Genomic DNA, 113,343 nt, shown 5'->3' on the forward strand with positions numbered 1-113,343 from the left:
TGCGGCCAATGGCCATGGCTTCGCCGACGGACTTCATGGTGGTGGTCAGCGTGGGATCGGCTGCCGGGAACTTCTCGAACGCGAAGCGCGGCACCTTCACGACGACGTAGTCCAGCGTCGGTTCGAAGGAGGCAGGAGTCTTCTTGGTGATGTCGTTCGGGATCTCGTCCAGCGTGTAGCCGAGCGAGAGCTTCGTGGCGATTTTCGCGATCGCGAACCCGGTGGCCTTCGAGGCGAGGGCGGAGGAGCGCGAAACTCGAGGGTTCATTTCAATGACGACGACGCGGCCGGTGTCCGGTTCAATGGCGAACTGGATGTTGCAGCCGCCGGTGTCGACGCCCACCTCGCGGATGACGGCGATCGCGATGTTGCGCAGGTTCTGGTACTCGCGGTCCGTCAGGGTCATGGCCGGGGCCACGGTGATGGAGTCGCCGGTGTGCACGCCGACGGGATCGAAGTTCTCGATGGAACAGACAACCACCACGTTGTCGTTCTTGTCCCGCATCATTTCCAGCTCGTATTCCTTCCAGCCGAGGATGCTCTCTTCGAGCAGCACCTCGGAGGTCGGGCTGTACTGGATGCCCGCGCCGGCGATGCGGCGCAGGTCTTCGGCGTTGTACGCCAGGCCGGAGCCGAGCCCGCCCATGGTGAAGGAGGGACGGACCACCATCGGGTAGCCCAGCTCGTCCGCCGCGGCGAAGGCTTCGTCCATGCTGTGCACGATGATCGACTTCGCCGATTCGGCACCGCAGCGCTCGACGACGCCCTTGAACTTCTCACGGTCTTCACCGAGCTCGATGGCTTCGATGTTGGCGCCGATGAGTTCAACGTTGTACTTCTCCAGCACGCCGTTCTTGTCGAGGGCGATTGCGGTGTTCAGCGCCGTCTGTCCGCCGAGGGTGGGCAGGACGGCGTCGGGGCGTTCCTTGGCGATGATCTTCTCGACCACTTCCGGGGTAATCGGCTCGACGTAGGTCGCGTCGGCGAACTCCGGGTCGGTCATGATCGTGGCGGGGTTGGAGTTGACCAGGATGACCCGCAGGCCTTCCTCCTTCAGCACGCGCAGTGCCTGCGTGCCGGAGTAGTCGAATTCGGCGGCCTGGCCAATGACGATCGGGCCGGAGCCGATCACCAGGACGGACTTGAGATCGGTTCTGCGGGGCATTAGCGGGATTCCTTGTTCTTGCTGGAGGCCATTAGGTCGACGAAGCGGTCGAAGAGGTAGGCGGAGTCGTGCGGGCCGGCGGCGGCTTCGGGGTGGTACTGGACGGAGAATGCCGGAATGTCCAGGCAGGCGAGGCCTTCCACCACGTTGTCGTTGAGGCTGATGTGACTGACTTCAACATTGCCGAAGCGGGCTTCCGGAGCGGTGACCGGCCCGTCAAGCGGTGCGTCGACGGCGAAGCCGTGGTTCTGGGAGGTGATTTCCACCTTGCCGGTGCGGCGGTCCAGGACCGGCTGGTTGATGCCGCGGTGGCCGTAGGGCAGCTTGTAGGTGCCAAAGCCGAGGGCCCGTCCGAGGATCTGGTTCCCGAAGCAGATGCCGAAGAACGGGGTGCCGGTGTCCAGCACGTCGCGCAGCAGCTTCACCTGGTCATCAGCCGTAGCGGGATCGCCGGGACCGTTGGACATAAAGACGCCGTCCGGGTTCAGTGCCTGGACATCCTCGAGGGTGGCGGAGGCGGGCAGCACGTGGACGCGCACACCGCGCTCGGCGAAGCGGACCGGGGTCATCGACTTGATGCCAAGGTCCAGTGCGGCGACGGTGAACAGCGGCTCGCCTTCCCAGCCGTGGGCTGCGGGCTCGACGACGTAGGCCGCCTCGATGCTCACTTCCTCCGCGAGCCGGGCACCGGCCATGGACTCCTGGGCGCGGACTTCGGCCAGCAGTTCGGCGTCGGTGCGCTGTGCTGCTTCGCCCGAGAAGATGCCTGCCTTCATGGCGCCGCGTTCACGCAGGTGGCGGGTGATGGCCCGGGTATCGACTCCGGAGATCCCGACGACGCCCTGGGCGGCGAGGTCTTCGTCGAGCGTGCGCTCAGAGCGCCAGTTCGAGGGCTTGCGGGCGGCGTCGCGGACGATGTAGCCGGCCACCCAGATGCGGCGGGATTCGGCGTCGTCGCTGTTTACACCGGTGTTGCCGATGTGCGGAGCGGTCTGTACCACCAGCTGGCGGGCGTAGGAAGGATCCGTGATGGTTTCCTGGTACCCGGTCATGCCGGTGGCGAAGACGGCCTCGCCCAAGGCAGTTCCCTTGGCGCCGTAGCTGCGGCCGCGGAAGGTCCGGCCGTCCTCCAGCATGAGGACAGCTGTACTCGGGGCGGGCGTTTGGTTCACTGTCACAGTTGTTCCTCGCTAGATGTTGCAGATTCCGGCAGCAGCGCCTTGATCGCCGAAACCAGGGGTGTCTTGTGGTCGGCTGCCCGGGTGCGGAACCCGGTGTCGACCGGTTTTGGTCCGAGCTGCCAGGTCACCAGGACCAGGCCTTCCTTCTCCACGAACTTTCCGGCCATGCCGCGTTCCAGGCGTACATCGCGCAGGTCGGCCCGGGGAATCCAGACGTCCGGTGCTCCCTTGCGGGCGAAAAGCAGTCCCTCGTCGAACACGGCAGCGGTGGCGACCGACTTCACGCCCAGACCGTAGACCGCTACCCGGTCCAGCCAGTCTCCGGCGGTGGTGGTGGCCACATACTGGCCGTCTGCCTCGAACCGCGGAAGGTCAAGGCCGTCAGGCAGCGGGCGGGGCCGCGGAATATCCGCCTGCCGCTGCCGGCGGCCGCGCCAGCCCAGCGCAAAAAGCGCCAGGATAACGGCCGCGCCGATGACGACGCAGATAAGAAATATCAGCCAATCCACGGCGTCTCCTCAGCGGGTGCGGGGCGCGGTGCGTTCAAGGCCCCGTCCAGGACGGTGGGGTGTCCGGCAAAGAAAGCCGCGCGAACCGCTCCGGGCAGTTCCAGGCCTGCGTAAGGACTGTTTTTGCCCATGGTTGCCATCTTATGCGGGTCCACCACACGCCGCGCAGCCGGGTCAACCAATATGACGTTGGCCGGTTCCCCCGTTTCCAGCGGCCTGCCTTGCGTCGCAACCCGGCCAATCTCTGCCGGAGTGGCCGATGTCACGCGGGCAAAGTCCGCCCACGTCATCATTCCCGTGTCGATCATGGTCGCCTGGACCACCGAGAGCGCGGTTTCCAGTCCGGTCATGCCCATGGCTGCCTGGGCCCATTCGCATTCCTTGTGCTCGCTGGGGTGCGGGGCGTGGTCAGTGCCGACAATGTCGATCGTTCCGTCGGCCAGGCCGCGGCGAAGCGCCTGGACGTCCGATTCGGTGCGCAGCGGAGGATTCACCTTGTACACCGGGTCGTAGCTGCGCACGGACTCGTCGGTCAGCAGCAGGTGGTGCGGCGTGACTTCGGCGGTGACGCTGATGCCGCGTTCCTTGGCCCAGCGGATGATCTCCACGGAGCCGGCGGTGGAGACATGGCAGACATGCAGGCGTGAGCCGGTGTGCTGGGCCAGCAGGACATCACGGGCGATGATCGATTCTTCGGCGACGGCGGGCCAGCCGGGCAGCCCGAGGATGGCGCTGACCTCGCCCTCGTGCATCTGGGCGCCGTCGGTCATCCGCGGTTCCTGGGCATGCTGGGCGACGACGCCGTCGAACGCCTTCACGTATTCCAGCGCGCGGCGCATCAGCACCGGATCATGGACGCACATGCCGTCGTCGGAGAAGACGCGGACGCGGGCACGTGAGTCGGCCATGGCACCGAGCTCGGCCAGGCGTTCGCCCTTCAGGCCCACGGTCACGGCACCGACGGGGCGGACGTCGACCCAGCCGGACTTCAGGCCCAGGCTGTAGACCTGCTCCACCACGCCGGCGGTATCAGCCACCGGGTTGGAATTGGCCATGGCATGGACCGCGGTGAAGCCGCCCAGGGCGGCGGCGCGGGTACCGGTTTCAACTGTTTCCGCGTCTTCGCGGCCGGGTTCGCGCAGGTGCGTGTGGAGGTCCACCATGCCGGGCAGGGCGACGAGGCCGTCGGCGTCGATCACCAGGGAGCCTTCGGGCGCCTCGAGGTCCTGGCCCACGGCGGCGATCACGCCGCCGCGGATGAGGAGGTCGGCACGTTCGGCGCCCAGCAGCGAGGCGCCGCGGAGAAGGTAACCGGATGCCGAGTGGACGGGGTTTACGGAGGGTGCGGGTGTTGCAGTAGTCACTGTGCGGAAGCTTCCTGTGGTGTGCGCTGTGAGGTGCCCTCGCCGGAGAGCAGGAGATAGAGGGCGGCCATGCGGACGGAGACGCCGTTGCTGACCTGTTCCAGCACGGTGGAACGGCGCGAATCGGCGGCGCGGGAAGAGATTTCCAATCCGCGGTTCATGGGGCCGGGATGCAGCAGGATCGTGTCCTCCAGCCCCAGGGCATCCAGCCGGTCCAGGCGGACGTCGTCGAAACCCCAGCGGCGGGAGTACTCACGGACCGTCGGGAAGAAGGCCGAATGCATCCGTTCCGCCTGGACGCGGAGCATCATGACGGCGTCGGGGCGGGTCTCCAGCGTCTCATCCAGGGAGTAGCTGACCGTGCAGGGCCACGTTTCGACGCCGAAGGGCAGCAGCGTGGGAGGAGCCACCAGGGTGACATCCGCGCCCAGGGTCTTCAGCAGCCACAGATCGGACCGGGCCACCCGGGAATGCAGGATGTCCCCTACGATCGCCACGTGCATGCCGGAGAGGTCCGTTCCCTGTGAGCCGGTGCCGTGCAGCCGCGCCCAGTGCCGGCGCATGGTAAAAGCGTCCAGCAGTGCCTGGGTGGGGTGCTCATGCGTTCCGTCGCCGGCGTTAAGCACGGCGGCATCGATCCAGCCGGAGCCGGCCAGCCGCGCCGGAGCGCCGGAGGCGCCGTGGCGGATGACGACGGCGTCCGCACCGATAGCGGCCAGCGTCTGCGCCGTGTCCTTCAGCGACTCTCCCTTGGACACTGAGGAGCCCTTGGCGGAGAAGTTGATGACGTCGGCCGACAGCCGTTTCGCTGCGGCCTCAAAGGAAATGCGGGTACGCGTGGAGTCTTCGAAGAAAAGGTTCACCACTGTCCGTCCGCGCAGGGCCGGAAGCTTCTTGACCTCACGCTCCCCTACTGCGGACATGGCCTCCGCTGTATCCAGGATGGAGATGGCGTCCTGGTAGGAGAGGTCCAGAGTGGAGAGCAGGTGCTTCATACGGTGCCTTCAATGACTACTTCGTCCACGGCCGGAGTGTCCGTCTCGGCCAGCCGGACGCGCACCGTTTCCACGGCGGCGGTGGGCAGGTTCTTTCCTACGTGGTCTGCCCGGATCGGCAGTTCCCGGTGCCCGCGGTCCACCAGGACCGCCAGCCGGACGGCGCGCGGCCGTCCCAGGTCGATCAGCGCATCCAGGGCCGCGCGGATGGTCCGCCCGGAGAAGAGCACGTCGTCAACCAATACGACGACTTTGCCGTCGATGCCGCTGGGGGGCAGTTCAGTGGGGTGCGGAGGACGCGTGGGCTGGCGTGCCAGGTCGTCACGGAACATCGTGACGTCGAGCTGCCCGGTGATGGCAGCGGCATCCACGGAGGGATCAGCGGCTGCGATTTTTGCGGCGAGGCGGCGGGCCAGCGGATAGCCGCGGCGGGGAATACCCATCAGCACCAGGTCGGTGCCGCCCTTGTTGGCCTCGAGGATCTCGTGGGCGATGCGGGTTAATGCTCGGTCAATATCAGCTGAAGCCAGAACGGTGCGGGCAGGCATAACGGCCTGCGGCGGATCACTGGGACCCATATTCTGCTTCCTCCTTCCCCGCCTCACAGGACGGATTTAAAGGTTGAATGCCCTCCAAAACTATCACAGCAGGTGAGCCGTATATTCTGGGGCGATGACAGGCACAGGAGTATGACGTCCCTGCCCGCGGGGCAGCCACAGCAGCCAGCGCAGCCCGGCCAGCCGGGACTGCCGGGGCAACCGGGCCATCCTGGTCAGCCAGTGCACCCGGGACATCCGGCTGCTGAGCTGCCCGGCTTCGGCATGCCGCGGTCCGCCCGGCGCGGCAGCGCAGGAGTGCTCAACGTGCTGCTGCTCATTGCAGCGGCCGCCGTGGTGGCCGGCGTCGGAATGTTCCTGTTCGCAGCCCTGGGAAGCGAAGCCTTCCTGCTGTGCGGCATCCTGGCCCTCATCCCGCTGGGGATCTGCCTGCTGGGCCTGCACTGGATCGACCGCTGGGAGCCCGAACCACGCGGAGCACTGGTGTTCGCTTTCCTCTGGGGCGCAGGCGTTTCGGTGGCGATTACCCTGCTGCTGGGCAGCATGGTCAATGAGGTCCTCATGACGCTGCTCCCCCTGACGCCGGCGGACGTCGTCGCCACAGTGGTCCAGGCGCCCCTGGTGGAAGAAGTGGCCAAGGGGCTCGGGGTGCTGCTGCTTGTCTTTGTGCGCCGAAGCCACTTTGACGGCCCCCTGGACGGGATTGTCTACGCGGGAGTTATCGGAGCCGGCTTTGCCTTCATCGAAAACATCCTCTATTTCAGCGCCGCCCTGCTGGAGGCCGGCAGTATCGGGCTGCAGCTGGGATTCGTGTTTGTGCTGCGCGGTTTGTTCTCGCCTTTCGCCCACGTGCTTTTTACCGCTGCGATCGGCCTGGCCCTGGGAATCGCGGTCCGGAAGCCGGGTGGCGGACGGATAGCTGCGGGATTCACCGCCGGGCTTGCTGCCGCCGTGGCCGGCCACATGTTCTGGAACGGCGGCATGGCACTGGTCTATGACGATTTCTTCCTGTTCTACTTCCTGATGCAGGTCCCGCTCTTCGGCCTGGCCGTGGCAGGGGTTGCGTACCTCAGGAAGGCTGAGCAGCGCCTCACCAGGGAGCGGCTGAGTGAGTACTGTGCCGCCGGCTGGTTCACGCCGACGGAGGTCCAGATGCTCTCCACCGCGGACGGTCGCCGCCGGGCAGTGGGCTGGTCCGCCCAGTTCGGCGCCAGGGGACCCATGAGGGCGTTCATCCGGGAGGCGACCAATCTGGCACTGACCCGGCAACAGCTGGTCAACGGCCGGGACCCGAGGCGCAATGCGGCCCGCGAAGAACGGCTGCTGGAAGAACTGACCCGCACCCGCGAGTCACTTCTGCAGGCCGCCGTGTCCCGCCGGGAATAGCTGCCGCCGCCGAGCGGTTCAGGACAGCACAAAGCCCGGCAGGAGTAACCTGCCGGGCTTTGGAAAGCATCGCTGCGGCTTAGGCCAGCAGGGAGTCCTTCAGCTGGTGGAGCCTGCTCAGGAGTCCGTTGACGAATGCGGGCGACTCATCCGTGGAGAGCGCCTTGGCCAGTTCAACAGCCTCGCTGATAGCGACCTTGTCCGGGATCTCCTCGTTGTAGAGCAGTTCCCAGCTGCCGATGCGCAGGATGATGCGGTCTACTGCCGGCATCCGGTCCAGCGCCCAGCCCTGGGAATACGTACCCAGGAACTCGTCGATCTGTTCCTGCTTGGCGATCACACCCTCCACCAGGTCCATGGTGTAGGGATTGATGACCTGGTCCGTCTTTTCCCGGCGGGAACGGAGGGACTCAAGCGGAGACATGGATCGCTGTTCCGCTTCGAAGAGCACTTCCAGTGCCCTGGTTCTTGCTTTGGTGCGTGCACTCACTCGTTAACGCGTCCCAGGTAGTCGCCGGTGCGGGTGTCGACCTTGACCTTGGTTCCGGATTCCAGGAACAGCGGGACCTGGATCTCGTACCCGGTCTCAACGGTGGCGGGCTTGGTGCCGCCGGTCGAGCGGTCGCCCTGCAGGCCCGGCTCGGTGTACGTGATTTCGAGGACGACGGATGCCGGAAGCTCGATGTAGAGCGGAGCACCGTCGTGGAGGGCGATGGTCACCATCATGGACTCGAGCATGAAGTTGGCGTAGTCGCCCACGATCGAGCCGGGGACGGTGAGCTGGTCGAAGTCGGACGTGTCCATGAACACGTAGTCTTCGCCGTCCTTGTACAGGTACTGGTAGTCGCGGCGGTCAACCGTGGCAGTCTCGATCTTGATGCCGGCGTTGAACGTCTTGTCGACGACCTTGCCAGAACGCACGTTGCGCATCTTGGTACGGACAAACGCACCACCCTTGCCCGGCTTTACGTGCTGGAACTCGATGATGCTCCACAGGTTGCCTTCAAGCTTCAGCACTGTGCCGTTCTTGATGTCGTTGGTCGTAGCCACAGTTTCTCTTTCGTCGTTTCGCGTATCTGCGTGTCTGGTCCGTCGACCATTCTACCTGTTCAGGAAATGCCTACAGGCTGAGCCGGATGCCGCTCTCCGGCTCGGAGGCGATCTCCTGGTACGCGGCGAACAGCAGCGAGGTGTCCGGCACTTCCAGGATCGACGGTTTGCCCGGCCCGTCGAGGACCACGAAACGCAGCAGGTCGCCGCGGGACTTCTTGTCCCGGCGCATGCCGTCAAGCAGCGCGCTCCAGCGGTCCTTCCGGTACGTCACGGGCAGGCCCAGGGACGTGAGGATCTCCTTGTGCCGGTCGGCCGTGGCATCATCGAGCCGTCCGACCATCCGGCCAAGTTCCGCCGCGAAGACCATACCGACGGAAACAGCCGCACCGTGGCGCCACTGGTAGCGCTCAGCCAGTTCGATCGAGTGGCCCAGGGTGTGGCCGTAGTTCAGGAACTCCCGGCGTCCGGCTTCGCGCAGGTCACCGGAGACGATGTCGGCCTTGACCCGCACCGCGCGCTCCACCAGTTCACGGACGACGTCGGAGCTTCCGTCCGCGACCGCGTCCAGGTTGGATTCGATCAGGTCCAGGATGGCCGGATCGGCAATGAAGCCGCACTTGACCACTTCGGCCATGCCGGAGAGCAGTTCGTTCTTCGGGAGGGTCCCCAGTGCATCGAGGTCCACCAGCACGCCGGCCGGAGGATGGAACGCGCCAACGAGGTTCTTGCCTTCGGCAGTGTTGATTCCGGTCTTCCCGCCAACGGCGGCATCAACCATGCCGAGCAGGCTGGTGGGGATATGCACTACCTTGATCCCGCGCAGCCAGGTGGCTGCCACGAAGCCGGCGACATCGGTGACGGCGCCCCCGCCCACGGCCACAATCGCGTCGGAGCGGGTGAAATCGTTCTGCCCGAGCACCTGCCAGCAGAAGGAGGCAACCTGGATGTGCTTTCCCTCTTCGGCATCGGGAATTTCGGCGGTCAGGGCCGTAAGCCCTGCCTCTGCCAGTTCGTCCCGGACGGTGTCCCCCGTGGTGCGCAGGGCGCGCGGGTGAATGACCAGGACGCGGCGGACGCGCTCCCCCAGCATCCCCTGCAGCCGGCCCAGCAGGCCGTTGCCGATGACGACGTCGTAATTCTCGGCGGGCTTGTCGCCCGTCACCTGGATGACAGTGGGTTCTGCGGGCATTAGTGCTCTCCTTCGGCCAGGGCTGCGGTGATGCGTTCCACGACTTCCGCGACGGAAAGCCCCCTGCTGTCTATAACTATGTCTGCCAGCGATTCGTAGATGGGCCGGCGCACCTCTGCCAGCGCGGTCCAGCGTGCGGCCGGGTCCCCGGCCAGCAGCGGACGGTGCGCGGTACGGGAGATCCGGGGCAGGACTGTCGCCAGGTCAGTGTCCAGGAAGACAACGGTAGCCTGCGCCAGCAGTTTGGCAGTGCCGGAATCCAGCACTGCTCCCCCGCCCAGGGAAATCACGGACCGGACCGGGGAAGCCAGCGCACCGGCAACAGCGCGTGCCTCAGCCCGGCGGAAAAAGCTCTCGTCGTGCCGGGCGAAGATCTCGGGGATCGGTCCGTGTTCGGCGACGACCAGCTGGTCCGTGTCGACGTACGGCAGGCGGAGGCGGGCGGCGAGCTGGCGGCCGACCACGGATTTACCGGCCGCCATCAACCCGATCAGGACCAGATGCTGCTGCTCAGGCACCGCTGCCGGTACCGGTCGAGGCGAGCGAGGCCGGGATGTTCTCGAGGTAAGTGCGCAGGTTCCGGGCGGTTTCGGCCACGGAATCGCCGCCGAACTTTTCCGTCACGGCCTCAGCCAGGACCAGGGCAACCATGGCCTCGGCGACGACGCCGGCTGCGGGTACGGCGCAGACATCCGAACGCTGGTGGTGGGCGCGGGCCGGTTCGCCGGTGCTGACGTCCACGGTCTTCAGCGCCCGGGGCACGGTGGCAATCGGTTTCATTGCCGCACGCACGCGCAGCACCTCGCCGATGCTCATTCCGCCTTCGATGCCGCCTGCACGGTTACCCGAACGAATGACCCGGCCCTCTTCATCCTGGAGGATTTCGTCATGGGCGGCAGATCCCCGGCGCGAAGCAGTCAGGAAACCGTCGCCGACTTCCACTCCCTTAATGGCCTGGATGCCCATCAGGGCACCTGCCAGGCGGGCGTCCAGCCGGCGGTCCCAGTGCACGTAGCTTCCCAGTCCCGGCGGAAGGCCGTAGGCGAGGACTTCGACGACTCCGCCCAGGGTCTCGCCTTCCTTATGCGCGGCGTCGACCTCCGCGACCATCGCTTCGGAGACGGCCGCGTCAAAGCAGCGCATCGGATCAGCGTCCAGCGCCGCGACGTCGGCAGGAAGCGGCAGGGTAGAACCCTCCGGCGAGTTCACTGCGGCAATGCCCACCGTGTGGCTCACCAGCTCAATGCCGAGTTCCTTCAGGAAAGCCGAGGCGACGGCACCCAGCGCTACCCGCGCGGCGGTTTCGCGGGCGCTGGCGCGTTCCAGCACGGGCCGGGCTTCGTCAAAACCATACTTCTGCATGCCGGTGAAATCTGCGTGCCCCGGACGCGGCCGGGTCAGCGGGGCGTTGCGCGCCTGGTCAGCGAGGACCTCGGGATCCACCGGATCGGAAGCCATGATCTGCTCCCACTTGGGCCACTCGGTGTTGCCCACCTCAATGGCGATCGGGCCGCCCTGGGTCAGTCCGTGGCGCACACCGCCCAGGATGCGCACCTGGTCCTGCTCGAACTTCATCCGGGCGCCGCGGCCATAGCCAAGACGGCGCCGTGCCAGCGCTTCCTGGATCGACGGGGTGCTTACTTCGACGCCCGCGGGGACGCCCTCAATAATTCCGACCAGTGCAGGCCCATGGGACTCACCGGCGGTCAACCAACGCAACATGGATTCAATACTGCCACGTTCGGCAGGGGGCTTCAGCGCGGAGGCAGCCCCACTGCGTCACACATCACGTTTATGACGGCGGCCTCGTCGCGAAAGGCCGGACCGGTGAACAGGCGCACCTGTTCCACCGCCTGGTAAAGCAGCATTTCCAAGCCGGGCACGATCTTCCCGCCTGCGGACTCCCAGGCGGAGGCGATCCGGCTGGGCCAGGGGTCGTACGCAGCGTCCAGCAGGACAGCTCCGCCGCACTGCGCTCCGAGCGCCTGGAATTCGTCCGCCACTGCGTCCGCACCGCGGGGCGGCAGTGTGCAGATGACGACGTCGGCACCGGCACACGCCTGTGCCGCTTCGTCCCAGCCGTGCAGGTTGACGGTCACGCCAAGCCGGGATCCCACGTCCCGGACTGATGCGACGCCCGGGGCACTGCCCCGGTAGTTCCGGGCATAGACGTCCACAGCAGGGCTGTCCAGCTTGGCCAGCGCGGCGACTGCTGCACAGGCGGTTCCCCCGGCGCCCAGCACAACTGCGCGGGGCGCCTCCCGGGCACCGGCGTGCCGCAGCGCGTTAACCAGCCCGGCGACGTCGGTGTTCCACCCGGTGAGGACCGATCCCTCTGGAGTGGCCTCGAACGTTACGGTGTTGAGGACGCCGAGCGTCTCGGCCAACGGATCAAGCCTGTCTACCGCAGCAGCCATAACAGCCTTGAGCGGCATGGTGACGGACAGGCCGTTCCAGCCCGGTTCCCGCCGGACAGCGTCAGCGAACTCTGCCGCCGCCGATTCTTCGACGTCGATAGCCTCGTACGAGCAGTCGAATCCGAGGTACTGGTATGCGGCCCGGTGAAGCTGGGGCGAGCGGGAGTGCCCGATCGGATGCCCCAGGACCGCTGCCCTTAGGCGGGTGGACAATTTACTCGCACCTTCCGGCTTTCTGGGTGCCGCACCATTCCTGGTACTCGGCAACGTACTTGGCGTGTTCGGCGAGGGTGGAGGAGAACTTCGTCTCGCCGGAGTCCAGGTTGACCGTCACCCAGTAGAAGTAGGGCACGTCCGCCGGATTGGCCGCCGCGTCAATGGCCTCGACGCTCGGTGAGCCGATGGGTCCGACCGGCAGCCCGGGGTTCGCGTAGGTGTTGTACGGATTGGAAGTGTCTGCCTTCTCATCCGGCGTGAGGTTGTAGCTCTTCCGGTTCAGGCCGTAAGTCACTGTGGCATCGGACTGGATCAGGCCGTTGGTTTCCGTGTTGTCGCCGCGCAGCCGGTTCTCGATGGCTCCGGCCACCGTGGCGTAATCCGCTTCGCCGGCTTCGGCCTGGATGATGCTGGCCTTGGTGAGCACGTCGTACTGCTCGGCAGGATCCGTGACGCCCGATTCTTCCAGCGCAGTGAATGCGTTGGCCACCATCTCCTCGATGATCTCCGCGGCGGTCATGTCGACCGGGAAGCGGTACTCCCCCGGGAAAAGGTAGCCTTCCAGGCTCACGGCCTCGGCGGGAAGTCCGAAGTCCTGCGGGGACGCGGCAAGTGCCTCGAACTCCGCCAGCGGGATGCCGGTGGATTCGGTCAGTCTGTCGAAGGTTTCGTTCAACCGCAGATCCCGGTCGATCGCCGCGTAATGGACAGCGGTGCCGCCGTCTCCAAGCAGGGCCGTGACTGCTCCGGAGGAGGACATCTGGTAGCGCATCTCGTACGTACCGGGCTGGATCTCGCGCCCGTCCGATTCCTGCTGGAAGGTCTCGACGAACTTTTCACTCGAGGCCACGATGTCCTCGCTGACCAGGTTGTTGCCAATAATCAGGGGGCCGTCGCCCGGATGGACCACGAAGGAAACCGTTCCTTCGCCGGGGCCCGGGTAGTCCTTGGTTTCGTTCATCCCCAGCAGGTCGCGCAGGAACACGGTCAAGCCGAACACCACACCGGCGAAGACAGCGAGCACAACCGCCATGACCAGTGTGCGGCGCCGCCGCCGACGCTGTTTGTCTCGCGAAGGACGGCGGCTTCGGCGGCTGGCAGGCTCTTCGGCAAAGAAGTGCTGGACCGGCGCGGGCTCGTAGCCGGGATCGTGCTGGTCCTCCGGGTGATTCCCGTAGTCTTGTCCGCCGTCTTCCCAGCGTGCATCACTCTGGTGGGTGTCCTGGTGGTATCCGTCCGCAGTGCCGTAGTCCTGGCCGTCGGCAACATAGCCGTCGCCCTGTGTGCCGGCGCTCGGATCAGGTTCCGATTCGTGCCCGGAGGCACGGTGCCCGGGGTAGCTGTGACTCACGACGCAGAGTCGCTTTCGGGGCGGATGTCCTCGGAAATTGTTTGCTCCTCGTTCGGGGCCGGAGCATCAAGCTGCTCACTCCGGCCAGTGATGACGGGCACCCCCACATCGCGTCCTAGGGAACGCTGCATGTCAATGGCCTGCTGCAATATCCCAACAGCGGCCACTTGGTCTACCACTCTACGGTGATTCCTTGTCTCCAAGCCAGCTTCTCTCAGGGACCGGTGTGCGCTGACTGTGCTCAGCCGCTCGTCGATCAGCCGGACCGGGACGTCCAGGCCGGCACGCCCGAGTGCTTCAGCCAGGACCTTCGCATACTCCCGGGCCATCTGCGTCGATGCGGTTTCGGTCCCCCGCATGCTCTGCGGAAGTCCGACGAAAACCTGCACGGCCTCCTGCTCGGCTGCCTCACGGACAAGCACCCTGACGTCGCTGTTCTTCTTGGCATCACGTTTCAACGTGCGTACCGGAGTGGCCAGGACGCCGTCGGGATCGCACGAAGCGACCCCGACGCGCGCCAGGCCAACATCAACGCCGAGCTTTCTTCCGCGCGGATACGCTGACACGGTTTTCCGCTAGCTCCGGTTCGCCACCGCTGCGCGGATGGCAGTCAGTGCTTCGGACACCTTCGAAGCGTCGGTTCCGCCGCCCTGGGCGACGTCGTCCTTGCCGCCGCCGCCGCCGCCGAGAACGCCGGCAGCAGTCTTGACCAGGACGCCGGCCTTGACGCCTGCAGCGCGTGCTGCCTCGTTGGTGGCGACAATGACGACCGGGCGGCCGTTGGCTGCACCTGCGGCCGCGACCACTGCCGCCTCGCTGCCAAGCCTGCTGCGCAGGTCCAGTGCGAGGGTGCGGAGGTCGTCCGCTCCGGAGACCGTTCCGGCGTCGTGCACCAGCAGGCGGACTCCGTCAATATCGACGGCGGTGTTCACCAGCGCTGCGGCGGACGCAGCGAGCTGCTCGCGGCGCAGGCGCTCGAGTTCCTTCTCGACCTGCTTCAGCTTCGCCAGCGTGGCGGACACGCGTTCGGGCAGCTGGACCGAGGGGACCTTGAGCAGGTCGGAGAGCTCATTCACCAGTGCCCGCTCGGCGGCGAGGTGGCGGAAGGCGTCCATTCCCACGAAAGCTTCCACGCGGCGGTTGCCGGATCCCACGGACTGCTCACCCAGCAGGGTCAGGCTTCCAATCCGGGAGGTGGAGTCCACGTGGGTGCCGCCGCAAAGCTCACGCGACCAGTCGCCGTCGATCTCCACGACCCGGACCTCGTCGCCGTAGGCTTCACCGAAGAGCGCCATGGCGCCCAGTGCCTTGGCCTCGGCAAGGGACATGATCTTGGTCTCGACCTTGTGGTTGTTGCGGATGGCCAGGTTGGAAACCTCTTCAATTTCCGACTTGGCGGCCTCGGACAGGCCTTCGCCCCAGGAGAAGTCGAAACGCAGGTAGCCGGCCTTGTTGAAGGAGCCGCGCTGCAGCGCTTCCGGGCCGAGGATCTGGTGCAGTGCGGCGTGCACGATGTGCGTACCGGAGTGCGCCTGCTCAGCGGCGTGGCGCTGCTCGGCGTCGACAGCTGCCAGTGCCAGGGCGCCGGCGGAGACCTCACCCTCCCGGACGACTGCCTTGTGGACCGTCAGGCCCTTGACCGGACGCTGGACGTCAGACACTTCCAGGACGAAACCGTCACCCGTGATGAGTCCGACGTCGGCGGCCTGGCCGCCGGCCTCGGCGTAGAACGGTGTTTCATTCAGGACCAGCTGGATCTCAGTTCCCGGACCGGCGTGGGAAACGGACTCGCCGTTGGAGACGATTCCGCGCACGGCGGATTCGGTGGTGAGCTCGTTGTAACCGGTGAAGACCGTCTGGCCGGACTTCAGCAGCTCGTTGAAGACAGAGACGTCCGAGTGCCCGTGCTTCTTGCCGCGGGCATCAGCCTGGGCACGCTGGCGCTGTTCCTGCATGAGGGACCGGAATCCGGCCTCGTCCACCTTCAGGCCGGCTTCCTCGGCCATTTCCAGGGTGAGGTCGATCGGGAAGCCGTAGGTGTCGTGCAGGGCGAAGGCATCGGCGCCGGACAGCGGACGGCCGGCGGCCTTGGACTCCTGGACAGCGGCATCAAGGCGCTCGGTGCCCGAAGCGATGGTGCGCAGGAACGCCTTTTCCTCGGCGTAGGCAATGCGGGAGATCCGCGCGAAGTCGGTCTCGACCTCCGGGTAGGTGCCCTTCATGGCGTCGCGGGAGACAGGCAGCAGCTCCGGCAGCACGGCGGTTTCGACGCCCAGCAGGCGCATGGCCCGGACGGCACGGCGGATCAGGCGGCGGAGAACGTAGCCCCGGCCTTCGTTCGAGGGCGTGACGCCGTCGGAGATCAGCATCAGCGCCGAACGGACGTGGTCGGCGACAACGCGCATCTTCACGTCGTCGGAGTGGTGCGGATCTGCGGGGTCTTCGGCTGACGTGTAGGTCTTGCCCGAGAGCTCGGCGGCCTTGTCCAGCACGGGACGGACCTGATCGGTCTCGTACATGTTCTCGACACCCTGCAGGATCATGGCCAGGCGTTCCAGGCCGAGGCCCGTGTCGATGTTCTTCTGCGGCAGTTCCCCGGCCACATCGAAGTCGGTCTTGGACCGGACGGCGGAGAGCTGGTACTGCATGAAGACCAGGTTCCAGATCTCGATGTAGCGCGTTTCGTCGACCGCGGGGCCGCCTTCGAGGCCGTACGCCGGGCCGCGGTCATAGTAGATCTCGGAGCAGGGTCCGCCGGGGCCTGCCTGGCCGGTGTTCCAGTAGTTGTCAGCCTTGCCGGTGCCGATGATGCGCTCGTTGGGCACACCGACCTTGTCGCGCCAGATCGCACGCGCTTCATCGTCGCGCTCGTCGCCGTCTTCGTACACGGTGACCCAGAGGCGTTCGGGGTCCAGGCCGTAGCCGCCCTCTGCCACCGGGCTGGTCAGCAGCTCCCAGGCGAAGGTGATGGCGTCTTCCTTGAAGTAGTCGCCGAAGGAGAAGTTGCCGGCCATCTGGAAGAAGGTACCGTGGCGGGCAGTCTTGCCGACCTCTTCAATGTCAGCGGTCCGGATGCACTTCTGCACGCTGGTTGCGCGGTTGTACGGCGGGGTTTCCCGTGCCGTCAGGTACGGAATGAAGGGCACCATGCCCGCAACGGTGAACAGCAGCGACGGGTCGTTGGTGACGAGCGACGCGGAGGGAACGACCGTGTGGCCCTTCCTGCTGAAGAAATCCAGCCAGCGGCGTGCGATCTCGTGGGACTTCATGGTGTTTCTTACCCTTCTGGTAAATCATTCCGCGCAGGGCAGCTGCGCGGTGAGAGAAAGTCAGCGGCGGGCCGAGGACATCGTGTCGGCGACCGTGTCCGCGGTGTCCAGGCCCAGGGCGGAGCGGAGCTCGCCCTCGCGCTGGGTCATGGCGTCGCGGAAGGCATCGGTGAAATCGTGCAGGGCGTCGGCAGCAGTGCCGACGGCGCGGTTGAGTCCGGCAGGCCCAAGGGTGGCCTTCGCTTCGGAGACTCGGCGGACGGCAATAACGCCAATGGTGATGCCGATCGACATCCAAAAGACGCGCTTAATCATGGTCTGCTCCTGTTATGGACTGCATGTCTGTGGGACTAGCGGCTGCGGCGGCCGCGGCCTGCGGGCCGGCGGGAAGTCAGTGCTGTCCGCACGCCGTAGGTGAAGGCGGAGACCTTGATCAGCGGCGAGCCAACCGTGGCGGCGACAAGCGAGGTCAGTGCCGAAATGTTGGCTGAGGCGTCGGAAACGTTGGAGGAGATCCCGTCGACCTTTGCCAGCTGGAGGTTCGTGGTGGAGACCGTGGTCGTCACTTCGTCGATCAGCGGGGTGGTCTCGTCGCTCAAGGTCTTGATCGATCCGCGAAGCTCGTCGAACACCTTCCCAAGCTTGAGGATGGGGACGGCCAGCAGCGCAACCAGCACGGCAAAAACCCCGGCTGCGATCAGACCGGCTATATCTCCACCTGACATGGTTCTCCTTGGGTTGTTTTCGAAGAGTTTCCGCTATGTACCTTACCCATTGACGGGGCCGGACACTTACTTGGCGGCGGCGCGTTCCCCACCCGGCCGGTGCGCGGACACGGCCGGGAAACGAAACAGCCCGCGGCGCAAAGGCCGCGGGCTGTTCCAGTTTCGCCTTGGCTCCCGCAGGCGGGAGCGCAGTCGAATTAGCGTGCGTAGTATTCCACCACGAGCTGCTCTTCGCAGGTCACGGGGATTTCCGAGCGCTTCGGGCGGCGAACCAGGCGAGCCTGCAGCTTGTCCAGGGAGACATCCAGGTAACCCGGAACAGCGGGCAGGACGTCGCGGTGGGCGCCGGCAGCGGCAACCTGGAACGGCGTCATGGTCTCGCTGCGCTGGTGCACATGGATGAGCTGGCCTTCGGACACGCGGAACGACGGGCGGTCCACGCGGGCGCCGTCAACCATGATGTGGCGGTGCACAACAAGCTGGCGGGCCTGGGCGATCGTCCGGGCGAAGCCGGCACGCAGCACGAGGGCGTCAAGACGCATCTCGAGAAGCTCGATCAGGTTTTCACCGGTCAGACCGGCGGTGCGGCGGGCTTCCTCGAAGACACGGGTCATCTGTGCTTCGCGGATGCCGTACTGTGCGCGCAGGCGCTGCTTTTCGCGCAGGCGGACTGCGTAGTCGCTGTCCTGCTTGCGGCGGGCGCGGCCGTGCTCACCCGGGGGGTAAGGCCGGCGCTCGAAGTACTTTGCTGCCTTGGGGGTCAAAGCAATGCCGAGGGCGCGCGAAGCGCGGGCCTGACGGCGTGCACGTGTGTTGTTAGCCACGTTCACCTTTCACTGTTTGGCGGTTTTGCCGTGTGCCGCCGGGTTGCCCCGCCGTACACGGCTAATACGTAGTCACTGGCCTCCATTAGGGAGAGCTCCGGCCAACCGCTGCCTTCTGCTGCAACGCAGCTGCCGGGACACAGATCCACCATGCTCCGGAGGGTATCCGGCGTCGTGGTGGGGAGTTCCGGCGTTGCGCTTGCCAGTCAACCATCAATCCTAGCACGCAGGCGCCTGTACCCGGAGCCTGCTGCTGCGGCGGTACGCCACGGAAACGTCCGGCCTACTTGCCGCGGATGATCCCGCGCAGCCGCTCCAGCCGGGCAGAGATGTCCCGCTCCGCACCGTTGGCTGTGGGCTGGTAGTAGTCCTTGCCCACCAGATCGTCGGGAGCGTACTGCTGGGTGGCCACGCCGTGCGGCTGGTCATGCGAATAGATGTAGCCCTTGCCGTGCCCGAGCTGCTTGGCCCCGGGATAGTGGGCGTCGCGAAGGTGCGGCGGAACGCCCGTGCCGTAGCCGGCCCGCACGTCCGCCGTCGCGGCGCCGATGGCTTTGTAGGACGCATTGGACTTCGGCGCCGTGGCAATGTGCACCACCGCCTCGGCAAGGATCAGCCGGCCCTCAGGCATGCCGATCATCTGCACCGCCTGGGCGGCGGCTACGGCGGTCTGCAGCGCGGTCGGGTCCGCCATGCCCACGTCTTCGGCAGCCGAGATCATGAGCCGCCGGGAGATGAACCGCGGGTCCTCCCCCGCTTCGAGCATCTTGGCCAGGTAGTGCAGGGCGGCGTCGACGTCGGAGCCCCGCAGCGACTTAATGAAGGCACTGGTGACGTCGTAGTGCTGGTCCCCCGCGCGGTCATAGCGCAGGGCCGCGACGTCCAGGGCCTGTTCGGCATGCTCAAGGAGGACGGCAGGAACCTCCACGTCCGGATCACGTTCGGAATAGGCGACGCCGGCTGCGGCTTCCAGCGCGGTCAGCCCGCGCCGGGCGTCCCCGGCCGCGAGGCGGACCAGGTGCTCGAGTGCTTCGTCGCTGAGCTCCACCCGGCCGGCGAGGCCGCGTTCATCCTTGACGGCGCGGACCAGCAGGCCCGCGATGTCTTCTTCGGTGAGCGGCTTGAGCGTCAGGAGCAGTGACCGGGAGAGCAGCGGGGAAACAACGGAGAAGGACGGGTTCTCCGTGGTCGCCGCGATCAGGACCACCCAGCGGTTCTCCACCCCGGGCAGCAGCGCATCCTGCTGTGCCTTGTTGAAGCGGTGGATCTCGTCGAGGAAGAGCACGGTTGTGACGCCGTGCAGGTCCCTGGATGTCAGGGCCTCATCCATGACCCGGCGGACGTCCTTCACGCCGGAGGTGATTGCCGAGAGCTCCACGAATTTGCGGCCCGGGCCGCGGGCGACCACGTGGGCAAGTGTGGTCTTGCCGGTTCCCGGAGGGCCCCAGAGCATGACCGAGGACGGGCCCGCCGGTCCGCCCTGCGGCGCTTCGGCAAGGGTCCGCAGCGGTGATCCAGGGGTGAGCAGGTGCTGCTGGCCCACCACCTCATCCAGGCTGCGGGGGCGCATGCGTACCGCCAGGGGGCTGCGCGGGCGCTGCCGGGCCCCGTCGTCGTCCCGTTCCCCGGCCGCGTCGCCGCCGTCCCCGGGGTCCTGGTCCTCATCGCTGCTGAACAAGTCATTCACGCTTCAAGGCTACCGCCCCGCCGAGAGGCCACTTACGGCTCTTTTCAGCGCTGAAACGAGCCGTAACTGGCCTCTCGCGGGTCAGAGCGTGACGGAACCGTCGATGCAGGTGACCGACTCGCCGCCGATCCAGATCCGGCCCTCCCGGGTGAACACCCGCACCAGGCCGGAACGGTGGACGGCTGTGCCCTGGGTGACGGTGTAGCGTTCTTCGGCGATGCCCTGGCCGATCAGCCATTGGGCCAGGCCTGCGTTGAGGCTGCCCGTGACCGGGTCCTCCGAGACACCCAGGCCGGGCGCGAAGGCACGTACCTCGAAGTCCGTCTCCGCCGATTCGGGCTGCGGGCCTATAACCCCCACCCGGAGGCCGCCAATCGCTGCATGGTCCGGCGTCAGCGACAGCACCGTTTCGGCGTCAGGGAGCAGCAGTCCCAGCCAGCCCGGACCGTTGTCCACCCACTGGTGGCCCTTGACCTGGTCCGGCCGCAGGCCCAGGGCGGCTGTGACCCTGGCCAGAATGTCCTCTTCCACGGGTCCGGTGCGGATCAGGCGGGGCGCCGCGAACGCAGCGAGGCCGGCATTGACGCGCAGGGGAACCAGGCCGATTCCACATTCCTGGACCACGAGGCCCGGTTTCATCGGGGTGTTTCCCGCTTCCGTCCAGGCGTGGCAGGTGCCCAGCGTAGGGTGCCCGGCAAACGGTATCTCCCCTCCGGGCGTGAAGATCCGGACCCGGTAGTCAGCCTCGTCCTGGATGGCCGGGAGCACGAAGGTCGTCTCCGACAGATTCGTCCAGCGGGCAAACTGCTGCATCTGCTCGTCGTCGAGGCCCTCCCCGTCCAGCACTACGGCAAGCGGGTTGCCCTGGTACGGCTTGTTGCCGAAGACGTCTACCTGTTTGAACCAGCGTTGTCTCATGCGGACACTGTAATGGCTGGCCGGGGCGGCACCGTTCCCATTCCCGTGTCCGTTGCTGGCTAGGATCGGCGCGGAAGCGATCGGGATCCTGGTCGCGGCCGAACTCCTTGTGTCGGTTGCCGCCCGTCCGGCAGCGGGCTGGCTGGCGGATAAGCGCCCGAGGACCGTCACCGCGGCGTCCGGCGCCCTGCTCTATGCCGTGAGCTGTCTCGGCTACACGCTGGCCGGTTCCTTGTCCGTTGCCTTCGGCGCAGCGATCCTCGGCGGTGTGGGCGGGGCCCTCTTCTGGGTGTCCATCCGCGCCCTTGCCGCAGAGTTCCCGGACCGTGACTCAGGTTCCATGGCTGGCCTGCTCTCTTCCGAAGCGTTTGGTCGTGCTGCTTTGCGCTCCGCGCAGGCGTCCGACGTCGCCGGAAGATGATCCCGGGCCGGTCCAGGACGCGCCGCCGCGCTCTGGGTACTCACCAGCGTTTCCTGGGCACTGCTGCTGCCGATGTACGGGGAAGTCGCCGCGGAACTGAACCCGCGCCGCCTCGGCCGGGCGATGAGCATCCTAGGAAACGCGGGCCTGCTCGGCGCGGCCATTGGTTCGCTGCTGGCGGGCTTCGTCTACGCCGGGGGCTCCTGGCTGGCAGCCTGCCTGGTCTTCGCTGCAGTTCTGCTGGCTGGAGGTGTGCTGGGACCGTTGGCGCTGGCGAAGATGGGCGTCCGGGACCGTCCCGGTTCGGCCGCGGCGGACACATCCCTGGAGCTGCTGCCGGAATAGCGCGCGCCCTAAGACAGCCCGTTACGAACTGTTGCGGCGTGTGTACGCCTCACAGCGCGGGTTTGCGCGCGGGATACCGCGCCCCTAGATTGGTAGCCAGAATCAAGAGTTCCAGCCAGAGGCCCTGGCCGGCTGGACGGCAACCCTCTCGCCGTAGCGGGGTGCTCCAGGTGACGATTCGGCCGTTCCGGTGGATCTCCCGGTCCGGCAAGTACAGCGCCGCATCCGGCTCCTTGCCGCAGGCTGCGCGTCAGGCAGAGGAATCTTCATGGCACTCGAAACCGATCTCCAGCCAAATGCACTGCGCCAGGCCTTTGGGCGCTTCCCGTCCGGAATCGCAGCACTCTGCGCCGAAGTTGACGGCGCCCCGCAGGGAATCGTGGCCTCCTCCTTTACTGTCGGGGTCTCCATGGATCCGCCCCTGGTGATGTTCGCCGTGCAGAACACCTCCCGTACCTGGCCGGTACTGCGTTCGGCGGGCCGGATCGGAGTCTCCGTCCTGGGTTCCGGGCACGACGGCGTCTGCCGCCAGATCGCTTCCCGCGACGGCGACCGCTTTGCCGGACTCGATCTGCACAACGCCGGTTCCGGCGCCCTGTTCCTCGACGAGGCAGCGCTCTGGTTGGAGACATCGGTGGAGAATGAGGTCCCGGCCGGGGACCACGCCGTCGTCCTGCTTCGGGTTCACGGCTATTCCGCCCACGGGGATGCCTATGAGCCGCTGGTCTTCCACGGTTCGGCGTTCCGCAATCTGGCTGTCCCTGCCTTCGCCTGACCAGCCTCAAACTCACAGAACTCATATAGACTCATCGAGCCCGCGCAAACTCACAAAGCACACAGCGACTCACAGGAGTCTGTCCGCATGGAAAACCCGTTCCGACCTTCCGCCGGGGCCACTCCCCCGCAAATCCTGGGACGGGAGGGCGTGCTGGATGAGTTCCAGTACGGACTCCGTTTGGGGTCCGGCGCCCCCGGCCTGCTGACGATCTTTACCGGTGCACGGGGCATCGGCAAGACCGTCATGCTCGGCGCCGCACATGACCTGGCCCGCGAAAGCGGCTGGGCTGTCATCTCCGAGACCGCCACGCCGGGATTCGTCGGCCGCATTGGCGAATCGATGCGCCGCCTGGCCGAGGAACTGGGGGACGGGCCCAAGACCCGCCGCATCACCGCCCTCGCAGCTGCCGGTTTCAGCATTACGACCCAGCTGCCGCCCGAACGGCAGGTCGCGTGGCGCGGTGTCGGGGAGGAACTGTTGACCCTCCTGGACGAACACCGCACCGGCCTCATCATCAGCGTGGACGAGATCCACGCCGCTGACCGAAGCGAGCTCGCGCAGCTTGCCGCCAGCGTGCAGCATTTCATCCAGGCCCGGCTGCCGATCGGACTGGTCTTCGCGGGGCTGCCAGCGGCAGTTTCGGATCTGCTGAACGAGGGCGTGGCGACGTTCCTGCGTCGGGCCGACAAGATCGACCTGCATGCCGCTGCTGTGCGGGAGGTTGAAGAGTCCTTTGCTTCGACCTTTGCCGGCGCCGACTTCCAGATCAGCCCCGATCTGGTGAGCCGTGCCGCACAGGCGACCGGCGGCTATCCGTTCCTGATCCAGCTGGTGGGCTACTTCCTCTGGCGGGAGGCGGAGACGCAGGCCGGCCACCTCGGAACGGATGCCGTCCAGCGGGCCATAGACGCAGCCCACCGGCGCAACGCGCGCACCGTCATTGAGGCAGCCCTGGCGACGGCGTCGGCCAAGGACCGGGAATTTCTCTCAGCCATGGCGGTGGATGACGGCCCGTCCCTGGCCGGCGACATCGGCCGCCGCCTTGGCGCGAAAACCAACCTGGTGGCCAACTACCGGTCCCGGCTGCTGGCAGCCGGACTTATCGAGTCCACCGGACACGGCAAAGTGGACTTCGCCATCCCGGGCCTGCGGCAGCACCTGCGCCGTCAGGCGGGCATGAGCGCTCCACCCGCCGAACCCTAAAAAGCACAGACGCTTAAAGCACAGAGCCCGGCCGCCTAAGTGGCGGCCGGGCCCTTATGCAGGCTGGGTCGGGCTAGGAAGCGGGAGCCTCGGCCGGCTTGTCCTGCTTCTTCTCCGGCTTGAAGTCGACGCCGGCTTCCTTGCGCTGCTGGGCACTGATCGGCGCCGGAGCGGAGGTCAGCGGATCGTAGCCGCCGCCGGACTTCGGGAAGGCGATGACGTCGCGGATCGAGTCGGCGCCGGCCAGCAGGGCCACCACACGGTCCCAGCCGAAGGCGATGCCGCCGTGCGGCGGAGCGCCGTACTTGAAGCCTTCGAGCAGGAAGCCGAACTGCTCCTGGGCGGTCTCCTCGGAGATGCCCATGACCTTGAACACGCGTTCCTGCACATCGCGCTGGTGGATACGGATGGAACCGCCGCCGATCTCATTGCCGTTGCAGACAATGTCGTAGGCGTAGGCCAGGGCCGAGCCGGGATCCGTATCGAAGGTGTCCATGAACTCGGGCTTCGGGGAGGTGAAGGCGTGGTGCACCGCAGTCCACTCGCCTTCGCCTGCGGCGACGTCACCGGCGGCAACGGCCGCGGCGGCGGGCTCGAACATCGGGGCGTCAACGATCCAGACGAAAGCCCAGTCCTTCGGATCGATGAGGCCGGTGCGGTGGCCGATTTCAACACGGGCAGCGCCAAGCAGGGCCCGCGCCGAGGACGCGTCGCCGGCGGCGAAGAAGATGCAGTCGCCGGGCTTGGCGCCGACCTTCTCTGCCAGGTTTTCGCGCTCGAAGTCGGTGAGGTTCTTGGCGACCGGTCCGGTGAGGGTTCCGTCTTCCTGAACCAGGACGTAGGCCAGGCCCTTGGCACCGCGCTGCTTGGCCCATTCCTGCCAGGCATCGAGGGTGCGGCGGGCCTGCGAGGCACCGCCGGGCATGACCACGGCGCCGACGTAGGGTGCCTGGAAGACGCGGAAGGTGGTGTCCTTGAAGAACTCGGTGAGCTCGGTCAGTTCCAGGCCGAAGCGCAGGTCCGGCTTGTCCGAACCGTAGCGGGCCATGGCGTCGGCGTAGGTCATCCGGGCGATCGGGGTCTGGATCTCGACGCCGATCAGCTTCCAGAGTGCCTTCACGATCTGCTCGCCGAGGGCAATGATGTCATTCTCTTCGACGAAGCTCGCTTCGATATCCAGCTGGGTGAACTCCGGCTGGCGGTCGGCGCGGAAGTCCTCGTCGCGGTAGCAGCGGGCAATCTGGTAGTACTTCTCGAAGCCGCCTACCTGCAGGAGCTGCTTGAACAGCTGCGGGGACTGCGGCAGCGCGTACCAGGAACCGGGTGCCAGGCGCGCAGGCACCACGAAGTCGCGGGCGCCTTCCGGGGTGGAACGGGTCAGGGTGGGGGTTTCGATTTCGACGAAGCCCTCGCCGTGCAGCAGTTCGCGGGCTACGCGGTTGGCCTCGGAGCGCAGGCGCATCGCGGCGGCCGGGGCCGGGCGGCGCAGGTCAAGGTACCGGTGGCGCAGGCGTGCCTCTTCGCCGACCTCCACGTGCTCGTCGATCTGGAACGGCAGCGGATCGGAGGTGTTCAGGATGACGACGTCGTCGGCAATGACCTCCACCTCGCCGGTGGCCAGGGCAGGGTTCTCGTTGCCTTCGGGGCGGCGCTCGACCTTGCCGGTGATCTGCAGGACGTACTCATTGCGCAGGCCGTGGAAGACGTCCTCTTCACGGACAACAACCTGGGCGACACCGGAGGCATCACGCAGGTCGAGGAAGGCCACGCCTCCGTGGTCCCGGCGGCGGGCTACCCAGCCGGCCAGGGTGACGGTCTGTCCAATATGCTCGGCCCTCAGGGAACCAAGGGCATGTGTGCGCAGCACAGCAGTCCTTTCAACTTCGATTGGTTGCGGAAACCACCTGTTTCCGCCCATTGTGAGTAGAGATCTTCTTTGAGTTTACCGGTGATACCTTCTGTTCCCGGCCAAGGGCAGACTGATCGGAGGATGAGTGTCCGGCAACGCTGCCATGCACCGCCCGCTGGGCGGCTTCGACGCGACGACTGCCGGCATCGGATCCATCGTGGGCGCCGGAGTCTTCGTCGTCTTCCCCGCGGCCGTGGCTGCGGACGGCGGCCCGCTGGCGTTACCGCTGGCGATCGCCGCCGTCGTCGCCTATGCGTGCGGCGTCGCGATTTTCCAGATCAGCGCGGCGCTGGATGAGGGCCAGGCCAATTACGACGACGGCGGCACCCGGGCGGCGCGGGTCATCCTTGGCCCCACTGCGGCTTTCGTCACCGGATGGATCTTCCTGTGCTCCCGGCTGGCGGCAGCTGCGGTGGCGGCGCTGATGCTGGGCACCTACCTGCTGCCGGACTATGGCGTTGCGGTGGCAATAGGCGCGGTCACAGGAACTGCCCTGCTTAACCTGGCCGGCGCGACGCGCAGCGATTGGGTGTCCCGGTTCATTGTCGCGTTCGTGATCGCCGTGCTTGCCTTCGTTGCCGTGGTGGCATTCAACTCGGATCAGCCCGGCGGGATCCCGAAACTCGCTACGCTGCCTGAACCCGGCTTTACCGGGGTGCTGGAAAGCTCGGCGCTGCTGTACTTCGCGTTCATTGGCTACGGCTATCTGGCTTCGCTGGGGCCGCACGTCCGCTCCCCTGGACGCAACATTCCGCTGGCGCTGCCGGCAGCTATCGCCGTCGTTTTGGGCCTGTACCTGGTGCTGGGTGAATCGCTTCTCAGCTATTTCGGAGCGCCGGGACTCGCGGGGCAAACCGCACCCATGGTGGTCCCGGTGGCTGACATGAGCGGCGGCGTGGGGACCGGCGTCGTCCTGATTGCCGCGGCTGCCGCTGGGCTCGGCGCGCTCTCTGCCCTGAACGCGGGCTGCGCCCGCATCGCCGCGTCCATGGCCGCCGAAGGCGAACTCCCCCGGCTGTTCGGCAGCCAGCGGTCCGTCCTCCGGGGGCGGCCGGAAACGCCCTGGGTCGGCGTGGTGGCCGGAGCCGGCGTCGTCATTGTCCTCATCTTGGCCTTCCCGGCGCCCACGCTGCTGGGGGTCGCGGCATTTACCGGGCTGCTCTATGCCGGGGGCACCGCGGCGATCGCCTTCACGCTGCACTCGCGGCGCTGGTATACGCCGCGCGCACTGAACGTGCTGGGCCTTGCCGGAGCGCTGCTGCTGGCGCTGTCCCTTCCGCTGCTGGACATCGCGCTGGGGCTGATGGCGGTTGTTGCCGGTGCCGTGGTGCGGCTGACGTTCCGGCGGGGACGTTGACTGCCCCTGTATCGTGGAAGCCAGCAACACGTCTATGACATGGGGGTTTACGTGCAGAAGTTCACCAAGGTTCCGGGTCTGAAACTGCTGGTCCCCCAGCTCCTGCTGCTGGCGCTGGCTCTGGTCCTGAATCTCTCTATTCCGGAAAAGAGCGCCCTAGTCTGGACCGCTTCAGCCCTGCTGGCGATCGCGGTCCTTCTGACTCTGCTGTCGGTCCTGCTGGCCCGTAAGCACGCTGCCGCTTAGGCGGTTCCCGCCACCAGCAGCCAGGCTTCCACTTCCGCGAGCAGCTCCGCTTTGCGCTCATCCGACGCGAACGACGCCGTAATGGAGTTCTCCGCGAGCCTGGCCAGCTGCGCGGGGTTGAGGTCGAAGGTCTCCCGCAGGACGGCGAAATTGTCATCGACGTAGCCGCCGAAATAGGCAGGATCATCGGAGTTCACCGAGACGTTCAGACCCTGTTCCAGCAGCAGCGGGAGCGGATGGGATTCCAGTGAATCGACGGCCTGGAGCCGGACGTTGGAGAGCGGGCAGATGGTCAGCGGGATCTGGTCACGTTCCAGCCGGGCGACCAGCTCCGGGTCATCCATGCAGCGGATGCCGTGGTCAATCCGGTCCACCAGCAGCAGGTCCAGGGCCTGTTCGATGTAGTGCGACGGCCCCTCCTCCCCCGCGTGCGCGACCAGCTTGAGGCCGGCGGCACGGGCCTGCTCATAGAGCGGCACAAAGTTCTCCGGCGGGTTGCCCAGCTCGGCAGAGTCCAGGCCGATGCCGATGATCGGGGCCTTCATGGCCAGCAGCTCTGCGAGGACCCCGGATGCTTCCTCCTCCGGACGATCGCGGAGGAAGGCTGCGATCAGCGCCGTGGAGATGCCGTACTCCGCCTCGGAGATTTCCAGCACCGAGGCCACACCGCCAATACAGGTTTCCAGCGCGACGCCGCGGGCCAGGTGCGCCTGCGGGTCCACCATCAGTTCCACGTGCCGGACGCCGGCTGCCGCGGCGCGGGCCAGGTAGGCGCGGGTCATGTCCGCAAAGTCCGCTTCGGTCCGCAGCACGTCCATGTTGGCGTAGTAAAGGTCCAGGAAGGACTGCAGGTCCGTGAACTCGTAGCGGGCTCGGAGTTCGTCCAGATCCGCGTAGGGCAGCTCGATGCCGTTGCGGGCAGCCAGTTCGAAGATCAGTTCCGGTTCCAGCGTTCCTTCAATGTGGAGGTGGAGTTCGGCGCAGGGCAGCTTGCTCAAGGGGGTCCTCTCAAAAGTTCCGTCCGGCGTGGCGCGCCGCGCCGTCCTCTTAAGCCTAGGTTGCCTTCGCCGCGGAGACCATTCCGGGAATGCGGACAGGGAAGCTGCGCGTCAGCGTCCCGGGAACATCCCCGGGTGGCCGAAAACTACAGGGAGGATTGCGATGGCTCCGGCTGCTCGCCGGCCAGCCAGCCGACGACGCCGGCCGCAGGTCCGCTCGGAGCGCTGCGCCAACCGGTTCCAGCCCACAGATGGAGGGTATCGGCGTCGGCGGATTTACCGGCGGCCTGGCGCAGGGCGCGGGTGAGGTGGTGGACGGCGGGATAGGCGTTCAGCGCATCCGGCTCGTGCCGGTCGATAAAAGCGTTGCGCAGCGCCCGTGCCGGACGGCCCGTGAAGGCCCGGGTAGGGACGGTTTCAGTGAAGGTATCGTCGGCCAGGGCTGTCCGGTGCGTTGGCGAGGTGCCGGCTTCGTCGGCGCGCAGCAGCAGCGTGCCCACGGCCACCGCTTCGGCACCGGCTGCCAGCAGTGTGCGGACCGCAGCGGGTCCGTCGACGCCGCCCGCGGCAATGATCGGCAGAACCGTCTCTGCGCTGACTGAGCGGACCAGGTCTTCGGTGCTAACCGGCTCAATCCTGCGTGCCGGGTCGAAGGTGGCACTGTGTCCGCCGGCGTCGGGGCCCTGCACCACCAGCCCGTCCACACCCGCTGCCTCCGCTTGGCGTGCTTCCGCGGGCAAGGTTACCGAGGCAAGGACGCGGGTCCCGGCAGCCTGCAGCGCGGCAATATCCGCCGGCTCCGGCAGGGCGAAGGTCAGCGATACAACCGGGACCGGATCGCGGAGAAGGAGCGCGAGTTTTTCCTCCCAGAAGTCCACGTCGGCCACTGACTGCTCGCTGAGGGTCAGCCCGTAGCGGTCTGCTTCGGGCTGCAGCCGCCGGGCATAGGCGCGGAAGGCAGCTTCGTCGACGGGATCCGGGGCCGGAACGAAAAGGTTCACGCCGAAGGGATGCCCACTGGCTCGGAGCATGCTGATCTCCGCGGCGAGGGCCTCCGGCGTTTTGTAGCCGCCTGCCAGGAATGGAAACCCGCCAGCTTCGGCAACGGCGGAGGCCAGCGCCGTCGTCGTTGGTCCACCGGCCATGGGTGCAGCGGCAATCGGCAGGCGGGAGGGCAGGATGGGATGGTTCATCGAGGCGCCTTTCTCAATGTAGGCCAGGTCATTCGGCGGCGGCCTGTCCGGGGGTAAACAGGTCCTCGATCCGGCAGTCGAAAACGGCGGCCAGCCGGAAGGCAAGCGGCAGTGACGGATCGTACCGGCCCTTTTCTATGGAGATGATGGTCTGCCGTGAGACTCCCAGTTCGTCAGCGAGGTACTGCTGGGACCAGCCGCGCTCTGAACGACGGCGGCTCAGCGAGTTCTCCATCAGGCAGCGGTTTTCTTTTGCCAGAGGTAGCGCACGCCGAAGTCCAGCATGGCGAAGGCCACCACGCCTCCCAGGACCAGCCCGGCAGTGCCCTCGGTTCCCAGGAACGTGAGGGCGGCGCAGCCCAGTCCCCCAACCAGGAGAATGTCCGTGAACGCGCCGCTGGCCGCTTTGTCATACCAGGCGGATTCGACGGAGTCTTCGGGTTTCTCGATGGCACCGGCGATAGTTGAGCGGTCAACGAGCACCACCCAGGCCAGCACCGCTGCGATAGGCAGCGTAAAGACGGCCATGATACCGAAGGCCAGCAGCGGGCGGTCTCCGTTCCGCAGCAGCATAAAGAGCCAGCCCAGTGCAGCTGACACAAGCACAGCAACGGCCAGCGAGGCGGCCAGCAACTGGGCGGTGCTGCCGCCAAACCGCGCACGGCCCCATTTGCTCCGGGCATTCTCCACGCTCATCAGTCAGCCTTTCTCCGGTTCGGAACCCACCTGTCAAGGAAACTGTACTGTCAAGCGGACTGTACGTAAAGGGTGTTTGACCATTGGGTCGCACTGCGAGGCGGACGACAGGCTCTTGCGTTGGAGCGCGCATGCTCTCAGGACGACGCGGCAGAAGTCGGCTTGAGCGAGATGGAAAATAAGTTCGTTCTGTTGGACGGCGATGAGCCGCCGCAACTTCCTTTGGCAGGATGCGGATACGACATTTGGAGGGCCAGCTTGGCCCACATGGGCGTCCTCACCGCGCCGGGGCTGCGGCGGCAGGGACATGCTGCCACTGCCGTTTCGGTTGCCGTGGGCGAGGCGATGGATGGGGCGGTCAAGGATCCCTCAGCGGGACTTTTGGGGCCTGAACTCATTCCCATTTACAGGCATCCTCGTTTGATTCATAGTCTAGGCATGAGATGGGTTGGCACTCTCCCCGAAGACGCCCCCGACCCCCGCGCTGAATGGGTCGAGAACCTGACGCGCATGCCCATTCCGGTGCTAGGGCTTATGCCCCAGCCGTCGCTGGAGGACACGGACTCCGTCAGCCTGAACTACGCCCTGGATGACCGTGGGTACAGCGAAATGACAGCGAGCATCACCTACACCCTCTGGCGAAACCCGGATGATCGCTCAGACCCGGCTAACCTCGCGGACCTCGACGAGGAGACCCGAAGGGCGCTCGAAGAAGTTCCGCCATGGCCCCGGCCCCCTTGGCTGATCGAACAAGTGGAGCGAATGCGCTACCCGCAGCTGTGGGAGGCCGTGCGAACCACTTGGCACCGCGAGCCGTCCGAGTGCTCTTCACTTCAGAGCCTCCTGGCTGACCATGTCAACCACATCCTGATGAACCAGTATCGGCAGGAGCTCTGGCCCGGCGGTAAACCCTGGGACCAGCACGCACCCGCAGTGACCGGCCGGATGGTCAACAGCCCAGCCAGAACCGTTATCAACGGAGTCGACGTACCCGGTGCAGAGGTCGATACTGACCCGTTCGTGTACGGCATCGGAGCCCGCCTCGCTGGCGGCGGCGTCGTGACCGCAGTACTTCCACGCGCTGATCTCAAACGGATCCAGGTCCGGTTCACGATCCGAAGCTAACGGCCACACTTCTGTGCCCAAAAAGGGGATCGGCTACCGCGACACGACATTTCTACTTGCTGTGGTGGGAGTATGACGGAATGGCTACTCTCGATTTGCGTATTCTGCCCGCGGGAGAGGTTGAGCTGCACGACGAGCGACGCCGACGCCGCTGGTCCGTGGAGCTCGAGCCGTTCGAGATCGGAGTCGTTCCTATCACTAAGGCCGAATACGCGCAGGGGATGGGAACTGGCGAATCGATTGCACGTTCGCCCGCGGTCGACCTGAGCTGGTTTGATGCGGTCATGTTTTGCAACGCTGCGTCGGTTCGGGACGGCCTCGCACCCGTTTACCTAGTGAACAAGGAAGGCGTGACTTGGCAGACCGAAGTCTCCGGGTACCGGCTGCCAACGGAAGCTGAGTGGGAGTATGCCTGCCGAGCAGGTACGACCGGCCCGCACTACGGGCCCCTCGCGCACATCGCGTGGACGGCCGAGGATGAGGTGGAAGAACTTCAGGCTGTCGGGTCGAAGGAGCCTAACCTTTTCGGCTTGTATGACACTCTGGGGAACGCCTGGGAATGGTGCTGGGATCTGCTCGACCCAGCACGCTATGGGGACTACCGGGTTTTCCGCGGAGGTGGATTCGCCGATAAGCGATGGAGCGTCCGGGCGTCCACACGGCGGGGCGGAGGGCCGGGGATGAAGCATCCCGACGTCGGCATGCGAGTGGCCAAAGGGGCATTTCACACGGGGCAAGCAGCACAAGGTTGGTCAGCTGAGGCAGACATTGAGCGGGGAGTATTCAGCGGACCTTTGCCGTCAGGCTGGACGCCCCTGGCCGAATAACACATACCACCCATTTTGCGGCCCCCGTTGACGCGCAGAGGGATCCTCTAGCGCTCATTCGAAGACTAGGCGTTTAGGAGCACAGTCGTTTGGGTTCCAGCATGCATGGAACCGGCACGGAGGGCCGTGCTCCATGGGCCGGCCTCATGCGCGCCGATCGGCGCTCCACCATACGTAGAGAAGCCACACCGCCAGGACCCAAAGGAGTACCGCGACGATGATGGTGGATGGCGACGGCCCAGGACTGCATTCACCGGCCACGGCAACAAAGTCAGTACAGGTTCCCGCCCGCCAGAACATCGCCACCACGCCTGCAATCGACGCCGCAATGGCAGCATATAGCCACTTGAAACGACGTTTTCCCCGCTTGATCACGATTTCCTCCTGACCAGGCCGGCAGCTTTGATATTGCTGTCTCGCACACTACGTTATGCCCACCGGCGAAGAAACTCTGCATTGGATCAGAGCCCACGCAGCCGTGCGTGCATCCGCGATCACTCGAAAGTAATGGTTCTAGATCACTGCTATATACGCCGAGGATGCCGGTCCCCTAGGTGCTGCCAGCCGGCGAAGGAACACGCGCTGCTCATCACCCGGGAAACCGTCCCGCTTGAGGGTCCTTCAGCGCGACGCACAGCGGAAGGCAGGTCAGCACTTGAGACGTCCCATTAGCCGATCCCTGACCGCGACGCTTGCCGCATCCAACAGAATGGTAATGAACGAGCGGACTCGTCCGTAACCTGACGGATTGGACGACATGGATTTCTCCATCAAGGGTGAATTCTTACGAATGCTAATCGGTACCTGGATTCGAGGGGCCTTTGGATGGAGCTTGTTCGGATCCACCAACGGTTCGTTTAGGGTGGCACAGAGCCTATCGCGACGATAATGCGGATTTCCAGAAGAAGAGTTAGGTTTCCGACGGTGCAACCAACCACAACCGATCTTTCCCGGAGCAGCACGCCCTGGTGGTCAACCAGTTGGACGCGAACGCTAATTGGTTTGGCCCTAATTCCCGCTTACGTGCTCCTCCTGCATCATTTTGCCTACCTATCCACAGATGCCATTCAGACCCGCTCCCAAGGACTTGCTGCGGCACTGGGTGACGCAGCTTTATGGGGTGCCGTTGCGATGGCAGGTTTCGGACTACTCGGGATCCTGGCCACCTCCTACTTCCCAAACAGGCGTCCCGCCGTCCCCGCATGGTCCCTCGTCGTCTTGATGCTGCTTAGCATGGTCAGCATATGGATCCTGACCGTGCTCACCATAGGTGCCTCAAGCCTGCATGATTCGCCGACCCCACCTTCGCTTGCACAGCGACTCCACGTCGGGAATTGGGCGCATTTCTTGTACATACCGGTAACACTTCTCGTCGCTGGATCAGCACTGATCCAGCGAATGAAAGGCCAACGTCAGCACAGGCAATGGTCCTGGATTGGGTTCACGCTCGGCACCGCTCCGTTCTTTGCCGCTACCCTGCTACTCGCGATCGAGATCGGCGCAGAACTCGGCTGAGTGAAGCGTAGTCCCCTACTCCGGCCGTCGATCCGCCCTCATTCACCGAGCACGCAGCGATTCAAGAAGCTGAACCGTGAGCGCCGCGGCGCGCACCCTGTCCCGTAAGCCGGTCCATCAGCGCGACGCACAGTGGGAAAGAAGGTAAGGACTAGAGGCGTCCCATTAGCCGATCCTTCACCGCAACAGCTCATGGGCACGGGCGAGCCGGAATATGCCCAGCGGAACTTGGTCCGCTTCGCCTGTGGGCATGGGGCAATGGCATCGCCCTCTGAGTGTTGCTAAACAAGTACAACTCAGTCGAGGGAACTAATACATCCGATCCCACGAGCCAGCGATAGGATCGGCGCATGACCAATCTGAATGCAATTCCCAAGGAGACAAAGGACTGGTCATTCGTGGCCGATGAAGGCTGTTCTGAATGCGGATATTCGCCCCACTTCGGTCAGGAGACCGGGAGCCGCCTTCGCCATACCGCGACCGCTTGGAGAGAATTACTCAGCCATCCTCAAGCTTCCCAGCGACCCGTAGCCCATGTATGGTCGCCTCTCGAATACGCAGCCCATGTCCGTGACATGTGCCGGCTGGCATGTGAGCGAGTCAGGCTCATGCTGGCAGAAAGCGTGCCGACTTTTTCAAACTGGGATCAAGACGAACAAGCCGAAATCAACGACTATCTGAACTCGGACAGACTCGCCCTCTCTGCAGATCTAGAAAGCCACTTGGAACTTGCTGCTCGTGTATTTGACCAGGTTCCCTCCAGTTCCTGGGAACGCGCAGGGCTCCGTGGGGATGGCAAAGAATTCACAGTGCAGTCCTTTTCATGCTTTGTCCTCCACGAGGTCGAGCATCATCTTCAGGATGCGTCGGAAGGACTGCGCAAAGTCCTCTAGTGTGCTGCCAGATCTACCGAGGACCAGGTCGCCGGTGGCCAACCTCAGCATTTGAAAAGCGCGTCATGCGCCCCCTGAGGGATCCCTTAGCGCGACGCAGGTGAGCCGACCTGGCGAGCGATATCGCTTTGCAGTTAGCCTCGCCTCAACCTCGCCCTATAGCCAAGAGTGATTACTGTAGTTGCGATTAGTCCCTGGCCCAGTCGCAAATGCCCGGAGCTTCAAGTGATGCCCCTGCGTATCCCCGGCCACCCGGCGCGCTTTCGCATAGCTCCTCGGCCATTGCCTTACTCAAGCTATAGACGGGCGGGAAGGCTGCGATGATGAGCAGCGTCACCGTAAAAAGGCACATCGCCCATGCCTTCCAGTTTGTCTCCGCGCGTCTCATGGCCCTCCAGGTCAGAAGAGCCGCAAATGCCAATGCGACAAATGGCAGGTACATCGCTACCTGGGTCCACACTGCACCCGTTCGCTGGACAAAGGAAACAAGAGTTACTGCGAACATGACGACCGAAAGCAGGATGGGCAGAAGCGTTACGACTACCACAACTGACACGAGGAGATCAGGCCTGGTTGACCTGCCCTGCCGCTTGAAACCCGTCGCGCTGCGCTGGGTACTCAACGCAGCGCATCCACAGCTGCGTTCTCGTAAGTGGCACGGCACAACTGCTCTGCGCGCACTTCAGGGTTCAACTCTTGCCATGTGTGTGCTTGGGCGGTGACTTCTGATTCGGGTAGGCCCATAGCTCTCAGCTGCTCGGGTGAAGCCATCACGCTGTTCTCCGGCCCGATCAGGTTGCTCCGGTCCAGGGCCGCGCCGGGACCGTTGGGATAATCAGCAGAACAAGCGATGAACGGTTCGTAGACCGCTGTCGTAGGATCATCCGTCAGTCCAGAAGGCTCCATTGCCGACCCCGATAGGGCAGCCAGTTCGGCAGCCGCCGTGCCCAGGCGGGGCTGTGCAGCGGGTTCATCGAGCTCCGACGCAGGCATTGTGGCTATCCCGAGGGCAAAGCCACCCAAGATCGATAGTCCAACGATCATTCCTACTGACGCTTTTCTGTTAATGGTGGTCCCCTGGCCCGCTGCTGCACCCCCTCGGTGCAACGGCCCCAGCCTAGCGGACGGTGCAGGACTCACGCCGAAGGTAAGCACTTGAGGGGTCCTATTAGGCGATCCGCTGGCGGAACTTGTTGGTGAGGCAGGATGAAGGCATGTTTGAACAATTCGTCGAATTGACAGTTGATGTCCGAGATCGAGAGTCTCAGCTCTTCGTTCGAGTTGGAGGGGAAGGGCCACCTGTTTTGCTGCTTCATGGCCACCCGAGAACTTCGGCGACGTGGCACCGAGTAGCACCTAGGCTGGTCGAGGCCGGGTTCCAAGTTGTTTGCCCTGACCTACGCGGATACGGGCGGTCCAGCAAACCGGAGCCCACTCGTGATCATTCAGCACATTCCAAACGTGCCACCGCGCGGGACATGCTTCACCTCATGAACCAGCTGGGCCACGAACAGTTTGCTCTAGCCGGCCATGACCGGGGCAGCTACTCCGCACTCCGTCTTGCCCTTGACTACCCGTCAGCGGTGTCAAAGCTCGCACTGCTGGACTGTATCCCCATCAGCGAACATCTCTCACGCGCCAACGCGAACTTCGCAACAAGGTGGTGGCACTGGTTCTTCTACGCCCAGCCGGAGATTCCTGAACGGGTCATAACCGCCGACCCCGACAGCTGGTACCAGGGTGATCCCGTGATCATGGGGCAGGAGAACTACGACGAGTGGCGTCAGGCAGTCCGAAATCCGGCGACAATCCGGGCAATGCTGGAGGATTACCGTGCCGGCCTAACGATCGACCGGGAACACGAGGAAGCGGATCTCGCGGCTGGCAAGATTCTGCAGATGCCGTTGCTGGTGCTTTGGTCCCTGCGGGATGACTTGGAACTGCTGTACGGTAATCCGCTCGACATATGGAAGGACTGGGCGTCCGACCTTCGTGGGCACGGCGTCGAGTCCGGCCACCACATGGCAGAAGAAGCCCCCGACGAACTTGCAATGACACTCATCAACTTCTTCTGACTCTGCGCAGTTTTCCACCCCGGGGATCAAAGAGTTCCGAGTACCGCCGCTGGGCATCTGGTGAGTCGACGGTGAGTTCAGCCCATCGTTGCAAAACCCAGGCCGAGACCATGAATAAGACTGGGGCTCAGAGATTCTGTCTCCCACCTCAGGCCATCCAGAGGCGTCCTAGTGGGGGGGGTCCCTCACCGCAGCGGCACTCCCCGGAGTCCTCCGCCCCGCCGCCCCATCAGGCCTAGGAACTCCGATTCGCATATACCCCGCCCGCATTAATTCGCGGTGAGGGTAGCCCAAACGCTACAGCTTTTAGCCGGTGGACACCCCGGGCTGACCGGCGGCATTGCAACAAAAAGCCTGGCCGGCGCACCGCCGTCGTCTGGGGTCTGGTCCGCCCAGCGGGCGGATCCACAGATAAGCCTGATTAGCGGTGCGCCGGCCAGGCCAGTCCGGGTTCAAACCGGTTAGTTGCCCCCGGGCTGGAGTTCAACCTCGATGGGCTCATAGTCGGCGCCCTTGGTATCCACGCCTTCTTCTTCAAGCTCGGCCAGGGCCTTCTCCACGTATTCGTTGGTCCAGGCCGTGGCCGGCGGTTCGGAGGTGATGATGGTTGCTCCGGTCTCGTTCTTGGTGCCCATGGCAATTTCGACCGTCTTGTCCCACGCTGCTTCGTCGATCAGGCCGACGCCGTTGGTTGAGGGCCAGATCAGCTTGGACGTTTCGTTGGTCATCCACAGCTGGTGGCTCTGGCCCAGCGTGGACCCGGCCCCGGTGACGATTTCCGCTGCTTCCTCAGGGTTGTCCTTCGCATAGGCCCAGCCCTTGATGGCTGCCTTGATGAAGGCGACGGTCGTCTCCTGGTATTCCTCGTCCTCCAGCCGCTGGGTGTCAGCCCAGATGGCGTCCTGGAGCATCGCCGTGCCAACTTCGTTCCAGTCGATGACGGTGAGGTCTTCCGGCTGGAAAAGCTCGCCGGTTTCTGGATTCTCCGTTTCGAGCACCTGTGCGTACTCGTTGTAGGTCATGGCCTGCGCGGCGTCGATGTCCCCGGCGAGGAAGCCGTTCATGTCGAAGGCCTGCTGGATCAGCTCGATGTCATCGATTTCGACGCCGGCCTGCTGCATCCCGGCGAACAGTTCCCATTCGTTGCCATAGCCCCAGGAGCCGACCTTCTTGCCGGCCAGGTCTTCCGGCCCGTCGATCCCCGAATCGGCCATCGCGACCTGGAGGGTGGCACTGCGCTCGAAGATCTGGGCGACGTTGGTGATCTCGGCTCCCTGCTCAATGGAACCGAGCACCTTCGGCACCCAGGAGATGGCGTAGTCGGCGTCGCCGGAGGCCAGGACGTCCTGCGGGACAATGTCTGCGCCTCCTTCCAGGATTTCGACGTCGAGGCCCTCGTCCTCGAAGAAGCCCTGGTCCAGGGCTGCGTAGTAACCGGCAAACTGGGCCTGGGCGAACCACTGGAGCTGCAGCTTGACCGGGGTCAGCTCATCGGCTGCTTCTCCCCCGTCTCCGGAGCCGCCGCCGCACCCGGCCAGTGCCAGTGCGGAGGCAGCCAGCCCGGCGGCCAGGACGGTCAGCGGTTTCCTGCGTGTATTCATGTTCTTCCCCTCGTTGCGGACGGTGTGGTGCGGTGGTGAAGGTGTGGTGGTGCAGAAAGTGTGGTGCGGTGGACCATCCTGCGGAGCCTCAGGGGGCACCGCCGGAATGGCGGGAAAAGTACATTTCCAGCCCCGCGGTGACGGCGTAGAACACCAGTCCCAGCAGGACTGCACCCACGACGTAGGCCCAGGCCAGTGTGTAGTTGCTGCTCGATGCTGCTGAGGTCACAGACTTGCCCAGCCCGCCGACAGGTCCGCCGAAGTACTCCGCGATCAACGCGGAAACCACGGCCAGCGACGACGCGATCCGCAGCCCGGTGAACATAAAGGGCACAGCGCTGGGCAGCGTGACGGAACGGGTGATCTGCCAGGTCCCGGCGGCGTAGGAACGCATGAGGTCCCGGTGCACCGGAGCCACCTGCCGGAAGCCGCGGAGCGAGTTCACGTACACCGGGATGAAGACCGCAATGCCGGCCACAATTTGCCGCGTAGCCTGCTGGTCCGCTCCGTACATCGTGTAGAGCACCGGTGCCAGCGCCACGATCGGGATCACCGAGAGCGCAACGACGAGCGGTGCGGCCAGACGGTCCAGGACCGGTCCCGCTGCCGCAGCCACTGCGGCTGCCACGCCCAGCAGGGCTCCGGCCACCAGTCCTACGGCTGCGTTGGCTCCCGTTACGGCGGCTGCCGCCGCCACATTCCCTGCGTTGGCGATGACAGCCTCCGCGATGGCCAGCGGCCCGGGAACAATGAAAGGCTCGATCTCCAGCAGCCACACGGCCCCCTGCCACAGGAGCAGTGCCGCTGCCCCCAGCAGCAGCGGACCAGCGAGGTTCCGCCCCAGCCCGGACAGCTGTCCGGGATCGACCCCCGCCGCACCCCGCGGGCGCGGCGCAGGGCGTGTTTCCGGCGCCGTCGGCGGATCCTTGACGATTCCACTCACCGTGTCTCAGCTCCCCGGACCACAGCAGGTTCCGCTCCGTGAAGTGCCTCGCGGACCGCGCGGATGGCGTCGTAGAACACGGCTTCCTCACGCAGGGCCGCTCCCCGGGCGGCGGCGGTCCCAAGCGTGATGTCCACGATGTCCCGGATCTCGCCGGGCCGCGGGGACATGACCACCACCCGGTCGGAGAGGAACACAGCCTCGGGAATGGAATGGGTGACAAACACAACGGCGCAGCCCGTCTCCGCGCAGATGCGCACCAGCTCGTTCTGCATCCGTTCCCGCGTCATCTCATCCAGCGCACCGAACGGCTCGTCCATCAGCAGGAGTTTGGGAGACTCCGCCAGGGAACGGGCAATCGCGACGCGCTGCTGCATGCCTCCGGAGAGCTGGTCCGGATAGTGTTCTCCGAAATCGGAGAGCCCGACCATCTGCAGCAGCTCATCGGTCCGCTCCCGCCGCCGGGCCGGGGAAGCTCCGTGGGTCTGCAGCGGCAATTCGATGTTCCCCCGGACGGTCCGCCACGGGAGCAGGCCCGCCTGCTGGAAGGCGATGCCGTAATCCTGGTCCAGCCGTGCCTGCCGGGCTGACTTTCCAAAAACCGTGATCGCCCCGGAGCTGGGTGTGTCCAGGTCAGCGATCAGCCGCATCAGCGTGCTCTTGCCGCAGCCGGACGGCCCGATCAGGGAGACGAACTCCCCCTCGGCGACCGTGAGGCTGACATCCCGGAGTGCGTGGACTTCGCCTCGGCCCGATCCAAAGACCCGTGTCACGCCCGCTGTTTCGACTGCGGCGGGCTGTTCTGTACTGGCGCTCATACTGCCTGTTCTCCTCTGCGGTAACGGCGCAGCGAAACGCCGATCAAAGCAACGAATCCAACCGCGGCCAGGCCCAGCGCCACGGCCCCAAAAATCGGCGCCCAGGGTTTGCCGGGGTCTCCGCCGGCAGCTGCGGCGAATTCAACGATCATGCGGCCAATCCCGCCGCGCAGGCCGATGGACACCTCCGCTACGACGGTTCCCACGACGGCGTTGGCAGCGGCAAGGCGCAGGGCAGGCAGCAGATAGGGAACGCTGGCCGGCAGCCTTAGGCGCAGGAACGTCTGCCACCAGCCCAGGGCGTAGGTGTGCATCAGGTCCACGTGAGCTTTCTGCGGCGCGCTGAAGCCGCGCAGCGCCCCCACCGCCACCGGGAAGAACGCCAGATAGGAGGCGATCACGGCAACGGACATCCAGTTTTCCCAGGTGAAGGGGCCAAACTCGAGCTGGGATCCCCAGCGCCGTACCAGCGGTGCAATGGCAATCAGCGGCACTGTCTGGCTCAGGATGATCCAGGGCAGCATGGCCGAGTTCGCACTGCGGAACCGCTGCATCAGCATCGCCAGCCCCAGCCCCACGACCACGCCCAGCAGCCACCCCACACCGGCAATCCCGAGGGTGAATCCCGCTGCCTGAAGCACGGATACCCACATAGCGTCCGCGGAGGCGGCTGAGGATTCCGGAGCGAAGAGCCGGGTGAGCATGGTCCAGACGTGCGGCATGGCCAGGTCCGTAGTCCGGGGCAGCACCGGTGTGCCTCCGATGCTTACCCCTTCTGCCGGACCAAGTGCCTTGTACAGCTCCCAGAGAAGGACCGGCAGCAGCACCCCTCCCAGCCCCCACGCGATTACGGACGGGCGCCACCGCCGTCGTACTTCCGTTTTCATGCCTTCGCAGCCACGTGGTCCCGCAGGGCAGGAATCACCGTCTCCCCGTAGACGCGCAGGGTTTCTTCCTTGTTGTCATGCTGGAGGTAACCGGCGAACTGCGTGACGCCCAGGGCCTTAAGCTTTTCGAGTTTCTCCATGTGCTCCTCGGCAGTGCCCAGGATGCAAAACCTGTCCACGATTTCATCCGGCACGAAGTCCGCATGGGTGTTCCCGGCCCGTCCGTGCTCGTTGTAGTCGTAGCCCTGACGCCCGGCAATGTAGTCGGTCAGGGCCTGCGGAACGGAGGAATCCGAACCGTACTTGGACACGATGTCCGCCACGTGGTTGCCCACCATGCCGCCGAACCAGCGGCACTGGTTCCGCATATGCTCCCGGTCGGTGCCGATGTACATGGGTGCCGCCACGCAGAAGGAAATGCTGTCCGGATCCCGGCCGGCGTCGGCGGCTGCCTGCCGGACGGTGCGGATCATCCACTCTGCAACATCGACGTCGGCCAGCTGGAGGATGAACCCGTCCCCCACCTCTCCGGTGAGCTTCAGTGCCAGCGGACCGTACGCCGCCACCCAGACTTCCAGCTCGGATCCTTTGCTCCAGGGGAACTGCAGGGTTGCCCCGTTGTATTCAACCGGGCGGGAGTTGGCCAGCTCCCGGATCACGTGGATCGACTCGCGGAGGGTCTTCAGCGTGGTCGGCGCGCCGTTGGTCACCCGCACCGCCGAGTCTCCGCGGCCGATCCCGCACACGGTCCGGTTCCCGTACATCTGGTTGAGCGTGGCGTACGTTGACGCCGTCACGGTCCAGTCCCGGGTCGCAGGGTTAGTGACCATCGGGCCGACCTTGATCGACCGGGTCTCAGCCAGGATCTGGCTGTAGATCACGTAGGGCTCCTGCCAGAGCAGGTGCGAATCGAAGGTCCAGACGTAGTCGAACCCGTGTTCCTCGGCTTTCTTGGCCAGTGCCACCGTCCGCTGGGCGGGAGGATTGCACTGCAGTACCGCTCCGAATTCCATGTTTCCCCCTAGACCAGGTACTGGCTGGTTGCGCGGCGGACGTACTGCCCATGTCCCTTGCTGCCCAGGTACTCGTTGTTGTTGATGACCACCCTGCCGCGGGACATCACCGTGTCCACATGGCCCTCGATCTCGTAGCCCTCCCAGGCCGAGTAGTCCATGTTCATGTGGTGGGTCTTTTCCAGCCCGATCGAGGTATGTCCGTTCGGATCGTAAATAACGACGTCGGCGTCGGCGCCCGGGGCGATCACGCCCTTGGTGCCGTACATGCCAAACATGCGTGCCGGCGTCGTGCTGGTGATTTCGACCCAGCGTTCGAGGCTGATCTTTCCGTCCACGACACCCTGGTACATCAGGTCCATCCGGTGCTCCACCGAGCCGATCCCGTTGGGAATCTTGGAGAAGTCCCCCACGCCCATGTCCTTCTGGCCCTTCATGCAGAACGGGCAGTGGTCGGTGGCGACCATCTGGATGTCATTGGTGCGCAGCGACTGCCACATGTGGTCCTGGTGGTGTTCGTGCTTGGACCGCAGCGGCGTGGAACAGACCCACTTGGCACCTTCAAACCCGTCCGCACCGAGCTGGTCCTCCAGGGAGAGGTAAAGGTACTGCGGGCAGGTCTCCCCAAAGACGTTCTGCCCGTTGTCCCGGGCCGCGGCCAGCTGCTCCACGGCCTGCTTCGCCGAAACGTGGACCACGTAGAGCGGCGCCCCGGTGAGGTTGGCGAGCATAATCGCCCGGTGGGTGGCTTCCTCCTCCATCTGCCAGGCACGCGCGACGCCGTGGTAGTAGGGATCGGTTTTGCCCTGGGCCAGAAGCTCCGCGACCATGGCGTCGATCGCCGGGCCGTTCTCGGCGTGCATCATGGTCATCAGCCCGGTCTCGGCTCCCACGCGCATTGCCTTGTAGATCTGCGCGTCATCGCTGTAGAAGACACCCGGGTAGGCCATGAACAGCTTGTAGCTGGAGACGCCCTCGTCCGGCAGGGCTTCCATGGCCTTGAGCGAGTCGTCATTGACGTCGCCGATGATCTGGTGGAATCCGTAGTCGATGGCGCATTCTCCGGCGGCCTTTTCGTGCCACGCCGCGAGGCCGTCCATGACCCGCTCGCCGTAGCGCTGGATCGCGAAGTCCACGATGGTGGTGGTGCCGCCCCAGGCAGCCGCCCGGGTGCCGGTCTCGAAAGTGTCGGAGGCTTCGGTGCCGCCGAAGGGCATCTGCATGTGGGTGTGGGCGTCGATGCCGCCGGGAATCACGTACTTGCCGGTGGCGTCCAGGACCGTATCCACCGACCCGGCGAGGTCGTGGCCCAGCAGGGTGGAGCCCGGTGCCAGCACCGCGGCGATTTCCTCTCCGTCCACCAGGACATCCGCAGCGCTGCGGCCGGTCGCGGTGACGACGGTGCCGCCGGAGATCAGTATTGTTGCCATGTAACTGTTCCTTGCCTCTCTCTGTGCCAGTCCGGGGGTGCAGCTACGGGGCGGTGATCGGGTCGTAGGCGTCGGGGCGGCGGTCCCGGTAGAACTGCCAGTTGTTCCGGGCTGTGCGGACCAGCTCCATGTCCAGGTCCCTGATCATCAGTTCCTCGCCGTCCCGGGCCCCGACCTCACCCACGTAGTTGCCCTGCGGATCGGCAATGTAGGAGGTCCCGTAAAAGTCCACGGCTTCTTCACCGAATTCATTGGTCTCTTCGCCCACCCGGTTCGGCACCACCACGAAGTAACCGTTGGCTGCCGCTGCAGTAGGCTGCTCGAGTTCCCACAGCCGGTTCGAAAGTCCCGGCTTCGAAGCATTGGGATTGAAGACGAGCTGGGCGCCGTTGAGTCCCAGGACCCGCCACCCTTCGGGGAAATGACGGTCATAACAAATAGTGACGCCGACTTTGCCGACAGCGGTGTCGAAAACGGGCCAGCCGAGGTTTCCGGGCCGGAAATAGAACTTCTCCCAGAACTTCTCCACGTGGGGAATGTGGTTCTTGCGGTACTTGCCCAAATACGTTCCGTCGGAGTCGATGACTGCCGCGGTGTTGTAGTAGACGCCGGGCTGGTCCTCCTCATAGACCGGGAGGATGATGACCATGTTGTGTTCAGCCGCGAGCTTCGAGAAGCGCTCGGTCAGCGGACCGGGTACAGCCTGTGCATATTCGTAGTACTTGCTGTCCTGGACAATTCCGAAGTACGGCCCGTGGAACAGTTCCTGGAAACAAATAACCTGCGCACCCTCAGCGGCCGCCCGGCGGACGAACTCCTCATGCTTGGCGACCATTGATTCTTCGTCGCCGGTCCATGTGGTCTGGGTCAGTGCAGTTCGAACGATTGTCAAAGCAGACTCCCTATTCCGGCCGGCATGGTGCTGCCGCCTGTTTCGAAAAGACCGGTGAAGGTCTTTGTCCATAATTTGCCTCCAACATTTCTCCTGCGTTTCGGAGGCATTAAAGCTGTGGAGCAACTGTGTTCTCCGTGCCCGACATCCTTGGCTAACCGGACGAGTTCTGCAAGAGTGTAGAAATCGCCGCCGGTCCGCTTTCATTCCGGCGGCTGGCATCTGATGCCCGGCTGGTCTGCTGGGATCTGCCGGCCTTGATTTGGGCCCTGGCCGCTTTTTCTTTCCCGCGTGCGCAGCAGCTCCCGCGGGACCGCCCGCCCAGAGAAGCCCAGCGAGGTCCCATGACTTCCTTGTTCCGTTCCGCCCTGCACGATCGAGCTGCCAGACGCATTTTCTTCCCCGCCACTGCAGCGGCCGGCGTCCTGCTCCTGGCAGGCTGCTCCGTTCCGGCAGACACCGCCCGGGCCGCCGAAGGAAGCACCCTCGAGACCGCCAACACCGGCGTGCACTACCCGCTGGAGCTGGACAACTGCGGAACCGCTGTCTCCCTGCAGGCGCCGCCTGAAAGGGTGGTCACGATCAAATCCACCTCCACCGAACTGCTCCTGGCACTTGGCCTTGGGGACAGGATCGTGGGCACAGCGTTCTCTGACGGTCCGGTGCCGCAGGCCTGGGCCGGCGACGCCCCTCCGGTCCTCGCCGGGAAAGTTCCGTCCCTCGAGGCGGTGCTGTCGCTGGCTCCTGACCTGGTCTTCGCCGGATGGGAATCCAACTTCTCCGCCGACGGGGCGGGGGAACGCAGCCAGCTGACGGACTTGGGGGTGCAGAGCTACGTCTCGCCTGCCGCGTGCCAGGGGAACGGCTACCGGCCCAGTCCGCTCACGTTCGACGATGTCTTCGCCTCGATTGAGGAGGCCGGGGACGTTTTTGGGGCGCCGGAAGCTGCTGCCGAACTGGTTCGGGAACAGCGGACGGAGCTGGATGCGGTTGTTCCCTCCGGCAAGGGCTACAGCGCCCTCTGGTACAGCTCGGGATCCGACACTCCCTTTGTGGGCGCCGGAAGCGGAGCGCCGGCTCTGCTGATGGAAGCGGCCGGACTGGAGAACATTGCCGATGGAATCGATGCCGGATGGAGCCCCTATTCCTGGGAGGCCGTTGCCGAAGCGGATCCGGACGTCATTGTGCTCGTTGACTCGGCGTGGGGCAGCGCCGACAAGAAGAAATCCGTCCTGGAAGCCCATCCGGTGATCTCGCAGCTCGCCGCGGTCCGGGAAGGACGCTACCTGGTGGTGCCGTTCGCGGCGTCGGAGGCCGGGGTACGCAACGTGGAGACGGTCCGGTCCCTCACCGAGCAGCTGGCTGACCTTGACTGAGACTCTCCCCCGGACCCTCGCCCCGGGACGCCGGGAGCCCGCACCCCGCCCCGCTTCCCGGCGCATCTGGCTGGTGACCGCCGGACTTGCTGCGGCGCTGGCGGCAGCAGTCCTCTGGGCGCTGACTGTGGGACCGGCAGGATTGGGCGTCCGCGAGGCGTGGCTGGCCCTGACCGCACCGGGCAGCAGCTCGCTGACTCCGGTGCAGGAAGCCATTGTGCGGGACCTGAGACTGCCCCGAATCCTCACGGCGGCGGCGGTGGGCGCAGGACTGGCCCTGAGCGGTGCGGTGATCCAGGCACTGACCCGCAACCCGCTGGCGGACCCCTACCTGCTGGGGCTGAGTTCCGGTGCCGGCCTCGGTGCCGTCACCGTGCTGCTCCTGGGTGCCGCCGTCGTTCTTCCGGTTGCGGCCTTTGCCGGGGCCATGCTGGCCATGGTGCTTACGCTGGGCCTCGCCGGTTCGCTGGGCACGATCACACCCACCAGGACCGTGCTGGCCGGACTGGCGGTCTCCTCGCTGGCGGCTGCTGCCACCTCCTTCGTGGTGTTCTGGACGGCGCAGGGGGATTCCTACCGCGAGGTCCTGGGCTGGCTGATGGGATCGCTCGCCGGAACCGGATGGAACACGGTGGCCATTGCACTGCCGGTACTGGCCGTCGTCGGTCTTCCCCTGATGCTCTGCGGCCGGATCCTCGACGCCTTCGCTTTCGGTGATACCGCCGCCGCTGCCCTGGGCATCCATGTTCCGGCGGTGCGGTGGGTGCTGTTGGGTGCCACCGCGGTACTGACCGGTGCCATGGTGTCGGTCAGCGGATCAATCGGCTTCGTCGGATTGGTGCTGCCGCACGCCGTCCGCCTGCTGACCGGGTCCCGGCACCGCGTGCTGCTCCCCCTCAGCGCCCTCGCCGGCGCGCTCTTCCTGGTACTGGCCGATACGGCGGCCCGGTCCGTGTTTGACCCGCGGGAGATTCCGGTGGGGATCGTCACGGCGCTGATCGGAGCACCGGTGTTCATTATGCTGCTGCTGCGGCGCAGGAGGATTGGATGAAGCGCACGCAGAGCCTCGACACGAGCCGGGTGACGCTGGCCCGCGGCGGCAGGATGCTCATTGACGGAGTGGACTGCAGCATCCGGTCCGGAACGCTGACCGGGATCCTGGGACCCAACGGTGCCGGGAAGTCGACGCTGCTCCACCTGCTGGCCGGAATCCTGATTCCCGATTCAGGGACGGTACTGCTCGGCGGTGTTCCCCTGGCCGGCGTCGGCCGGCGCGCCCGGGCCCGGCGCATCGCCCTGGTCGAACAGGCCCTGCCCACCGACGTCGCCCAGCCGGTGCGGGACCTGGTGCTGCTGGGCCGCACCCCGCACCGGAGCCTGTTCGCCGCCGACGGGCCAGGGGACCACGACGCCGCAGACCGGGCCCTGCAGGCGGCGGGAGCCGCGGCGCTGGCAGACCGGATGTATGAGACCCTCTCCGGCGGGGAACGCCAGCGGGTACAACTGGCACGCGCCCTGGCTCAGGACCCGTCGCTGCTGCTGCTCGACGAGCCGACCAACCACCTGGACATCGGGGCGCAGCTGGAAACACTGGACCTGCTGGAGAAACTTGCCGCGGACGGCATGGGTATCGCCGCGGCGCTGCATGACATCAACCATGCCTCAGCCAGCTGCTCCCACGTGATCGTGCTGCACCGCGGCCGGGTCGCGGCGGCAGGGGCTACGGCGGCCGTCCTCACCCCGGACCTGATCCGGACCGTCTACGGCGTGGACGCGGCGATGGTTCCCCATCCGCAGACGGGACGTCCGTTCATCGCTTTTAGTCAGCGCTGATGCGTGCCCGGCGGCGTGCCTCGGAGGCAGCCGCTGCATACCCTGCTGCGTAGCCGTCCTCATATCCAGCCGCATGGCCGTCGTCGTACCCTGCGTTGTATCCGGTTTTGGTGCCGGACCGCCGGCCGTCCTCGTAGGCTTCCGTGCTGCCCTGCCGGAACATGTCCTCAGCGGCAGGACGGAGCAGCGCCCGCGCTCCGGGGTCCTTGTCCATACCGCCCACGGTGACCAGCGTGTCCAGTCCGCGGACCAGCGCCACGGGAAGGCCAGCTGCCTTGCCCTTGACCAGGTCTGCGGCCGCAGCGATCTCGTCTGCCACCGCGGACACCGTGGCGGACATCGGCCGGCCCGAGCCGTCCGGCTGCCCGCGCAGGTCCAGCAGCACGCTGATGCCTGCGGCACCGATCGCGGCGTCCGTCTGGCCCTGGCGCCACGGCCGGCCCAGCGTGTCGGTAATGATGACGCCGACGTCGACGCCGAAGTCCCGTTTCAGGCCGCGGCACAGGGCGCGGGCCGAAGCGTCCGGATCCAGCGGAAGCAGCAGCACCGTGCCTTCGGCGGTGTTGCTGGCGTCTACTCCGGCGGACGCCGCCACGATGCCGAGCCGGTTCTCCACGATGCGCGTGGTGCCGTTCCCGGTCTCCCGGCTGGCCACCACGCGAACCGTTTCCTGCTCAACGGCTTCTTCGCGCCGGTCCGCCGGAACCGTGCGGCCCTCGGCCTTGGACACGATCTTGGAAGTGACGGCGAGGATGTCCCCGCTCCGCAGCTCCCGGCCGCAGGCCCGGCCAATCAGCTCGACCAGGTCATCTCCGGCCCGTACTTCGCCGATGCCGCGCACCGGCGTGATGACCAGCCGCCGTGCCGGGGAGGAATCGCCGGCGGGGATGGACGCCTGCTCTGGCTTCGCGGGTGCGCTGGGAAAAGACGGCGCAGTGTTCATCGGTGCAGCTCCGGGAGGACGTCGCGGGAAAAGGTGTCGATCCATTCACGCTGGTTGCGGCCCACGTTGTGCAGGTAGACGCGGTCGAAGCCAAGGTCAAGGAACTTCTGGATGTAGGCGCGGTGGACGTCCGGGTCCTCTGAGATCAGCAGGCGTCCCTCGAAGTCCTCCGGCCGGACGAGCCGGGCCATCTGCTCCAGCTCGAAGGGCGAGCGGATGTCAGCCTTCGGGAACTTCATGCCGCCGTTGGGCCACTCGGTCATGGCGTTGGCCAGCGCTTCCTCATACGTGGGCGCCCAGCTCATGTGCAGCTGAAGAACCTTGGGCATGTTTTCGGGGTCCTTGCCTGCCTCGCGGGCACCGGCGTCGAAGCGTGCGAACAGCCCCTCAATCTTCTCCAGCGGTGCTCCCACCGTGATCAGGCCGTCGGCGTGCTTCCCGGCACGCTTGGCCGTGACCGGACCGGCGGTGGCGACCAGGATCTCGGGTGCAACCTCCGGCATGGTCCAAAGCCGGGTGGATTCCATCTTGTAGAACGTTCCGCTGTGGCGGACATCCTTGCCGGCCAGCGAGGCAGCGAAAAGCTTGGAAATGATCTCAATCGCCTCGAACATCCGGTTGATGCGTTCGGGTGCCTCGGGCCAGTACTGGGCCGTGACGTGTTCGTTCAGCGCTTCGCCGGAGCCGAGGCCCAGCCAGTGCCGGCCCGGGTACATGGCCGCCAGGGTCGCGGAGGCCTGGGCCACCATGGCCGGATGCCAGCGGAAGGTCGGAGCTGTCACGCCGGGCCCGATATCTCCCTTGGTACGTTCCCCCAGGGCTGCCAGCACGTTCCAGACAAACGCGGATTGTCCTTGTGCCGGGACCCACGGCTGGAAGTGGTCTGCGGCCATGACGCCCGAAAAACCGCGCTCCTCGGCATACGCGGAAAGTGCCACGGCCTCGGTCGGATGGAACTGCTCGAGCATGGCCGCATAGCCGATCCGCAAGGGGGTTTTCATGCAGCCACTATAGGCCAGCCCCGTAGCTCAATCCGTGACCGGCATGTTTCAGCTGTGCAACATTGCACCCCGCGAAGCGATCTGCGGAAGCAGGTCCTCCGCGGGAGGTGTCCATACGGCAGGATCGGCGGCGCTCTGGTCTCCGGAGCGGATGTCCTTGACCTCATGGCTTCCGTCTTCTGCCGTGAACCAGACGAACGGGATGCCGCGGCGGTCCGCGTACTTGATCTGCTTGCCGAACTTCTCTGCCTTGGCGGCAACCTCGACGGCGATGCCCCGCCCGCGCAGGGCAGCGGCAACATCCTGGGCTGCCGACCACGAATCGTCGTCGGCCAGCGTCACCAGTACCGCGGTGGGCACTGAACGGGAGGCTTCCGCGAAGTCCTGGCTGAGGATGCGCATCACCAGGCGGGTGACACCGATGGAGAGTCCGACGCCGGGGAACGTGCGGCTGCCCTTGGCAGCGAGGGAATCGTAGCGGCCGCCGGAGCAGATGGAGCCAAGCTGCTCGTGGCCCACCAGGACCGTCTCGTAGACCGTGCCGGTGTAGTAATCCAGGCCGCGGGCAATGGACAGGTCCGCAATGACCTTGCCCGGTGCCCGGCGTGATGCCTCGGCGATCACCTGTTCCAGTTCATCCAGGCCGGTCTCAAAAAGTTCGTTTGTTACGCCCAGCGCCCGCACCTCATCCGCGAAGGAGACGTCCTCGGACCGGATGGAGGCGAGCTTGAGGGCCAGTTCAGCCTGCCCGGGTGTGGCACCCAGTTCTTCCTGCAGCAGTTCCGCTACCCGTGCCGGACCCACCTTTTCCAGCTTGTCGATGCTCCGCAGCACGCCGGCGGTGTCCTCAAGACCGATACCGCGGTAGAAACCCTCGGCCAGCTTGCGGTTGTTCACGCGGATCCGGAAATCCGGGATGGGGAGCGCGCCGAGGGCCTCGGCGATCACCAGTGCCAGCTCGACGTCGTACCGGAACGGCAGGTCGCCGTCGCCCACGACGTCGATGTCCGCCTGGGTGAACTCCCGGGCACGCCCTTCCTGGGGGCGCTCACCGCGCCAGACCTTCTGGATCTGGTAGCGGCGGAACGGGAAGGCAAGGTGGCCGGCGTTCTCCACCACATAGCGGGCGAACGGCACAGTGAGGTCAAAGTGCAGGGCCAGCTGGTTCGGGTCCTGCTTACCGGCGGGCTCGCCCTCTTCGGCCTGCAGCCGGCTGAGTGCGTAGACTTCCTTGTCGATTTCGCCCTTGCGGAGCAGCTGGCCCACCGTTTCCACGGCACGGGTTTCGATGTTCGCGAAGCCGTGGAGCTCGAAGGTCCGCCGCAGGACGTCCAGCACATGGAGTTCCACGAGACGCTCCTGCGGTAGCCATTCGGGGAAACCGGACAGTGAGGCCTTGCGTGCCATGCGGGCTGACTCCTTGAGAGTGGATCGGCTCCGGCGGCGGACGCACTGCTGCGCTGCGGCCGGATGACTGGGAATGCACACCTGCGGCGTGCCTAAACTGTGTGCGGCACTCATTTTAGCCTCTCCGGCTGCTCGGGTGCCGCAGCGCATCAGCAAGGCGCCGCCCGGCGGTGCCCCCAGGACTTGTCCCTTCGAAGGAGGCAGCGGTGAAGGTCAACAACCGCACCGACCGTGAAACCCGGCGTCGCGTGGCCCGGATGGAAGCCCGCCGTGCCCTGGCGGCGCACCAGGGCCGGCGTCGGAAAATGGACAACGTCTATGCCCTGACGGCCGGGGCCCTCGTTTTGGCACTGGCCATCGCATTGCAGGTTTTCTGGTTCTCCTCGAATCCGACGGCCGAGGATCTGGAACTGCTCCAGCGGGAGGCAGAGGCCGCCCCGGCAACGTCTGCGCCCTCCGCTATCCCGGATCCTTCCCTTGCCGCAGGGCAGGTATTCGACGGCACCCTGGAACTGAACGGCGAAGAAGTGGAGGTTGAACTCGACGGCAACGCGGCGCCTCAGGCCGTAGCCGTCTTCAAGTCCCTCTCCGACTCGGGGTTCTTCAACGGCAAGGACTGCCACCGGCTCGTGACAGCCGAGACGATGGGAGTGCTGCAGTGCGGCTCCGCCGACGGCACGGGCGCCTCCGACCCGGGGTACCAGTGGGGTCCGGTGGAGAATACTCCGGCGGACGGTGTCTACCCGGCAGGAAGCATCGCCGTGGCCCGGGGTGCCACCGGCGACTCCCACGGCACGCAGTTCTTCATCGCTTACAAGGACTCCGTCATAACGCAGGAAACCGGCGGATACACGATAATGGGTAAGGTAACGTCAGGGCTTGAGGTTTTGGAGACGATCGCCGCATCCGGGGTCGCCGGCGAAACCCAGGACGGCACGCCTCTGGCACCGGTGACGATAGATTCGTTTACCCTGAAGTAATGGCTCAGCGGGATTCGCTCAGCGGCCACCATCGAGTGAAAGACTTTTAGCGGTGACAGACAGTCAGAAATCCGACGAAACCACCGGAGCTGCTCCGGTTGAACAGCGCCCTTCGGCACCGAGTCCTGCCGCTTTTGCGGCACGGCACCCGGCACCGGCACCGGCAGCGCCCCGCCCGGGCGCCGGAACAGCGGCACCGGTGGTGGCCGCTCCGGCGACCCACACCACTGCGCTTGATGAAGCCGCCAAGTTCGCCCGCATCGAAGACGACGGACACGTTTTCCTGCTCGTCAACGGCGAGGAATTCCCGGTTGGGCAGTACCCCGATGCGACACGCGAAGAGGCACTCGCCTACTTTGTACGCAAGTACGACGACGCCATGAGCCAGGTCATCCTGCTGGAGCAGCGGCTGGCTGCGAAGGCGCCGGCCGGTGACATGCACAAGACCCTCAAACACCTCGCCGAGCAGGTTGCCGAACGCAAGATGGTCGGCGACGTCCTGGCGCTCGATGCCCGCATCGCTTCCCTGGAGAACGGCATCAAGGAAGCCGAGGCCGCTGAGCGTGCCGAAGCCGAGGCCGTCCGCGCCCGCGAGCTTGCAGCCCGTGAAGCAATCGTGGCCGAGGCCGAAGAGATCGCTGCCAAGGATCCCGCAACGATCCAGTGGAAGACCAGCAGCAACCGGATGAACGAACTGTTCGAAGCGTGGAAGGCCGCGCAGAAGAACGGTCCGCGCCTGGGACGCAGCAACGAGGACTCCCTGTGGAAGCGGTTCCGTTCCGCCCGCACCGTCTTCGACCGGCACCGCCGCGCGTACTTCTCCCAGCTGGACAGCGAGAATGCCGAAGCCAAGAAGGCCAAGGAAGCACTCATCGCCCGCGCCGAAGCCCTCTCCACCTCGACGGACTGGGGCAACACCGCCGCCGAGTACCGGCTGTTGATGGATGAGTGGAAAGCCTCCAAGCGTGCCAGCCGCAAGGACGACGACGTACTGTGGGCCCGCTTCCGTGCCGCGCAGGACAAGTTCTTTGCAGCACGCCAGGCTGCCAACGAGGTCATCGACGAGGAATTCGCTGCGAACCTGGTCGTCAAGGAGGCACTGCTGAAGGAAGCGCAGGAGATCCTTCCCGTCACGGACCTCAACGCCGCCCGCAAGGCCCTGCAGTCGATCCGTGACCGCTGGGAAGAAGCAGGGAAGGTTCCCCGTGCCGACATGGGCCGGATGGAAGCCGGTATCCGCAAGGTTGAGGAAGCCGTCAAGGCTGCCGAAGACGAGCACTGGCAGCGCAGCAACCCGGAGACAAAGGCACGCACCAACAGCGCGCTGAGCCAGCTGGAAGCCGCTATTGCCTCCCTGAAGGACGAGCTCGCAGCCGCCGAAAAGAACGGCAACGCCAAGAAGATCGCTGATGCCCGCGAAGCGCTGGCCGCACGTGAGCAGTGGCTTGAGACTCTGCGCCGTTCCGCCCAGGACTTTTCCTAGGCACAGCCTGTACTGACACGGCACGAAGGTCCGGTCCCCGCTTATCCACAGGCGGGGACCGGACCTTTCGCTTTAACTGACGGCCGGTACAGTCTGGAGGGATGTCCCAGCCATGGCCGCTAGCCGGCACTATCCCAGAGATCACGTCCACCGGCGGGGCGCTCTTCCACGCGGGGGAACTCTTCTCCGGGCCGGAACTGCACGGGATGTGCCGCGACGGGCTGCTCACCCGCGTGTACGGCTCCACGTACGTGCGGTGGGACGTCCGCCCCGGCCCGCTGGCAAGGGCCCTGGCGGCGCAGCACGCGCTGCCTGCACCTGTCCGCGGGCGCTACGTGTTCGGACGCCTCACAGCAGCATGGATCTTCGGCTGCGCTCCCCCGCCCGCGCGGCTGGCCCTGCTGGCTGATAACCGCCACCGCGGGACAGCGCTGCCGCCGTTCAGCGGCGCCGTCCTGCACGAGGTGGCACTGGGTCCGGCTGACCGTCTGGATCTCGGCGGCGCAGCCGTGACGCAGCCGCTGCGGACCGCCGTCGACGTCGCCCTGCACTGTCCGCTTCCGGACGCCGTCGATGCCCTGGCGCGGATGGCACGTGAGCCCGGCTTGAACGCTTCGCTGGTCTATGTCCGGTCCCTGCTGCTCAGCATGCGCCGCGTGCCGGGGACCAAGCGGGCCCTCGAAGCCGTAGAAGCCGCCGCTGGGCCCCCGGGCTAGACGCGGCGCTGGCTGCCCGTGGTGCGGTAGACGTCGTAAACACCGTCGATCCGCCGGACGGCGCTGAGGATATGGGTCAGGTACTTCGGATCACCCATCTCGAAGACGAACTTCGACATAGCCACCCGGTCGCTGGAGGTGTTGACGCTCGCGGACAGGATGTTCACGTGGTTCTCGGAGAGCACCCGTGTGACGTCCGAAAGCAGGCTCTTGCGGTCCAGTGCTTCAACCTGGATTTCCACCAGGAACACCGAGGACTGCGTAGGTGCCCAGTCCACCGAAACGATCCGGTCCGGCTGGTCTCTCAGTTCCTGGACGTTACGGCAGTCGTTGCGGTGTACTGAGACGCCGGAACCGCGCGTCACGAACCCGACGATCGGATCAGGGGGGACGGGCGTGCAACACCGGGCCAGCTTCACCCAGACATCGCCCACTCCGCGGACGGTGACGCCGGAGTCGGAGAATTTGGGCCGCCGGGCGTTGGCGGAGGAGACCGGAGTCTCGGCCAGGTCCTCTTCGGCTCCCTGGTGCCCGCCCATGAGACCGACCAGATGTTCGATCACGTTCTGCGCTGAGGTGTGGCCGTCTCCGACAGCGGCGTACAGTGCCGAAATGTCCTGGTGATGGAGTTCCTGGGCCACCGCTACCAGGGCGTCGTGCGTCATCAGGCGCTGCAGCGGGAGGTTCTGCTTCCGCATCCCGCGGGTGAGCAGGTCCTTGCCCTTCTCGATCGCCTCTTCGCGGCGCTCCTTGGTGAACCACTGGCGGATCTTGTTACGGGCCCGCGGACTCTTGACGAAGCCCTGCCAATCCTGGCTGGGACCGGCGCCTTCTGCCTTGGAGGTGAAGATTTCCACCCAGTCACCGTGCTGGAGCTCGCTGTTGAGCGGTACCAGCTTGCCGTTGACCCGGGCACCGATGGTGCGGTGGCCCACCTCCGTGTGCACCGCGTAGGCGAAGTCCACCGGCGTGGAGCCTGCCGGAAGTGCCATGACCTCGCCCTTGGGCGTGAACACGAAGACTTCCCGGGCATTGATTTCAAAACGCAGCGAATCCAGGAATTCATCCGGATCGGAGGTTTCCTGCTGCCAGTCCACCAGGGAGCGCAACCAGCCCATGTCTGAGTTGTCCGGAGCCGGAGCACCGTTCTTGGCGCTGTCCTTATACTTCCAGTGCGCGGCAACACCGTACTCGGCCCGCCGGTGCATGTCATGGGTGCGGATCTGGATTTCCACCGGCTTGCCGCCGGGGCCGATCACCGTGGTGTGCAGCGACTGGTACATGTTGAACTTCGGCATCGCGATGTAGTCCTTGAAACGCCCGGGCAGGGGGTTCCAGCGGGCATGCAGCGCGCCGAGGGTGGCGTAGCAGTCACGGACGGAATCCACGAGGACGCGGACGCCCATCAGGTCATGGATGTCGTCGAAGTCCTTGCCCCGCACAATCATCTTTTGGTAGATCGAGTAATAGTGCTTGGGGCGGCCCGTGATGGTGGCCTTGATCTTCACGTTGTGCAGGTCGTCGGCGATCTGGCTGCGGACGGTGGCGAGGTATTTCTCGCGCTCCGGAGTGCGGTCCCCGACCATCCGGACAATCTCTTCGTAGACCTTGGGATACAAGGCGGCAAACGAAAGGTCCTCAAGCTCCCACTTGATCGTGTTCATGCCCAGCCGGTGGGCAAGCGGAGCGAAGATCTCCAGGGTTTCGCGGGCCTTGCGGGCGGAAGATTCGGGCGAGACAAAGCGCCAGGTCCGTGCGTTATGCAGGCGGTCCGCCAGTTTGATGACCAGCACACGGATGTCCTTGGCCATGGCCACGACCATCTTGCGCACGGTCTCGGACTGGGCTGCGTCGCCGAAGGTGACCTTGTCCAGCTTGGTGACTCCGTCGACCAGCATGGCGACTTCGGGACCGAAGTCGCTGCGGAGTTCATCCAGGGTGTAGGACGTGTCTTCGACCGTGTCATGCAGCAGGGCCGCAGCCAGGGTCGTGCCCGTCATGCCGAGCTCGGCAAGGATCGTCGCCACAGCTACCGGGTGGGTGATGTATGGATCGCCGCTCTTGCGCTTCTGGCCCTCGTGGCTGCGTTCCGCCACCAGGTAGGCACGCTGGATGAGGTCCAGGTCCTCCCGCGGGTTATTGGCCCGGACAGTGCGCAGCAGCGGCTCCAGCATGGGCGAATAGGCAGTTCCGCCGCGGCCGGCCAGGCGGGCAAGGCGCGCCCGGGTGCCGTGACGGCGGACGGGCACCGGGGGTTTCGGGGCCGTTTTTTGGGCACCCTTGGATGCCGGTTCCGCGGATCCGGAAACCGGCTGGAGGCCGGACGAACCGTTCTTCGAGGATTCTGGCTCCGGCGGATTCACCGTGCCCGGGGCTGCGGATGCACCCCGGTTTTTTCCTGCCTCATCGGCAGGCGTCGCGCTGTCGGCCAACTGCTGCCCTCTCTTCCCGGTATCTGCCCAGTCTATGCCTCCAAACTGCTGTGCTTACACCGCCGGTTCCGTTCTTCCCCCGGGGAGAAGGAACGGAACCGGCGGTTGAGCCCAGCTGGAAGCCCTACGTTGCTGCGGTGGGAACTGCAGCCGAACGGGCGCTGTGTGCGCGCTGGTCATTGACGCGCTTGGCCTGCTTGACGATCTCCGGTTCCTTCCGGCGCAGCCAAGCATAAAGCGGTGCCGCCACGAACAAAGTTCCCAGGGTGCCCAGGATGATGCCGATGAACAGGGCCAGCGACAGGTCCTTCAGGGTGCCGGCGCCCAGGAGGTAGGCACCGATGAACAACACGGACGCCACGGGAAGCACTGCCACCACGGACGTGTTGATGGACCGCACCAGGGTCTGGTTGACCGCCAGGTTCACCTGTTCCGCGAACGTCCGCTTGGTCTGTTTCTCCAGGTTCGCCGTGTTCTCCCGAATCTTGTCGAAGACCACCACGGTGTCATACAGCGAGTAGCTCAACACGGTCAGGAAGCCGATGATCGCCGACGGCGTCACCTCGAATCCACTGAGTGAGTAGAGCCCCGCCGTCGTGATCATGACGGCGAGCAGTCCGGTGACCGCCGCGAGGGACATTTTCCAGGTGCGGAAGTACAGTGCCATCAAGATGGCGGCAAGGGCCACGAAGACGACGAGGCCTACCAACGCCTGGCGGCTGACGTCATTGCCCCAGGTAGGACCTATGAACGTAGAGGTCACGTTGTCTTCGGTGACGCCGTAGTCCTCGGCCAGTGCGGCCTTGACCTCGAGCGTCTCGTCGTCGCTGAGTTCCTCTGTCTGGATCCGCATGGTGCCCGGGGAAATGTTGGTGACCCGGGGATCGGAGCCGGAGACGACGCCGGCTACCGCTTCTTCGCCCACGGAGACCTCGGTGTTTTCCACGCCCGAGACGGTGAATTCGGAACCGCCCCTGAAGTCGATGCCGAGATTGAACCCGCCCTTGACGACGGGAATCAGGATCGAGAGCAGAATGGCGGCAGCTGCGACGATAAACCACAGCTTGTAACGGCCCACGAAGTTGTAGGAGCGCTTGCCGGTGTAAAGCTCATTGCCGAACCTGGCGAATCTGGGGAGCTCGCTCATCAGTTGCCCTCCTTTTCCGCATCGCGGCCGGGACCGGCCATGGAATCCTGCTTGTTCTGCTCGTCCGGCGCTGCGGCCGTGGAGCTCTTGCCGCCATCGGCCTCACGCTGGGCGGCAGCCTCGGCTGCACGGCGCTCGGCGATGGTCATGCGGCGTTCAGCCTCGCGTGCTGCGCCCTTGTTCTTGCCCTTGGCCGCGGCCGGTGCTGCCGCGGACCCGGAGGTATTCGCAGCTGCATCACCTGCAGGCGCCGGCTCGCGCAGGCGTCCTGCGCCCCGGTAGACCGGGACTGCACCAAGACGTGTTGCGTCCAGTCCGGACCACTTGTGGCCCTTGCCGAAGAACTTGGTCTTGGCCAGGAGGACCATCACCGGGTGCGTAAACATAAAGACGACGATGAGGTCGGCGATAGCCGTAAGGCCGAGCGTAAATGCGAAGCCGCGGACGTTGCCGACAGCCACGAAGTAGAGCACGACGGCGGCCAGCAGGTTCACTGCCTTGGAGGCCAGGACGGTGCGCTTGGCACGCTTCCAGCCGTTGTCCACGGCGGACACCAGTCCCCTGCCGTCACGCAGCTCATCGCGGATTCGTTCGAAGTAGACGATGAACGAGTCGGCTGTGAGGCCGATGGCCACAATCAGGCCTGCGACGCCGGCCAGTGACAGCCGGTAGTTGTGGGACCAGCCGAGGATCGCGATGGCCAGGTAAGTCAGGACGCCGGCGACAACCAGGGACGCGATCGTCACGAAGCCCAGCGCCCGGTACTGGAACAGTGAGTACACCGCCACGAGGATCAGGCCGATGATGCCGGCGACCAGGCCCATGCGGAGCTGGTCGGCACCGAGGGTCGCGGAAACCTGCTGTTCGCTCTGGATGTCGAAGCTGATGGGCAGGGCGCCGTACTTCAGCTGCTCGGAAAGCGCCTTTGCGCTCTCCTGGGTGAACTGGCCCGTGATCTGTGCGTTGCCGTCCGTGATCAGCACGTTCATCGACGGTGCGGAGATGACCTGGCCGTCGAGCACAATGGCGAACTGGTTCTGCGGGCTTCCGTCACCGAAGGTCAGCAGACGCTCCGAGACGGCCCGGAACTTCTCCGTACCTTCGCCGTTGAAGTCCAGGTTGACTGCCCACTCGTTCAGGGACTGGCCCTGGCCGGTCTGGGCCATCCCGAAGCTGGCGTCTTCCAGCATGGATCCGGGGACCTCCACCGGACCGAGGATGTACTTGCCGGCGGTGCCCGGCTCGCAGGCAACCATGGCCTGGTCCGCGGGGGCGGGCTCAACGGAGGCTTCAAGCGCTGCCGGGTCCAGGCAGTTGGTGCTCTCGAATTCCTTGTACAGCTCAGGCGTAACCCAGTTCATGTCCGAACCGTTTTCCGGCTCGGCCGTGGGTGCCGGCAGCTGGTCATCCGGCGTCGGCGTCTCCGCGGCAGGAGCCTGTCCGGGCCCGCCCAGGATCACCGAGCGGAACTCCATGGCAGCCGAGGCCTGGATCAACGCACGGGTTTCAGCGGAAGGCGTACCCGGGAGCGAGACGACGACGTTGCGGCCGGACTGCGTGGTGATCTCCGCTTCGGAGACACCGCTTCCGTCCACCCGCTGGCGGATGATCTCCACAGCCTGGTCGAGCTGCTCCTGGCTGATCTGCGTATCACCGCCGGTAACCTTCGGGGCGAGGATCATCTGGGTGCCGCCCTCAAGGTCCAGGGCAAGCTTCGGAGTCCAGGTGGCGTTGCTCCACATGGAGCCGCCGCCGAGCAAAAGGGCCAGGGCAGCAAAAAGGACGCCCAACCAAATGAGCGTCTTTTTCGCGGCCGGGCCGGAGCCGTTTCGAGGCATAAGGGTTTTCCTTTAGGGCGTAAGCGCCGGAGACAGTGTGGTCCGGCGGGCCCGCGGCATCAGTGAAGCCGCAGGCCCTCGGAGAGTCTAGTTGTCTTTCTTGTTCTCGCGGTTCAGGCGCTCGAGAGTTTCCTCGGCAGTCTCCTCCTGCGCGGCAGCGTCGTCGCGTGCGGCGTCAGCAGTTTCCGTGCGCGGAGTTTCACCGGTCAGGGACGAAGCATCATCCGGTACGACGGTTTCCGTCTCTTCTTCCACCGGAGTCGTCGTGACCACCTTAGTGAGGGCCTGCAGGTGGATGGTTGCGGTGTTGCCGGGCGAGAGTTCCAGGACGGCCTTGTTCTCTTCCTGGTCGACGGAGACGATGGTGCCGAACAGGCCGAACTGCGTCATGACCTCGGTGCCCGGAACCATCTGGGTCCGCTGCTCCTGGACGGTCTTCTGGGTCTTCTTCTGCTTTCGGAACATCATGATGATGAACAGGCCAAGAAGAACGGGCAGAAGAAGGCTCGTCAGGTCAAAACCACCCTGGTTGGTGTTTTCGCTGGTCTGGGCCAAGACATTCAAGAACACGAAGGGTTCCGTTTCTGTTGCGGTGTAAAGGTCGGTTAGTCGATCTTGCGCGGCTGCCTGCCGCTCCGGGCTGCCCACCCTGCGCAGGCAGGAGGGCACGCCGGAGGGCGCAAGCGTTTGATCAGTCTAAGGGACAACGCAGCGCCAGCCGCTTAAGTTTCATTCTGCATCTCTTCGGCGGCGTTTGCATCCCGGCTTAGTTCTCCCCGGAAGTACCCGAAACCGGCAGATCCGGCAGGAGCTGCGCGGCGGCGTCGGGCATCTGCAGCCCGAGGTGTTCCCAGGCCGCGCGTGTCGCAATCCGGCCCCGCGGTGTCCTGCCCAGCAGTCCTTCGCGGACCAGGTACGGCTCGGCGACCGTCTCGACAGTCTCCGGTTCTTCCCCGACGGCGATGGCCAGGGTGGAAAGTCCCACCGGTCCCCCGCCGAACTTGGTGACCAGCGCATGGAGCACGGAGCGGTCCAGCCGGTCCAGGCCGCGGGCGTCCACCTCATACATGTCCAGTGCGGCCCCGGCAGAGCGCGCGTCGATCTGGTCGATGCCGTGCACGAGCGCCCAGTCACGCACACGGCGCAGCAGGCGGTTGGCAATTCGCGGCGTACCGCGGGACCGGCCGGCGACCTCCGCAAAGCCCGCCGAGTTCACCTTCATGTCCATGAGCATGGCGGAGCGGCGCAGGACCAGTTCCAGCTCGGCCGTGGAGTAGAACTCCAGGTGGCCGGTGAAGCCGAAACGGTCGCGCAGGGGGCCGGGAAGCAGGCCGGCGCGGGTGGTGGCGCCGACCAGGGTGAACGGCGGGAGGTCGAGCGGGATCGCCGTCGCGCCTGCGCCCTTGCCCACCACGATGTCCACGCGGAAGTCTTCCATCGCCATGTACAGCATTTCCTCGGCGGGACGGGACATGCGGTGGATTTCGTCCAGGAAGAGCACCTCGCCCTCCGTGAGGGAGGAGAGGATGGCGGCGAGATCGCCTGCGTGCTGGATCGCTGGGCCGGAGCTGATCCGCAGCGGTGCATTCATCTCGGCGGCAATGATCATGGACAGGGTGGTCTTGCCCAGACCCGGCGGCCCGGAAAGCAGGACGTGGTCTGCGCTCCGTCCGCGCAGCCGGGATGCTTCCAGCACCAGTGAGAGCTGTTCGCGGACGCGCTTCTGGCCCACGAAGTCGTCAAGGTTCTTGGGGCGCAGCGCGGCTTCGACGGCCTTGTCGTCGGGGTCCGGCGTCGGTGTGGTGAGCGTTTCGGCGGAAGACACTCTAGCCGGCCTGCTTCTGCGGTGCCCGGCGGGTGCCGTCCTGGCCAAGACGCCTGAGCGTCAGGCGGAGGATCTCCGCTACGTTGCCGGAGGCTGCGGCGTCGGGATGCTCCGCAGCGGTGGCGTCCACTGCTGCTGCGGCGTCCTTCTCCGACCAGCCCAGGCCGGTCATGGCGGAGAGCACCTGGTCATTCCAGGCCGGGACGCCGGCGGGAGCTTCCTCGGTGCCGTGCGGCACCAGCTTGTCCGCCAGTTCCAGCACAATCCGGCGCGCCCCTTTGGGACCGATGCCGGACACCTTGCTGAATGCCTTGTCGTCCCCGGTGGACGCGGCCACCCGGATAGCCTCCGGGCTGTGCACCGCCAGGACTGCCAGGGCCAGCCGGGGGCCCACCCCGCTGACGCTGAGCAGCGCCTCGAATACTTCCCGCTCCCCCGGATCCGCGAACCCGAAGAGCGTCATGGAGTCCTCACGCACGATCAGCGCCGTGTGCACCTGTGCTTCCGCCCCGGGCCGGAGCCCTGAGAGGGTTTGCGGCGTCGCCTGGACGAGCATGCCGATGCCGTTGACGTCGAGGACGGCGGAAGAAGGGCCGACGTGCGATACAACACCGCGCAGCGAGGCGATCATGGGGAGACTCCGTGCATTGATCCGATTGCAGAATAGAACATATCTACGAACAGCCTACTGGTCCGGCAGGCATTTCCGGCACTTTAGAAGCGGGCGCGTTTTGCCTTGGCCTCGGCCTCGGCCCAAAGCCGCTGCGCCGCAGTCAGCCCGCCCTGCACCGGACCGCCGCCGGAGGAGGCCGATCCCTGCGTGGCTGCCTGCCCCGGTCCAAGCGCGCCGCGCCGCCACGCATGGGTGATGGCCAGCGCCAGCGCATCGGCGGCGTCGGCCGGCCGCGGCATTTCGGTGAGCCGCAGAATCTTGGTCACCATGCGTCCCACGGCTTCCTTGTTGGCAGAGCCGGAGCCGGTCACCGCGGCTTTCACCTCGGTCGGGGTATGGAGCGCCACCGGAATTCCACGGCGGGCAGCGGCAGCAATAACGACGCCGGAGGCCTGGGCCGTGCCCATCACCGTGGACACATTGAGCTGGCTGAACACCCGTTCCACGGCAAGAACGTCCGGGGAGTGCGTATCCAGCCACAGCTCAATGGCTTCGGAGATCGCCAGCAGCCGCGCGTCCAGCGCTGTACCGGCTTCGGTCCCCGCGACACCGACGGCCACCAGGGTGGCACGCCGGTTGCCTTCGACGTCCACGACGCCCAATCCGCAGCGGGTCAGTCCCGGGTCAACTCCCAGGACCCGGAGAGGCACGCGGTGCTCAGTCTTCTTCGAGCTGTGCGAGGACGTCTGCTGAAATGTCCGCGTTGGAGTAGACGTTCTGGACGTCGTCCAGGTCCTCCACCGCGTCGACCAGCTTCATGAACTTCCGGGCGTTGTCTGCATCGAGTTCCACGTGCATGGAGGGCAGGAACTCTGCTTCGTCGGTGTCGTACTCGATTCCGGCTTCCTCGAGGGCAGCAACGACGGCCCGCAGGTCCGCGGCTTCGGAGATGATCTCGAAGTTCTCGCCCGCTTCCTTGACCTCGTCAGCCCCGGCGTCGAGCACCGCCATCAGCAGGTCGTCTTCGGTGAGGTCCTTCTTCGGAAGGGTGACCACGCCCTTGCGGGTGAACATATAGGCGACCGAACCCGGGTCGCCCATGTTGCCGCCGTTGCGCGTAACGGCCAGGCGCACCTCGGAAGCGGCGCGGTTCTTGTTATCGGTGAGGCACTCGATCAGCAGAGCAGTGCCCTGGGGCCCGTAGCCTTCGTACATGATGGTCTGGTAGTCGACGGCTTCGCCCAGGAGCCCGGCGCCGCGCTTGACGGCACGGTTGATGTTGTCGATGGGGACCGAGGTCTTCTTGGCCTTCTGCACGGCCAGTTCCAGGCCGGGGTTGCCGGCCATGTCAGCGCCGCCGGCACGGGCGGCTACTTCGATGTTCTTGATCAGCTTGGCAAAGGACTTGGCACGCTTGGCATCAATTACGGCCTTTTTGTGCTTGGTGGTTGCCCATTTCGAGTGGCCCGACATGCTTTACGCGTCTCCTCTGATCATCTGGATAAATAGTTCGTGGATGCGGCGCTCCCCCGTTACCTCCGGATGGAACGAGGTGGCCAGCAGTTTCCCCGAACGCACTGCGACAATTCTAGCGACTGAATCCCTCCCCTTAGCGATGGCTTCCGTGGAGGCCGCCTGCGGGAGGACCTTCGCCAGGACCTGCACCGAGGAGCCTACCTTCTCAACCCACGGTGCGCGGATGAAAACTGCGTGCACAGGCGCAGCCGGCTGTCCCGGCTCCTGCGAGGGGAGGTCCTGGAGCCCATCGAAGTCCAGGGTGGTCTCGAACGACTCACGCTGGCGGCCAAAGGCGTTGCGCCGGACTGTCAGGTCCAGGCCGCCAAGGGTCTGCTGAGGTTCACCCGCTGCGTCCAGGGCCGGGTCCGTGATCCGGTCCGCCAGGAGGATCATGCCCGCACAGGAGCCATAGACCGGAAACCCATCCCGGATTTTTGCCCGCAGCGGCTCGGCAATGCCGTAGAGCCGCATGAGTTTGTCGATCGTGGTGGATTCCCCGCCGGGCAGGACCAGCCCGTCCAGGGCATCGAGTTCGGACGCCCGCCGGACCGGAATGGTCCGTGCGCCGGCTGCTTCCAGCGCCTGGACGTGTTCGCGGACACCGCCCTGCAGGGCAAGCACTCCCACCAGCGGTGCAGCGGTGGCCCTGGTGGTGATCTCGGTCATTTGACCAGTCTAGGTTGCCGGGTGCCTTCCGGTCCGGTTAGTGACCGTGGGATATATTCGGTATCCATGAGTTCTTTCTCCATCCTGGTCGGCAAACTGGTCCGCGGCGCCTCACGGCTGCGCGGCGGAGGGTCCGCCCTTCCCGGCCTGGTGGTGGAGAAGATCGACCCGGATTTTATCCGCCGGACGCTCTCCACCCTGCCCCTCGGCGTCGCCGTCGTGTCAGGAACCAACGGCAAGACGACCACCACCAAAATGGTGGTGGAACTGCTCGAAGGCCAGGGCCTGAAGGTCTTCACCAACCGCACGGGAAGCAACTTCACCCGCGGCGTAGCTGCCGCGCTGCTCGGTGAGGTGAACCTGCGCGGCCGCCTTGATGCTGACATTGCGGTGCTGGAACTCGATGAAGCGCACGCTGTTCACTTCGTGAAGCTGATCCAACCGCGCTACGCCCTCCTGCTCAATGTCCTGCGCGACCAGCTGGACCGGTTCGGCGAGATAGACAAGACCACCCGCCTGCTGGAGCAGATAGCCCTGGCGACGACCGACACCGTGGTCCTGAACCGTGAGGATCCCAGGGTCGCGTCGATTGCCGATTCGCTGACCAGCCAGAAAGTGACGTACTTCGGGCTTGACGCGTCGCTGCGCAGCACCTTCCCGAACGACGACGAGATGCGCGGATCACGCTCCGAAGCCATCGCCGCTGCCCAGCCCGCCGACGTGGTGCTGACGCGCGTTGCCGAAGCTGACGCTGACTTCGTGGTGGACGGAACCCCCACCACCACCGGGCTGAAGCTCCGCGGCGTGTACAACATCTTCAACGCTGCCGCCGCCCTGGCCTTTGCCCGGCAGATCCTCGGGCCGAAGGCAGACCGTGCCAAGCTGTTCGAGTCCCTGGCCAAGGTGGAACCGGCGTTCGGGCGCGGGGAATCGCTGACCGTGAACGGGTCGCCGCTGGAACTGGTGCTCGTGAAGAACCCCTCGGGCTTCCGCCTGGGCCTGAAGTCCTTCGCGGCGCACGGCTACGCCACCATGATTGCGATCAATGACAACTACGCCGACGGCCGCGACATGTCCTGGCTGTGGGACGTGGACTTCGACACGCTGTCCGGCGGCGTCGACATGGTGACGGGCGTCCGCGCCTATGACATGGCGCTGCGCCTGAAGTACGACGACGTTCCCGTCCGCGGCGTCGACACTGACATTCCCGATGCGCTGGCGAAATTCATCTCCTCGGCGGGAAGCCAGCCCATGCGGATTTTCTGCACCTACACGGCCATGCTCGCCGTACGCCGGGAACTCTCCAAGATCACGAAGGTTGAGGTGGTCTCATGAGCCGCGACATCCACATCCTGCAGCTTTATCCGCGGGACATGAACATTTACGGCGACTGGGGCAACGTCCTGGTCCTGAAGCAGCGCCTGAAATGGCAGGGCTACAACCCGGTTGTCACCGAGTACAACCCCGGCGACGAGTTCCCTGCCGACGTCGACCTCATTGTGGGCGGCGGCGGGCAGGACAGCGGCCAGGTGGTGATCCAGCAGGACCTGCAGGCCCTGGCGCCCACGCTGCGCCGCCTGGCCGACGACGGCCTGCCAATGCTGGTGATCTGCGGGCTCTACCAGCTCTTCGGCCGGTTCTTCAAAACCCACGACGGCGTCCTCATCCCGGGCATCGGTGTGCTGGACATTGAAACGCACGGCGGTCCGGACCGGCTGATCGGCAATGTGCACTCGGTCAGCGATGAGTTCGGTGACATCCACGGCTACGAGAACCACAGCGGGCAGACCTTCCTGGGCCCGGATGCGAAACCCATGGCGCTGGTCCGCAAGGGTGAAGGCAACAACACCAAGGACGATACCGAGGGTGCCCGCTACCAGAACGTCGTGGCCAGCTACCTCCACGGTTCACTGCTGCCCAAGAACCCGGCCATTGCTGACTTCCTGATTGAGCAGGCCGTCACCCGGCGCTACGGTTCCTATGAACCGGCCCCCGTCCCTGATGCGGACCTTGCCGAACTGGCCCGCTTGTCCGAACTGGCCCGCTCCCACGCTGCCAACCGCCCCCGGTAGTTTGTGCCGGGGGTCTCCCCGATGCGGATTCTCTCCCTCCGGCTGCCGCGCTTCCCACCCCTCGTTACCCCTGTGACAAATGGGACCCCAGCAGGCACCACCCGCCACAAGCAGTGGGGATCTGTGCACGCCAACCCCGTAAGGTGACGCCTCGAGACCGCCGGACGGGCCGGGTTAGGCGGCTTTAATACTCCAAGCGAGCTCTGCGAGCGAAGGAGTTTCGTTGCCGCCGTTCCGGCCCGCCCGGTGGAGCCGGACTGTGGCGGAGCCGCCCGCCCCGGAGCAGCAGGACCTAACGAAGAACCCGGTACCGCAGATGCACGCCGCCGTTGCCGAACGACGCGTTCTCCACCAGCTCAAGGTTGATCCGTTGGTTCAGCCCTTCAAACAGCGAGATGCCGGCACCCAGCAGGATCGGAACGACGTGAAGCTGGATTTCGTCCACGAGTCCGCGCTGCAGGCACTGACGGGAGATCTTGCCGCCCAGCAGGCTCACCGTTTTGTCCCCGGCGTCAGCCATGGCCATGTCGACAGCACCGGCGATGTCATCGACGACGAACGTGTACTTCACCCCGTCCTTGACCACGGGTTCCTGCGCCTCATGCGTCATCAGATAGACCGGCACTCCCGGCAGGCCGCCGTAGGGCTCTTCACCGTCTTCGACTGTCCGGGCCCGGTTAGCGCCACCGACGACGGCGCCGATCTCGCCGACAACGCGGTTCACCAGTGCGGTGTCCTCGTCACCCGCATCGACGTCGAACATCCAGTCCACTCCGTCGTCCGGATCTGCCATGTACCCGTCGAGCGTCACCGTTGCATGAATCAGCACGTTTGCCATTGCCTGCTCCTTTTTCGGCCAGCCGTTGGACCAGGCGGCGCTTAGTTGCAGGCCGTTCTACAGGCTGACGGCCGCGAGATCCAGCGCAGGAGCAGGATCGGTGGCGAGCCGGGCATGTGTTTCCACATCGAAACGCACGCCTCCGTACTCCAGCCTTTGACCGTTCTATCCCCTCAGGAAGAAAACCAGCCCGCTTTGCCGCGGCACAGGACGCCGGGTTATTCAGCCGGTGCCCCAGCTCAATCCGGAACAGGTCGAGCTCCTGAAAAGCCCAGCTCGCCACACCCGCAGCAGCACGCCCGGCGAGTCCAAGTCCTCGGCCATCACTGGCAATCCAGTACGCGAGCCAGGTTGTGCGGTGCCGGCGATCTATGTGGCTGAGCCCAACGTTTCCGACTGCCCGTCCGTCCACATCGATGGCGAAGCTGCACATACCGGAGTCCGGGTCCCAAGCCAACGTGGAGCGGATAAAAGCCATTGCGGCGTCCACGTCATGGACGGCCGAGCGGTCCAACTGGGTATCCAGATCAGGAGTCGACTGGACAGCAGCGAACAGGCAGGCTGCATCATCCGGCTGCCAGGGTCGTAGCGTCATTCTCACCAGCCGAGGCTAACAGCAGCTGTCCCTTCACGGCCCAAGATTCCGTACCGCCCCCCCCCCCGCTGTCCGCCGGGGCACCCACGCACTAACAGACCACACCGGGCCGTGCGACTGCCGCCGGTACCTACGCACCCACAGTCCACACCGGGCCAGGCGACGGATGCGTCCCGCTGGCACCCACGCAGCCGCAGGCCGGTCCGGGTTAGGCGGCTTTAATACTCTCTGCGAGCCCTGCGAGCAGGGAGTTTCGTTGCCGCCGTTCCGGTCCGGCCTGCGGCGGTCCGGCCGCGGCGGCACCCGCGGCGGTCCGGCCCGCCGCGGACCCGGCCAGTGGACGGCCAAAGCTCACCGCTTCGCCACATCCTCCGACACCAGCCATTCGCGCGCCCCATCCTCGCCCGCCCCCATCGACTCCACGACGGAAACCGTCCGCTGGCGTACCTCGGCCTGCTGCCCTTCTGAAGCACACGGCCCCTGCGGCAGGTCAGCTGCCACGGAGCACCAGCGGTACGGGTCGCGCACAATGACGGACGGCGCCCAGGCCAGGTCGGAAACGCGCCAGTCGGCTCCGTCGTCCTCTTGGACGAACTGCGCCCTCACGATCAGGCCCTCGTTGTTCACCGCGTACCAGGGCGAGAGCTCCGTGACGGCATTGCCCAGGCCGTAGATGATCCAGGTGCCGTTGTAGTTCTCGATCGGCAGCACGGAGTGGGTGTGGTGGCCGTAGATCAGGTCGAACTCTCCACTGTCGGCCAGGGCGTGGGCGGTTTCCATCTGCTGGCTGTTGGGTGCGGAAGCATACTCGTCGCCCGCGTGAATCGCCCCGATGACGAGGTCTGCCCCCTGTTCGCGTGCAGCCTTGGCCCGCTGGATCATGTCTTCGGCGTCCAGCATGTCCACCTGCCAGGGGTACTCGGCGACCAGTCCGTTCAAACCGTAGGTCGCTTCAACAATGCCGATCCGGGCCCCGGACGTGTCCATGATCAGCGGGACCTGGGAGTCCTCCTCCGATGCGTAGGATCCGGTGTGTTCCAGTCCCAGCGAGTCCAGGACCGACAGCGTTCTGTTCAGCCCCTCAGTGCCGGCGTCGATGGTGTGGTTGCTGGCCGTCGTGCAGGCCTGGTATCCGACGGCGGCAGCCGCTGTCAGGATCTGCGGCGGTACGTTGAACATGGGATACCCGGCGTACGGTCCGTCCGCTTCGGCAACGGGGGTTTCCATGTGGCAGACGGCCAGGTCGGAGCCAGCGACGTAGGCGCGCATACCCTCCAGCAGGGGTTCGAAGTCCAGCGGCTGTTTTCCACCCGCCCGCGCATCGGCGGCGGCCTGGTCCCAGAGCTGCGGATGCACCAGCAGGTCACCGGCGAGCATCACGGTAGTGCAGCGGATGCCCGGACATTCGGCGCCGGCTCCCGGTGTCACAACCGGTTCGGGCGTTTGGCTTGGAGCTTGTGACGTCGTGGACGGCGCTGCAGCGGACGGCGTCTCCTCGTCTCCGGAGGACGCGGTGCACGAGGTCAGTGCCAGTCCAAGGGCCAGGGCAGTTGCCGCGAGTTTGGCGGCGGTCCAAACTGTCGTCTTCATCGTTCCCCCCGGAACACTCGTGACCGCCTGCGGAGCACCCGTGCGGGTACCTTCTGGTGGTCAGGGATGAGCATACGCGGCCCGTCGGCTGGTTGCGCGGGGGCGCGTATGAAAGTCTTGGTTTTCATGAGCAATGCCCTTCTTTCACCCAGCGCCCTGCCGTATGAACTGCCGGATTTCACGGCCATCGCCGCCAAGGATTTCATCCCTGCTTTTGAAGCCGGGATGAAAGAACAGCGTTCGGAGATCGACGCCATCACCGCCTGTCCGGAACGGGCAACCTTCGAGAACACCATTGCCGCGCTGGAGCGGTCCGGCCAGATCCTCTCAAGGACCTCCGCTGTGTTCTTCAACGCGGCGATGTCCCACGCCACGGCCGAGGTCCAGGAAGTTCAGAAGCAGGTGGGCCCGCTCCTTTCGGCCCACGAAGATGCCATCTACCAGGACTCCGCGCTCTTCGAACGCGTCAGCTCCGTGCCCGGGGACGGGTTGGACGATGAGTCTGCCAGGCTGTTGGCTGAATACCGGCGCAGGTTCCTGCGCGCCGGCGCCGCACTGGACGACGCCGGCAAGGCCAGGATGCGTGAGCTGAATACCCGCCTGGCGGAACTGGGGACGGCGTTCTCGCAGAAACTGCTGGCCGACACCAATGAGTCCGCCCTGGCGGTGGATGACGAGTCCGAGCTGCAGGGCCTCTCCCCCGATGACATCGCCGCCGCGGCCGCAGCTGCCGGCGAGGCGGGGTCCGGCTCGAAGTACCTTCTGTCCCTGATCCTGGCAACACCGCAGCCCGCGTTGGCACGGTTGAAGAACCGCAGCACCCGGCAGCGGCTTTTTGAAGCCTCGGTCAATCGGGGTTTCCGGGACAACGACGGGAACACCCTTGGCATCGCCGCCGAGATGGCAGCCCTCCGCGCCGAGCGTGCAGCCCTGCTGGGCTACGACAGCCACGCCGAATACGCCGTCGGGGACCAGACCGCACCTACGATCGGTGCCGTCCATGACATGCTCTCCAAACTGGTGCCCCCGGCGGTCCGCAATGCCGGCGCGGAGGCGCAGAAGCTGCAGGTTGCGGCTTCGAGGGACGGAATCCATGAGCTGCAGCCGTGGGACTGGGCCTACTACTCCGAGCAGGTCAGGCGGGAAGAATTCGCCGTGGACCTGGATGCGCTGCGTCCCTGGTTCGAGCTGGACCGGGTCCTGAACGACGGCGTTTTCTTTGCCGCCAACCAGTTGTACGGGATCACCTTCACCGAACGCCCGGACCTCACCGGCTACCATCCTGACGTCCGGATCTGGGAAGTCCGGGATCAGGACGGCAGCGGACTTGGCCTGTTCCTGGGCGACTACTTCACGCGGGAGACCAAGAGCGGCGGCGCCTGGATGAACGAATTGGTGTCCCAGTCCCGGCTTCTGGGCAGGAAACCGGTTGTGGTGAACAACCTCAACATCTCCCGTCCTTCCGAAGGCGAACCGGCGCTGCTGACCTTCGACGAGGTCGTCACCGCCTTCCATGAATTCGGCCATGCCCTGCACGGTTTGTTCTCCGACGTCGAATTCCCCTTGTTCTCCGGAACCGCCGTGCCGCGGGACTTCGTGGAATACCCCTCGCAGGTCAACGAGATGTGGATGCTCTGGCCCGAGGTGGCAGCCAACTTCGCCCGCCACTACCAAACCGGCGAACCGCTTCCGCAGGAAACCCTCGACCGGATTCATGCTTCATCGCTCTGGGGCGAGGGCTTTCGCACCACGGAGTACCTGGGAGCCACCCTGCTTGATCTCGCCTGGCACGAACTGTCCGCGGGCGAAGCGGTAACGGATCCGGAAGCCTTCGAAGAAAAAGCCCTGGCCGACTCAGGAGTCAGCCTCCCGCTGGTGCCGCCGCGCTACCGGACCGGATACTTCAAGCACATTTTCGCGGGCGGCTATTCGGCTGCGTACTACTCCTACATTTGGAGCGAAGTACTCGACGCCGACACGGTGGAGTGGTTCAGGGAAAACGGCGGTCTGACGCGCGCGAACGGCGATGCGTTCCGCAGCAAGCTGCTTTCGAAGGGCTACTCGGCCGATCCCCTGGAGTCCTTCCGCAACCTGCGGGGCCGGGACGCGGAAATCGGCCCGCTGCTGGCCCGCCGAGGACTGTCCTGAGGCCATGGCAACGATCGCGTCTTGCCAGCGCCTGCAGCATGCCTGGTTTACCGCCCTGGCATCAGCCACAGGCGGCCGCTCGTTCGGAACACATGAGTCACGCTGGGTGTGGCTTCCGGCTCGCCGCCAGCTCATGCTGATGTTCCCGGACGAAATCTCGGCTGCAGGAATCCGTCCCGGACTGGCTGAAGGATCCCGGCTCGGGGCTTCCTCAGTTACGGCGTGGCTGGGCGGGTCCGTGGACCCCGCACCGCTGGAGGCTTTCGGCTTCCACCGCGGCCCGCAGACCTGCTGGATGACGGCACCCGTGCAGGCACCGCAGGCGTGGCCCGGCACGGCCGCCGCGGTGGAGATCCAGCCGCCGGAGGTCTCCGGCGCAGATGCCGAGGAGCTGCGGGTCGGGCATTCGCAGCCGCGGCAGGCCTGGCATATCGCTGCCCGTGATTCCGCCCGCATGACCGGGCGGGCCTACGCCTTTTATCCCAGCGGGATTGCCGGGCTGTCCGAGGTCGGCGGAATCTTTTCCCTGGCTGTCGGAGCGTCGAGCCGGCGGCGCGGCTTCGGAACGGCTTTGCTGAGTTCCGCCGCTGCTGCTGCCGAAGCCGCGGGTGCGAAGGACCTGATCGTCAACGCGACGGCGCCGGGACAGGACCTTTGCGCTGCCCGCGGCTTCTCCCTGGTGGGCCGGGGGCGGACTTACACCATGGCGATCGGCTAGCGGGAAGCAGGACGCAGGACGCAGGACGCAGGACGCAGGACGCAGCAGAGCGAAGCAGAAAACCAGAGACACAGAACAGCGGCCGGACCAGCATGAGTGCTGGTCCGGCCGCTGTCCTTAAAAGGAGGTGCTGTACGTTACCAGCCGCGCTCGGCGAGGCGGTGCGGCTGCGGGATCTCGTCGACGTTGATGCCGACCATTGCTTCACCCAGACCGCGGGAAGCCTTGGCGATTTCGTCGGGATCGTCGTGGAACGTTGTTGCCTTCACGATCGCGGCGGCGCGCTCGGCCGGGTTTCCGGACTTGAAGATGCCCGAGCCGACAAAGACGCCGTCGGCTCCCAGCTGCATCATCATGGCTGCGTCGGCCGGCGTTGCAATACCGCCGGCAGTGAACAGCACGACGGGCAGCTTGCCGGAGGCAGCTACTTCCTTCACGAGTTCGTACGGGGCCTGCAGCTCCTTGGCCGCGACGTACAGCTCGTCTTCCGGCAGGGAGGACAGGCGGGCAATTTCGGTGCGGATCTGCCGCATGTGCATGGTGGCATTGGATACATCGCCGGTTCCGGCTTCACCCTTGGAACGGATCATCGCCGCACCCTCATTGATCCGGCGGAGGGCTTCACCGAGGTTCGTCGCACCGCAGACGAAGGGAACCGTGAACTTCCACTTATCGATGTGGTTGGCGTAGTCGGCCGGCGTGAGGACTTCGGATTCGTCAATGTAGTCGACGCCGAGGGACTGCAGCACCTGCGCCTCAACGAAGTGGCCAATGCGTGCCTTTGCCATGACGGGAATCGAAACAGCGTCAATAATGCTGTCGATCATGTCCGGATCGCTCATGCGGGAGACGCCGCCCTGGGCACGTATGTCAGCGGGCACCCGTTCCAGTGCCATGACGGCAACGGCACCGGCGTCCTCGGCAATCCTGGCCTGGTCAGCGGTGACGACGTCCATGATCACGCCGCCCTTGAGCATTTCAGCCATTCCGCGCTTGACCCGGCTGCCTCCGGTGGAAGCTGCTGGCTGGGAAGGGTTTTCTTCAGACATGGCGAAGCTCTCTGGTAGGACGGCGGTAGAAGGCCATCCTAAGCCCCGTGAAGCGCACGCCGAGGCTATTGCTGCGTATCTTTTCCGAGGTCCTTGCCCATGAACTCGGCGGCGGCCTGGCGCCGGACCGTGCTCATCCGCTGGAAGATCGTGACGCCGCTGGCCAGGCACAGCGCAATGAGCACTACCAGGAGCACCAGTTCGGGCACTCCCAACCCCACCAGTCCGGTGGCAGTCAGCAGGAAGACCAGCCGCTCAGCCCGTTCGGCCAGGCCTACGTTGGCGTCGAAGCCAAGGGACTCGGCCTTGGACCGGATGTAGGACACCAGCATGCCCAGGACCAGGCAAATGAGCGCCGCAATCCCGATCGCGTCGTTGTCCCCGCCCGTGAAGAACCAGATGCTGACGCCGGCGAAGAGGGAACCGTCGGCGAACCGGTCCAGCGTGGAATCCAGGAACGCACCCCATTTGCCCTTGCGTTCCTGCTGCCGGGCCATGATCCCGTCAATGACGTCGGAGAAGACAAAGAGCAGAATGAAGATCGTTCCCCAGAACAACTGGCCCAGCGGGTAGAAGACCAGGCCGCCGATCATGACGCCGAGCGTACCGATAATCGTGACGGCGTCCGGTGAGACCCGGTGCCTGATCAGCCAGGTGGCCAGCGGGGTGAACAGCGTGGTGAAGAACCCTCGGGCGTATTTGTTCAGCACGCCTGGGACCCACCGGTTTCTGCGGCGGACGGCTCGGGTTCGGCCGGCCAGGCATCGGCCACCTGCTGCCGTACCTCGCCCAGGGTCTGGGTGATTGCCTTGGTGTGCGCAATGATCGGGAGGAAGTTTCCGTCGCCGCTCCAGCGCGGAACGATGTGCTGGTGCAGGTGGGCAGCGATACCGGCTCCCCCGGCGGTGCCCTGGTTCATGCCCAGGTTAAAGCCGGCAGGCGCGGATACCTTGCGGAGAACGCGCATCGCGGTCTGCGTGAGCGCTGCGATTTCCGCCGTTTCCTCCACGTCGATATCCGTGTAGTCCGGAACGTGGCGGTACGGGCAGACCAGTAGATGGCCGGCGTTGTACGGAAACAGGTTCAGGATCACGAAGGCGTGCTTGCCGCGGTGGACGATCAGCGCTTCTTCATCGGTGTGCGACGGCGCCGCGCAGAACGGGCAGTTGTTTTCCGAGGAAACCTGCTCCTGCCCGCCCTTGATGTAGGCAAGGCGGTGGGGGGTCCAGAGCCGCTGGAAGGCATCCGGCACTCCGGCGAGTTCGAATTCATCCGTCACTTCGCCGTCGTGCGGATACTGCTCCTGGCTTTCCATCTGGACTCCCCCGCGCCGCTACTTGTCCCGGTTCCGGACAGCTTCGACGATCCGCTTCACGGCTTCTTCGACGGGCACACCGTTGTCCTGGCTGCCGTCACGGAAGCGGAAGGAGACCGCGCCTGCCTCGGCGTCTTCGCCGCCGGCGATCAGGACGAACGGGATCTTCTCCTTGGAGGCGGTGCGGATCTTCTTCGGGAAGCGGTCGGTGCCGGCGTCCACCTCGGCGCGGATGCCGGCGGCCTTGAGCTTGTCCACGACGTCGTACATGTAGTCGTTGAACGCTTCGGCAACGGGGATGCCGACGACCTGCACGGGAGCCAGCCAGGCGGGGAACGCACCGGCGTAGTGCTCGGTCAGGACCGCCATGAAGCGCTCCACCGAACCGAACAGGGCGCGGTGGATCATGACCGGGCGCTGACGGGTGCCGTCAGCGGCCTGGTACTCGAGCTCAAACCGTTCGGGCAGGTTGAAGTCCAGCTGGATGGTGGACATCTGCCAGGTGCGGCCAATGGCGTCACGCGCCTGCACGGAGATCTTCGGTCCGTAGAACGCTGCTCCCCCGGGATCCGGCACCAGGTCCAGGCCGGAGGCCTCAGCGACCTCGGCCAGGGTGCGGGTGGCTTCCTCCCAGACCTCGTCGGAGCCAACGTACTTTTCCGGATCCTTGGTGGAGAGTTCCAGGTAGAAGTCGTCCAGGCCGTAGTCCTTGAGCAGGTCCAGCACGAAGTTCAGCGTGTTGGTCAGCTCGTCCTTCATCTGCTCGCGGGTGCAGTAGATGTGGGCGTCGTCCTGGGTCATGCCGCGCACGCGCGTCAGGCCGTGGATCACGCCGGACTTTTCGTAGCGGTAGACCGAGCCGAATTCGAACAGCCGCAGCGGCAGTTCACGGTAGGACCGTCCGCGGGAGCGGAAGATCAGGTTGTGCATGGGGCAGTTCATCGGCTTCAGGTAGTAGTCCTGGCCGGGCTTGGTGACCTCGCCGGTCTCCGGGTCGGTGACCTCATCCACGTGCATCGGAGGGAACATGCCGTCCCGGTACCAGTCCAGGTGGCCGGAAACCTCGTACAGGTGGCCCTTGGTGATGTGCGGCGTGTAGACAAACTCGTAGCCGGCCTCGGTGTGGCGCTGGCGGGAGTAGTCCTCCATGGCCTTGCGGATGATGCCGCCCTTGGGGTGGAACACCGGCAGGCCGGAACCCAGCTCGTCCGGGAAGGAGAACAGGTCCAGTTCGGTGCCCAGCTTGCGGTGGTCGCGGCGCTCGGCCTCGGCCAGGCGTTCCTGGTAGGCCTTCAGGGCCTCCTTGGTGGGCCAGGCGGTGCCGTAGATGCGCTGCAGCTGCTGGTTGGCCTGGTTGCCCAGCCAGTAGGCGGCGGAGGAACGGGTCAGCGCGAAGGCGTTGGAGATCAGCTTCGTGTTGGGCAGGTGCGGGCCGCGGCACAGGTCGCACCACACAACATCGCCGGACTTGCGGTCAACGTTGTCGTAGATGGTGATCTCGCCGGCGCCAACCTCGATGTTTGCGCCCTCGCCTGCTTCCTCGGCGCCGTCCTTCTTGCCCAGGAGTTCCAGCTTGTACGGCTCGTTCGCCATGGCTTCGCGGGCTTCGTCCTCGGTGACCACGCGGCGCACAAACTTCTGGTTCGAGTTGACGATCTTCTGCATCATCTTCTCGAGGGTCTTCAGGTCCTCCGGCGTGAACGGCTCGGCGACGTCGAAGTCGAAGTAGAAGCCGTCCTTGATGTACGGGCCGATGCCCAGCTTGGCGTCCGGGCGCAGCTGCTGCACGGCCTGGGCCATCACATGTGCGGTGGAGTGGCGCAGGACGTTCAGGCCGTCTTCGGAATCGATGGTCACTGCTTCGATGCCCTGGCCCGGGGCGAGAGGGGTGTCGAGGTCCTTCAGGACGCCGTCGACCCGCATCACGACTACCTCGCGGCGCTCAAAGAAGAGCTGAGCACCTGTGGTGCCAGTATCCACCGTGGTCTCTTCGCCGTCGACGATGAGGGTGAACTGTTCCGGCACTGACACGTTTGTCTCCTAGATTCGTTTGTGCTGGCACCTGCGCACGGGTTCGTCCGTGCGTCCAATGGCACGCCTTTACGATGTTATCCGCTGTGCTTGGGCCCCACCAACCTGCCGCGCTCATCCGGGGCTGGACTTACGGGCAGGGAAGCTGTGTCCGTAAGGTCCCAGGCCTGAAGCGCCTGCAGGCTCATCCCCCGGGCTCCCGTGCGGCGGGTGAGCCCCCGGATCAGCATCAGTTCGGTGCCAAAGAGCAGGGGGCCGGTCTTTTCCTGGGCTTCAGTGAAGAAGGTGCAGTCCACGCATCCCGTGCCGTCGTCGAGGCTGATGAACACCACGCGGCGCCCGCCGCGCATCGGCGGAGTCTGCGTGGCGACCCGGATGCCGGCCACCAGCACCTCTGAGCCGTTGCGCAGCTGCAGCAGCGATTCGGCTTTGGTCACGCCCAGGGCTGCCAGCAGCGGTTCATAGCTGTCCACCAGATGGGCGCTGACGTCGACGGCGAGCAGGTCAAGTTCGGTGCGGACCCGTTCCGGCAGCGTTGGTTCAGGCAGCTGGGGAACCAGGTTCGCCAGTTCCGTGTCCCCCAGCGGCAGGGACAGCTGGCCGGGAATGGGATCGTATTTCCGGGACCCGGATTTCCCGGTTGTCTCAGCCAGATGCTGCAGCAGGTCCGCCCGGCTGCCGCGGGACCCGGTCTCGCGGGTGAGCGAATCGAAGGCACCCAGCTGGGCCAGGCGCTGGAGCGACGGCCTGGACAATTTGGCGCGGGCCCGCAGGTCCGCCAGGGAGTCGAACGGCTGCCCGGCGGCGATCCTGCGGACTTCAGCGGCCGAGAGGCCGTAGATTCCCGCGAAGCTCAGCCGGATGCCCAGGCGTTCCGGCTGGCCCTTCCGGCCCGGGCCCGCGGGCACGGCCGGTACCCGTTCCACGCGGTACTGTTCTCCGCTGCGGTTGATGTCCAGCGGCAGGATCGGAATGCCCATCCTCCGGGCTTCGGCAACCAACAGCCGCCGGGGATACATTCCGGGATCATGTTCGAAAATGCCGGCGAGGAAGGCTTCGGGGTGATGGGTCTTGAGCCAGGCGGACTGGTAGGTGGGAACCGCGAAGGCAGCACCGTGGGCTTTGCAGAATCCGAAGCTGCCGAAGGCCTTCAGCGTTTCCCAGACCTTGTCGATGGTCTCCGCGTCGTAGCCGCGTTTCTCCGCAGCCCGGCGGAAGAAGTCCTCCACCCCCGTTTCGGCGTCGGGATTTCCCAGCAGCCGGCGCAGTTCATCTGCCTTGGCCAGTCCGCAGCCGGTGAACACGTCGAAGGTCCGCAGGACCTGTTCGTGGAAAACTGTCACTCCGTGGGTTTCGGCCAGCACCGGGCGCAGCGATTCATGCGGGTATTCCTCCGGTGACCAGCCGTGGCGGTGTTCCAGGAACGGACGGACCATGTCCGATTTCATGGGGCCGGGCCGGAAGAGTGAAATGTCGATGATCAGGTCGTTGAATTCGCGCGGCGCCATTTTTCCCACCAGTTCGCGCTGGCCCGGGGACTCGATCTGGAAGCAGCCCAGGGTGTGCGTGCTGCAGATCAGGTCATAGGTGGGTTCGTCATCCAGCGGCACGGCATCCAGGTCGATCCGCCCGTTGTCGGCTATCCAGGCCGGAAGGCTTCCGTCCGCAGCAGGCGGGTGCGCGCCGGCAGCTGCCACTTCCTCCCTGCCCGGGTGGATCCGGATGATCTCCTTCAGCGCGAACGCCATGGCCGACTGCATGCGGACGCCCAGCACGTCGAGCTTGAGCATGCCCATCGGATCCATGTCGTGCTTGTCGAACTGGGACATGGGAAGGCCCAGGCCGCTGGGCTGCACGGGGGTGCGGTCCAGCAGGGATGTATCTCCCAGGATGACCCCGCACGGATGCATGGAGATGTGCCGGGGCAGCCGGTCCAGCCGCTCAGTGAGGTCCACCAGCAGATCCAGCTGGCGGTTCTGCTGGACTGCCTCGGCAACGTCCCGCAGTTCGGGTTTCTCTGCGAGCGCCTCACGGAAGTGGCTGGCCGAGAAGCGCCACAGAGCCTTCGCGACGGCGCCGACCTCCTCTTCGGGAAGGCCCAGGGCCATACCGGCATCGCGCACCGCCCCGCGTGCCCGGTATCCGTTCTGCATGCTCATCAGGGTCACCCGCTGCGCGCCGAAGCGTTCGAAGATGCGGTGGTAGACGTTGTGCCGTTCGGCGCTTTCCACGTCAATGTCGATGTCCGGCAGCGTGGAGCGGTCCCGGGAGAGGAACCGTTCGAAGATGAGGTCGTGGGCCAGCGGGTTCACGTGGCTGACCCCGAGCAGGTAGTTCACCAGGGAGGAGGCTCCGGAACCACGGGCTGCTGCCCGCACCCCCATTTCCCGAATCATCGTGGAGACTTCGGCGACGGTCAGGAAGTAGGACGCGAAACCGAGCCGTTCGATAATGCCCAGCTCGTGTTCGAGCCGGTTGCGCATGGCCGCTTCCGCGGTGGAATCCAGATGCCCGAAGCGCCTGCCGATGCCGGCTTCGCAGCGTCCGCGCAGCTCAAGGCCCGGTTCGGTATCGATCCCGATGACCGAGGCCTCCGGCACCACCGGCTGCTTCCATCCCATGTCCGACGCCGGGTCGATGCGGCAGGAATCGGCGAGCGCCTCCGTGGCGGCGAGCAGTTTCGCCGCACCGGAGCGCCCGTAACCGGCTTCGTGGCTGATTTCCGCTGCGAGCGCGGCCATCTGTTTCCCGGACTTCAGCCAGCCCTGGCCATTGGGCTGCAGGTCTGCCAGCTGCGCCATGGAGGTCAGGGCACGGGCGGCGTCGAGCACGTCTGCGGTAGCTGCTCCGTCTTCATCCACATAGCGCACTGCGTTGGTCAGCACTGCGGGAATGTTCATCTCATCGGAGAGCCGGAGCAACCGTACTGCGTGGGCCAGGCTGAGGTTTACCCCCGGGGCGCTGAGGTGGGTGACCACCTCGACGGCGAGCGCAGCACGCGGCACAACCGCCAGCCAGCGGCGAAAGAGAGTGCGCGCGACGGCGTAGCTGCGGCTGCGCATGGCACGTCCGACGTCGGAGTAGGGGCCCACCAGGACAGTGAGCAGCGGTTCCCCGTCCTTCCCGGCTGACCGGGAGGCAAGCTGTTCCAGTGTGATCCCGGCCGGCCTGCCGGCCCTGCCGCGGGAAGGCGACGTGCCTGCATGTGCATCGGAGATCAGCCGGCACAGCGCATGGTATCCGGCGCCGCGGTTGTGCCCGTGGGCCAGGATCACCACCCTCCCGGTGACGGCGGCATCTTTGCCTTCACCGTCCAGGATGGCGAGGTCCACCCCGACGACCGGGTCTATTCCAGCATCCATGCAGGCGCGCAGGTGTTTGACCGTGCCGTACAGGCCGTCCCTGTCGGTGCAGGCCAGCGCGTCAGCGCCGTCGGCTGCGGCGGACCGGGCCAGTTCATCCGGCCAGGACGTGCCGTAGTGGGCGCTGAACGCGGTGGCGGCGTGGAGATGGGTGAAGCTCATGGCAGCAGGACGCTAGGCACTTTCCCGCAGGGCGTCATGGATCCGGATCAGCCGCCAGGTGTTGGAGGCAGTCTGCCTGGAAATATCCAGGGTGCGCAGTGCGGAGCGGGGGTTCAGGCGTGCCTGCACCCGCCAGATCTCCGAGTCCACCAGCCCGGCCCCGTGTCCGCGTTCTGCCCGGGGTTCTTCCTCCCACCAGCTGCGGCGCTCATACCAGCGCACCGGATTGGCTGCGACCTTGTAGGTCCTCCCCTGCCAGGTAAGCCGCAGCGGGATGCCCGCCGGGGAGCACACCACCTCTATTGCTTCGCTGAAAAGTCCCACGGCTGCCCCTCCACGTGCCTAGGCCAGGCTGAAACACCTGGCTGAAAACATTCGAACATATATTCGAACTCCAGTGTACGGCTCCCGTCTGACAATGGGCACGGCGGTGCCTAGGAACCTGGTGGGAGTCCTGCGCCCGGTTCACTCCGACGCCGCCTCAACCCGGGACTGCGTCGAAAGCGGTATCTCCTCAATGAACAGGCACAGCACTCCGCCGGCGGCCACGATGGGCACGCTGAGCAGGAAAATCGGCGGCATGGCCTGCCCGAATGCTGAAGCGATCACTTCCTGGGCCTGCGGCGGCAGGCTCTGCAGCAGGGCCGGTGTCAGCGAGTTGATGCTCCCTCCGGGAATGGCGTCCGCGGACCCGGCGGGGGCGCCGGCCAGCTGGTCCGTCAGCCGGCTCACGAAGATGGACCCGAACGCTGCAATGCCGAAGGACGCGCCGATCTGGCGGAAGTAGTTGGCTGAGGAGATCGCCGTTCCCATGGTCCGCGGCGGCACGCTGTTCTGCACAATCAGGACGAGGTTCTGCAGCAGCGCCCCGATTCCCATGCCCAGGACCGCCATCCCCACGGCCGTGAACCAGTAGGGGGTCTCGGCCGAAATGCGGGAAAGCAGCAGCAGCCCGCAGATCACCACGGCGCACCCCGCAACGGGGTAGATCTTGTACCGGCCGGTGCGCGAAATCAGCTGGCCCGTGCCAATGGAGGTCAGCAGCAGCCCTCCCATCATCGGCAGCATCATGAGGCCCGACTGCGTGGCACTGGCCCCGCCCACCATCTGCAGGAAAGTAGGCAGGTAGGAAATGGTGGAGAACATGGCAATTCCGACGGCGATACCCGCCAGCACCGGCACCAGGAAGTTCCGCATCCGGAACAGGCCCAGAGGCAGGATCGGTTCCGAGGCCCGGGATTCCGCCCACACGAAGGCGCCCCCGGCCAGCAGGGCAGCAGCGGAGAGGCCCAGGATCTGCGGGCTGGACCACTCATAGGTTGTCCCGCCCCAGCTGGTCACCAGGATCAGCGCGGTTGAAGCCGCCGCCAGCAGCGCCGCTCCCAGGTAGTCCAGGCGCGGCCGCACCCCGCTGTGCCGCGGCAGGTGCAGGGAGATGATGACCACGGCGAGCGCCACCGCGCCGATGGGCACGTTGATGTAAAAGACCCACCGCCAGGACCAGGAATCGGTGATCCAGCCGCCCAGCAGCGGCCCGCCGACTGAGGCCAGCCCGAACGCGGCACCGATCAGGCCCATGTACCGTCCGCGTTCCCGCGGGGAGACCAGGTCCCCGATGATCGCCTGCGCCCCAATCATCAGCCCGCCGCCGCCAATGCCCTGCAGGGCCCGGAAGGCGATCAGCTGGCCCATGCTCTGCGACAGGCCCGAAAGCACCGACCCCAGCAGGAACACGGCAATCGCGAAGATGAAGATGTTCTTGCGGCCGAACAAGTCACCGAGCTTGCCGTAGATGGGCAGTCCGATCGTCGCGGCCAGGATGTAGGCGGTAACTACCCAGGACAGGTGCTCCAGCCCGTTCAGGTCCCCCACGATGGTCGGCAGGGCCGTGGCTACGATGGTCTGGTCCAGCGCTGCGAGCAGGACCGAGAGGACAAGGCCGGTGAAAACCAGTATCCGGCCCCGCCGCGCGCCTTCTCCGGCCGGTTCCCCGGGTGCTTCCCCGGGGGTTCCCGATCCGGGTGCACCGGGCCCTGTCTCCCGGCCGGGAGCTGCGGACATTGCCGATCCGGGTGCCTCCTGGCCGGAGTCACGCCCTCCCGCAGGACGTGCCCCCGGGCTTGCCGCCGAGCGTGGCTCTATCCAGGGTGTTCGGCCTGCCGAGCCTGTTAAGCCTGCCCGGATGGCACCCTCCCGGGCGGCTGCCTGCCGTTCCTCCGGCGTTTTACGGTGCCGGGGTTTCCTGGGCCTCCCTGCCCGGTCGGTCCGCAGCGGAACAGCCGGGGAGCCGGCAGGGACCTGGGCCGCGTGCCTGGGGTGCCCGTGTACGCCGGAAACTTCAGTGCCGCCGTCGTGGGCCGGGACTGCCGGGTGTGCACCGGGGCGGACCATCAGCGTTTTGCCTCCCCGCCGAGCTGCACGTTTGCCTCTGTGGCCAGGGGAATCTGCCGGATAAAAAGTGTCAGCACGAACGCCGCTCCCAGTGCGGGGATTCCGAGCAGGAAGATCGGCGGCAGGGCGGTTGCAAAGGCATCGGCGATGAAGTCCCGCGCCGGGGCCGGCAGCGCCTTCAGCTGCTCGGGGCTGATGGAGTTCACTCCCCTGCTGGTCACCCCGCGCACGGCATCAGGGGCGTTGGCCACCTCATCGTTGAGCCGGGAGATAAACACGGAGCCGTAGATGGCGATTCCCAGCGTTCCGCCGATTTGCCGGAAGTAGTTCGCGGAGGAAACCCCTGTGCCCATGTTCCGGGGCGGAACACTGTTCTGCACAATCAGCACCAGGTTCTGCATCAGCGCGCCAATTCCCAGGCCGAGTACGAACATGCCCAGGGCAGTAAACCAGTACGGCGTTTCCGCGGAGATGCGTGAGAGCAGCAGCAGCCCCAGGATCATCACCAGCGATCCCAGGACCGGATAGCTCTTGTAGTGTCCGGTGCGGGAGATGAGCTGGCCGGTCCCGATGGAACTGAGCAGCAGGCCGGCCGTCATAGGCAGCATCATCAGCCCCGAGTCTGTGGCGCTGGCTCCGTTGACCATCTGGAGGAAGGTCGGCAGGTAGGAGATGCTGCCAAACATCGCCAGCCCGACGGCGAGCCCCACCAGCGTGCACACCACGAAGTTGCGGATCTTGAACAGCCGCAGTGGAAGGATCGGCTCGGAAGCCCGCAGCTCTACGGGGATGAACACGGCAATGGCGATCAGGGCTGCTGCGCCGAGGCCCAGGATGGTCGGGGACGTCCAGGCGTACGTGGTTCCGCCCCAGCTGGTAATGCCCACCAGTGCCGCACTGGCGAAGGCGAGCAGGATGGCGCCGGGGTAGTCCAGCTTGATTCCGGCTGCGCTGCGCTTGGGCAGGTGGAGGGAGGTGATGATCAGCGCCAGGGCAATGGCTCCAAGCGGCAGGTTGATGTAGAAAACCCACCGCCATGACCAGTACTGGGTCAGGTAGCCGCCAAGCAGCGGTCCGCTGACCGAGGCGACTCCAAATGCAGCGCCGATCAGTCCCATGTATTTTCCGCGCTCGCGGGCGGGGACGATGTCCCCGATGATTGCCTGCGCACCGATGATCAGTCCGCCGCCGCCCACGCCCTGCAGCGCCCGGTAGGTGATCAGCTCTGCCATGCTGTGCGCCTGGCCGGAGAGCGCCGATCCGATGAGGAAGACGATGATCGCGAAGATAAAGATGTTCTTGCGGCCCAGCAGGTCACCGAGCTTGCCGTAGATGGGCAGCCCGATTGTGGAAGTCAGCAGGTAGGCGGTGATGACCCAGGACAGATGGTCCAGTCCCTGCAGGTCGCCCACGATCGTGGGAAGGGCGGTGGAGACGATGGTCTGGTCCAGGGCCGAGATCAGCACGGCCATGATCAGGCCGGAAAATACCAGCACGATCTGCCGCCGGCTATGCGGTGACGGGGCTGGTGTGCCGTGCTGGCCGGTCGGTCCAGGGGGCTCCGCGGCAGCAGATGCGGGCGGGAGACGGTAGGACGACGCCGGCGACCCAAGATCAGTGGCGGCGCGGGCCCCCGTATGGGTCGCTTCGGCTCCATGGGCAGTAAATCGAGCGGCCAATGACGCCTCCTTGGAAGGTCCTCCGTGGATGGTCCGGAACCAAAACCCACTAACCATCAGACGCCCGCCATCCTGCCAAGTCAACGGTCGGCGGAGGCCCTTGGACCCGAATACTGCACGGACCGGCAGGCATCGCCGCTGCGGAGGGCACGAACTTCCGCAGCCGGGATCTGCTCCATGCCTCCGGCATTGTTCCGCGGGTATGACGGGCGCAAACTTGCACTAACCGCGGACCGGCCATGACGTCGAAGCCGCACGGGATCCCCTCTTCCTACCGGGTGCGCCATGAACTGGACAACATGAACCGGACAATGAGCATCATTTTCCGTGCCATCCCCCTTCTCATGGGTGCGGTCTGCCTGTCTTACGGCCTCTACATCCTGGCCGGGCCCGACGACGCCGATCACTTTATTGCCGGACACGTCACCGTGGGGCTGAGCGCCATTTGTTATGCCCTGTTCACGACTGCGGCAACCATTATCAGGCAGCTCATCAACCGTTACGGGCGCGTGTGGGAGGTCATCCTGCCCCTATCCGGCTACGTGGCCGCTGCCGCCGCCATCCTCTGGGGCATAGTTCTGGCGAACCGGGACAACACCCCGGAGAACCTCACCGCAGGCTTCGTCGTGATCGGCGTAGGCTTGGTCGCCGCCTGCGTCAGCACCGTAGCGGCCGCATCCACAAAGTTCACGCTGATCCAGTCGGCACAGCTGCTTGAGCCGTTGGGCGGCCCGCCGGAGGGTGCCCATACCCGCGCCGTTGGGACGGCGCTGATCATCGTTCCGGGTGCCGCCGCTGCCGCCGGTTTCTCCCTGGCCACCGGCCTGCTGCTGCGCGGAGACATCCCCGGGTTCGTCGCAGGACACGTTCTGATAGGCCTGTCGGCGATCTGCACGTCGCTGATATCCCTCGTCGCGAGCATCGTGCGCCAGGTGCGCAACGTGTTCAGCGACGGCGAGCGTTTCGCCTGGGCCTGGCTCGTCGGTGCCGCGGGCATGGTCAACCTGCTCCTCGGGCTCTTTGTGCTGTTCAGCTCAAACGAGCCCTACCGGCTGGCACCGGGATGTGTGCTGATCGGCCTTGGGCTGATCTGCTTCAGCATTCTCTCGAAGGTGCTGCTGCTCGCGCTCGTCTGGCGGCGCACGTTTGCCCTCGCCAACCGCATCCCGCTCATGCCCATCGGAACAGCGCTCACCTGCCTGTTCTTCGCCGCGTTCCTTTTTGAAGCCGCAGGCACGGAACCGGCGTTCTTTGTCGGCGCGCACGTCCTGGTTGGACTCGGAGCTGTCTGCTTCACGCTCTTCTCAATCGTGTCGATCCTGGAAGAGGGAACGTCCTAGCGGCAGGTCGGGGAGCTGCTGCTCAGCCGGCAAATTCAATACCGTCCGCCGGACGCGGCCTGGTGAGCCAGTAGCGGGACCCATCCGGGCTGCGGCGGAGGATTCCTTCATCGACCATGGCCCGCCGGAACATTGCCGGGTCCGTGGTGAAGGCGGCGAGCCTCCCGGTGACCTCGGCTTCCGTCAGCCGGGCACGGCCGGGAGGACCTGCCGCACTGCCGGGGCCGGCGTCGGCCGTTTCCGGGCCCTGCGCACCGGCGCCGAGGGCACCGTACCGTGAGAAGACCTCACCGGCCAGATAGTGCAGGACTTCCAGGCGGTCGGCCCGTTTGGAGGGCAGGCTGCCTGAGCTTGACGGGCCCAGGTGCCGCAGCGGGGACTCATCCCTGGGCGCCCGGTCCGCAGCGAGCAGGCGGGAGAAGACCTCCGGGACAGGATGCAGGCCGTCCTGCCCGTCCCGGACCAGCCCCGCCTTCATCAGGACGTCCAGCGACTTCGTTCCGGCACGGTCCAGATCGCGGCCGGAGAGGGGTTCGCCCTGCCCTGCCGCGGTGATGATCCGGCCATACAGGTCCAGCCTGCGCGAATCTGCGAGCGCAGCAGCCGCCGCTTTCCATCTGGAACTGCCGGCTGTGCCTGGATCTTTCAACTGCGGTGCCTTTCAAGCCATATGGATGCGGATATTTGTGCGGCCGGCGCCTGTCCGGGCCATGATCTGTGACGTAGCCTACTGCAACAGGAATCGGGACCGAGGGGAGCTGCGCATGGAGTCGTGCTATCCCGTGCGCTCCTTCGCGGCTGCGTCCGTAGCGGCAGCAGGCAGCGCGGTTGCGGAGCTTGCTTCCCGCATCTCCGGCCTGCCGGTCTACGCTGAGGCCCTCCCGGATCTTTCCCGTGCCTGGTTCGGCGGCTCCTTCCGCCCTGCCGGATGGGAGGTTCCGCCGCCCTGGGATCCCCTCTCCCGTGACTACCCGTGTACAGACGGCTGGGTACGGCTGCATACCAACGCCCCTCATCACCGCAGGGCTGCGCTCGCAGTCCTGGGCCTGCCCGCGGATGCCGGCCCGGAGACGGCGGCGGTGGCCGTCAGCGCATGGAAAGGCGGGGAACTTGAAGAAGCCGTGGTGGAAGCCGGCGGCTGTGCGGCCCGGCTGCGGACGGTGGAACAGTGGCAGGCACATCCGCAGGGACAGGCTGTCCGGGCCGAACCCCTCATCGGCTGGACCCGGCGCGCCGCGCAGCTGCCCGTTGAAACGACTGGGTCCCCTGAACGGCCGCTGGACGGTGTCCGGGTCCTGGATCTTACCCGCGTCATCGCCGGACCGGTGGCTACCAGGTTTCTTGCCGGATTCGGTGCCCGGGTCCTGCGCGTTGATCCGCCCGGCTGGCAGGAGCCGGCACTGGAAGCGGAGATGACGGTGGGCAAGAGCTGTACCCGGCTGGACCTCCGTACGCCCGGCGGTGCTGCGAAGGTCCGCGAGCTGATCTCAGCCGCAGACCTGGTGGTGCACGGCTACCGTCCCGGTGCCCTGACCGGACTGGGACTGGACGAACACCGCCTCCAGCAGCTGTGCCCCGGCGTCGTAACCGTGGCGGTCAATGCCTGGGGCTGGACCGGGCCGTGGCGCGGCCGCCGGGGTTTTGATTCCCTGGTGCAGACGGCGTCGGGAATCGCCGACGCCGGCATGGCCTGGTCTGCGGCGGGTGCGCCGCGGCCGCTGCCGGTCCAGGCGCTGGACCACGCCACCGGGTATCTGGCTGCAGCGGCAGCCGTTCGGGCCTGGTCCCGGCGGCTGGACGGGGAGGTGTATGCAGCTAGGCTCTCCCTGGCCCGGACAGCGGCGGAACTGCAGCGTGCTGCGGAGGCCCGCCGTCCGGTGCCCCCGCCCTGGGAGTTCCCGAAGGAACCGTCCGCCCCCGCCCTGCCGCGGACGGCGGAGCAGACGTACTGGGGACCCGGCGAGCGCCTGGCACCGCCCGTTGTCTTCAGTTCGGTAGGACCGGTTCCCGTCATGAAGTGGGAGCTGCCCGCGGCACCGCTGGGATCAGCGCCCGCGGCCTGGTAGCCGGCGAACCGGGCTAGCTGCGGCTGAAAGCGTCCAGTTTTGCCTGCGTTTCGTCTTCGCGCCGGGTGCGCAGCTCGTAGTCGATGAAAGCGTCGATCATGGCGCGGTAGGTCTTTTCCACGACCGTGGAGTCCTGTTCCTGTGCTTCGGCGGCTTCCCGCACGTGATTGATGACTTCCTCTACGCGGTCCCGGGCGCGGACCTGGGCGTCGTCGTCCTTCAGGCCCCCGGCAAGCCGGACCAGGCGTTCGCGGCGCCAGATCAGCGCAACAATTTCTTCGTCGATCTCGTCAATGGCCGTGCGCACGGCCCCAAGCTGTTCGGTAGTCGGGTCTGTTTCCACTGTTTCTCCCATAGGTTCGAGTTTACCGGGACCCCGCTGCGGCCTTGCCCTGCTCCGCGGGCCGGCCGAGTTTCGAGGGCCACCAGATCCGCGGGCCGATGTCGTAGGACAGAGCGGGAACCAGCAGGGAGCGCACCACCAGGGTGTCCAGCAGCACCCCGAAGGAGACAATGAACGCCAGCTGTGCCAGGAACAGCACGGGGATCACACCCAGCGCGGCGAACGTCGCCGCGAGCACAATCCCGGCTGAGGTGATCACCCCGCCGGTGATCATCAATCCGCGGATCACTCCGTCCCTGGTTCCGTGGCGGATGCTCTCCTCCCGGACCCGGGTCATCAGGAAGATGTTGTAGTCCACGCCCAGGGCCACCAGGAAAATAAACCCGTACAGCGGAACTGCCGGGTCCGCACCCGGGAAGTCCAGGACGTAGTTGAACAGCAGCGCCGAAATGCCGAGGGTGGCTCCGAAGGAGAGCATGACGGTGAGGATCAGCAGTACCGGGGCAAGGATCGCGCGCAGCAGCAGCATCAGCAGGAACAGGATGACTACCAGTACCACCGGGATGATCAGGTTCCGGTCATGGAGGGCGGCGTCATTGGTGTCCACGTTGGTGGCCGTGGTGCCGCCAACCAGGACACCCTCGTCTTCCGAGAGGTCCGAACGCAGATCGCGCACCGTGTCTTCGGCTCCGGGCGAATCGGCGTCCTGGGTCAGGGTGGCCTCCAGCAGCACCTTCCCGTCCACCGTCTTGGGCGCAGCGGACTCGGCGCCGGGGATCGGCGGCACCTGAACGCCGTCGGAAGTTACCGGAAGCTGACCGGCCGGGGTGCCGCTGGCCGCGACGGTCACGGAATTGATGTTCGGGTTGGCCAGCACTGTGTTGGCCACGGCCTGCAGCTCATCCTGCGGTGCGATGATCAGCACCGGGCTGCCGGAGCCCGAGGGGAAATGCTCGCCCAGTGCTTCCTGGCCGTCCGCTGATTGCGTCTCGCCCAGCACAAAGTCGCTCTGCGGCACCCCGCTGGCCCGGAACTGCACAGTGCCGATGGCCGCTATAGCCAGGACAACTGCGCAGATAAGCCAGGTACGCCGCGGGTGGGCCCTGATGATCCGGGCTGTCCGCGCCCAGAGTCCCTTGGACTCGTGGTCGAGCTCGGCGTGCCCTGAGCCGACCGCGGGGCGGCGGGGCCAGAAGGCCGCCCGGCCGAAAACGAACAGCAGGGCCGGGAGCAGCGTCATAGCCGACAGGAAGGAGAAGGCAATGCCAATCGAAGCGACCGGTGCCAGTGCCTTGTTGGAATTCAGGTCGCTCAGCAGCAGGCACAGCAGGCCTGCGATCACGGTCGCGGCAGAAGCCAGCACCGGTTCGAACGTTCCCTTCAACGCAGCCCAGGTTGCCGTCCAGCGGTCCCGGTGATCGCGCAGCGATTCCCGGTACCGCGAGACATAGAGCAGCGAATAATCCGTGGCTGCACCAATGCCCAGAATGAAAAGAATGCCCTGGACCTGCCCGTTGATGCTCAGCAGGTCCGCGTCTGCCAGCCAGTAGACCACCAGGATCGCGGCAGACAGGGCGAAGATCGAGGTCAGCAGCACAAGGATAGGCAGCAGCGGCGATCGGTAGACAATGATCAGGATGAGCAGGACAGCGCCCACCGCGACCAGGAGCAGTGTCCCGTCGATCCCGCCAAAAGCATCGGAGATGTCTGCCAGCTGCCCGGCTGGGCCCGTGACATACCCGGACAGGTCCTGGGGCTGGCCGTCGGCTATGACGCTGCGCAGGTTTTCCACCGTCGCGGCGGCCTCAGAGTCATCCGCCACGGGCACGAACAGTTCGGCAGCCTTGCCGTCCTCGGAATACTGGACCGGGGAAACACTCCCGTCCACTCCCTGGGTGCCTGCGAGCGCCTGCGTCCGGTCCTCAATGAACGTTTTGTCCGCGTCCGTCAGTCCGGCGTCGTTGACGAAAATCACGACTGCTGGAATCGCGTTGCTGTCGCTGAACTGCGCCTGCAGGTCTGCGACCTGCGTGGAAGCACTGCTGGCGGGAAGATAGGACGACTGGTCGTTTTCGGTGACTTCGCTGATCTTCCCGAAGTACGGACCGCCGATCCCGCCCACCACGAACCAGACAATAATCAGCACCACGGGAATGAGGATGCGCAGCCAGGCCGGGGGCCCTGGCCTGGCTGAGTCTGCATCAGGGCGCTCGTGTGGGCCGGGGTTCGGGGAGATCGCTGTGCTCATGGGCCTCGTCGCATTCTCGCGAGAGCGCGGGTTGGCTCAAACCGGCCATCACCCCGCCCGTGGACGTGCACTGCCGCCTTCCATGAGAGACCTTCCGGTCCCGCCGCGTCAACAGGCTGCAGGACGGATCCCTCTCCCGGCGGGATGAAACCTCTTCGCCATATTCTGGGTTTGATGCCGGTTCAGTGGCAGGATCAGTACATGCTGCCCCAGTTGAGCGTCGTCACCCTTGGCGTGAGCGACGTCGAAGTTACCTATGCTTTTTACTGCCGGCTTGGCTGGAACGCGCTGCAGTACGTCCCCGGGGAAGTCGTGTTCTTCCAGGTTGGACACGGCATCGTGCTGTCATTTTTCCGCAATGACCACCTTGCCGCGGAGTCCGGAGCCACCGGTTCCGCGGCCATGGCGCCGGTCACCCTGGCACACAACGTGGAGTCACCGAAGGACGTCGATGCGATCCTGCATGAAGCAGCGGCTGCCGGCGGGTCCATCGCTGCCCCCGGAACGCAGATGAGCTGGGGCGGATACTCCGGGTACTTCACCGACCCGGACGGCTTCCGCTGGGAAATCTGCCACAACCCCGGCCTGTCCGTGGATGCGGAAGGAAACGTCACCCTGTCCGTCCTGGAATCCTAGGTCTCCACTCCAGGGTTTTCGGAGTCCTAGAACAGCGCGTCCTCCGGCGCTGACGCCGGACGTGCTGTGGCGGCCTCCAGCAGCCACGGACCGTCGTTGCTGACATTTCCCACAGCGTGGTCGGCCGGGTCGAGCCGGAACTGCCCGGCGGTTGCATAAGCCTGGTCCAATGCTCCCGCCAACAGGTCAATGGCCGCAGCCTGCCCCAGCGTCCCGGGCCTGATCCAGTCCGCGAGCGCAGCGGCTGAGAGCGGCAGGGGCAGCCGGTCGTGAAGGGACCCCAGGCTGGCCAGGACGGGATCAGCGTCCCGGGGATCGGGAGCGGCCAGGGTAATAATCGAGGTTGAGAGCAGCCACCGGCCGTCCTGCCCGGCCGGGACCGCAGGGTCGGCCCACCATTCGTAAAGGCCGGCGAACCAGCTCAGCTTTCCGTCGGTCCGGCGCACGATGTACGGCTGCTTGATACCGCCCGGGCCCTTCTTCCATTCGTAGTATCCGTCCATGGGCACCGCACACCGCCGTGAGAGGACTGCTTCCCGGAACGTGGGCTTCTCCAGCAGCGTCTCGCTGCGCGCGTTAAACCCGCGCACCCCCACGGAAATGTCCTTCGCCCAGGCCGGAACCAGCCCCCAGCGGGCCGTGTGGATCTGCCGGACCCGGGCACCGTGCACCAGCCGTTCCAGGACCACCGGCACGTCCGACGTGGGGGCCACGTTCCAGGACTGCCTGAGCTCAAGGTTCGCATCCGCTTCCGCTTCTGCTTCCGCCACCAGGTCCCCAATGGCCCTGGCCATGACGTATCGACCGCACATGTCTCCAGTCTGCCCGGCAGGAGTGCGGGCAGGGAATTCCCCGGCGCGCCCCCGGGCCTTCCCCTTCTTTTCCCCGCCCGCCGGCCCCGCTGCCTGGGAATGAAAATCCGTCCGCTGATGTTCCCTTGGCAGCACAACCGGCAGTACAAACACCCAGCAAGGAGAATTGCCTCATGACCGCACCCGCCGAAACCTTCCTCCCCGCAGCCGGAACCATCACCATGTTCTCGACCAGCTGGTGCGGCTACTGCCGTCGCCTGAAGTCCCAGCTGGATGCCCAGGGCATCGGCTACACCGAGGTCAACATCGAAAATACCGAGGGCACCGCGGAACTCGTCGAGTCCCTCAACGGCGGCAACCAAACCGTCCCCACGGTCCTCTTCCCCGACGGCTCGGCTGCCACCAATCCGTCCGCCGCCGAGGTGAAGTCCCGCCTGGGCCTCTGACCTGCCCGAACACTGTTCCGATGCCGGGAGCCGCGAAAGTGACTCCCGGCATCGGCGTCCCTAGGATGGAACAGTAGCCCCGGAACGCCGGGGTGCCCCTGAGACATCTCCCGAGAGGCAGCCCTCCCCCATGGTTCACAAGGTCCAAGCTGTAGTAGTCAAGGAAAAGAACGCTCCGGTATCCCTGGAGACCATCCTGGTTCCGGACCCCGGGCCCGGTGAAGCACTCGTGGACATCCTCACCTGCGGTGTCTGCCACACCGACCTGCACTACAAGCAGGGCGGGATCAGCGATGACTACCCCTTCCTCCTGGGACACGAAGCCACCGGCGTGGTCTCCGCCGTCGGACCCGATGTCACCGAAGTAGCCCCGGGCGACCGCGTGATCCTGAACTGGCGAGCCGTGTGCGGCGAATGCCGTGCCTGCCGCAAGGGCCAGCCGCAGTACTGCTTCAACACCCACAACGCCACCCAGAAGATGACCCTCGAAGACGGCACGGAACTCTCGCCCGCCCTGGGCATCGGTGCATTCGCCGAGAAGACGCTGGTAGCCGCCGGCCAGTGCACCAAGGTGGACGACGACGTCGATCCGGCTGCGGTGGGCCTGCTCGGCTGCGGTGTGATGGCCGGCATCGGTGCGGCAATCAACACCGGCGAGGTCAAGCGCGGGGAATCGGTGGCAGTGATCGGCTGCGGCGGCGTCGGTATTGCTGCGATTGCCGGTGCCAAGCTCGCCGGTGCCACCACGATTATCGCCGTGGACATCGATTCCGCGAAGGTCGACCTGGCCCTGGCCAACGGCGCGACGCACGGCATCAACTCCCGCGAAGAAGATCCGGTCGAAGCTATCCGCGCCCTCACCGGCGGCAACGGTGCCGACGTCGTCATTGAAGCCGTGGGCCGTCCGGAAACCTACAAGCAGGCCTTCTATGCGCGTGACCTGGCCGGACGTGTGGTCCTGGTCGGCGTGCCGACTCCCGAGATGCAGATCGAACTGCCGCTGGCGGACGTGTTTGGCCGCGGCGGATCGCTGAAGTCCTCCTGGTACGGCGACTGCCTGCCCTCGCGCGACTTCCCGATGCTGGTGGAGCAGTACAAGCTGGGCCGGCTGGATCTGGACGCCTTCGTCTCCGAGCGGATTGGCCTGGGCGACATCGAGGAAGCGTTCACCAAGATGCACGACGGCAAGGTCCTGCGTTCGGTGGTGGAGCTCTAATGGCGGCACGGATCGACAAGGTCGTCACCTCCGGTACGTTCAGCCTGGACGGCGGCACCTGGGACGTGGACAACAACGTGTGGATTATCGGTGACGACGCGCAGGTGATCATCATCGACCCGGCCCACGACGTTGACGCCATCGAAGCCGCGGTCGGCGAGCGGGAAGTCATGGGCATCCTGCTGACGCACGGCCACGATGACCACATCCGGGCGGCCCTTGCCGCCCAGGACCGGTTCAGTGCACCGGTGTTCCTGCACCCAGAAGACCGGATGCTCTGGGACGCAGTGTTCCCGGACGAAGGACCGGATGACGTCATCGAGGACGGCGACACGTTCGAAATCGCCGGAGTCACCCTCGAAGCCCTTCACACCCCCGGCCACTCCCCCGGATCGGTCTGCTTCTACGCCCCCGAACTGGGAACCGTGTTCTCCGGTGACACGCTGTTCAGCGGAGGCCCCGGAGCCACGGGCCGCTCCTACAGCGACTTCGATACCATCATCGAATCGATCCGCACCCGGCTGCTGACCCTGCCTGCGGAAACGGTGGTGAATACCGGCCACGGGGATTCGACGTCGATCGGTGCTGAGGCGCCGCACCTGCAGGAATGGATCGCCCGGGGCCACTAGCTCCGGCCCATTTCCTGGCGCTCATCGAGAGGACAGCTGCGGCTCGCAGCGCGTGCCGCAGCTGTCCTCCCGGGGTTCCGGGGCGGGTGCGGTCAGGGCCGCGAAACCTGCCACCCTTCGTTGCCCTCTGCTGCCTGCCAGTCCGTCGGTTCCCCGGCTTCCTCCAGGATGTCGGTCAGCCACCAGGTTTCGCCGGGAGCCCAGCCTGCGAGCATGGTCTTTTCGTAGCTCGTACCCTCGACGTTCCCGGCGGTTCGCAGGTATGCCTGCACGGTGAGATGCACGCCGTCGAAATCCTCCGAGACGGCCACCCAGTCCGGAATGCGCCAAAACCAGGTCTCCGCTTCAGGCGTCCCCGCGGCTTTTGACCAGGCGGCCCGGCGGGCCAGGGTGGCGTCCAGCGGATAGCGGCGCACCAGCTCTTCCCAGCTGGCCGGACTGTCGATTTCGTAGACGCGGGCCCCCGAACGGGCCCGGAGCGGAAAGGTCCGTGCCTGTCTCCAGGCCAGGGGATCCTCCACGAGGCTCAGTCCGGCCGGCCCGCTTCCGGGAAGCGCGGACGTGGTGACGGGAAGCCCCACGAGCGCAGGACCGGACCACCACCTGCCGGTCCAACCCGCAGCAACAGGAGCATTCGTTCGCTGCACGAGGATGGCCCCGTGCCACTGTTTCAGCTTGTCCCTCGCGCCCGAGAGGCTCACTTCCCCCGTGCCTTGGACAACGTTGCTCCCGATCCACTGCACGTAATGCTGCAGCGGTGCGCTGGGTTGTGTCCACCAATCCGATCCCGCTGAGCGCACGGCTGCGGCGGCGGCAGGAATCATCGCCTCCCGGACCTCGGGCTCGGTGAGCAGGCGTGAAATCTCGTCCGGCGGCCGCCAGTAGACAGCACGCCGGACCACCCTGGCCAGGCACTTGTGGAGCTCGGCAGCGCTGATTGCAAAGTCTTCGGGCACGGAGGTGAGCATGCGGAGCACACGCTCGGCATTCCTCGACAGACCCGGCGGCAGCAGCCGCCTGCTGTCGTAGAACTCTGCGGGGTGCGAAGGCGATGCCGACCGGGCAATCTCGAGGCTGAGCTCCCGTCCCCGCGGACCCTCCAGGAGTGCCTTGGCCGAGGAAGCAGATTCCATGATGTCAACCTATCAGCGGTTCGGGTTTCCGAGCCTGGTAGCGGAGCGAACAGCGGCCCGGTCACGGATAGTTCTTACGCAGCGGCGCATGGTGGCCCAGTCGACGGCGGCCAGGGGCGCTGCTGCCAGCGAACCCGGGTCCCGCGCCGCGTAACGAAACCGGCCGCGCACCAGCAGGCGTGTCTGGTTGAGGCGGACCGATTGCAGCATCCACAGCCAGGTGCAGCGGCTGTCCCCGTCCGCCCACAGCATCCACTCATTGGGCTGCACTTCCTTGATGTGCAGCCTTTGGCCCGTGCCGCTGGACATGACATCCCCAACGTCCAGTTCGTGCCGCGGCGGCAGGAGGGAAACCACGGGCGCAGTGCTGTCCGGCGCAGCCAACCGGTTGAAGACGTACCACCCGGCGCGGCTGTGGCCGACCCGGTTGAGATAGGGCCAGACATCCCCGGCCTGCGCGGGAACCATCATGCTGTGCGTGTATTGGAGCACCTTGCCGGAGAGGAAGCTGTCTCCGGGAAGTTCTCCGCCCGCATCCGTGCGGCGCAGCTGGGGCCGGATGATGCGAAAGTAGACACCCGCGGCTGACACGGCCGCCGCGGCAGCACCGAGCACCCGCCGGTAGGACTGCCCCCGGGGTCCGAACACTTTCCGCCATTCAGCCACGAGAGGCGCTAATCCTGTTCCAGGACGGAAAGGATGTTCCCGGCCGGGTCCCGGAACCAGGCAATCAGTGGTCCGCCGCGGCGGAAAACGCCCTGTGCGTCCACCCCCTCGAACGCCTCGAAGACCACTCCCCTGCCAACGAGGTCTTCCACGGCAGAATCAATGTCGGACACCGGGAAGTTCAGAACAGTGTAGGTGGCCGGAGTGTGGTTCTTCTTCGGGTAGATCAGCACGTGCTTCTCAGGACCCAGTTCCAGGCGGAGCATCCCGTTGTCTGCCGTCACGGGGAGTTCCAGCGTGGTGCCGTAGAACCGGCGGGCGGAGTCGACGTCGTCCACGGCAAACCCGCTGAATGCTTTTCCGTACTCGAACATGGTGGCACTCCTTCAGCTCGCAGTGCCCTCGATAGTAGTCCCCGAGTGCCCGGCCGGGCACCGTACCTCCCATTGTGGCCAACGCTGCGGGCGTACTGCCGGCGCCGCGGATTCGGCGCTACTGTGGTGGCGCCATGGAGTATTTCAGTGCCGAGGGATACGAATTCGCGCGCCAGGTCCTGCAGCGCGGCATTGCCGCCGCATACCTGCCGGCGTTCCTGGCAGCGGCGGCCCAGTTTCCGGCCCTGCTGGGCGAACGCGGCCTGCTGCCGGCCCCGGAGTACCTGGACCGTGCGCGCCAGCGGCGGATTCCAACACTGTTCCGTCTGTACTACTCAGACCGGCTGCTGCGTTCGGCGGCCTGGACGGGCGTCCTGGTCTCGGCGCTGCTGGTTGCCGGTTTTCCCCAGCAGGGACCGCCCTGGCTTCCGATGCTGGCGTTTGGCCTCCTCTTCTTCCTCTATCTCTCAATAGTGAACATCGGGCAGGTTTTCTACGGCTTCGGGTGGGAGTCCCTGCTGCTGGAGGCAGGTTTCCTCGCCGCGTTTTTGGGTTCGGACCAGGTTCCGGTCCCGGTCACCGTGCTGTTCCTCTTCCGCTGGGTCGTATTCCTGCTGGAGTTCGGCGCGGGATTGATCAAGATGCGCGGCGACACCGTCTGGCGGGACCTGACTGCCCTCTACTACCACCATGAAACCCAGCCCATGCCCAACCCCGCGAGCTGGTTCTTCCACCATCTGCCCAAGCCGCTGCACAAGGCTGAAGTGCTGGGCAACCATTTTGCGCAGCTGGTGGTGCCGATTTTCCTGTTCTTCCCGCAGCCGGTGGCCTCTGCTGCGGCGGCCCTGGTGATCCTGACCCAGTTCTGGCTGGTCCTTTCGGGCAACTTCGCCTGGCTCAACGTCCTGACCATCCTGCTGGCCTTCAGCGCGGTGGACGACGGCGCCGTGAGGGCACTGCTGCCCTGGGCCTCGTTCGCGGTCCCGGACCCGCGCACCGTCCCTTGGTGGTTCATCGCCGTGGTGCTGGCGATGACGGCCGCGATGCTCTACTGGGCCTGGGCGCCGCTGCGGAACCTGTTCAGCAGGAACCAGTTAATGAATGCTTCCTTCAACCGGTGGCACCTCTCCAACGCCTACGGCGCATTCGGGAGCATCACGCGGCGCCGGCACGAAGTCATCATCGAGGGCACGCTGGACGATCCCGGACCGGAGGCACTGTGGCTGGAATACCAGTTCCACGGAAAGCCCGGGGATCCGCGGCGGCTGCCCCGGCAGTTCGCGCCTTATCATCTGCGCCTGGACTGGATGATGTGGTTCCTGGGCCTGGGCGCCTCCGGGCGCGGCTGGTTTCCTGTCCTCCTGCAGAAGCTGCTGGCGGCGGACGCGCCGACGCTGAAACTGCTGCGGCAAGACCCGTTCAACGGCAGGCCGCCGCGCTGGGTCCGCGCCAGGGTGTTCACATACCGGTTTTCGACACCCGCTGAACTACGCCGGGACCATGTCTGGTGGATCAGGGAACCGGCCGGAGTGCTGGTGGATCCGGTGCGGCTCGAACCCGGCCGGCAGCCTTGAGCCGGCCGGACCCCACGGCGTAGGTCAGAACGGACCGGCTCAGACGCTGTCCGGCTTGGTCACCACCAGGTGCGTGGCGTGGTCGTACAGGAAGGTGACCGGACCGCCGGCATGCTGGAAGCCGTAGTTCGCGCCGTCGAAGTGTGCACAGGTGCCGTAGTTTTCAGCCCAGGTCCCGTTGAGGGCAGCTTTGTACTCATAGTTCCCGGGCGGCAGGTCCACGGTCAGCTTCCACAGTTCGTCGCTGCGGTCGAAGCCGAGCTGCACGGAGTCAGCTCCGGGATCCCAGTCATCCCCGCCCAGGACTGCGCCGAATGTGCCCGGAACGGCCACCGACCCCGGCTGCGGGAAGGACGGCCCCTCGTAGTTCTCCTCCGGGTGCGAGCCATGGGGCTGGGCTGCGGGAGGGGTGACTTCGGCAGAGACGAGTGCTTCTTCGAGCACCGCCTCACCCTGCGCTTCTGAGACGGTCACCGCTTCAATCGTTTGGCGGCTTCCGTGCAGGGCGGCCTGCAGCTGTTCCACGGCGGGGAACTCGGCTAGGGCGGCACGTCCGGCGCCTGTGATGCTCCAGCCCGCCCGTCCTTCCTTGAGGATCCAGCCCGCCTTGACCAGCTTGGTGCTGGCAGTGACCAGGGCGCGTTCACCGCGGGCGACGCCGCTGGCCAGCAGCGCCGTCTCTGCCTCTTCGAGGGGCACCTGCTCCAGGGCCTGCCGCAGCACCTCGGCACGGGAGGTCTTCCCGTGTTCGGACGGATCATGGGCCGCCAGGATTTCCAGGATGGCTTTCAGCCGGAGGGCGGTGTTTTCGATACTCTTCTTGGGCAATGCTGGTCCTTTGATTAGTCTGGCGCGCGGCCGCTCCGGAGCCGCCCACGCTGCGTTTCCGTTGCCAGATGCTAACGGGCTCAGGCAGTGGTTGGAAGCATCCGGCCCGGCCCGGCGGAGAATTTCAGCAGCGCGGAGGGGTCCCCTTGACGCAGCCGGGCGTACCTGCCATAGCCGGCCAGCAGGGCAGCTTCGGCCTCCGGAAGCGTCAGGTCCGGCGCCAGGTCTTCTGCCGCTCCCGCGGTAGCCGGGTCCCAGTCCAGGCCGAGCGCCTGATAAACCGCTGTCAGCACCTGCCGCAGCGGCGCGGCGTCCTGCACCACCACCACGGAGGAAAAGAGCCAGGCCCCGGCGACCACCCGCTGGGCGGTTCCCACGAGCTTGATGCGTCCCGGTCCGGTCCCGCCGTGGACGCTGTACTCACCCGGGCAGTACTCCCCCGGGATCTCGCCCACTGATGCCGCCACGCCCGCATCCTGCAGCGACGCTGCCAGCAGTGAGGCGAAGTCAGCGAAGCGCGGCAGGGAACGGGCGACGGCGTTGGCCTCCGGTTCGATGTGGTCAAGGATCAGGCACCCTTCGTGGTACGCAGCTGCCCTGCCCCCGGCCCGGCGCACCAGCGGCTCGAAACCCAGGTCCCGGCAGGCGGCCGCGGCATCTGCGAATCCAGGCAGCCTGGCATCACGCTGGCCGAAGGCCACGGTCGGACGGGGCCGGTAGACGCGCAGCGACGGGCCGAGCTCTCCCCTGCGGGCCGCAGCCAGAAGCGTCAGGGCGAGTTCAAGATCCTCCGCCGCCCCCAGCGAATCGCGCTGCCGGTAGACCTCCAGGACACGCGCCGGTTCCTGCACGGTCAGCTCCGGCCCAGCGGCCGGACAGTGAGGATCTGTTCGCTGCGACCAAAGGGCCCCGACTCGTCATGGAGCACCGAAGAGGTGAGCCCAATTCCGTCCGTGCCGAAAGTGACCCGCGTATCCAGGCCCAGCCAGCGACCCGCGGGCCTGCGGTGGAGGTGGATCTGCAGGTCTACGTTGGGGAACATCCAGCTGTCCCCTCCCGGCGGGACCCGGGCCGCGACGCCGTTGGCTGCATCCACCAGGCCCAGCAGACTGACCAGGTCCGGTGTCGGTCCGCCGTCGACCATTTCAAACGGAGACCGGACCCAAACCTGGCCCCTTCCCGGGCGGAGGCCGGGAACGGCACGGAACTCGAGGGTGTTGATGAAGTTCCCCGGCCAGGCGGTCATCCCGTCGAAGCCCGCTGCTTCCCGGGGGCCGGGCATGGCCTCGTCCTCCAGGGCGGCGACCTCTGACGTATCGCCCACGGCCAGCCGCCAGGCGGTGGCCTTGATGGCCGTGCGCCCGCCGGCAACGAGTTCGGCTTCCAGCAGTTCGATGGTGCGGCCGGCCCTGGCCACCTTGGTGGTGACGTCGAAGATGACCTGCGGGATGATGCCCAGGATCTCGAAACTGACCCGGGCCAGGCGGAGGTCCGGGCGCTGGTTGGTTTGCTCCAGGCAGTGCACCAATAGTCCCGCTGCCGGCGCCATATGCTGCTCGTGGTCGTTCCAGGCACCCTGGGTGTGGAGGGTTGATTCGAACGTCCCCTCGCCCAGCGAGCGGTAATACGATTCGGCCACTTTTCCTCCTGCCAGGTCCCAATGTGCGCTCCTAGGCTACAGGAGGCCAGGCGGCTGCCGGCCGGTCCGGCACCGGGCCGGCCCGTCTGTCTTTCCCGGGACGGGACGCCGCCGGCGGCCGCCCCTTCCACGGGACGGGCGCCGTGGGCAGAATGAGGAGCAGTGCGCCCGCGCGCCCGCCGTTCGCTCCGAGCGGCCGGCTGCGGCGAATCAAAGGAAACCGAGGAAGCATGAAGTACACGCATCTTGGCCGCTCCGGCCTGCAGGTCTCCCGGCTGTGCCTTGGCACCATGAACTTTGGTCCCAAGACCGGCGAAGAGGACTCCCACCGCATCATGGACGAGGCGCGGGAAGCAGGCATCAACTTTTTCGACACGGCCAACGTCTACGGCTGGGACAACAAAGGCCTCACCGAGGAAATCGTGGGCCGCTGGTTCGCCCAGGGCGGGGGCCGCCGGGAAGCAACCGTGATTGCCACGAAGCTCTACGGCTCCATGGGGCCGGGTCCCAATGACACGTACCTCTCCGCACTGAACATCCGCCAGGCGCTGGACGCCAGCCTCAGGCGGCTGCAGACCGACCACATCGACCTCTACCAGTTCCACCACATTGACCGGAACACACCCTGGGACGAGATCTGGCAGGCCATGGAGACGGCGGTGGCCCAGGGAAAGGTCATCTACAACGGCAGCAGCAACTTCGCGGGGTGGAACATTGCCGAAGCCCAGGAGAATGCACGCCGGCGCAGCTTCAACGGCCTCATTTCGGAGCAGAGCATCTACAACCTGGTTAACCGCGCCGTAGAACGTGAGGTCATTCCCGCGGCACAGAAATACGGGCTGGGCCTCATCCCCTGGTCTCCGCTGCAGGGCGGGCTCCTCGGCGGCATCCTGAAGGCCCAGGACGACGGCGGGCGGCGGGCCGAGGGACGGGTCCAGGACCTGCTTGCCAAGCACCGGGAGCAGATCCAGGCGTACGAGGATCTGGCTGCGGAACTGGAGATCGAACCCGGCATCCTCGCCCTCGCCTGGCTCCTGCACCAGCCGGCCGTCAGCGCCCCGATTACAGGTCCCCGCACCGCAGGACAGCTCGATGATGCCCTGGCCGCGCTGGACATCGAGCTCGACGCCGAGACCCTGGAGAAGCTGGATGCCATCTTCCCGGGGCACAAGCCGGCCCCCGAGGACTACGCCTGGTGATGCGGCCCGGACCGGCCGGGTGGATCCTGCCTGCTCAGGCTTCCGGGCACCGGTCGTCGGCCGGCTCAATCAGCTGGGGTCCGTTGTTCCGCACAGAGTTCACTTCGCTGGAGACGATCCTCGGGGTGAGCACCGGATCGGGAATCGTGTCCAGCAGGGCGGCGATGGCTTCGGTGTCGGTGAGTTCCGGATCCAGCCACAGGTCGTAAACATCCGGCGGGACGATCAGCGGAGTTCGGTCATGGATGTGCCCCAGTTCGTCCGCTGCCTCAGTGGTGATGATGGTGACGCTGAGCAGCCACTTGTGTTCGTGGTCCTCCGGGAGGCTGGGATCGGGCCAGAATTCGTACAGTCCGGCGAATGCGATCGGCTCCGGCGTGGTGGGATGCAGGTACGTCGGGATCTTGCCGTCCTCGGTTTTTTCCCACTCGTAGTAACCGTCTGCCGGAACAAGGGCCCGCCGTTTGACGGCGGCTTTCCGGAACGCAGGCTTCTCCAGGACGGTCTCCCGCCGCGCATTGATCAGCCGCGAACCGATTTTGGGGTCTTTGGCCCAGACCGGAACCAGTCCCCACTTGGCCGTTGCCAGCCTGCGGACCGTGCCGTCCCCGGCACGGCGTTCGGTGATAATCCGCACATCATCCGTTGGGGCGACGTTCCAGGAGGCTTCAACTTCCTTCCCCACCACCTGGTCCGCAGCGAAGGAAGACACCAGGTCCGACGTTGCCCTGGCCATCACGTATCGTCCGCACATGGAAGGCATTCTGCCCCAAATCGACCACGGAACCCAGTGCCGAGGCTGCCCCTTGCACACAGCTCACACGCAACTCACCACTCCTGGGATTCGAACATATGTTCTACTTAAGTCATGGACCCTCAGGCTGCGGCGCGGTTGGCAGCCAGGTATGCCAGGCGCGCCGAACCCATCGGATTAACCCCCGAAGAACTTGATTTTGACCACTTTCCGGTCACCACGTCCATGCCCGCAATTCCCGTCTGGGCATGGATCCGCTTTCCCGGCTGCGCAGAGCTGGTCAAGGGCGAGACCAGCACCTGGTCGGCCAAGGCCGTGCAGGTGATGTGGGAAGACGCCGGCATCCGGCGCTCCACCTGGGTCTGGGCCTCGGCGGTTTCCCGGCGGTCCACGGACGCCGGCCGCAGCCCGCTCGTCGACCGCACCCCGCCAGGAGGCCGGCCCAGGAAAGAGTAAGAATGAAAGGGTCAGGTTTTTTCGGTTTCCCAGAAAGGTCCAGCGCACGTGTTTGCCCCGTGCACCTGCATCCGGACTGCCGATTCAGCCACGGGCAGGATCGACATCGAAGTCTATGACCCGTTCTGCCGCCAGCGGATGCACCGCATTAGCGGCTCCACCCTCCGCGAGCCCAGTTACAACATTCCGCACTAAGGCCCTCCGGAACGGTCATCCTTCCATGGCGGCGATCTGCAGAAGGTTGCCGCAGGTGTCGGAAAACACCGCCGTCGTCACCGGCCCCATCTGGACCGGCGGCTGCGTGAACTCCACCCCCAGGGCAAGCAGCCGCTCATACTCGGCCTGCACATCGACAACCCCGAAGGAATTGAAGGGGATCCCGTCGCGGAGCAGTGCTTCCTTGAAGGGGCCAACCGCCGGGTGGGAGCTTGGCTCCAGCAGCAGTTCGACGCCGCCATCCTCTCCGGCGTTGCCGACGGTGATCCAGCGGGCATCCCCTGCCGGCTCGTCCGAACGCTTCTCGAATCCGAGGACCCTGGTGTAGAAATCCAGCGCCTTCTCCTGGTCATCAACGAAGATGCTTGCCACGGTGATTCTCATGCTGGTGTCGCCCTTGCCTGTCAGGGAAATGAATGGTGCGGCCGCGGCGAGAATAGACATCCAGTCAGTTGCGCGCAAGGGTGCGGCGAAAAACCGCCCCCTGCCCTGCACGCCGCTAGGACTGGACGTGGTTGCGGCGGTTGCGGTGTTCCAGCAGCAGCCTGGCACCGTTGAGGATCAGGCTTTCCACCGGTACTCCCTGTTCTTCAGCCAACTCTTCCAGCTCCCGCCCGAGCTTCCGCGGGATGTACACCTCGACATTCATGGGTTAAACGGTATCGCCCGCAGCGGCCCGCCAAGACCACGCCCCTGCAGCCGGAGTTCAGTCCGGGCGCCGGCCGGACTGTCCCGCCGGCACGCCGCGGAGGAGGACCGGAGCCTCGGCGTCGTTGTTGTCGATCACGATGTCCGCGGCGGACCGCGGGTCGCACGCCGAAAGGTAGAGCCGCTGTCCCTGTACGTAGCGGTGGTTTCCGGCCGCCTCCGAGTCGGGATCGGACCCGTCGCGCAGTTCCATGCGCCGGTACGATGTCTCGAAGGACACATCCAGGAACAACGAGGCATCCCAGATCTCCGCCAGTTCCGGGCGGTGGAGGAAGATCCCGTCCACCAGAACGAAGGCCCGCCCGGGAACCTGCAGTTCCGGCCCCTCAATCAGCACGTCTGAGCCCAGGTCGTGGCTCGCAGTGCGGCAGCGTCCCGAGCCGCCGGGCCGGAGCGGGTCGATGGCCAGGCGGCGGAACGCCCCATAGTCGTAGGAATCCAGCCAGAATCCCTCCGGGGAATCCGGACCCCGGCGGTAGCGTTCGGCGCGCACCCGGTGGAACCCGTCGATCGATACCCTTGCGGCCGGGCCGGGCAGGACACCGGCGAGCGCATCAGCAAAGGTGGTTTTTCCGGATCCGTCCACACCGTCGACCGCGACGAACACACGCCGGCCCAGTGCCGCCGGATCAGGGAGCATGTCCGCGACCTTCCGCAGCACCGCCCGCTTTCGCCATCCCGTTTCCATACCCCGAGACCCTACTGCAGCACCCGGCCTGCACGGTGCTAGGCTTGGAGGGATCGAACGTATGTTCTAACGCAGCGGAGGGCTGGAAGATGCCGGTTTTCTCGGGGAACACTCCCGGCGCTTCCGCGGGCTCCCGCCCGCAGGGCCCGTCCAGTGCGGACGCCGCCTCCGGGTTTCCCAGCCCGTCCCGGGACTATTTCGACGGCCGGATCGACCTGAACCGCCACCTGATCCGTGACGTGACCTCCACCTACATCGTCCGGGTCTCCGGCGATTCCATGTCCGGAACCGGGATCAGCGACGGCGATGAACTGATCGTTGACCGGTCGCTGACACCGCGCGACGGGTCGGTGGTCGTCGCCGTCCTCGAGGGTGAACTGGTAGTCCGCAGGCTCCGGCTCACCGGCCGCGGCATCGTACTGGCCGCAGAGCATCCGGGCTATGAGGACGTCCTGGTCCCGGATCCGGATGAGCTGTCCGTCTGGGGCGTAGTGACACGCTGCCTGCACCATGTCTGACTCCGGCGTCCCGGCGGCCGGCAGCCGGCAGCAGCGGATTGCCCTGGTGGATGTGAACAGCTTCTACGTCTCCTGCGAGCGCGCCTTCGATCCGCGTCTAGAAGGCATACCCGTCGTCGTGCTGTCCAACAACGACGGCTGTGTGGTGGCCCGCTCGGACGAAGCCAAGACGCTGGGCATCAAGACCGGGGAGCCGTGGTTCAAGCTGGCGGAGGCAGCTCCGCACCTGGGGCTGGTCCAGCGCTCCAGCAACTATGAGCTCTACGGGGACCTGAGTTCACGGGTCATGGAGCTGCTGGGCCGCTTCGCCCTGTGGCAGGAGGTCTACTCGATCGACGAGTCGTTCCTGGGACTCGCGGGCACGCCCGGGGAACTGGATGAACAGGGCACCCGGATCCGTGCCGCCGTCGCCCGCCATACCGGGCTTCCGGTGTGCGTCGGGATTGGGACCACCAAAACGCTGGCGAAGTTCGCCAACCGGATCGCGAAGCAGAACCGGCATCTGGACGGGGTCTGCAACCTCGAGACCATGGATCCGGCGGCGGTCCAGACCATCATGTCCCGCGTGCCGGTGACCGGGCTATGGGGCGTGGGCGCGAAGCTGGGCCGGCGTCTTGAGGCCATGGGGATCCGCACCGTCGCCGACCTGAAGGCAGCCGATCCGGCGGTGATCCGCAGCCGCTTCTCGGTGACCCTCCAGCGGACCGTACTGGAACTCAACGGCACACCCTGCCTGCCATTGGAGGAGGAACGCGCGGACCGGCAGCAGCTGATCTTCTCCCGCAGCTTCTCGGTCCCCGTGACCACCGCAGCGCAGATGCGGCAGGTGATGAGCATCTACGCCCAGCAGGCCGCCTCACGGCTGCAGCGCGAACACCAGCAGGCCCGGGTGCTCACCGCCTATGCCGGGACCTCGCACTTCAGCCACAAAGCGGCGTCGTTCCCCTCCGTGACGCTGAAACTGCAGAACCCCACGTCCGATCCGGTGGTGCTGACCCGTGCCGCGGTGGGGGCACTCGAAGACCACATTGTGGAAGGTATCCCCTACACCAAGGCGGGAGTAATGCTCACCGGCCTGTCCGACGCCGGAGCGCAGCCGGTCTTTGATGCGTTCGTCCCGGCCCAGGAACACCGCCACCTCGGGGAGCTGCTGGGCAGGGTGGCCGACAAATACGGTTCGGCGAGCATCGGGCTGGGCGTGGCCGGAATGCCCAGCGCCCGTCCGGAATGGACCATGTCCCGGAAGTTCTCCTCCCCGCGCTACACCACGGCCTGGGATGAACTGCCTGTCGTTAAGGCCCGTTAGAAGCTTTCCACATGGGTAGATGTCCCCATGGACGCAACCCGGACGGTTCCCTAGGGTGTACCGCATGGGGGAAAACAGGTGGGACATCCAGGTCCAGGGCGTACGGTCCTTGCTGCACGACTGCTCGGGGCTGGTAGCCGAGTGCGAACCCGCCAAGGACGCAGCACAGGAGGCGCTGAATGCCCTGGAAACAGCGCTCGCATCCTGTCCGGAAGTTGCCGACGCCGTAGACCGGCTGCGGTTCGACGTCCTCGCCAATGACATGACCGACATTCTGGTGCGCTGCAACAACGCCGTCCAGGGCACACTCGAGAGCGTGAACGCGTACGAAGCCGGCGACCGGGAAATGGCTGATAACGCCCGGAAAGCCGCCTCCCTTGCTGAATCATCAGCGGCATGGAACGCCCCGGTGCCGGGCGGGGCCGGACGGTGGATGGTCCAGTAATGGGTATTCTGCAGCTCGATCTCTCCGCCACGGCGACGTCGCCGGACCCCGAGGTGCTGGCTGCCCAGGCGCAGTTGCTCCGTTCCGCAGGCAGGGATTTCAAGGACGCAGTCTCGGCTGCGGCAGGCAAATGGACCGCGTTGGAGGGCCTCTACGACACACCCCACAAGTACCTCGTGCTGGGTGCAATGAACACGCCGTCCCGCCAGGCCGGAGTCCTCGCCGAGAACACGGCCGCCGCTGCCGGTGCCCTGGAGGACTTCGCGGAGGCTGTCCAGGCGATGCGCAGGGACCGGGCTGCCCTGCAGCGTGAAATCTCTGCCGCAAATGCCACGCTGCGACAGCTCCTGGCCGACGACACCGGCGGGCATGCATTCCAGGACAAGCTCCTGAACTACCAGTGGGAGTTCCAGGACCGGGTCAACGCCCTTACCGGCAGCTACGAGGAAGCACGGGAGATCTGCACTGCTGCGGTGTCCGGCATTGCCCGCGCCTCCGCAGACGTGCCCTCGCACTACCATGGCGGGGCCCTGGACCTGCAAAGCCATGATGCCGAGCGGCTGCACCGGCAGGCAACGGCTCCGGGCGCCTCGGCGGAGGACGTCCGCAGCTATTACGATTTCCTTGCCGGAATGGATGCCTCGCGGTATGCGGAGTTTGCCGCGGATTACCCGGAGGCGGCCGTCTATCCCCCGCGGCTTGGCCTTGCGGCAGAACAGCAGGCGGAGTTCTGGCACTCACTGACCCAAGGACAGCAGGAGTCGCTGGTCAAGCATCTGCCCGCCCTGGCCGGCAACACCGAAGGTGTTCCGTACGCCGTGCGGGCGGCAGCCAACGCCGCCGTGCTCGCCATGGTCCTGAAACCCTCATGGCGGGCGACGGATGAGCAGCGGGAGTCGTATAAGAGCATCCAGAACTCGATCAAGAAAAAGGACAACAAGGACCCGACGGGACTCAGCCTCATCGCGTTCGACCCGGCCGAGCCTCCGCTCGCCGCCGTGGCGGTGGGCAATATGGATACTGCTGCCAGCGTGAGCATCAATGTGTCGGGGATGGGAAGTTCCACCAGGGATATGGACGACGCCGTCTGGGCGGCCAACAACCTCCACGAGGCACAGAAGGCCTTCACCTCAGACCATGCCGTCGTTGCCTGGATTGGCTACGATTCACCGGACATGCCGCCTTCCACGCAGGTTCTCCTTTCCGACAAGGCACGAATTGGCGGGGACAAACTGGCAACCGTGATCGACGGGGTTTACAACACCCGTGCCGGGGACGTCCCCCGGGTCAGCATCACCGCACACTCCTACGGCACCACCACGGCGGCCTTCGCACTCAGCCAAACGGTCCACACCGTGGACACGGTGGTGTTTTTCGGCTCCGCGGGGATCGACCCCGAAGCCGCCAGGACGGCTGCCGACCTGAACGCCCGGGAGGTCTACGCCACGCAGGGAAAGGCGGACGTCGTCGCCCCCGGCGGTATCCTCGGCTCACATTTTGGCGACCCCCGCCTGAGTCCAACCGCCGAGTCCTGGGGATCGCGTGTCTTCAGTTCCGAAGAGCAGCACCTGGGAGGCGAGGAACGAAGCGGCAACGGCGGGCACTCCCTCGAGGGCACCGAGGACGGCGCCGGCCTGACGGAAACCGAGCGGGGCCGCGGGTACCTGGACTACGGGACGGCGAGCCTGTGGTCCATCGCCGCGGCGAGCGCCGGCGATGGAGACTTGCTCACTCTTTCCGATCAGTCCCTCACGGATGAGCAGATAGAAAACGCCAAAGCCCGCGCGGCAGACATCTACTATGGTCCTGGCCGGGCCGTGGATGCCGCCCAGCTTGCCGGGGCAGCCGCCGTGGACCGGCTCCAGGGCGTCAATGACGCAGCAGGCGATGCGCTGCAGGGCGCTGCCGCCCTCGGCGCGGACCTGCTGCAGGAGCACTATCTGCCGGATGTGGGGCCCTACGAGCATCCGCTTGATCCGCTGGTGGACGGCATCCAGCGTCATGTGGGCGCCGGGTTCGACAGGGGGCAGCAATCCTTCAACGACCTCGTCGACGAAGCACAGACTATGTTTGACTCAGCTATAGATACCAACCAGAAAGCGGCAGATGACTACTTCAAGAGGCAGTGGCTCGTGCTGGAGTTTACGGCGGGGACGCTGGTTAGGTATTTCGGCAGCCACTAGCGCGGGGCTTGCTGTCCTCTTGACCCTTTCCTCATGTGCCCAGGGAGATCCGATGAACTCTTCAACCGCTGATGCAGCCACCGGAAGCAGCACTTCCGAAACCGGCGGCCTTTCCGGGTCCGGTTCAAACCGCGCTGCCGCCGTGATCTACGACGACGTCATAGAGATGGCAGCGGGTGCCACCAAGGCGTCAGGGACCGCGGGGTGGACGTATGAAGACGGGTCCGCCTGGGATCCGGCTGCTCCGGACATCGTGTTCAATCCCAGTCCATGCCCCGGCCCCTCCGGTTCGTCGGAGCAGCTGTTCATGCAGTTTGAGCTGCTGGGTCCGGCACCTGCAGATCCGCTGGCAGCCCGGAAGCAGATGCAGGCGTATCTGGAGGAACAGGGATTCCGGATCACCCGGTCGATCGATCCCCCCGAAAGCAGCAATCCCAAGCGGACCTTCATAGTCAGTGCCGAGAGCCCGGACGGCGCCATGATTGATTACGGCGCCAACAGTTCCGAGCAGCTTTTGGGCCTGCGAAGCGAGTGCTCGGATCATCCCTCCCTGACCGGCGAGGTTGGTCCGGAAACCCCGTAGCGGGGACGGCACCGGCACCCGAGGCCTTTTCCGCGCAGACCTGATCTCAGTCGCCCTGGTCAGGTCGGGTTAGCCGCAGCTCTTCGACGTCGAGCCGGGTTTCCAGCAGGCGCAGGACCCGGTCATCAATCCGCCGTTCGTCCCGCAGTTGCAGGACGACGTCCCGTTTGCGTCCCAGCAGCGCCAGCCGCAGCTCCTGCTCCTGGTTTTGCCGCTCCAGCACCGGGGCGCCGTCCGCGGCGTCACCGTCAGCCTGCAGGACTTCAAGATGCTGGCGGTATTCGTGTTCCAGCCGGTCCGCAACCGCCCTGTCCGTTCCCAGCTCCGCCGCCAGCCCCGGAAGGGCAAGCAGTCCGTCCTCCGTGGCACGGATCTCGGCCAGCCTGCGTTCGGCCTGAAGCACGCTGTCCTGCGGCAGGTGCGCCCAGCGGGCAACGAGCGGCAGAAGCGGGCCCTGGACCGTCAGCGTGACCACGATAACTCCTGCCGCGACGAAAATGATTAATCCCCGATCAGGAAACGGCGTCCCTGCCGCCGTGTGCAGTGGAACTCCAAGCGCCGCGGCGAGGGACACGGCGCCGCGGAAACCCGCCATCCCGCTCACGACCCGGGAGCGGTTGCTGACCCGGCGCCTGCGCTGGGACGGTCTGCGGTCCAGGAACCGGATGAGGTAGGTAGTCCCAAACAGATAAGCGAGCCGGATGGCCACCAGCACCACGGACACCACGGCAACAGCCAGGACCCCGAGGGCGATCTGCCCGCCGCTGAGGATCCGGATCGCGGCGTGCAGTTCCAGCCCGATGAGGACGAAGAGCGCCCCGTTGAGCATAAAGGTGGAGAACGTCCAGAACGATCGGGATTGCCGCCTGGCAAGGGCCGAGGTCACACGCGAGCCGGTCTGGCTCATGATCAGGCCCGCCGCCACCACCGCCAGCACCCCGGATCCGCCGATCCCCTCAGCGAGCAGGAAAGCGGCAAACGGCGTCAGGAAGGTCACCACGTTGTTCAGCAGCGGATCGGTGACACGTTTCCGCAGCCGGATCCCGGCCCAGGCAATAACCAGTCCCGCGGCAACTCCTCCCGCATAGGCCAGGGCCAGCAGGCCGGAAATGGACAACGGGGTGTAGCCGCCGTCGCCCGCCACGATCCCCACCGCCACCGCGTACAGGACCAGGGCTGTGCCGTCATTGACCAGGCTCTCGGCCCGGAGCAGCGTGACGTCCCGGTGCGGCAGCATCCTCGCCATCGCCGAAACCGCCGTGGCATCGGTAGGAGCCAGCGCGGCTCCCAGGACCCACGCGGGACCCCACGGCATTCCGAGCGCATGTGCGGCGCCGGCAACCCCGGCGGCTGTCACCACCACCAGCCCGGTGCCCATCAGGATGATGCCGCGCTGGTTGCTGCGGATTTCCCGGAGCGAGGTAGTCAGGCTTTCCCAGTACAGCAGGGCCGGCAGGAACACCAGCAGCACAATCTCGGAGGGCAGTTCCACCTGCCGAAAGGCGGGAATGAGTCCCAGCAGCAAACCGCTGCCCAGCAGCAGCAGCGGAGCCCCAATCCGCACCCGCGGCGCGGCCAGGTTGCACGCGAGGATAGCCACCCCAAGGGCCACTACAAGTTCCAAACCGAGCACGGGTCACCTCCGCCGTATCCTCCGCCACCACGGCGCCGGCGGCCCGGTGTCCGGCTCCGGCGGCCGGGCTGCCTCCCGGCGTTCACGCCAGCGTTGAACCTCCAGCTCGACGTCCCGCAGCGGGGTGATGACCGGCGGTCCGCCCAGCAGCTGCCGCCGTGCCTCGACGATCCGCCGGTTGAAGTCCTCAACGGCCTCCCGCACCCGCGCGGCTGAAGGAATTCCGTCCAGCACACCGTCGAGTTCCGCATCCTCCACTCGAAGCAGCAGGGCAGGCGGGCCCAGGCCACTGATGTTCTCGCGTTCGATCAGGCCCTTGACCCACCAGTCGGGATCATTGGCCTCACCCAGGTTGGGGATGGGTTTACCCGCGTACTGCAGGTTGTCGAAGTCACCGCGCATCATCGCATCCCGGATCAGGTAATCCGCCTTGCTGGCCGGATCAACCAGTTCCTTCCTGCGCCGCAGCTCCGCCTCGCCGGCAGTTTCTTCCTCCTGCTGTTCAGGAAGTCCTGTCGCCCGTATTCTCGCTGCCAGTTCCATCCGGCGCCGGTAGGCGTCGGCCCCGCGGTTTCCCATTGCTGTTTTCCTCCCGGACACAAAGGGCTAGCGGTCGATCGTCTTCTCCAGTTCTTCAGGGTAGCGGGCGCCTTCGATCGGAATCCGGGCGGCCGCATCGTCAATGGCTTTGAGATCATCCGCGCTCAGGGTCACGCTCGTTGCCCCGAGGTTCTCATCCAGCCGCTCGAGCTTCCGTGTGCCGGGAATCGGCACGATCCACGGTTTCTGGGCCAACAGCCAGGCGAGGGCAATCTGGGCGGGTGACGCGTCCTTTGCCGCCCCGATGGCTTCCAGCAGGTCAACCATGGCCTGGTTGGCTTCCCGTGCCGCAGGCGTGAACCGGGGCAGCCCGCCCCTCATGTCTCCGGCAGCGAACTCGGTCGACGGCGTGATCTTCCCGGTCAGGAAGCCGCGCCCCAACGGGCTGAAGGGCACAAAGCCGATGCCCAGCTCCTGGCATGCGGGCAGCACATGCTCCTCCGGCTCACGCCACCAGAGGGAGTATTCGCTCTGGACTGCTGTCACCGGCTGGACGGCGTTCGCGGCGCGGATGGTTGCTTCCGACGCCTCGGAGAGACCAAAGTGCTTGACCTTCCCTTCGGTGATCAGGTCCTTCACGGTGCCTGCCACGTCCTCGATGGGAACGTTGGGGTCAACCCGGTGCTGGTACAGCAGGTCTATTGATTCGACGCCGAGCCGGCGCAGGGAGCCGTCCACTGCTTCGCGGATGTGCCTGGGGCGGCTGTCCAATCCCACCTGGCGGCCGTCTGCGTTGATCTTGAAGCCAAACTTGGTGGCGATAACCACCCTTCCGCGGTAGGGCGCCAGCGCTTCACCGACGAGTGCTTCGTTCGTGAACGGCCCGTATACCTCGGCGGTGTCGAAAAAGGTCACTCCGCGGTCCACGGCAGTGCGGATCTGGTTAATGGCGTCTTCTGTGGTTCCGCCGGGACCGTACCCCTGGCTGAAGCCCATGCATCCCAGCCCCAGTTCGGATACCTTGAGTCCCGCCATCCCCAGTTCGCGCGTCTTCATGCGATTCTCCCGTCGAAGCTTGCTGAGGCTCTTACTGCCCGGAAAACGACGCCGGCTTTCCGGCTGGGGCACTCCGCGGTTGCCCGTTGCATCCAACCCTGCGCGTACGGGTACTGGCCCGTCAACCGCCCGGGAGTTCCTGCCGGAATACCGGGACCCCCGCTTCAGTCGACCTGCAGCTTCGATCCGCCCGTCAGCTGCAGCAGCTCCACTGCGTCCGTGCGGAAAACGGAGTATGGGGTGCCGGCGGAGACCCAGACGTCATCGTACTTTTCCAGGTCCCGGTCAACGACCGTTTCCAAGGGCTGCGGATGCCCGACCGGAGCCACTCCCCCGATCACCTGGCCTGTGGCGGCACGCACCTGCTCAGGGGCGGCACGTTTGATGACGGCCTTGCCAAGCCGGTCTGCCAGTGCAGCCGTGTCCACGCGGTGCGCCCCGCTGGTGATGACCAGCAGGGGTTCGCCGTCGGCCATAAAGACCAGGCTGTTGCCAATGGCGCCGACGTCGCAGCCCAGCGTCGCGGCGGCTTCCGCGGCCGTCCGCGCGGATCCGTCCAGTTCCAGGACAACGGCGGAGGAACCGAGCTCTGACAAAAGGCTTTGAACCTTGGCGGCAGCTGGAGGCAGAAGGGTCATACAGCCGAGATTAGCAAGCTCAGGACCGGCGGATGTCCTCCGGATTCGGCCCGCCCCGGATCCCCGTGTCCAGGGCGCTGATGTCCGACAGCTCGGCATTGGTCAGGTAAAAATCGAAGATGTCGATATTCTCGGCGATGCGCTTGGGGCTGACCGACTTGGGAATCGCGCACAGGCCCTGCTGGATATCCCAGCGCAGGATGATCTGTGCGGGAGTCTTGCTGTACTTGGCGGCCAGGGCGGTGATGAGCGGATCCCGCAGCGGGTCCTTCACATTTCCGCTCTTGGCCGCGTAGCGGTTGACTCCGCCGATCGGCGACCAGGCCTGGGTCAGTATGCCGTTCTCAAGATTGAAGGCGCGCAGCTCGGGTTCGGTGAAGTAGGGGTGGACCTCTATCTGGTTGACGGCCGGGACCACGTCGGTGCGGGCCAGCAGCTCAGCGAGCTGGGCTGTTCCGAAGTTGCTGACTCCGATAGCCCGTACCCGGCCCTGCTCATACAACGTCTGCAGGGCCTGGTAGGAAGCGACGGTGGCGTCGAAGTCGGACGGGAGCGGCTGATGCAGCAGGTACAGATCCAGCGTGTCGAGCCCCACCTTGGCCATGCTCGTGTCGAACGCCCGAAGCGCCGAATCGTACCCGTAATCATCGATCCACAGCTTGGTCGTGATGAAAAGCCGGGCCCGGTCGACACCGGACTGGCTCAGTGCCGAGCCAACTTCCGTCTCGTTTCCATAGGCGGCGGCAGTGTCGATCAGCCGGTACCCGTTGG

The 113,343-nt window shown here is 65.8% G+C and carries 110 protein-coding genes, 1 pseudogene and 1 riboswitch (2 of these 112 running past the window's edge); of the genes and pseudogenes, 35 read left to right on the forward strand and 76 right to left on the reverse strand.

Going from position 1 to position 113,343, the window contains the following annotated elements:
- The 6 genes in view from carB to pyrR are tightly spaced (at most 38 nt apart) and all read right to left on the reverse strand, a layout consistent with a single transcriptional unit that may run on beyond the window.
- Positions 1-1,165, reverse strand: the 5' portion of a protein-coding gene (carB, locus tag NF551_RS09130; protein WP_227895735.1) for a carbamoyl-phosphate synthase large subunit. 2,132 nt of this gene lie to the left of the window's left edge; 1,165 of the gene's 3,297 nt are visible here — the first part of the coding sequence; the start codon lies at positions 1,163-1,165; the stop codon falls past the left edge of the window.
- Complete coding sequence (gene carA, locus NF551_RS09135) at positions 1,165-2,301, reverse strand: glutamine-hydrolyzing carbamoyl-phosphate synthase small subunit (RefSeq protein ID WP_227895757.1); 1,137 nt, start codon at positions 2,299-2,301, stop codon at positions 1,165-1,167. Before carA ends, carB begins: the two co-directional genes overlap by 1 nt.
- A 38-nt stretch (positions 2,302-2,339) precedes the next feature.
- Positions 2,340-2,855, reverse strand: coding sequence for a PH-like domain-containing protein (locus tag NF551_RS09140; protein ID WP_227895734.1), 516 nt, complete (start codon positions 2,853-2,855; stop codon positions 2,340-2,342).
- A complete protein-coding gene (locus tag NF551_RS09145) occupies positions 2,843-4,219 on the reverse strand; it encodes a dihydroorotase (RefSeq protein WP_227895733.1) in 1,377 nt (458 codons plus the stop codon). Before NF551_RS09145 ends, NF551_RS09140 begins: the two co-directional genes overlap by 13 nt.
- Complete coding sequence (locus NF551_RS09150; RefSeq protein ID WP_227895732.1) at positions 4,216-5,214, reverse strand: aspartate carbamoyltransferase catalytic subunit; 999 nt, start codon at positions 5,212-5,214, stop codon at positions 4,216-4,218. Before NF551_RS09150 ends, NF551_RS09145 begins: the two co-directional genes overlap by 4 nt.
- Positions 5,211-5,792, reverse strand: a complete 582-nt coding sequence (pyrR, locus tag NF551_RS09155) for a bifunctional pyr operon transcriptional regulator/uracil phosphoribosyltransferase PyrR (protein ID WP_269437245.1) — start codon at positions 5,790-5,792, stop codon at positions 5,211-5,213. The genes NF551_RS09150 and pyrR overlap by 4 nt, the downstream gene beginning before the upstream one ends.
- Positions 5,793-5,993: 201 nt before the next feature.
- Between pyrR and NF551_RS09160 the strand changes: the two genes are divergently transcribed.
- The gene (locus tag NF551_RS09160) at positions 5,994-7,157 is read left to right on the forward strand and encodes a PrsW family intramembrane metalloprotease (protein WP_227895731.1); all 1,164 of its coding nucleotides are present in this window, start codon (positions 5,994-5,996) and stop codon (positions 7,155-7,157) included.
- 79 nt (positions 7,158-7,236) lie between these two features.
- Here the strand turns inward: NF551_RS09160 and nusB are convergent, their stop codons facing one another.
- From nusB to NF551_RS09230, 14 genes are all read right to left on the reverse strand, one after another.
- Positions 7,237-7,647 carry a transcription antitermination factor NusB gene (gene nusB / locus NF551_RS09165; protein WP_227895730.1) on the reverse strand — a complete coding sequence of 137 codons (411 nt, stop codon included), beginning with the start codon at positions 7,645-7,647 and terminating at the stop codon, positions 7,237-7,239.
- On the reverse strand, positions 7,644-8,207 hold the full coding sequence (gene efp, locus NF551_RS09170; protein ID WP_227895729.1) for an elongation factor P: 564 nt from the start codon (positions 8,205-8,207) through the stop codon (positions 7,644-7,646). The genes nusB and efp overlap by 4 nt, the downstream gene beginning before the upstream one ends.
- 70 nt (positions 8,208-8,277) lie before the next feature.
- Positions 8,278-9,399 (reverse strand): 3-dehydroquinate synthase, encoded by a 1,122-nt coding sequence (gene aroB, locus NF551_RS09175; protein WP_227895728.1) that lies wholly within the window; start codon positions 9,397-9,399, stop codon positions 8,278-8,280.
- On the reverse strand, positions 9,399-9,917 hold the full coding sequence (locus NF551_RS09180) for a shikimate kinase (protein WP_227895727.1): 519 nt from the start codon (positions 9,915-9,917) through the stop codon (positions 9,399-9,401). Before NF551_RS09180 ends, aroB begins: the two co-directional genes overlap by 1 nt.
- Positions 9,910-11,121, reverse strand: a complete 1,212-nt coding sequence (aroC, locus tag NF551_RS09185; protein ID WP_227895726.1) for a chorismate synthase — start codon at positions 11,119-11,121, stop codon at positions 9,910-9,912. Before aroC ends, NF551_RS09180 begins: the two co-directional genes overlap by 8 nt.
- A 32-nt stretch (positions 11,122-11,153) precedes the next feature.
- Positions 11,154-12,029: a shikimate dehydrogenase gene (locus tag NF551_RS09190; protein WP_227895725.1), complete on the reverse strand. Its 876-nt coding sequence runs from the start codon at positions 12,027-12,029 to the stop codon at positions 11,154-11,156.
- Position 12,030: 1 nt separating this feature from the next.
- Positions 12,031-13,383, reverse strand: a complete 1,353-nt coding sequence (mltG, locus tag NF551_RS09195; RefSeq protein ID WP_227895724.1) for an endolytic transglycosylase MltG — start codon at positions 13,381-13,383, stop codon at positions 12,031-12,033.
- Positions 13,380-13,949 (reverse strand): Holliday junction resolvase RuvX, encoded by a 570-nt coding sequence (gene ruvX / locus NF551_RS09200; RefSeq protein WP_227895723.1) that lies wholly within the window; start codon positions 13,947-13,949, stop codon positions 13,380-13,382. Before ruvX ends, mltG begins: the two co-directional genes overlap by 4 nt.
- A 9-nt stretch (positions 13,950-13,958) precedes the next feature.
- Positions 13,959-16,652, reverse strand: coding sequence for an alanine--tRNA ligase (alaS, locus tag NF551_RS09205; RefSeq protein ID WP_227895722.1), 2,694 nt, complete (start codon positions 16,650-16,652; stop codon positions 13,959-13,961).
- A gap of 60 nt (positions 16,653-16,712) precedes the next feature.
- Entirely contained in the window at positions 16,713-16,967 is a 255-nt protein-coding gene (locus tag NF551_RS09210; protein WP_227895721.1) for a hypothetical protein, read from the reverse strand.
- A gap of 35 nt (positions 16,968-17,002) precedes the next feature.
- Complete coding sequence (locus NF551_RS09215) at positions 17,003-17,377, reverse strand: DUF948 domain-containing protein (RefSeq protein ID WP_227895720.1); 375 nt, start codon at positions 17,375-17,377, stop codon at positions 17,003-17,005.
- Positions 17,378-17,574: 197 nt separating this feature from the next.
- Positions 17,575-18,201 carry a 30S ribosomal protein S4 gene (gene rpsD / locus NF551_RS09220; protein WP_152227785.1) on the reverse strand — a complete coding sequence of 209 codons (627 nt, stop codon included), beginning with the start codon at positions 18,199-18,201 and terminating at the stop codon, positions 17,575-17,577.
- Between the two features lie 283 nt (positions 18,202-18,484).
- Positions 18,485-19,888 (reverse strand): replication-associated recombination protein A, encoded by a 1,404-nt coding sequence (locus NF551_RS09225; protein WP_227895719.1) that lies wholly within the window; start codon positions 19,886-19,888, stop codon positions 18,485-18,487.
- 81 nt (positions 19,889-19,969) lie between these two features.
- Positions 19,970-20,806: a PhzF family phenazine biosynthesis protein gene (locus NF551_RS09230; RefSeq protein WP_227895718.1), complete on the reverse strand. Its 837-nt coding sequence runs from the start codon at positions 20,804-20,806 to the stop codon at positions 19,970-19,972.
- A gap of 52 nt (positions 20,807-20,858) precedes the next feature.
- Between NF551_RS09230 and NF551_RS09235 the strand changes: the two genes are divergently transcribed.
- From NF551_RS09235 to NF551_RS09250, 4 genes and pseudogenes are all read left to right on the forward strand, one after another.
- Positions 20,859-21,227: an MFS transporter gene (locus NF551_RS09235; RefSeq protein WP_227895717.1), complete on the forward strand. Its 369-nt coding sequence runs from the start codon at positions 20,859-20,861 to the stop codon at positions 21,225-21,227.
- Between the two features lie 39 nt (positions 21,228-21,266).
- Positions 21,267-21,572: pseudogene (locus NF551_RS09240) on the forward strand (MFS transporter); the annotation flags it as partial.
- Positions 21,573-21,672: 100 nt separating this feature from the next.
- Positions 21,673-21,792: riboswitch (SAM riboswitch) on the forward strand.
- A gap of 48 nt (positions 21,793-21,840) precedes the next feature.
- Positions 21,841-22,347 (forward strand): flavin reductase family protein, encoded by a 507-nt coding sequence (locus NF551_RS09245; protein WP_227895715.1) that lies wholly within the window; start codon positions 21,841-21,843, stop codon positions 22,345-22,347.
- An 87-nt stretch (positions 22,348-22,434) separates the two neighbouring features.
- Positions 22,435-23,553 (forward strand): ATP-binding protein, encoded by a 1,119-nt coding sequence (locus NF551_RS09250; protein WP_227895714.1) that lies wholly within the window; start codon positions 22,435-22,437, stop codon positions 23,551-23,553.
- Between the two features lie 73 nt (positions 23,554-23,626).
- On the opposite strand, the gene aspS is transcribed toward NF551_RS09250, so the two are convergent.
- A complete protein-coding gene (gene aspS, locus NF551_RS09255) occupies positions 23,627-25,420 on the reverse strand; it encodes an aspartate--tRNA ligase (protein ID WP_227895713.1) in 1,794 nt (597 codons plus the stop codon).
- A 127-nt stretch (positions 25,421-25,547) separates the two neighbouring features.
- On the opposite strand from aspS, the gene NF551_RS09260 reads away from it, so the two are divergent.
- Positions 25,548-26,819: an APC family permease gene (locus NF551_RS09260; protein WP_227895712.1), complete on the forward strand. Its 1,272-nt coding sequence runs from the start codon at positions 25,548-25,550 to the stop codon at positions 26,817-26,819.
- A gap of 51 nt (positions 26,820-26,870) precedes the next feature.
- Positions 26,871-27,065, forward strand: coding sequence for a hypothetical protein (locus NF551_RS09265; RefSeq protein WP_227895711.1), 195 nt, complete (start codon positions 26,871-26,873; stop codon positions 27,063-27,065).
- On the opposite strand, the gene NF551_RS09270 is transcribed toward NF551_RS09265, so the two are convergent.
- The 4 genes from NF551_RS09270 to NF551_RS09285 form a co-directional block, all read right to left on the reverse strand.
- Positions 27,062-28,063, reverse strand: a complete 1,002-nt coding sequence (locus tag NF551_RS09270) for an adenosine deaminase (RefSeq protein ID WP_227895710.1) — start codon at positions 28,061-28,063, stop codon at positions 27,062-27,064. The genes NF551_RS09265 and NF551_RS09270 overlap by 4 nt on opposite strands.
- Positions 28,064-28,209: 146 nt before the next feature.
- Positions 28,210-29,256, reverse strand: a complete 1,047-nt coding sequence (locus tag NF551_RS09275; protein WP_227895709.1) for an NAD(P)H-dependent flavin oxidoreductase — start codon at positions 29,254-29,256, stop codon at positions 28,210-28,212.
- 28 nt (positions 29,257-29,284) lie between these two features.
- The gene (locus NF551_RS09280) at positions 29,285-29,491 is read right to left on the reverse strand and encodes a helix-turn-helix transcriptional regulator (protein WP_227895708.1); all 207 of its coding nucleotides are present in this window, start codon (positions 29,489-29,491) and stop codon (positions 29,285-29,287) included.
- Complete coding sequence (locus tag NF551_RS09285; RefSeq protein WP_227895707.1) at positions 29,491-29,952, reverse strand: hypothetical protein; 462 nt, start codon at positions 29,950-29,952, stop codon at positions 29,491-29,493. Before NF551_RS09285 ends, NF551_RS09280 begins: the two co-directional genes overlap by 1 nt.
- Positions 29,953-30,390: 438 nt before the next feature.
- Here NF551_RS09285 and NF551_RS09290 point away from each other — a divergent pair, with 438 nt between their 5' ends.
- Positions 30,391-31,077 (forward strand): hypothetical protein, encoded by a 687-nt coding sequence (locus NF551_RS09290; protein ID WP_227895706.1) that lies wholly within the window; start codon positions 30,391-30,393, stop codon positions 31,075-31,077.
- Positions 31,078-31,157: 80 nt separating this feature from the next.
- Positions 31,158-31,904: a formylglycine-generating enzyme family protein gene (locus tag NF551_RS09295; RefSeq protein ID WP_227895705.1), complete on the forward strand. Its 747-nt coding sequence runs from the start codon at positions 31,158-31,160 to the stop codon at positions 31,902-31,904.
- Between the two features lie 144 nt (positions 31,905-32,048).
- On the opposite strand, the gene NF551_RS09300 is transcribed toward NF551_RS09295, so the two are convergent.
- Positions 32,049-32,279 (reverse strand): hypothetical protein, encoded by a 231-nt coding sequence (locus tag NF551_RS09300; protein ID WP_227895704.1) that lies wholly within the window; start codon positions 32,277-32,279, stop codon positions 32,049-32,051.
- 1,490 nt (positions 32,280-33,769) lie between these two features.
- On the opposite strand from NF551_RS09300, the gene NF551_RS09305 reads away from it, so the two are divergent.
- Entirely contained in the window at positions 33,770-34,312 is a 543-nt protein-coding gene (locus NF551_RS09305) for a DinB family protein (protein WP_227895703.1), read from the forward strand.
- A 618-nt stretch (positions 34,313-34,930) separates the two neighbouring features.
- Here the strand turns inward: NF551_RS09305 and NF551_RS09310 are convergent.
- Positions 34,931-35,305, reverse strand: a complete 375-nt coding sequence (locus NF551_RS09310; RefSeq protein ID WP_227895702.1) for a hypothetical protein — start codon at positions 35,303-35,305, stop codon at positions 34,931-34,933.
- Between the two features lie 221 nt (positions 35,306-35,526).
- Here NF551_RS09310 and NF551_RS09315 point away from each other — a divergent pair, with 221 nt between their 5' ends.
- Positions 35,527-36,387, forward strand: coding sequence for an alpha/beta fold hydrolase (locus NF551_RS09315; RefSeq protein ID WP_227895701.1), 861 nt, complete (start codon positions 35,527-35,529; stop codon positions 36,385-36,387).
- A 461-nt stretch (positions 36,388-36,848) separates the two neighbouring features.
- Here the strand turns inward: NF551_RS09315 and NF551_RS09320 are convergent, their stop codons facing one another.
- The 7 genes from NF551_RS09320 to NF551_RS09350 all read right to left on the reverse strand — a co-directional run bounded on the left by NF551_RS09320 (position 36,849) and on the right by NF551_RS09350 (position 43,971).
- A complete protein-coding gene (locus NF551_RS09320) occupies positions 36,849-37,988 on the reverse strand; it encodes an ABC transporter substrate-binding protein (protein WP_227895700.1) in 1,140 nt (379 codons plus the stop codon).
- Between the two features lie 88 nt (positions 37,989-38,076).
- Positions 38,077-38,931 carry an ABC transporter permease gene (locus NF551_RS09325; RefSeq protein ID WP_227895699.1) on the reverse strand — a complete coding sequence of 285 codons (855 nt, stop codon included), beginning with the start codon at positions 38,929-38,931 and terminating at the stop codon, positions 38,077-38,079.
- On the reverse strand, positions 38,928-39,749 hold the full coding sequence (locus tag NF551_RS09330; protein WP_227895698.1) for an ABC transporter ATP-binding protein: 822 nt from the start codon (positions 39,747-39,749) through the stop codon (positions 38,928-38,930). Before NF551_RS09330 ends, NF551_RS09325 begins: the two co-directional genes overlap by 4 nt.
- Positions 39,746-40,636 (reverse strand): ABC transporter permease, encoded by an 891-nt coding sequence (locus NF551_RS09335; RefSeq protein WP_227895697.1) that lies wholly within the window; start codon positions 40,634-40,636, stop codon positions 39,746-39,748. Before NF551_RS09335 ends, NF551_RS09330 begins: the two co-directional genes overlap by 4 nt.
- Positions 40,633-41,649, reverse strand: a complete 1,017-nt coding sequence (locus NF551_RS09340; RefSeq protein ID WP_227895696.1) for a TIGR03842 family LLM class F420-dependent oxidoreductase — start codon at positions 41,647-41,649, stop codon at positions 40,633-40,635. Before NF551_RS09340 ends, NF551_RS09335 begins: the two co-directional genes overlap by 4 nt.
- 8 nt (positions 41,650-41,657) lie before the next feature.
- The gene (hydA, locus tag NF551_RS09345; protein ID WP_227895695.1) at positions 41,658-43,079 is read right to left on the reverse strand and encodes a dihydropyrimidinase; all 1,422 of its coding nucleotides are present in this window, start codon (positions 43,077-43,079) and stop codon (positions 41,658-41,660) included.
- A gap of 43 nt (positions 43,080-43,122) precedes the next feature.
- Positions 43,123-43,971, reverse strand: coding sequence for a nitrilase-related carbon-nitrogen hydrolase (locus NF551_RS09350; RefSeq protein ID WP_227895694.1), 849 nt, complete (start codon positions 43,969-43,971; stop codon positions 43,123-43,125).
- Between the two features lie 344 nt (positions 43,972-44,315).
- Here NF551_RS09350 and NF551_RS09355 point away from each other — a divergent pair, with 344 nt between their 5' ends.
- The 3 genes from NF551_RS09355 to NF551_RS09365 are packed head-to-tail and all read left to right on the forward strand — an operon-like array spanning position 44,316 to position 47,180.
- Positions 44,316-45,347 carry a putative F420-0 ABC transporter substrate-binding protein gene (locus NF551_RS09355; protein WP_227895693.1) on the forward strand — a complete coding sequence of 344 codons (1,032 nt, stop codon included), beginning with the start codon at positions 44,316-44,318 and terminating at the stop codon, positions 45,345-45,347.
- Positions 45,334-46,398, forward strand: a complete 1,065-nt coding sequence (locus NF551_RS09360; RefSeq protein WP_432418574.1) for a putative F420-0 ABC transporter permease subunit — start codon at positions 45,334-45,336, stop codon at positions 46,396-46,398. Before NF551_RS09355 ends, NF551_RS09360 begins: the two co-directional genes overlap by 14 nt.
- Entirely contained in the window at positions 46,395-47,180 is a 786-nt protein-coding gene (locus NF551_RS09365; protein ID WP_227895692.1) for an ABC transporter ATP-binding protein, read from the forward strand. Before NF551_RS09360 ends, NF551_RS09365 begins: the two co-directional genes overlap by 4 nt.
- On the opposite strand, the gene NF551_RS09370 is transcribed toward NF551_RS09365, so the two are convergent.
- Genes NF551_RS09370 through hisS form a run of 3 tightly spaced genes read right to left on the reverse strand, consistent with a single transcriptional unit; the run spans position 47,167 to position 50,531 of the window.
- Positions 47,167-48,123 carry a coenzyme F420-0:L-glutamate ligase gene (locus tag NF551_RS09370; protein WP_227895691.1) on the reverse strand — a complete coding sequence of 319 codons (957 nt, stop codon included), beginning with the start codon at positions 48,121-48,123 and terminating at the stop codon, positions 47,167-47,169. The genes NF551_RS09365 and NF551_RS09370 overlap by 14 nt on opposite strands.
- Positions 48,120-49,124: a TIGR03557 family F420-dependent LLM class oxidoreductase gene (locus NF551_RS09375; RefSeq protein ID WP_227895690.1), complete on the reverse strand. Its 1,005-nt coding sequence runs from the start codon at positions 49,122-49,124 to the stop codon at positions 48,120-48,122. The genes NF551_RS09370 and NF551_RS09375 overlap by 4 nt, the downstream gene beginning before the upstream one ends.
- A 48-nt stretch (positions 49,125-49,172) precedes the next feature.
- Positions 49,173-50,531, reverse strand: a complete 1,359-nt coding sequence (hisS, locus tag NF551_RS09380; protein WP_227895689.1) for a histidine--tRNA ligase — start codon at positions 50,529-50,531, stop codon at positions 49,173-49,175.
- Positions 50,532-50,737: 206 nt separating this feature from the next.
- Here hisS and NF551_RS09385 point away from each other — a divergent pair, with 206 nt between their 5' ends.
- The 3 genes from NF551_RS09385 (at position 50,738) to NF551_RS09395 (ending at position 53,710) form a co-directional block, all read left to right on the forward strand.
- Entirely contained in the window at positions 50,738-51,511 is a 774-nt protein-coding gene (locus NF551_RS09385; RefSeq protein WP_227895688.1) for a peptidylprolyl isomerase, read from the forward strand.
- Positions 51,512-51,563: 52 nt separating this feature from the next.
- Positions 51,564-52,994 carry a DUF349 domain-containing protein gene (locus tag NF551_RS09390; RefSeq protein ID WP_227895687.1) on the forward strand — a complete coding sequence of 477 codons (1,431 nt, stop codon included), beginning with the start codon at positions 51,564-51,566 and terminating at the stop codon, positions 52,992-52,994.
- Between the two features lie 101 nt (positions 52,995-53,095).
- Positions 53,096-53,710: a hypothetical protein gene (locus tag NF551_RS09395; protein WP_227895686.1), complete on the forward strand. Its 615-nt coding sequence runs from the start codon at positions 53,096-53,098 to the stop codon at positions 53,708-53,710.
- On the opposite strand, the gene NF551_RS09400 is transcribed toward NF551_RS09395, so the two are convergent.
- The 9 genes from NF551_RS09400 to pdxT form a co-directional block, all read right to left on the reverse strand.
- Positions 53,707-55,884, reverse strand: a complete 2,178-nt coding sequence (locus tag NF551_RS09400) for a RelA/SpoT family protein (RefSeq protein WP_227895754.1) — start codon at positions 55,882-55,884, stop codon at positions 53,707-53,709. The two genes, NF551_RS09395 and NF551_RS09400, sit on opposite strands and share 4 nt — an antisense overlap.
- A 382-nt stretch (positions 55,885-56,266) precedes the next feature.
- A complete protein-coding gene (gene secF, locus NF551_RS09405) occupies positions 56,267-57,289 on the reverse strand; it encodes a protein translocase subunit SecF (protein WP_227895685.1) in 1,023 nt (340 codons plus the stop codon).
- Positions 57,289-59,127, reverse strand: coding sequence for a protein translocase subunit SecD (gene secD, locus NF551_RS09410; RefSeq protein ID WP_227895684.1), 1,839 nt, complete (start codon positions 59,125-59,127; stop codon positions 57,289-57,291). Before secD ends, secF begins: the two co-directional genes overlap by 1 nt.
- An 87-nt stretch (positions 59,128-59,214) precedes the next feature.
- Positions 59,215-59,697: a preprotein translocase subunit YajC gene (locus NF551_RS09415; protein WP_227895683.1), complete on the reverse strand. Its 483-nt coding sequence runs from the start codon at positions 59,695-59,697 to the stop codon at positions 59,215-59,217.
- Between the two features lie 196 nt (positions 59,698-59,893).
- On the reverse strand, positions 59,894-60,952 hold the full coding sequence (gene ruvB, locus NF551_RS09420) for a Holliday junction branch migration DNA helicase RuvB (protein WP_341482266.1): 1,059 nt from the start codon (positions 60,950-60,952) through the stop codon (positions 59,894-59,896).
- A 1-nt stretch (position 60,953) separates the two neighbouring features.
- On the reverse strand, positions 60,954-61,583 hold the full coding sequence (gene ruvA, locus NF551_RS09425; protein ID WP_227895682.1) for a Holliday junction branch migration protein RuvA: 630 nt from the start codon (positions 61,581-61,583) through the stop codon (positions 60,954-60,956).
- 83 nt (positions 61,584-61,666) lie between these two features.
- Positions 61,667-62,275, reverse strand: coding sequence for a crossover junction endodeoxyribonuclease RuvC (gene ruvC / locus NF551_RS09430; RefSeq protein ID WP_227895681.1), 609 nt, complete (start codon positions 62,273-62,275; stop codon positions 61,667-61,669).
- Positions 62,276-62,282: 7 nt separating this feature from the next.
- Positions 62,283-63,038, reverse strand: a complete 756-nt coding sequence (locus tag NF551_RS09435; RefSeq protein WP_055240948.1) for a YebC/PmpR family DNA-binding transcriptional regulator — start codon at positions 63,036-63,038, stop codon at positions 62,283-62,285.
- A gap of 3 nt (positions 63,039-63,041) precedes the next feature.
- On the reverse strand, positions 63,042-63,749 hold the full coding sequence (gene pdxT / locus NF551_RS09440) for a pyridoxal 5'-phosphate synthase glutaminase subunit PdxT (RefSeq protein ID WP_227895680.1): 708 nt from the start codon (positions 63,747-63,749) through the stop codon (positions 63,042-63,044).
- A gap of 66 nt (positions 63,750-63,815) precedes the next feature.
- On the opposite strand from pdxT, the gene NF551_RS09445 reads away from it, so the two are divergent.
- Complete coding sequence (locus tag NF551_RS09445; protein ID WP_227895679.1) at positions 63,816-65,084, forward strand: Mur ligase family protein; 1,269 nt, start codon at positions 63,816-63,818, stop codon at positions 65,082-65,084.
- Positions 65,081-65,821, forward strand: a complete 741-nt coding sequence (locus tag NF551_RS09450) for a type 1 glutamine amidotransferase (protein ID WP_227895678.1) — start codon at positions 65,081-65,083, stop codon at positions 65,819-65,821. Before NF551_RS09445 ends, NF551_RS09450 begins: the two co-directional genes overlap by 4 nt.
- Before the next feature lie 292 nt (positions 65,822-66,113).
- Here the strand turns inward: NF551_RS09450 and NF551_RS09455 are convergent, their stop codons facing one another.
- The 3 genes from NF551_RS09455 to NF551_RS09465 form a co-directional block, all read right to left on the reverse strand.
- Positions 66,114-66,659 carry a dihydrofolate reductase family protein gene (locus NF551_RS09455; RefSeq protein ID WP_227895677.1) on the reverse strand — a complete coding sequence of 182 codons (546 nt, stop codon included), beginning with the start codon at positions 66,657-66,659 and terminating at the stop codon, positions 66,114-66,116.
- Positions 66,562-67,254 carry a GNAT family N-acetyltransferase gene (locus NF551_RS09460; RefSeq protein ID WP_227895676.1) on the reverse strand — a complete coding sequence of 231 codons (693 nt, stop codon included), beginning with the start codon at positions 67,252-67,254 and terminating at the stop codon, positions 66,562-66,564. Before NF551_RS09460 ends, NF551_RS09455 begins: the two co-directional genes overlap by 98 nt.
- Positions 67,255-67,605: 351 nt before the next feature.
- A complete protein-coding gene (locus NF551_RS09465; RefSeq protein ID WP_227895675.1) occupies positions 67,606-68,844 on the reverse strand; it encodes a CapA family protein in 1,239 nt (412 codons plus the stop codon).
- Between the two features lie 126 nt (positions 68,845-68,970).
- On the opposite strand from NF551_RS09465, the gene NF551_RS09470 reads away from it, so the two are divergent.
- Positions 68,971-70,992, forward strand: coding sequence for a M3 family metallopeptidase (locus tag NF551_RS09470; protein ID WP_227895674.1), 2,022 nt, complete (start codon positions 68,971-68,973; stop codon positions 70,990-70,992).
- Between the two features lie 4 nt (positions 70,993-70,996).
- Positions 70,997-71,710 carry a GNAT family N-acetyltransferase gene (locus NF551_RS09475; RefSeq protein WP_227895673.1) on the forward strand — a complete coding sequence of 238 codons (714 nt, stop codon included), beginning with the start codon at positions 70,997-70,999 and terminating at the stop codon, positions 71,708-71,710.
- A gap of 137 nt (positions 71,711-71,847) precedes the next feature.
- On the opposite strand, the gene pdxS is transcribed toward NF551_RS09475, so the two are convergent.
- The 8 genes from pdxS to NF551_RS09515 form a co-directional block, all read right to left on the reverse strand.
- Positions 71,848-72,759 carry a pyridoxal 5'-phosphate synthase lyase subunit PdxS gene (gene pdxS / locus NF551_RS09480; RefSeq protein ID WP_227895672.1) on the reverse strand — a complete coding sequence of 304 codons (912 nt, stop codon included), beginning with the start codon at positions 72,757-72,759 and terminating at the stop codon, positions 71,848-71,850.
- 65 nt (positions 72,760-72,824) lie between these two features.
- On the reverse strand, positions 72,825-73,469 hold the full coding sequence (gene pgsA / locus NF551_RS09485) for a phosphatidylinositol phosphate synthase (RefSeq protein WP_227895671.1): 645 nt from the start codon (positions 73,467-73,469) through the stop codon (positions 72,825-72,827).
- Positions 73,463-74,074 carry an HIT family protein gene (locus tag NF551_RS09490; protein WP_227895670.1) on the reverse strand — a complete coding sequence of 204 codons (612 nt, stop codon included), beginning with the start codon at positions 74,072-74,074 and terminating at the stop codon, positions 73,463-73,465. Before NF551_RS09490 ends, pgsA begins: the two co-directional genes overlap by 7 nt.
- 18 nt (positions 74,075-74,092) lie before the next feature.
- Positions 74,093-76,105: a threonine--tRNA ligase gene (thrS, locus tag NF551_RS09495; RefSeq protein WP_227895669.1), complete on the reverse strand. Its 2,013-nt coding sequence runs from the start codon at positions 76,103-76,105 to the stop codon at positions 74,093-74,095.
- Between the two features lie 77 nt (positions 76,106-76,182).
- Complete coding sequence (locus tag NF551_RS09500; RefSeq protein ID WP_227895668.1) at positions 76,183-79,629, reverse strand: DNA polymerase III subunit alpha; 3,447 nt, start codon at positions 79,627-79,629, stop codon at positions 76,183-76,185.
- Positions 79,630-79,641: 12 nt separating this feature from the next.
- The gene (locus tag NF551_RS09505) at positions 79,642-79,953 is read right to left on the reverse strand and encodes a DUF6504 family protein (RefSeq protein ID WP_227895667.1); all 312 of its coding nucleotides are present in this window, start codon (positions 79,951-79,953) and stop codon (positions 79,642-79,644) included.
- A gap of 141 nt (positions 79,954-80,094) precedes the next feature.
- A complete protein-coding gene (locus NF551_RS09510) occupies positions 80,095-81,690 on the reverse strand; it encodes an MDR family MFS transporter (protein WP_227895666.1) in 1,596 nt (531 codons plus the stop codon).
- A gap of 329 nt (positions 81,691-82,019) precedes the next feature.
- Positions 82,020-83,516 carry an MDR family MFS transporter gene (locus NF551_RS09515; RefSeq protein WP_227895665.1) on the reverse strand — a complete coding sequence of 499 codons (1,497 nt, stop codon included), beginning with the start codon at positions 83,514-83,516 and terminating at the stop codon, positions 82,020-82,022.
- Between the two features lie 422 nt (positions 83,517-83,938).
- Here NF551_RS09515 and NF551_RS09520 point away from each other — a divergent pair, with 422 nt between their 5' ends.
- Complete coding sequence (locus NF551_RS09520; protein WP_227895664.1) at positions 83,939-85,039, forward strand: DUF2776 family protein; 1,101 nt, start codon at positions 83,939-83,941, stop codon at positions 85,037-85,039.
- Between the two features lie 22 nt (positions 85,040-85,061).
- On the opposite strand, the gene NF551_RS09525 is transcribed toward NF551_RS09520, so the two are convergent.
- Complete coding sequence (locus NF551_RS09525) at positions 85,062-85,688, reverse strand: DUF2087 domain-containing protein (RefSeq protein WP_227895663.1); 627 nt, start codon at positions 85,686-85,688, stop codon at positions 85,062-85,064.
- Between the two features lie 115 nt (positions 85,689-85,803).
- Between NF551_RS09525 and NF551_RS09530 the strand changes: the two genes are divergently transcribed.
- Positions 85,804-87,105: a CoA transferase gene (locus NF551_RS09530; RefSeq protein WP_227895662.1), complete on the forward strand. Its 1,302-nt coding sequence runs from the start codon at positions 85,804-85,806 to the stop codon at positions 87,103-87,105.
- Between the two features lie 13 nt (positions 87,106-87,118).
- Here the strand turns inward: NF551_RS09530 and NF551_RS09535 are convergent, their stop codons facing one another.
- Positions 87,119-87,460: a chorismate mutase gene (locus NF551_RS09535; protein WP_227895661.1), complete on the reverse strand. Its 342-nt coding sequence runs from the start codon at positions 87,458-87,460 to the stop codon at positions 87,119-87,121.
- Between the two features lie 10 nt (positions 87,461-87,470).
- Positions 87,471-89,696 carry an MMPL family transporter gene (locus NF551_RS09540; RefSeq protein ID WP_227895660.1) on the reverse strand — a complete coding sequence of 742 codons (2,226 nt, stop codon included), beginning with the start codon at positions 89,694-89,696 and terminating at the stop codon, positions 87,471-87,473.
- Between the two features lie 201 nt (positions 89,697-89,897).
- On the opposite strand from NF551_RS09540, the gene NF551_RS09545 reads away from it, so the two are divergent.
- On the forward strand, positions 89,898-90,332 hold the full coding sequence (locus NF551_RS09545) for a VOC family protein (RefSeq protein ID WP_227895659.1): 435 nt from the start codon (positions 89,898-89,900) through the stop codon (positions 90,330-90,332).
- A 26-nt stretch (positions 90,333-90,358) separates the two neighbouring features.
- On the opposite strand, the gene NF551_RS09550 is transcribed toward NF551_RS09545, so the two are convergent.
- A complete protein-coding gene (locus NF551_RS09550; RefSeq protein ID WP_227895658.1) occupies positions 90,359-91,144 on the reverse strand; it encodes an SOS response-associated peptidase in 786 nt (261 codons plus the stop codon).
- A 173-nt stretch (positions 91,145-91,317) separates the two neighbouring features.
- Here NF551_RS09550 and NF551_RS09555 point away from each other — a divergent pair, with 173 nt between their 5' ends.
- The 3 genes from NF551_RS09555 to NF551_RS09565 all read left to right on the forward strand — a co-directional run bounded on the left by NF551_RS09555 (position 91,318) and on the right by NF551_RS09565 (position 93,435).
- A complete protein-coding gene (locus tag NF551_RS09555; protein ID WP_227895657.1) occupies positions 91,318-91,590 on the forward strand; it encodes a mycoredoxin in 273 nt (90 codons plus the stop codon).
- A gap of 130 nt (positions 91,591-91,720) precedes the next feature.
- Positions 91,721-92,806, forward strand: a complete 1,086-nt coding sequence (locus NF551_RS09560; RefSeq protein WP_227895656.1) for an S-(hydroxymethyl)mycothiol dehydrogenase — start codon at positions 91,721-91,723, stop codon at positions 92,804-92,806.
- Positions 92,806-93,435 (forward strand): MBL fold metallo-hydrolase, encoded by a 630-nt coding sequence (locus NF551_RS09565; protein WP_227895655.1) that lies wholly within the window; start codon positions 92,806-92,808, stop codon positions 93,433-93,435. The genes NF551_RS09560 and NF551_RS09565 overlap by 1 nt, the downstream gene beginning before the upstream one ends.
- A gap of 92 nt (positions 93,436-93,527) precedes the next feature.
- Here the strand turns inward: NF551_RS09565 and NF551_RS09570 are convergent, their stop codons facing one another.
- From NF551_RS09570 to NF551_RS09580, 3 genes are read right to left on the reverse strand one after another with little or no spacing between them, the layout of a single operon-like run.
- Positions 93,528-94,568, reverse strand: a complete 1,041-nt coding sequence (locus tag NF551_RS09570; RefSeq protein WP_227895654.1) for a hypothetical protein — start codon at positions 94,566-94,568, stop codon at positions 93,528-93,530.
- 12 nt (positions 94,569-94,580) lie between these two features.
- On the reverse strand, positions 94,581-95,234 hold the full coding sequence (locus tag NF551_RS09575) for a hypothetical protein (RefSeq protein ID WP_227895653.1): 654 nt from the start codon (positions 95,232-95,234) through the stop codon (positions 94,581-94,583).
- Between the two features lie 8 nt (positions 95,235-95,242).
- Positions 95,243-95,608, reverse strand: coding sequence for a VOC family protein (locus NF551_RS09580; RefSeq protein ID WP_227895652.1), 366 nt, complete (start codon positions 95,606-95,608; stop codon positions 95,243-95,245).
- A gap of 134 nt (positions 95,609-95,742) precedes the next feature.
- Between NF551_RS09580 and NF551_RS09585 the strand changes: the two genes are divergently transcribed.
- Complete coding sequence (locus NF551_RS09585) at positions 95,743-97,182, forward strand: lipase maturation factor family protein (RefSeq protein ID WP_227895651.1); 1,440 nt, start codon at positions 95,743-95,745, stop codon at positions 97,180-97,182.
- A gap of 39 nt (positions 97,183-97,221) precedes the next feature.
- Here the strand turns inward: NF551_RS09585 and NF551_RS09590 are convergent, their stop codons facing one another.
- The 3 genes from NF551_RS09590 to NF551_RS09600 all read right to left on the reverse strand — a co-directional run bounded on the left by NF551_RS09590 (position 97,222) and on the right by NF551_RS09600 (position 99,649).
- Positions 97,222-98,010 carry a pullulanase X25 domain-containing protein gene (locus NF551_RS09590; RefSeq protein ID WP_227895650.1) on the reverse strand — a complete coding sequence of 263 codons (789 nt, stop codon included), beginning with the start codon at positions 98,008-98,010 and terminating at the stop codon, positions 97,222-97,224.
- An 80-nt stretch (positions 98,011-98,090) separates the two neighbouring features.
- A complete protein-coding gene (locus NF551_RS09595) occupies positions 98,091-98,867 on the reverse strand; it encodes a lipoate--protein ligase family protein (RefSeq protein WP_423721672.1) in 777 nt (258 codons plus the stop codon).
- Positions 98,864-99,649, reverse strand: a complete 786-nt coding sequence (locus NF551_RS09600; RefSeq protein ID WP_227895648.1) for a thioesterase family protein — start codon at positions 99,647-99,649, stop codon at positions 98,864-98,866. Before NF551_RS09600 ends, NF551_RS09595 begins: the two co-directional genes overlap by 4 nt.
- A 230-nt stretch (positions 99,650-99,879) precedes the next feature.
- On the opposite strand from NF551_RS09600, the gene NF551_RS09605 reads away from it, so the two are divergent.
- Complete coding sequence (locus NF551_RS09605) at positions 99,880-100,848, forward strand: aldo/keto reductase (RefSeq protein WP_227895647.1); 969 nt, start codon at positions 99,880-99,882, stop codon at positions 100,846-100,848.
- A 34-nt stretch (positions 100,849-100,882) separates the two neighbouring features.
- Here NF551_RS09605 and NF551_RS09610 read toward each other — a convergent pair whose 3' ends face one another.
- Positions 100,883-101,602 carry an SOS response-associated peptidase gene (locus tag NF551_RS09610; RefSeq protein WP_227895646.1) on the reverse strand — a complete coding sequence of 240 codons (720 nt, stop codon included), beginning with the start codon at positions 101,600-101,602 and terminating at the stop codon, positions 100,883-100,885.
- A gap of 114 nt (positions 101,603-101,716) precedes the next feature.
- On the opposite strand from NF551_RS09610, the gene NF551_RS09615 reads away from it, so the two are divergent.
- Positions 101,717-102,058, forward strand: a complete 342-nt coding sequence (locus NF551_RS09615; RefSeq protein WP_227895645.1) for a hypothetical protein — start codon at positions 101,717-101,719, stop codon at positions 102,056-102,058.
- 210 nt (positions 102,059-102,268) lie between these two features.
- Here the strand turns inward: NF551_RS09615 and NF551_RS09620 are convergent, their stop codons facing one another.
- From NF551_RS09620 to NF551_RS09630, 3 genes are read right to left on the reverse strand one after another with little or no spacing between them, the layout of a single operon-like run.
- The gene (locus tag NF551_RS09620) at positions 102,269-102,718 is read right to left on the reverse strand and encodes a VOC family protein (RefSeq protein WP_423721632.1); all 450 of its coding nucleotides are present in this window, start codon (positions 102,716-102,718) and stop codon (positions 102,269-102,271) included.
- Between the two features lie 55 nt (positions 102,719-102,773).
- Positions 102,774-102,923, reverse strand: coding sequence for a hypothetical protein (locus NF551_RS09625; protein WP_227895644.1), 150 nt, complete (start codon positions 102,921-102,923; stop codon positions 102,774-102,776).
- A 57-nt stretch (positions 102,924-102,980) separates the two neighbouring features.
- Positions 102,981-103,670 (reverse strand): nucleoside/nucleotide kinase family protein, encoded by a 690-nt coding sequence (locus NF551_RS09630; protein ID WP_227895643.1) that lies wholly within the window; start codon positions 103,668-103,670, stop codon positions 102,981-102,983.
- 89 nt (positions 103,671-103,759) lie between these two features.
- Between NF551_RS09630 and NF551_RS09635 the strand changes: the two genes are divergently transcribed.
- From NF551_RS09635 to NF551_RS09655, 5 genes are all read left to right on the forward strand, one after another.
- The gene (locus tag NF551_RS09635; protein WP_227895642.1) at positions 103,760-104,188 is read left to right on the forward strand and encodes a LexA family protein; all 429 of its coding nucleotides are present in this window, start codon (positions 103,760-103,762) and stop codon (positions 104,186-104,188) included.
- Positions 104,181-105,494 carry a Y-family DNA polymerase gene (locus NF551_RS09640; protein ID WP_227895641.1) on the forward strand — a complete coding sequence of 438 codons (1,314 nt, stop codon included), beginning with the start codon at positions 104,181-104,183 and terminating at the stop codon, positions 105,492-105,494. The genes NF551_RS09635 and NF551_RS09640 overlap by 8 nt, the downstream gene beginning before the upstream one ends.
- Positions 105,495-105,558: 64 nt before the next feature.
- Complete coding sequence (locus tag NF551_RS09645; RefSeq protein WP_227895640.1) at positions 105,559-105,939, forward strand: DUF6507 family protein; 381 nt, start codon at positions 105,559-105,561, stop codon at positions 105,937-105,939.
- Complete coding sequence (locus tag NF551_RS09650) at positions 105,939-108,122, forward strand: alpha/beta hydrolase (protein WP_227895639.1); 2,184 nt, start codon at positions 105,939-105,941, stop codon at positions 108,120-108,122. The genes NF551_RS09645 and NF551_RS09650 overlap by 1 nt, the downstream gene beginning before the upstream one ends.
- 52 nt (positions 108,123-108,174) lie before the next feature.
- The gene (locus NF551_RS09655; protein WP_227895638.1) at positions 108,175-108,705 is read left to right on the forward strand and encodes a hypothetical protein; all 531 of its coding nucleotides are present in this window, start codon (positions 108,175-108,177) and stop codon (positions 108,703-108,705) included.
- A gap of 46 nt (positions 108,706-108,751) precedes the next feature.
- Here the strand turns inward: NF551_RS09655 and NF551_RS09660 are convergent, their stop codons facing one another.
- The 5 genes from NF551_RS09660 to NF551_RS09680 all read right to left on the reverse strand — a co-directional run.
- A complete protein-coding gene (locus NF551_RS09660; RefSeq protein ID WP_227895637.1) occupies positions 108,752-110,338 on the reverse strand; it encodes a Na+/H+ antiporter in 1,587 nt (528 codons plus the stop codon).
- A gap of 3 nt (positions 110,339-110,341) precedes the next feature.
- Positions 110,342-110,917, reverse strand: coding sequence for a DnaJ family domain-containing protein (locus NF551_RS09665; protein WP_227895636.1), 576 nt, complete (start codon positions 110,915-110,917; stop codon positions 110,342-110,344).
- A gap of 27 nt (positions 110,918-110,944) precedes the next feature.
- Complete coding sequence (locus NF551_RS09670) at positions 110,945-111,934, reverse strand: aldo/keto reductase (protein ID WP_227895635.1); 990 nt, start codon at positions 111,932-111,934, stop codon at positions 110,945-110,947.
- A gap of 164 nt (positions 111,935-112,098) precedes the next feature.
- Entirely contained in the window at positions 112,099-112,572 is a 474-nt protein-coding gene (locus tag NF551_RS09675) for a YbaK/EbsC family protein (protein WP_227895634.1), read from the reverse strand.
- A 19-nt stretch (positions 112,573-112,591) separates the two neighbouring features.
- Positions 112,592-113,343: the 3' portion of an aldo/keto reductase gene (locus NF551_RS09680; RefSeq protein WP_341482264.1), read on the reverse strand. It continues 118 nt past the right edge of the window; only the last 752 of its 870 coding nucleotides appear in the window; its start codon lies off the right edge, out of view — the gene reads right to left on this strand; its stop codon occupies positions 112,592-112,594.

The sequence above is a fragment of the Arthrobacter caoxuetaonis genome, assembly GCF_023921125.1.
GTDB lineage: Bacteria > Actinomycetota > Actinomycetes > Actinomycetales > Micrococcaceae > Arthrobacter_B > Arthrobacter_B caoxuetaonis.

Coding starts and splice junctions, on each gene's coding strand:
- carA (WP_227895757.1), bottom strand. CDS start 2,301: ATGCTGGAGGACGGCCGGACCTTCCGCGGCCGCAGCTACGGCGCCAAG.
- NF551_RS09150 (WP_227895732.1), bottom strand. CDS start 5,214: ATGAAGCACCTGCTCTCCACTCTGGACCTCTCCTACCAGGACGCCATC.
- pyrR (WP_269437245.1), bottom strand. CDS start 5,792: ATGGGTCCCAGTGATCCGCCGCAGGCCGTTATGCCTGCCCGCACCGTT.
- aroB (WP_227895728.1), bottom strand. CDS start 9,399: ATGCCCGCAGAACCCACTGTCATCCAGGTGACGGGCGACAAGCCCGCC.
- aroC (WP_227895726.1), bottom strand. CDS start 11,121: ATGTTGCGTTGGTTGACCGCCGGTGAGTCCCATGGGCCTGCACTGGTC.
- alaS (WP_227895722.1), bottom strand. CDS start 16,652: ATGAAGTCCCACGAGATCGCACGCCGCTGGCTGGATTTCTTCAGCAGG.
- NF551_RS09210 (WP_227895721.1), bottom strand. CDS start 16,967: ATGATTAAGCGCGTCTTTTGGATGTCGATCGGCATCACCATTGGCGTT.
- NF551_RS09215 (WP_227895720.1), bottom strand. CDS start 17,377: ATGTCAGGTGGAGATATAGCCGGTCTGATCGCAGCCGGGGTTTTTGCC.
- NF551_RS09230 (WP_227895718.1), bottom strand. CDS start 20,806: ATGAGACAACGCTGGTTCAAACAGGTAGACGTCTTCGGCAACAAGCCG.
- NF551_RS09245 (WP_227895715.1), top strand. CDS start 21,841: ATGGCACTCGAAACCGATCTCCAGCCAAATGCACTGCGCCAGGCCTTT.
- NF551_RS09250 (WP_227895714.1), top strand. CDS start 22,435: ATGGAAAACCCGTTCCGACCTTCCGCCGGGGCCACTCCCCCGCAAATC.
- NF551_RS09275 (WP_227895709.1), bottom strand. CDS start 29,256: ATGAACCATCCCATCCTGCCCTCCCGCCTGCCGATTGCCGCTGCACCC.
- NF551_RS09280 (WP_227895708.1), bottom strand. CDS start 29,491: ATGGAGAACTCGCTGAGCCGCCGTCGTTCAGAGCGCGGCTGGTCCCAG.
- NF551_RS09285 (WP_227895707.1), bottom strand. CDS start 29,952: ATGAGCGTGGAGAATGCCCGGAGCAAATGGGGCCGTGCGCGGTTTGGC.
- NF551_RS09290 (WP_227895706.1), top strand. CDS start 30,391: ATGAGATGGGTTGGCACTCTCCCCGAAGACGCCCCCGACCCCCGCGCT.
- NF551_RS09295 (WP_227895705.1), top strand. CDS start 31,158: ATGGCTACTCTCGATTTGCGTATTCTGCCCGCGGGAGAGGTTGAGCTG.
- NF551_RS09305 (WP_227895703.1), top strand. CDS start 33,770: ATGACCAATCTGAATGCAATTCCCAAGGAGACAAAGGACTGGTCATTC.
- NF551_RS09310 (WP_227895702.1), bottom strand. CDS start 35,305: ATGCCTGCGTCGGAGCTCGATGAACCCGCTGCACAGCCCCGCCTGGGC.
- NF551_RS09315 (WP_227895701.1), top strand. CDS start 35,527: ATGTTTGAACAATTCGTCGAATTGACAGTTGATGTCCGAGATCGAGAG.
- NF551_RS09320 (WP_227895700.1), bottom strand. CDS start 37,988: ATGAATACACGCAGGAAACCGCTGACCGTCCTGGCCGCCGGGCTGGCT.
- NF551_RS09330 (WP_227895698.1), bottom strand. CDS start 39,749: ATGAGCGCCAGTACAGAACAGCCCGCCGCAGTCGAAACAGCGGGCGTG.
- NF551_RS09335 (WP_227895697.1), bottom strand. CDS start 40,636: ATGAAAACGGAAGTACGACGGCGGTGGCGCCCGTCCGTAATCGCGTGG.
- NF551_RS09340 (WP_227895696.1), bottom strand. CDS start 41,649: ATGGAATTCGGAGCGGTACTGCAGTGCAATCCTCCCGCCCAGCGGACG.
- hydA (WP_227895695.1), bottom strand. CDS start 43,079: ATGGCAACAATACTGATCTCCGGCGGCACCGTCGTCACCGCGACCGGC.
- NF551_RS09355 (WP_227895693.1), top strand. CDS start 44,316: ATGACTTCCTTGTTCCGTTCCGCCCTGCACGATCGAGCTGCCAGACGC.
- NF551_RS09365 (WP_227895692.1), top strand. CDS start 46,395: ATGAAGCGCACGCAGAGCCTCGACACGAGCCGGGTGACGCTGGCCCGC.
- NF551_RS09370 (WP_227895691.1), bottom strand. CDS start 48,123: ATGAACACTGCGCCGTCTTTTCCCAGCGCACCCGCGAAGCCAGAGCAG.
- NF551_RS09375 (WP_227895690.1), bottom strand. CDS start 49,124: ATGAAAACCCCCTTGCGGATCGGCTATGCGGCCATGCTCGAGCAGTTC.
- hisS (WP_227895689.1), bottom strand. CDS start 50,531: ATGGCACGCAAGGCCTCACTGTCCGGTTTCCCCGAATGGCTACCGCAG.
- NF551_RS09395 (WP_227895686.1), top strand. CDS start 53,096: ATGTCCCAGCCATGGCCGCTAGCCGGCACTATCCCAGAGATCACGTCC.
- NF551_RS09400 (WP_227895754.1), bottom strand. CDS start 55,884: ATGCTGGAGCCGCTGCTGCGCACTGTCCGGGCCAATAACCCGCGGGAG.
- secF (WP_227895685.1), bottom strand. CDS start 57,289: ATGAGCGAGCTCCCCAGATTCGCCAGGTTCGGCAATGAGCTTTACACC.
- secD (WP_227895684.1), bottom strand. CDS start 59,127: ATGCCTCGAAACGGCTCCGGCCCGGCCGCGAAAAAGACGCTCATTTGG.
- ruvA (WP_227895682.1), bottom strand. CDS start 61,583: ATGATCGCCTCGCTGCGCGGTGTTGTATCGCACGTCGGCCCTTCTTCC.
- NF551_RS09435 (WP_055240948.1), bottom strand. CDS start 63,038: ATGTCGGGCCACTCGAAATGGGCAACCACCAAGCACAAAAAGGCCGTA.
- pdxT (WP_227895680.1), bottom strand. CDS start 63,749: ATGACCGAGATCACCACCAGGGCCACCGCTGCACCGCTGGTGGGAGTG.
- NF551_RS09445 (WP_227895679.1), top strand. CDS start 63,816: ATGAGTTCTTTCTCCATCCTGGTCGGCAAACTGGTCCGCGGCGCCTCA.
- NF551_RS09450 (WP_227895678.1), top strand. CDS start 65,081: ATGAGCCGCGACATCCACATCCTGCAGCTTTATCCGCGGGACATGAAC.
- NF551_RS09455 (WP_227895677.1), bottom strand. CDS start 66,659: ATGGCAAACGTGCTGATTCATGCAACGGTGACGCTCGACGGGTACATG.
- NF551_RS09460 (WP_227895676.1), bottom strand. CDS start 67,254: ATGACGCTACGACCCTGGCAGCCGGATGATGCAGCCTGCCTGTTCGCT.
- NF551_RS09465 (WP_227895675.1), bottom strand. CDS start 68,844: ATGAAGACGACAGTTTGGACCGCCGCCAAACTCGCGGCAACTGCCCTG.
- NF551_RS09470 (WP_227895674.1), top strand. CDS start 68,971: ATGAGCAATGCCCTTCTTTCACCCAGCGCCCTGCCGTATGAACTGCCG.
- NF551_RS09475 (WP_227895673.1), top strand. CDS start 70,997: ATGGCAACGATCGCGTCTTGCCAGCGCCTGCAGCATGCCTGGTTTACC.
- pdxS (WP_227895672.1), bottom strand. CDS start 72,759: ATGTCTGAAGAAAACCCTTCCCAGCCAGCAGCTTCCACCGGAGGCAGC.
- NF551_RS09490 (WP_227895670.1), bottom strand. CDS start 74,074: ATGGAAAGCCAGGAGCAGTATCCGCACGACGGCGAAGTGACGGATGAA.
- NF551_RS09500 (WP_227895668.1), bottom strand. CDS start 79,629: ATGAGCTTCACCCATCTCCACGCCGCCACCGCGTTCAGCGCCCACTAC.
- NF551_RS09510 (WP_227895666.1), bottom strand. CDS start 81,690: ATGTCCGCAGCTCCCGGCCGGGAGACAGGGCCCGGTGCACCCGGATCG.
- NF551_RS09520 (WP_227895664.1), top strand. CDS start 83,939: ATGACGTCGAAGCCGCACGGGATCCCCTCTTCCTACCGGGTGCGCCAT.
- NF551_RS09530 (WP_227895662.1), top strand. CDS start 85,804: ATGGAGTCGTGCTATCCCGTGCGCTCCTTCGCGGCTGCGTCCGTAGCG.
- NF551_RS09535 (WP_227895661.1), bottom strand. CDS start 87,460: ATGGGAGAAACAGTGGAAACAGACCCGACTACCGAACAGCTTGGGGCC.
- NF551_RS09540 (WP_227895660.1), bottom strand. CDS start 89,696: ATGAGCACAGCGATCTCCCCGAACCCCGGCCCACACGAGCGCCCTGAT.
- NF551_RS09545 (WP_227895659.1), top strand. CDS start 89,898: ATGCTGCCCCAGTTGAGCGTCGTCACCCTTGGCGTGAGCGACGTCGAA.
- NF551_RS09550 (WP_227895658.1), bottom strand. CDS start 91,144: ATGTGCGGTCGATACGTCATGGCCAGGGCCATTGGGGACCTGGTGGCG.
- NF551_RS09555 (WP_227895657.1), top strand. CDS start 91,318: ATGACCGCACCCGCCGAAACCTTCCTCCCCGCAGCCGGAACCATCACC.
- NF551_RS09560 (WP_227895656.1), top strand. CDS start 91,721: ATGGTTCACAAGGTCCAAGCTGTAGTAGTCAAGGAAAAGAACGCTCCG.
- NF551_RS09565 (WP_227895655.1), top strand. CDS start 92,806: ATGGCGGCACGGATCGACAAGGTCGTCACCTCCGGTACGTTCAGCCTG.
- NF551_RS09570 (WP_227895654.1), bottom strand. CDS start 94,568: ATGGAATCTGCTTCCTCGGCCAAGGCACTCCTGGAGGGTCCGCGGGGA.
- NF551_RS09580 (WP_227895652.1), bottom strand. CDS start 95,608: ATGTTCGAGTACGGAAAAGCATTCAGCGGGTTTGCCGTGGACGACGTC.
- NF551_RS09585 (WP_227895651.1), top strand. CDS start 95,743: ATGGAGTATTTCAGTGCCGAGGGATACGAATTCGCGCGCCAGGTCCTG.
- NF551_RS09605 (WP_227895647.1), top strand. CDS start 99,880: ATGAAGTACACGCATCTTGGCCGCTCCGGCCTGCAGGTCTCCCGGCTG.
- NF551_RS09610 (WP_227895646.1), bottom strand. CDS start 101,602: ATGTGCGGACGATACGTGATGGCCAGGGCAACGTCGGACCTGGTGTCT.
- NF551_RS09615 (WP_227895645.1), top strand. CDS start 101,717: ATGGACCCTCAGGCTGCGGCGCGGTTGGCAGCCAGGTATGCCAGGCGC.
- NF551_RS09620 (WP_423721632.1), bottom strand. CDS start 102,718: ATGTCTATTCTCGCCGCGGCCGCACCATTCATTTCCCTGACAGGCAAG.
- NF551_RS09625 (WP_227895644.1), bottom strand. CDS start 102,923: ATGAATGTCGAGGTGTACATCCCGCGGAAGCTCGGGCGGGAGCTGGAA.
- NF551_RS09630 (WP_227895643.1), bottom strand. CDS start 103,670: ATGGAAACGGGATGGCGAAAGCGGGCGGTGCTGCGGAAGGTCGCGGAC.
- NF551_RS09635 (WP_227895642.1), top strand. CDS start 103,760: ATGCCGGTTTTCTCGGGGAACACTCCCGGCGCTTCCGCGGGCTCCCGC.
- NF551_RS09640 (WP_227895641.1), top strand. CDS start 104,181: ATGTCTGACTCCGGCGTCCCGGCGGCCGGCAGCCGGCAGCAGCGGATT.
- NF551_RS09645 (WP_227895640.1), top strand. CDS start 105,559: ATGGGGGAAAACAGGTGGGACATCCAGGTCCAGGGCGTACGGTCCTTG.
- NF551_RS09650 (WP_227895639.1), top strand. CDS start 105,939: ATGGGTATTCTGCAGCTCGATCTCTCCGCCACGGCGACGTCGCCGGAC.
- NF551_RS09655 (WP_227895638.1), top strand. CDS start 108,175: ATGAACTCTTCAACCGCTGATGCAGCCACCGGAAGCAGCACTTCCGAA.
- NF551_RS09665 (WP_227895636.1), bottom strand. CDS start 110,917: ATGGGAAACCGCGGGGCCGACGCCTACCGGCGCCGGATGGAACTGGCA.
- NF551_RS09670 (WP_227895635.1), bottom strand. CDS start 111,934: ATGAAGACGCGCGAACTGGGGATGGCGGGACTCAAGGTATCCGAACTG.
- NF551_RS09675 (WP_227895634.1), bottom strand. CDS start 112,572: ATGACCCTTCTGCCTCCAGCTGCCGCCAAGGTTCAAAGCCTTTTGTCA.